The organism is Amycolatopsis taiwanensis DSM 45107, assembly GCF_000519205.1.
Classification (GTDB): Bacteria; Actinomycetota; Actinomycetes; order Mycobacteriales; family Pseudonocardiaceae; genus Amycolatopsis_E; species Amycolatopsis_E taiwanensis.
Genome location: NZ_JAFB01000015.1, coordinates 109,231 through 224,573, shown reverse-complemented (window position 1 = coordinate 224,573; position 115,343 = coordinate 109,231). Strand labels below are relative to the sequence as shown.

The window sequence follows — 115,343 nt, the reverse complement described above, 5'->3', positions numbered from 1 at the left end:
CCGGCCGTAACCCGAACGGCGGAGTCCCCGTGAAGATGGTATGGACAAAACGGCCAGACCGACAGCGGAAGCCTGCGTTACACCGGCGCTGGCCTCGGCCGATGCCGGACGTTTCAGTAACTGGCAATTCGACAGCAGATCGATTCCCCAAGCGTGAAAGCGCCTTCGCCGCGCGTCCTCGGATCGGATATCCGGGTCAGCTGACGCAGAACGAACTCGAATTCATCACCTGATCGGGAAGGACCACCAACGCCGCGGCGACCGTCCGGATGGCCACGGCCGCCCAACCGGGATGGTGGGGCCGACCAGGGCATCGCCGATCAAACTGTGCGCAGCGAGTTCGTCAACGATTACTGACATCGCGTTCAGAACGGTGCCCGTTTGGGTTAAGGTCAGCAGGCTTGTCCGTAACACAGGGGGCCCGCGCACCGATGTCTTTCGCTTCGCCACTGTTCCTGTGGTATTTCCTGCCGGCGGTGCTGGTCGCCGTGCTGGTGTTGCCGCGCAGCTGGCGCAACGGGGTCGTGGGCATCGGCAGCCTGGTGTTCTACGCCAGCGGCGCGGGGGCGTTCACCCTGCTGCTCCTGGCTTGCATGGTGGTGAACTTCGCCGCCGGCCTGGTCCTGGAGCCGGACCGGCCGACCCCGGTCAAGCGGCGGCGGACCCTGCTGATCGGCGTGCTCTGCTTCGATGTGGGAATCCTGGTGATCTGGAAGTACGCCGGGTTCGCCACGCAGCAACTCGACTTCCTGGCCCGGCTGTTCGGCGGGGACTTCCCGGTTACGCATCTCGCGCTGCCCATCGGAATCTCTTTCTTCACCTTCCACCACATTTCCTACGTGGTGGACATCTACCGTGGCGAGCGGAAACCGCTGCGCAACCCCGTGTCCTTCGTCACCTACATCGCGATGTTCCCGCAACTGGTGGCCGGGCCGATCGTGCGTTACCGGGAAATCGCCGACCAGCTCCCGCAGCAGCGTTCGCACCGCCTCGACGACATCGCCGCCGGCTTCCCGAGGTTCGCCCTCGGCCTCTGCAAGAAGACGATCATCGCCGACTCGCTGGGCCCGATGGTCGACGCCTGCTTCGCCACCCCGCCGGCGGATATGACGTTCAGCGTCGCCTGGCTCGGCGCCGTCGGCTACACGCTGCAGCTGTTTTTCGACTTCTCCGGCTATTCCGACATGGCCATCGGTCTCGGTCGCATGCTCGGCTTCCGCCTGCCGGAGAACTTCTCCCGGCCGTACTCGTCGGTCACGATCACCGAGTTCTGGCGCCGATGGCACATGTCGCTGTCCCGTTGGTTCCGGGACTACGTGTACATCCCCCTGGGCGGCAACCGGCTCGGCGCGGCGAAGACCTACCGCAACCTGTGCATCGTGTTCGTGCTGACCGGTTTCTGGCACGGCGCGAACTGGACGTTCCTGGTGTGGGGCTGTTACCACGGCGCCCTGCTGATCATCGAGCGCGCGTTCAACCTGGACCTGTCCCCGGCCGCGCGGCTCCCTCGCCTGGCCCGCCGGGCACTGACGCTGGTGCTCGTCGTGCTGGGGTGGGTGTTCTTCAAGTCCGCCGACATCGGGCACGCGCTGACCATGATCGGGCACATGTTCCTGCCGGACTTCTCCGGGCTGACCGACGTGGTCAACAGCGCGCTGACCAACCAGCGCGTCGTGATCCTGCTCGCCGCACTCCTCGTCGTCCTGCTGCCGACGCAGCCGGTGACCGGACCTCTGCTCGAGTCCTCCCGCAGCCGGCCCGCGATCAGCCTGCGCGTCGGCGTGATGACCGTCGGCCTGGCCTACGCCGCAATCCTCGTCGCCAACGGCACCTTCAGCCCGTTCCTCTATTACCAATTCTGACCGGCGGATCTAGTCTACCTGCCGGTTCCGGATCAATACCGTTTCTGAACCGTCGTTTTCCTGCTCGACGGTTCTCCCGGATTCTCCGGCATACGCTTCGGCTGGGGTTAGGTGGAGCCGGCAAGACCATCGACCGGAGCGTTGGCGGCGACGTGGACGAAGTGCGCGAGCAGTGGCAACTGCCGAGCGCTCTGGAAGAGTTTGGGGTCGGCGTTCCGTCCTTCGTGGATGCGCTGTCGGAGCGTGTCACACGCAGCGACCAGAGCGTGGTGATCGACGAGCGTGAGGTCCCCTTCGGCGAGCAGGCATGCGGTGACGTAGGCGTCGATCTCCGCGGCGATCGGGTCGCCGGTGGCCAGCAAAGCGGGTAGCCGACGGCATTGCCAGAACGCCAACGCGTGGAGGGCTCCCCGGCGGGGTGCGCCGTACCAGCAGCGTGGGCCTTGATTTGGGTTCGGCTCACGTGGGTGCGGACTGCGCTGACCGCGAGCCTTGGCGACCCGGCGGGCTGCGGCGTATCGGCGCAGCTCTGCGTGCCAGCCGGCCCGGCTGGCGGCGAGGGCGTCGAGCGCCCGCAGGAGTGCGGTCCCATCACGTTCGAACGGTCCCGCCAACTGCCGGAGGAAGCTCAAGGTCGCCTCGAAGCCGAGCGGCCGGTACAGCTGAACGCACGAGCGAAGCGCCGAGACCCGGTGCCGGTAGGGCAGCGTCGGGTTACGTACATGGTGACCGTAGGCGCTGAAGCTCACGCGATGAGGCTAAACCCGGCCGCACCGCCCAGGCCGCGTCGGGGACTCGTCGAGCATGTTCAGTCAGCAGGACATTAGCTCGATTCGGTTGCCTTCGGGGTCGGTAACGACGACCATCCGTCCGAGCCCGGGGATCTCCCAAGGGTCGATCGCGATGTTTGCGCCCAGGCGCTGCGCGACGGAAAGCGCCGCGTCGAGGTCTGCAACGGGGAAACAGGCGACCACTCCGGCCGGGTGGCGGTCGCCTTCGCCGGCCTGTCCAATTCCGCCGACAGGTGGCTGTTCACCGTCGCTAACCAGGCCATAGTCCATGTCTTGGTCAACCGCGATGTTCCAGCCGAGCAACTCGGCATAGAAGCGTCGCAGGGTCGGTGCGTCGGCTTCGCACCAAGCGTGGCTGAACGACATGACAACCGGCGAGGACGGCCGGGACGACGGCTGCGGGGTGATCTTCGCGGTGCACGCGCCCTAGGCTGCCACGGTCGAAATCTCCCAGAGCGGCTACGCAGGAGACGCACCGAAGGTGCATACCTGTGATCTGGCGAAACAGGTCGCGGCGGTCATGGAGCCGAAGCTACCGCCATGGCAGGGATAACCGGGCTTTCGCGCGGAGGTTTGTGCGGCGGCGTGCGGGTCGAGGGACGCGCGCATGATCAGGCAACTCGCAATTCGACCCGGAACTCGCTTGGCTGAGCCGGGGACACTGCATCCTCAAGCGGGGACACGGCGCTAGACCTGTAGTTCGACGCGTTCGGCCTCGACGGCATCGTGGACCTTGTGCGCGGGCTGCGCCTGGGTGATCGCCCAGTAGAAGATGGCCAGGTTGAACCCGATGACGACCGCGAGGTCTACCCATTCCGGCAACACCCCGATCTCGCCACTCGCGCCGTACCGGCCGAGGTAGCCGATCAGCAGGTTGCCGAGCAGCCAAGGCGGGATCCACACGGCGGAGCGCCACGCGACCTCGGGCCGGTCGGCGGGGCGCCGGCGCAGGTACGTGATGGCGAAGAGGAGCACGCCTGCCACGATCGCCACCATGATCTTCCAGGTGGTGTCGAACCCGGACCAGTAGATGACCAGGTTGGCCGCGACGAACCCGGCGGGAGCGAGCACGTGCGCCGCGGGAGTGCGGTAGGGACGCGGCCGGTCCGGGTCGCGCCGGCGCAGCGCGATCAGGGAAACGGGGGCGAACGCGTACATGATCGCGGTCGCCAAGGTGACCACGCTGACCAGTGACTGCCAGCTCGGGAACGGCAGGAACGCGATCTCGCCGACCACGAACGAGAGCAGGATCGACCACATCGGAACGCCCCGGATGCTGAGCTTGCCCAGTGCCTCGGGCAGCTGTTTGTCCTTGCCGAGCGCGTAGGACAACCGGGCCGATGTGCCGAGGTACAGCAGGCCGGTACCCGCGGGAGAGACGAATGCGTCCACGTAAAGGACGTAGGCCAGCCAAGCCGCTCCGGCGACGATCGCCAAGGTGGCATACGGGCCGAAGGCGCCCTTCTCGATCGGGTTGGACCAGCCACCGGCGACGCTGCCGGGGTCGAGCGCACCGATGAAGGCGACCTGCAGCAGCAGGTAAACGATTGTTCCGATGACCATCGCGGTAAGAATCGCGCGGGAGAGATCCCGCTGTGGATTGCGCGCCTCGCCGCCTACCTGTACCGCTTGTTCGAAACCTTGCAGGGCGAAGACCACGCCGACCGGCAACGCGGCGAAGACGCCGTGCGCACCGGCCGGTGCGAAACCGCCGCCCGCGGTGAAATTGCCGGGATGGAATCTCAAGTAAAGCAGCACGACGATGGTCAGTACCGGCACCGCCACCTTCCATAGGACGGTCGCGGAATTGCTTTCCGCCAGCATTTTCACGCCCACCAGATTGACGAACGTGAACACCGCCATCAGCACGGTCGCCCAGGCGAACCCGCTGAGGGTCAGCGTGTTGTTGCCGGGATGAAGGAGGTTCAGGTGCTCCTTGATCCAACCGATGTTGTCGAGGTATTGCAGGCTCGCCTCGACCTCGATCGGCGCCAGCGCCACGGCCTGCAACCAGGCCACCCAGCCGCCGGCGAACCCGGCCAGCGCGCCGAAGGCGATACGGGGAAATCGCGCCGTGCCGCCGGCGACCGGATATGCGGCGCCGAGTTCGGCATGGATTAGCGCGAGCGTCATCATGATGACCGCGGTCAGCGCCCAGGACAGAATCGACGCGGGCCCCGCGACCGTCGCCGCGTTCAGCGCGCCGAGCAACCAACCCGAACCGATGATCGACCCGAGAGACACGAACATCAGGCCGTAGAAACCAATCGACCTCTTGAGCCGTGGCGAGTCCGGATTCGCCGACCCAACCGATGTATCCATCAGCCTCCCCGGTTCCGGTTCACCGACAAATCCGCACCCCGCCGGACAAATTGGTCGGACGGCGGGCGCAGATCGCCATCCAACCAGCCCATCGTCACACCGATGTAGGCCATTTATTGCCGAGCGAGCGGCCGATGTCCTTCAGACGAAACGCGAGCAAGGCCTACCGGGAACCGGAACTCAGCAGCCTGAGACGGGGACACGCACGCCTGAAGCGGGGACACACGCGCCTCAAACGAGAACTCAGCCGCCTGAAGCGAGAACTCAGCCGCCGGAGACGGGGACACGCGCGCCTGAAGCGAGAACTCAGCCGCCTGAGACGGGGACACGCGCGCCTGAGGCGGGAATGCAGGGGGCTGAGGCGGGGACACGGCGCGGGGGCCGGGGAAGGTGGTCGGGCCGGCATGTTGCCGCACCGATGGACTTGGTGCGGCGACATGCCGGGTGATGGCCGGCGCCTTGGCGGGCCGTCCGGTCAGGGCCGGGTGGCCGGTCAGGGCCGGGTGGCCGGTCAGGGCCGGTGGGACGGGTACGACGCGATTCAGCCGGCCGGGACCTGCTCCTGGTCGAGGACCTTGAGAGCTTCCTGAAGGGCCTCGTTGGTGGCAGTGAGATGTTGCGTGACCCGCTGCCGGTACTCGAACGCCTGAGTACGGTTGTGCTCGGCCTCGGCGAGTTGACGCTCCGCGTCGGCAACGAGCGTGGACGCCCGCTCCTCCGCTTCGCCCGTCTGCCTGGCCAGCCGCGACTCGGTTTCGGAAACCTTGTTCGCGAGCGCCGACTCGGTCTCGGTGACCTTCTTCTGCAGGGCGGATTCGGTTTCCGTGACCTTCTTGTTCAGCGCCGCCTCGGTCTCGGTGACCTTCTTGTCGAGAGCCGCTTCGGTCTCCGTGACCTTCCGCTCGAGAGCCGATTCGGTCTCGGTGACCTTGCGCTCGAGAGCCGATTCGGTCTCGTTGACCTTCTTCTCCAGGGCCGCCTCGGTCTCGGTGACCTTCCGGGTGAGGGACTCCTCGGTCTCCGAGACCTTCGTCTGCAGGGCCTGCTCCACCTCGGCGGTCTTGCGGGCCAGCGCCTCGTCGGACGCCCGCTTGGCGGCGGCACGGCGCTCGGCCGCCTCGCTGTCGAGCCGGCTCCGCTCAGCTTCCGCCTCGGCGTTGAGCCGGCCGATCTCGCCCTGCGCCCGCTCCATCAGGTCGTCGTGCTCGTCCTTCAGCTTCGCGGTCAGCTGCTGGTAGTGGTTCTCCAGCTCGGCCCGGCGCTCGGCCATCTCCTCCTCCCGCAGGGCGACCCACTTCTCGGTCGACTTGCGGGTGTCCAGGGCGTACTTATCGGCTTCGGCGCGCAGCTGTGCGCACTGTTCCTCCGCCTTGGCGTGTAGCTCGGCGATCTCCTCCTCGGCGAGCGACATCATGGTGCGCACGCGCTCGGTCATGGTGGCGGCGCTGTTCGGGTCCGTCGCCATCCGGGAGAGCGCGGACTTGGTCTCGGCCAGTTCCTTCTGCGCGTAGGACAGGGCCTTGGTCAGCTCGGAAACCGAGGACAGGGCTTCGTCGCGGCTGCCGGCGAGCTCCTTCATCTCGGCGGCGAGCTGGGCGAGCCGTTCGTCGACCGGCGGGCGGTCGTACCCGCGGAAAACCAGGGGGAACTGGGGCGCGGTCGTGGAAGGTTCCATCGACTGAATGGGCTGTGGAGGCATGGCCGAACCTTAGTGGGTCCTCATATCGGTTTCCATACCGCCATTCGGCTGCTTCACCACGCATGGATGGACGACTGAGTTCCATCATCCAGAGTAGCCGAATCGACCGGTTCGACCACTCTCCGACGGTCCACTCAATGGAGTGAACCAGCCACGCGGTGCAAGCCCGCCGCAGCGCGTCACCATAGCGTCGTACTCTTCCGAAGTGGACTGGCCCCTGTACGTCGCGATCCCGTTCGTCGCCGCGCTCATCGGGTACGTCACCAAGCGCGTCGCGATCGAGATGATGTTCCGGCCGATCGACTTCGTCGGCATCAAGCCTTTCTTCGGCTGGCAGGGTGTGGTTCCCCGGCACGGCGGGCGCATGGCCGCGATCGCCACCGACCTGCTCACCGCCAACCTACTCGACTTCGACGAGATCTTCGCGCGGATCGAACCCGACCGGATCACGCGCGAAATCGAGCAGCCGTTGTTGCGTGCCATCGACGAGATCACCCGTGACGTCCTGGCCGAGACCCATCCGGCGCTGTGGGAAGCGCTTCCCGCGATGGCCAAGGAGCTGATCGTCAAGCAGTTGCAGGCGGGGTCACCGCGACTGGTCCGCCTGCTCATGACCGACCTGTCCGGCCATCTCGCCGACGTGCTCGACCTCAAGCACATGACCGTGCAGAACCTCACCCGCGACCGCGCGCTGCTGGTCCGGCTGATCCGGGAGACCTCCCGGCCGGAAATGTCCTTCATCGCCCGCTGCGGCATCTACTTCGGCTTCGTGCTCGGTCTGGTGCAGGCGGCGGTATGGGCCATCACGAAGAACCCGTGGGTACTGCCCGCCTTCGGCGGCTGTATCGGGCTGTTCACCGACTGGCTCGCCATCAAGCTGATCTTCGTGCCGCGCGAGCCGGTGCGGCTGGCCCGGTTCACGGTCCAGGGCAAGTTCCAGCGCCGGCGCGCGGAGGTGGCGCGGCAGTACGGCGAGCTGATCGCGCACGAGGTGCTCACCGTGCCGAACCTGCTGACCGCGATCCTGCGCGGACCCCGGTCGGACCGGCTGGTCGCGCTGGTGCGCCGGGCGGTGGCCAGGGCGATCGACGAACAGACCGGGCGCGTGGGCACGCTGACCATCGGCGCCGCCCGGCTGGCCGAGATCAAGGAGGCCGCCGCAACGCGGGCGCTGGCCCGCCTGCCGGAGACGCTGCGGCACGCCGAGGGTTACCTGACCGAGGCGATGGACGTCGCGAACATGGTGGAAGAGCGGATGCTCGCGCTCGCCCCACGCGAGTACGAGGGCCTGTTGCGGCCGGCGTTCCGGCAGGAGGAGTGGAAGCTGATCGCGGTGGGCGGCCTGATCGGTTTTCTGGTCGGCGAGTTGCAGGTTTTCCTCATGCTGCACTGACCGCACGTTCTTCGAAACGGAAGATGGGTACCCGTGGTCTTCGAAACGTGAAAGTGACCGTCATCGCGGGGAAAGCGCCCACAACCCGACGGCCGAGAGGATAACGTGTTGCCGTGGCGCAAGAGTCCCAACAGCTCCCCGCGGTACACGAGGCATGGCTTCCCAGGGAGCACGCGCTGCATCGCCCGCGGCATGGTGGCCGGCAGCTGATCGCGCTGATCTGCGCGGTGGTGTTCTTCGCGAGCCCAACCTTGATGTGGGTGTTCGGCGCCCGCCCCGCCGAGATCGAGAACCGCCGGCTGACCGGTTTCCCGAGCCTGGCCGACGGCTGGGGATTCTTCACCGGGCTGGCTTCGTGGGGAACCGACCAGCTGGTCTTCCGCCCGTGGGCGATCTCGGCCGCCGACGGAATCAGCGAAATGATCTTCGGTGAATCCGCGCCACACGACCAGAGTGGTACGAACAACGGCGGTCCGCTGCCCGGCAGTGCACCGCCCGCCGGGGCCACGACGCCCGCGCCCTCGAACGGCGGTTCGGGGCCGCTTGATCAGGCCGGCTACCGGCAGGTCGTGGAGGGCAGCGACGGCTGGCTCTACTACGGCCTCGACGCCGAAGCCAAGTGCGCGCCGACCCGGCCGCTGCCCGAGACGATCGCGCGGATCAGCGAACTGCGCAACATCGTGGAAAGCTCGGGGCGGAAGTTCGTGTGGGTGGTGCCCCCCGACAAGTCGACCATGGTGCCGCAGCACCTGCCTTCGAGCTATCCGGGCAAGGAATGCCAGCAGGAGGCCCAAGCACCCACCTGGGCAGCGCTCGATTCGGCCGGCATCGTGGACGTCCGTGCGGGCCTGCAGGAGGCCGAGCGGCAGGTGGGTCGCGCGGTCTACCCGCCCGACGACACGCACTGGAGCGCCGAAGGCGGGCTGGTCATGGCGGCCGCGCTGGCGAACGCGGTCCAGCCCGGCGTGACCCAGACCTGGACGTTCAAGGCGATCGGCAGCTACACCGGTTCGGCCGATCTGCCGCCGCTGCTCGGAAAGCACGGCGACAAGATGGAGGTCGTCTACGACCTTCGTCCGGACGGGGTCAACGACCGCGCCGGCAAGCTCATCGACATCGACACCCCGGCGGTCACGAACGTTCCGCCGGTCACCGGCCAGGTGAGCCAGAAGACCTTGGTGTACGGGGATTCGTTCACCAAGGCGTCCTCGCGCTATCTGCAGGGCGCGTTCTCCAACCTGACCATGCTTTCCTTCTCCTCCAACAAGATCAGCCAGGACCAGGCGATACAGCAGTTCGTCGACTCCGACGTGGTCGTGCTGGAAACGGTGGAGCGCAACGTCTCCGGCAGCTACCTGCCGTTCCTGAGCGACGACATGCTCAACGCACTACGGACGACACTTTCGGCACATCCGCTGAATTGACTGTGTGCGGGTAGCCAAACCGTGACAATCCGTTGTCAGGTGCCGATTGATCGCGGGGACGGCCTGCCTCCCCGCCCACGTGCCGCGTCGTTGTCTATCACCACGGGCACCGACCCTGCGTCTTTGAGCTGTCTCCCGACCCGCGCAGAGTCCCGGCGATAGGCGACGAAGCGGCAGATCAGGTAGATGAGGAACGAGATCGCGGTGACGAAGGCGCTTACCGGTGCGCCAGGCGCCAGCGACAGCACGATCCCGCCAAGCGCGGCCACCTCGGCGAAGACCACCGCCAGCACGGTCGCGCGCCACGGGCTCGCGGTCAGCCGGACGGCCGCCGCGGCCGGGGTGACCATCAGCGCGACCACCAGCAGCGCGCCGACGATCTGCACCCCGAGCGCGGTGGCGACGCCGACGAGAACCGCGAACACCACGGACAACAGGCGAGCGGGCACCCCACGCGCCGCGGCGACGTGCGGGTCGACACTGGCGAACAGCAGCGGCCGGTAGATCACGCCCAGTACCAGCAACACCACCACCGCGGCCGCTACCAGCACGATCAGGTTGGTGGTCTGGATGGACACGATCTGCCCGACCAGGATGCCGAACTTGTTGCCGGTGCGCCCCGGATAGAACCACAGCAGCAGGACGCCCAGCCCGAGACCGAACGACAGGATCGCGCCGATCACCGAGTCCCGTTCGGACTCACGGCCGCCGAGCAGGCCCAGCAGCAGCGCGGCGAGCACCGCGCCCGCGAGCGCCCCGTACTCCACACCGACGCCGACCAGGAGCGCGGCCGCCGCGCCGGTGAAGGCCAGTTCCGAAGTGCCGTGCACGGCAAAGGACATGCGCCGCATGACGATCAGCGGCCCCAGCATGCCGGCGACCAGGCCGAGCACGGCAGCCGCCAGCAACGCGGTCAGCACGAAGGGATAGCCCAGCAACTGCCAGGTCATCCCAAAGTCGAACAGCTTGTCCATTTTCGTCACCTTGGCGAGAATGTGTTGGAACTTGACACGCAAACCGCCTCACAACAGTTTCTGTTCATGATGCGGCGTGGTGGGGCTCGTCTTCGCAGAGCGCGATCTGCGTGCCGGCGACGTGGATCTGGCCGCCGACCCGGAACACGTCGACCTTCGTCCGGAACAGCTCGGACAGCGTCTCAGACGTCATGACCTCGTCCGGTGCGCCGATCCGGAACCGGCCGTCGACGAGGTACAGCACGCGGTCCACATAGGGCAGGATCGGGTTGATTTCGTGCGTCACGAACAACACCGCGGTGCCCGCTTCGCGGCGGCGCCGGTCGATCAGCTCGCTGACCGCCCGCTGGTGTGCGATGTCGAGGGAGAGCAACGGTTCGTCGCACAGCAGCACGTCGGGTTCGCCGACGAGCGCCTGCGCGACCCGCAAGCGCTGCTGCTCGCCGCCGGAAAGCTTGCCCACCGGCGATGCGGCATATGCCTGGGCACCGACCGCATCGATCGCCTCGGCCACGCGCCGTCGGCGCTCGCGCAGCCCGCCGAGACCGAAGCCCCAGCGGTGGCCGTCGAGCCCGAGCCCCACGAGGTCGACCCCGCGCAGGGTCACCGCCTCCTGCATGGCCCGCTGCTGCGGAATGTATCCGGGCGGGCGCCCGCTGGTGATGCGCACCGTCCCCGCCGACGGCTGCTGCAGGCCGAGCAACACCTTGAGGAGGCTGGTCTTGCCCGATCCGTTGGGGCCCAGGATGGCGACGAACTCGCCGGGCGAGACCTCGAGATCGAGCCCGGACCACAGGGTGCGGGAGCCGAAGGCGAGGCTCGCGCGAGTGATCTCCACCGCCGGCTTCGTCATCCGACCGCTCCCGCCAGCGCGTCGACCTGACCGGTCATCCAGGAAAGGTAGTCCGCGGCCCCGGCCGGCAGGGTCTCGGTCACGCCGACCACCGGCAAGCCGGCCTGCCGCGCCTCGTTCACGACCTGTGTGGTGGTCGGAGTGACCGTCTGTTCGTTGTTCAGCACGACCTGAATCTGCTTGCCCGAGATCAACTGGTTCACTTCCGCGAGCGTGGCCGGCGGTACGTCGGTCTCGTTCTCGATCGCGTGGGAGAACGCCTCAGGGGTGGCGTCGGTGAGCTTCGCGATCTCCACCAGGTATTGCGGCACGGGTTCGGTCATCAGCACCTTCGCATCCGGATGGTTCGCGCCGATCCCCGCCGCCTTGGTGGCCAGCGCGTCGACCTTTTCCTTGAAAGCGTTGGCATTGGCGGTGAAGGTCTGCGCGGCCTCCGGCCTGAGTTGGCCGAGTTGCGCCGCAACCTGGTCGGCGACCTTGTTCACGCCGGTGAAGCTGTACCAGACGTGCTCGTTGTCCTCGCCGGTGCCGGCGATGTCGACGGCGACCAGTTTGCGGGCGTTGGGCGCCTGCTCGGTGAGTTTGGTGAAGAAGTCGTCGTACCCGCCACCGTTGCCGAGGGTCAGCTCGGCCTGTCCGGTCGCGACGACGTCGCCGGGTGTCGTCTCGTACGAGTGCGGGTCGGCCGACGGGTCGTGGATGATCGAGGTGACGGAAACCTGGTCCCCGCCGACCGCGGAAACCACGCTTCCCCAGACGTCCGTGGACGTGACCACGCCGATCTTTCCGGTGCCCGGCGCACCCGAAGTGTTAGCACCGCCACATGCCGTGAGGGCAAGGGACAACACCGTCACGCAGGCAAGGACGAGTGTGCTGGGCTTGCGGAAACTCATCTGACACTCCTGAGCAGGGCAGTTGAACCCTGTCGCCTTATTGGAAATGATTTTCGAGTTCACCATACCTCATCGGCGACGAAACGCGCGAACGCTGCCGTGTCGCCTCGGGCACGCTGTGGCGGCGAGGCGTACGACCTCGGTCTTCTGGATTTCGTTCTGAACCGTTACGGTTCCTGTATGGGTCGTCCTATACGCATGAGGCGACAGGCGACGTTGGCGTCGCTCGCCGCGGAACTCGGCGTGTCCAGGACAACCGTGTCCAACGCGTACAACCGCCCGGACCAACTGTCCCCGGAACTCCGCCGTCGTGTGCTGGAAACCGCACGCCGTCTCGGCTACCCCGGTCCCGACCCGGTCGCACGCTCACTGCGCACCCGCAAGGCGGGCGCGGTCGGCCTGCTACTGACCGAGAACCTCTCCTACGCCTTCCGTGACCCGGCCGCCATCGGCGTGCTCGAAGGACTCGCGCTGGCCTGCGAAGGCGCGGGAGTCGGGCTACATCTCGTGCCGGCCAGTCCCGGCCGGGACGACGTCGCCGCCGTGCACCGGGCCGGAGTCGACGGTTTCGTCGTCTATTCGGTCCCCGACGACGACCCGCACCTGGCCGCGGTGCTCGCGCGGCCGGTCCCGACCGTGGTCATCGACCAGCCGCGGGTCGAGGGCGTGGACCGGGTGGGCCCGGACGACGCCGCCGCCATCACCGAACTGGCCGACCATCTGGTCGGACTCGGTCACCGGAAGGTCGGCGTCCTGTGCATGCGGCTGGCCCGCGACCGCAACGACGGGTTCGTTCCGGTGGAACGGCAGCAGAACGCGCACTTCCACGTGCAGCGCACCCGGTTGGAGGCGCTGGCCAAGGCGTTCGCCAGGGTCGGCGTGGACTGGGCAGAGGTGCCGGTCGTCGAGCGCTTCGACCACACCGTGGACGATGGTGCCTCCGCCGCCCGGCAACTGCTCGACTCCTACCCGCAGGTCACCGCGCTGATCTGCACGTCGGACATCCTGGCTCTCGGCGCGCTGGCCGAGGCCGAGCGACGCGGTCTGCGGGTGCCCGCGGACCTGACCGTCACCGGGTTCGACGGAATCGCCGAGGCCGAGCGGGCCGGGCTCACCACGGTCCACCAGCCGGTGCTGGAAAAGGGCCGCGCGGCGGGCAAGCTGCTGCTGGCCTCCGCCGACCACGGCGCGCCGCGCGTGATCACCCTGAACACCGAGCTCCGGATCCGCAACACCTCCGCGCCACCGCGGACCATGGAGGAGCACTGGTTCGGCCCGTGACCAGCGCGACGCACCCCTTGCGGCAGTGATGGCGGCCCGCTCAAATAGACCTATGACCGCCACGGACGTTCTGCTCAAGCGCTACCACGATGCCGAAACCGGACTCCCCGGGGACCGCTCGTCTCCCAACCCTTCCCTGCACGTCAGCATCCTCACGTGCATGGACGCCCGGATCAGGGTGTTCGAGATCTTCGGGCTCATCCAGGGCGAGGCGCACATCCTGCGCAACGCCGGTGGTGTCGTCACCGACGATGTGATCCGCTCACTCGCGTTGAGTCAGCGCAAGCTCGGCACGCGCGAGGTGATGATCGTCCAGCACACCAACTGCGGCCTGTCACTGGTCACCGAGGACGACTTCAAGGACGAACTTGAGGCCGCGACGGGCCTGCGGCCCACCTGGGCGGTGGAGGCGTTCCGCGAGGTCTCCGACAGCGTGCGGCGGTCGATGCAACGGGTGAAGCGCAGTGACTTCCTGTTGCACACCGACAAGGTGCGCGGGTTCGTCTACCACGTGCAAACCGGTGAACTAACCGAAGTGCTGTGACAAGACTGTTTCGAAGCGGCCCAGCACCACCCTCGACGCACGCGGTCCGTACGGCAGCTCCTAATCTGTGGCGGTGTCCATCGACGCCGAGACTCTGATCGACTGGTTCGACGATTGCGGGCGTGACCTGCCATGGCGGCACGCGGAGTGCACTCCGTGGGGTGTGCTGGTCAGCGAGATCATGCTGCAGCAGACGCCGGTCGCACGCGTGGAGCCCGTCTGGCACGAGTGGATGGCACGCTGGCCGGCGCCCTCGGCGCTCGCCGCGGCCAGTCAGGGCGAGGTGCTGCGGGCCTGGGGCAAGCTGGGCTACCCGCGCCGGGCGCTGCGCCTGCACGAAGCCGCTACGGCCATCGCCGCCGAACACGGCGATGTCGTCCCGTCCGATGTGGACGTACTGCTCGCGTTGCCGGGCATCGGCGCGTACACCGCGCGCGCCGTCGCCGCCTTCGCGTACGGCAAGCGGGCTCCGGTCGTGGACACCAACGTCCGCCGTGTCGTGGCTCGCGCGGTGCACGGGGCCGGGGACGCGGGTCCGGCGTCGAACACGCGGGACATGGCCGATGTGGCGGCGCTGCTGCCTGTCGGCCAGGGCCGGGCGGCCCGGTTCTCCGCGGCGCTGATGGAACTCGGCGCGTTGGTCTGCACCGCGCGTTCGCCGCGCTGCGCCGACTGCCCCGTGCACGAGAGGTGCGCGTGGCAACGAGCGGGCCGCCCGGCCTACGCGGGTCCGGCCAAGGCAGTGCAGAAGTTCGCGGGTACGGACCGGCAGGTTCGTGGCCTCCTGCTGGACGTGCTGCGTGGCAGCGAGGGACCCGTGTGGAAGGAAAGCCTCGACGTGGTCTGGCCCGACGCCGGCCAGCGTGACCGTTGCCTCGACTCGCTCCTGGTGGACGGGCTGGTCGAGCAGGCACCGGACGGCCGCTTCGCCCTCCCCGGCGAAACAGGACAAGGTGTTTCATAAGCGGCGAAGCCGCTTGCGGTGAGGCACGCACTTGCACCGCTACCCGCACCGCCACGCAAGCCACAACGTTTACAGTGCTTCGGCCAGGAATTCCTCGACGGCGGTGCGGTACTCGTCCGGCGCGGTGTCGTGCACGACGTGCCCGGCGCCCGTGACGATGAGGTGCCGGCCACCGGGTACGCGCGCGGCCAGCTCCGCCTGCTGGCCCGGTGGCATCGCGGTGTGCTCGGCCTCGATCACCAGCAGCGGGCACGCGATACGGTCCACAAAGGACCAGTAGGCGCGGCGTCCCCATTCCCCGGCGATCTCGTACAGATCTTCGAGATCGGCCATGAGGTGGTAGCCGTCGGCACGCTCGACGACACACTCCGCGAAGTAGTTTCCGGTGTCACCAAAGAATTCCCGCACGTGCGCCAGCGACTGGAACGGCACCGGCCAGGACTCGAAGTACCCGCGCCACGCGTCCACCGTCCGGCCCCGCTGGTCCGGCGCCATGTCCTCCACCACGACCGCGCGGACGAGTTCCGGATGCGTCGCGGCCAGTGCCAACGCGTGCAGGCCGCCCATCGAATGTCCGATCAGCACGGCCGGTTCGCCCAGCGGGCGCACCAGTTCCGCCGCGTCGGCGACGAACCGTTCGGTCGTCCACGGGCCGCCGCGGGGTCCTCGCCCGTGCCCGCGCGCGTCGAAACCGAGCACCTTGCCGTGGCGGGTGAGCCACTGGGCGACGCTCCACCAGGTACGCGCACGGCCCATCAAGCCGTGCAGCAACACGATCGGCTGCCCTTGCCCGCCGAAGTCGACCATCACGGGTTCATTGAACCTCGGTTGGCCTCAGCTGTAACGCTGAGGTGAGTAGGCTTTGTAGCTGCGTTCGCCGACCGCGTGTCTTGAATAACAATTAGTGAGTAGGCTGGTCACATGGCAGTGGTGAAGATCAACGCTATCGAGGTGCCCGAAGGCGCCGGCCCGGAGTTGGAAAAGCGCTTCGCCAACCGGCTGCACGCGGTGGACTCTCAGCCCGGCTTCCTCGGTTTCGAGCTGCTGCGCCCAGTTGCCGGGGAGACCCGCTATTTCGTCTACACCAAGTGGGAGTCCGAAGAGGCCTTCCAGGCATGGGCGAGCGGGCCGGCCAAGGACGCCCACGCCGGGGAGCGGGCGAAACCGGTGGCCAGCGGGGCAAGCCTGCTGGAATTCGAGGTCGTTCCGCTGGACAGTGTCCGGTAGCGATCCGCTGACTCAGGCGGCCGAGCTGATCCGGAGCGCGGACGCGGTGCTGGTGTGCGCGGGCGCCGGGATGGGCGTGGACTCCGGGTTGCCGGACTTCCGCGGAAACGAGGGGTTCTGGCGGAACTACCCGCCTTACGCGCGGCTCGGGCTGAGCTTCGCCGAGGTGGCCGACCCACAACATTTCGCCGAGGACCCGGAACTGGCCTGGGGCTTCTACGGCCACCGGCTCGACCTCTACCGGGCGGCCGAGCCGCACGAAGGGTTCGAAATCCTGCTGAAGTGGGGAGCCCGCCGGCCGTTGGCCGTGCTCACCTCGAACGTGGACGGTCACTTCACCAAGGCCGGTTTCCCGCTCGTCGCCGAGGTACACGGCTCGATCCACCACCTGCAGTGCGTGAAACCGTGCGGCCCGGACATCTGGCCCTCGGACGAAGTGGGGCTGGCCCTCGACGACGACATGCGCGCGAAGCCGCCGCTGCCGGAGTGCCCGCACTGCGGTGCCCTCGCCCGGCCCAACATCCTGATGTTCGGCGACTTCGACTGGGTCTCCCACCGCAGTGACGGTCAGCTGCGCGAGCTGACCGAGTGGCGGCGGAAACACTCGCGCCCGGTCGTCATCGAGATCGGCGCCGGCAAGGCGGTGCCCACGGTGCGTCGTTACGCCGAACTCGCCAGCGCGGCCACCGGCTGGCTCGTCCGGATCAACCCGCGCGACCCGGAAATCCGGCACGGTCGCGGGATTTCGCTGCCCTACGGCGCCCTGGAAACCCTCACCGCGCTCGACGCGCGACTCAAGGAAGAGTGAGTTCGGCGTAGACGGCGTGGTGGTCGGAGTCCGGCACCTCCAAAACGCGGTACGCGTTCACCGTCACCCGCGCATCGACCAGAATGTGATCGATGGTCACCGGTGGCAGGAACCCACGTGACGGCCAGGTCGGTGAGAATCCCGAGCCGGTGCGGTCGGCCGCATCGGTGTAGCCGGCGTCGAGCAACCCGCGGAACGTCGCGTGGTCGAGCGTGGCGTTGAAGTCGCCGGCGAGGATCCGCACCGGCTCGCCGGGCCTTGGCAGCCCCGCGATCTCGCTCTTCCAGGTTCCTGCCGAGGTGGTCGGGGGAAGCACGTGCACGGCGACGACCTCGATCGCCACCCCGCCGAGGTCGACCCGCGCGCTGGGCTGGCGAAGCATGGACGGTCCGGTCAGGTTCAGCTCGGTGAGCGGATAACGGGACGCGATGCCCGACCCCACGCCATTGGACACCGGCTGGAACACCCGGTAGGGCAGCAGGTCGAACAGGCCCGCCCGCTCCAGCTCACCGGCCTCCCGTGGCGTCAGCTCCAGCAGGTTGAGCACGTCGACCCGATGCTCCCGCGCCAGGTCGACGATCGCCTTCGCGTCGGCGCGCCCCAGGTAAAGATTCGACGACATGATCCGCAACTGCCGGCCGGCCGCCGGTGGCTGCTCGGTCGCGGGCACCATTCTGGGCAGCAGGGCGGCCACCAGCGCCACCGCGACCGCCACCGTTCCGGCGCCGATCCACCAGTGCCGCGTGGCCAGCGCCACGATGCCGAGCACCATCCCACAGGCCGTCCAGTACGGCGTGAGCGCCAGCAACGCCGCCGTGTAGCGGTTGCCATCGACTCCGAAGAGCCGCAACGCGGCCAGCGCCAGGAACAGCACGGCCAACACTGTGAACACAAGCATGCGCACAGTGTGCTTGCCGCTTGTTTGTGCGCTGCGAGTAGGGGCGTCGGTCTTGCTTACTGTCACGCGATCACTCTTACCCGAGGCTCACTGAGAGCTTGTCCCGGAGCCGCCGGGTCCCTGGTAAAGGCAAGTCCTCGCTACCCGCCCTCCGGGCCCGAACAAGCACTGAGATCACGGCACAGGCCGCTGTGCGTGCGCTGGCAGCGATCTGCCAGCCGCGAGGAGCATCTTCGACCTCACGCGACTACGAGGAGGACGAGATGTCGCTGGCTATCCAGGCCGAGGGCCTGGTGAAGCGGTTCGGGGAGACCGTCGCGTTGAACGGGGTCGACCTCGAGGTGCCGACCGGCAAGGTGGTCGGTGTGCTGGGCCCGAACGGGGCCGGCAAGACAACGATGGTGCGGATACTGGCCACTCTGCTGCGACCGGACGCCGGGCGCGCCACCATCGCCGGATACGACGTGGCGCGCGATCCCGTGCAGGTGCGCGCGGCCATCGGGCTCACCGGGCAGTACGCCTCGGTGGACGAGGACCTGTCCGGCACGGAAAACCTGGTGCTCATCGGGCGGCTGCTCGGGTTGTCCCGGGCCGGCGCACGGGCACGCGCGGACGAGTTGCTGGCGCGGTTCGAGCTCTCCGAGCCGGCGGGCCGCGCGGCGAAGACCTACTCCGGCGGTATGCGCCGTCGGCTGGACCTGGCGGCGAGCCTGGTCGGCCGTCCGCAGGTGCTGTACCTGGACGAGCCGACCACCGGGTTGGACCCGCACGCGCGCATCGAGGTCTGGAACGTGGTGCGCGGGCTGGTCGCGGACGGCTCGACCGTGCTGCTCACCACGCAGTACCTCGACGAAGCCGACCAGCTCGCCGACCGGATCACGGTGATCGACCACGGCCGCGTGGTCGCCGAAGGGCGCGCGGACGAGCTCAAGCGACGAGTCGGCGGGCAGACCGTGCAGGTGCGGCCGACCTCGCCGGCCGATGTCGACGCGGTGGCCCGGATTCTCGCCGAGCTGACCGGGGTCGAGCCGGCGGCGGACCGGGACATCGGGTTGCTCACCGCGCCCGCACCCGATCCCGTGCTGCTGTCCGCACTGGTTCGAAGGCTGGACGCCGCGGGGATAACGGTGGACGAACTCGCGTTGCGCCTGCCCAGCCTGGACGAGGTTTTCCTCGCCCTCACCGGAAAGCCCGCCGAGGAGGTGCCCGCATGACTGCCGCGATCGTTGACCTTCCCCGGCGGATCAGCCCGGCCAAGGCCGTGCAACACGGGTTCTCCCTCGCCTGGCGAGGGGCGCTGAAGATCCGCAAGAATCCCGAGCAACTGCTCGACGTGACCGTGCAGCCGATCCTGTTCCTGGTGATGTTCGTCTACCTCTTCGGTGGCGCGATCGCCGGTGGCACCGGCGACTACCTGCAGGCCCTCACGCCCGGGTTGATGGTGCAGAACATCATCATGGCCAGCATGTCCGCCGGGGTCGCGCTGAACACCGACGTCAGCAAGGGCGTGTTCGACCGGTTCCGCAGCCTGCCGATCGCCAGGTCGGCGCCGCTGGTGGGCGCGGTGCTCGCGGATCTGGTGCGCTATGCCGTGGCGCTCGGCGTGTTGCTGATCATGGCGACGATCATGGGTTTCCGCATCCACACCAATCCGCTCGCGGCGCTGGCCGCCTGCGCGACGATGGTGCTGGCCGGGCTGTGTTTCTGCTGGATGTCGGTGTTCGTCGGCATGCTCATGCGCACGCCGACCGCCGTGCAGGGCACCATGATCGCGTTCGTGATGCCGCTCACCTTCGGCAGCAACGTGTTCGTGCCGGCCTCGACGATGCCCGGCTGGTTGCGGGCATGGTCGGACATCAACCCGGTCAGCCTGCTCGCCGACGCCATGCGCGGCCTGCTCACCGGCGGTCCGGTCACGGGTCCGCTACTCGGTGGCTTCGCGTGGATGGCCGGGATCGTCGTGGTTTTCTTCCCGCTGGCGATGCGCGCCTACCGCAGGCGGGTGGCCTGAGTTGAATTCGGCCAACAGGAGCCGGCCCGCGTCCGAACGGGACAGCCCGGCGCCGCGACGGTAGGTGTCCACATAGGACTGGTCGCCGAGTTCCGCACGGAGCGCGGCGACCAGTTCACGTAACTCCGGGTCACCGGCGTCGAACGCGCCCCGCAGTGCTTCGGTCATGCCGAGCGCCCACGCGGCCAGTGCCGGGTTTCCTTCGAGGTGGAACAACTTCGCGGCGGTCATCGCGGTTTTGGCAGCGTCCGGCATGTCGTGGCGCTCCGTGGTGGACCGCAGCACCAGCGGCAACCTGGCTCTCGCCTCCGGCGCGTCGCCTTCGGAAATCGCGAGCGCGGCGGCCGCGTGGGCGACCCACTCGGCGCCCATGTTCGCCGGCAGGCGAACCAGCGACAGGTCGGCCTCCAGCCCGTCGAGCAGGTCGTGCGCCTGGGCGAAATCGCCGCACCGGCGCGCCACCTCCAGCCGGAAGAACCGTGCCATCGCCTGGTATCGGGGGTCCCCGCTGTCCGTCGCCATGGCCTGGGCTTCCTCGATGTCACGCCAGGCACCCGCCGCATCGCCCATCCGCATGCGTTCGAGCGCCAGCCGGAACAGCTGGTGGCCGACGTCTTCGCTCGCGGCCAGTTCGCGGGCCATCGCCACACCATCGGTGAGGTTTTCGATCGCCTTCTCGTGCTCGCCGCGCAGGGATCGGACATCGGCCAGCATGACCAGCGAGTTCGAGCTCCCCCAGCGATCGCCCACGGCGCGGAACCCCTGAAACGCCAACTCCTGTGCCCGCTCGCTGCCCGCGAAATCACCGCGATCGGCGAGGATGAATCCCTCGGCCCAGTGCCCGCAGGCACGCGCCCACGGATCCGGGCTCGCCAGGATCCTGCGCAGCTCCCGCTCGGCCAGTTCCGGCTGCCTGCCGAGAAAGCAGAGCATCGGGATGCCGAGCGCGAGTACCGGGTAGTGAGCCGTCGCGTCGGTGCGCAGGCATTCCTCGACATACGACCGGATGTCGAGGTCTGGCTGGATAACCGGCATGGCTCCGATCAGGACGCGCAACGTCGCAAAAGCAGCGACAGCGTGCTCGGGAATCCGGTCCCGCAGCCGGAGAACCTCCGCGAGGAACTCCGTGGGCTGCTCGTCCATGCCCTTGACGACCCAATACCAGAGGAGGGATCCCACAAGCCGGTAGGTGATTTCGGCGTCGGACTTCTCGATCGCGCGCCGCAACGCGGTGATCAGGTTGTCGTGCTCGGCGTCGAAGGCCGCGATCGCCCGGAGTTGGTCATGGGTGCGCAGCTTCGGCTCGTGTTCCTCGGCAAGGCTTGTGAAGTACTCGCCGAACCGCCGCGCGATGGCCTCGCGCTCGCCCGCTTCGTCGAGCCGCTCCCCCGCGAAGACCCGGATGGTCTCGAGCATCCGGTACCGGGAACCAGCGGCCACGGTGTCTACAATGGACTTGTCGACCAGCGAGCCGAGCACGTGGAGCACGTCCGCGACCGGAAGCGACTCGTCCGCACAGATCGCTTCGATCGCGGAAATCGTTGCCGGGGCGGGAAAGACGGCCAGGCGGCGGGCGAGCACGCGTTCCGGCTTCTCCAGCAGGTCCCAGCTCCACTCGACCACCGCGCGCAGGGTGCGCTGCCGGGGCAGCGCGACCCGGCTGCCGGAAGTGAGCAACCGGAACCGATCGTCGAGACGCTGGGCGATCTGCCCGGCGCTCATCGAGCGCAACCGAGCCGCCGCGAGTTCCAGGGCAAGCGGCATCCCGTCGAGCCGTTGGCAGATTTCCGCTACCGCGCCACCGGTTTCGCCGTCCGGCACGAAGCCCGGCCGCACCGCGGCGGCCCGGTCCGTGAACAGTTGCACGGCTTCCGGCTGCGCCAGCGGCCCGAGCTGGCAGAGCACCTCACCGGGAATGGCCAATGGTTCCCGGCTGGTGGCCAGGATGCGCAGGTTCGGCACGCGGCCCAGCAGCTCGTAGACGAACTCGGCGGCGGCTTCGATCACGTGCTCGCAGTTGTCCAGCACCAGCAGGCTTTCGCCGCCGCCCAGCAACTCCGTGATGCGGTCCAGGACGTCGACGGCTTGCGGCACCGGCGAGGCAATCAGGCGTATTTCCGGCGCGTCGAGCGCCCCCAGTACTGCCCCGCTGACGTCGCCACCGTCGCGCACACCGGCGAGTTCCACGAACCACACCCCTCCGCGCTCGTGTGCCGGATGCCGGACCGCGGCCTCGACCGCCAACCGGGTCTTGCCGGCGCCACCGGGGCCGACGAGCGTGACCAGTCGGGCGCTCGTCAACGACTGTCCGATCAGGCCCAGTTCCCGCCCGCGCCCCACGAAACTGGTCAACCGTGCCGGCAGGTTCTCCTGCCTGGCCACCCGAGGCCGGCCCAGTTCACCGCGCAGCACCGCGAGATGGACCTGCGCGAGCTCGGGCGAGGGGTCGACGCCCAGTTCGTCGGCAAGATCGGCACGGAGCCGCTCGTACACGCGAAGCGCCTCCGATTGCCGCCCGGCCGCGTAAAGCGCGCGCATGCGCAGGCCCGCCAGCCGTTCCCGCAGCGGGTACTTCGCGCCGCTCTCCTCCAGATCCGCCAGAACGTCGGCGTGGTGACCGAGTTCCAGCTCGGCTTCGAACCGGTCCTCCAGCGCGGCCGCCCGAAGGTCCGCGAGTCTCGCGGCGGGCGGCTGGGCGAACGGAGCTTCGAGGACGTCGGAAAGGGCTTCGCCCCGCCAAAGTCCCAGGGCCTCGGTCAACGCGTCGGTTGCCTGGCCGAAGCGGCCCGCGGCGAGTTCACGCCGCCCGTGCGTGGCCAGTTCCTCGAACCGGTGCGCGTCGATGTCGCCGGGATCGAGCTGGAGCCGGTATCCGCCGGCGGTCCCGACCAGCAGCGTCGCGTCGCCGAGAACCTTGCGGAGCCTGGACACCAGCGACTGCAACGCGTTCCCGGCATCTGCCGGAGGATCGGCGCCCCACAAGCCGTCCACCAACGCGTCCACGCTCACCACCCGGCCGGCGTCCAGCGCGAGCCTGGCCAGCAGCATGCGCAGGCGGGCACCCCGGATCTCGATCGGCCCCCCACCGTCGGAGAGGAGGACCGGTCCGAGGATCGAGACTCGCAGCACCTGAAGATGCCTACGTGCCGGGCTTTACGTGCTGTTCGAAGTAGTCCACGACGTCCTGCGCCGTCTGGCTGCCTTCGCCACTCAGGTCGATAGAAATGACCATGCCGGCCACGTTCCGGTCGTCCGCACCGAAGACCAGGATGTCGCCGACGATGCCGACCCCGCCCCGGTAATGACCGGACAACCCGTTTCCTTGCCACTCACCCTCGATGGCCTCGCTGGGGTTCTCCAGCTGGGCGTCCACGCTGGTCTTCAAGCTGGAATAGGGCAATCCCTGGTAGTAGACCACCATCGTGGTGGACAACTGCTGGCTCGTGGACGTCATCGTGCAGGTGACTATCGTCGCGTTGCCGGCACCGCCGATGCTCGGCAGGCTCATCCCGTTAAGACCGCTGGAGCAGCCGGCACGGTCGGGCACGTTGCCGGCCAGCTGAAGCAGGCACGGAGTGAAGCCGTGTCCGTCTTTCTCACCCACCTGGTCACAGCTCGCCGGGTCAACGCCACCACCGAACTGATGAACGGTCGTCCCGCCGGCGAGTGGCGGGGAGTCGCCGGACTGCCCGTTGACCAGCACCAGCGTCGTGACCAGGGCAGCGACCAACACCAGCACACCCGCACCCACCAGCATCGGCACCTTGAGGCTCTTGCGCGCCGGGCGCGCCGGCGGAACCTGCACGGGCCGCACTGGCTGCGGCTGCTGCTGAATCGGCGGGTGCCAGGTTTGCGGCCTCATCACCGGAGAAATCGCCGGCATGGTGCGGGGCTCGTCCTGCGGTGGTGCGGCCGGTGCCGTCGGCTCCTCGTGCAAGCCGAAGGCCACCGCCGTCTCCGGCTGGTCCTGCGTGGTGGGCATGACCCCGAGCTTGTCCGCCAGCAGGCTGGCCACCAACGGCATCCGGCTCGGGCCACCCACCAGGTAGACGCCGCTCAGCTGCTGCGGGGTCAACCCGGCGTCGCGAATGGTCGCGGCCATGAGTTCCGCGCTGCGCAACAGGTTCGGGCGCACCAGCGCCTCCAGCTCGGCGCGGGTGACCAGCACGTCCTCGAACGGCTCGGGCATGGGCACCTCGGTGTGCGCATGCCGGGAAAGCGTTTCCTTGGCGTCGCGGACATCCTGCATCAAGGCGCGGCGGATGCGACGGTCGGTGACGCTCTGCGGGCGCAGAACCCGTTGCCACTGCGCAGGATCCAGATGTGAGACCTGCCGGCCGACGTACACCAGCAGCGCCTGATCGATATCGAGGCTGCCCAGGTCGGGCAGTCCGTTGTCGGCGAGCACGGTGAAGCCGTCCCGGGTGACTCCGACGACCGCGCAGTCGAAGGTGCCCGCACCGAGGTCGTACACCGCCAGCGCGCTGCCGGGGGCGAGCGGTTGCGAGCGCAGCGCGGCATAGTGCGCGGCGGCGGCCACGGGCTCGGGCAACAGAGCCGTCGAGGTACCGAAACCGGCCTTGATAGCGGCCTGACGAAGCGTGGTCTGCCGGGTCGAGCCCCAGCGCGCGGGATGCGAGAGGCGCACCGCGTCGGGCCACTGGCCGTTCAACTGGCGCACGGCCTCCTCGCCGACCCGGCGAAGCACCGCGGCCAGCGTGTCGGTCACCTGCACCACGTCGGTGCCGAGCAGGAGGGTGGCCTCGTCGATCCGCCGCTTCGGGTTGGGCTCGAACCGCGCCGGATCCAGCCGCGCCCGGCGCTCGGCATCCTGGCCCACGACGAGCGTGCCGTCTTCGAGCGCGAACACCGCCGACGACATGGTCACCGAGCCGTCGACCTCGATCGCCCGTGGCCCGCGCTCGAACGCGGACAGGACCGCGACCGTGCTCGACGTGCCGAAGTCAATCGTCAAGACGTTCATAGGCCTCCCCTCAGTCGGCTCAGACTCTCACACTCGCCATGCCGTCAATGGCAAGACCCGGCAACATTGCGATATGTTGCCGGGCCACGAAGAGCTCGATCACGCAGGGCCTTCACGCATAACGCGACCGTTGCAAGTGTTGAGCAGGCCGACCGTCGTCCGCACGATCATTCGCCTGGCAAGTTCGGTCTGGCTCACCCCGGCCTCCTCACGAAGTTGCGCCAATCGAAAGCCGAGAACGTACGCCTGAGTCGCCTCGCGGGCTTCAGCGCGGGATGCTTCGACGTCGCGACCGGTTTCCTGATCGCGAACGACCTTGTCGGCCTTCACTTGTTTCCCTGAACGCGCCATGTCTCAGCCCCCTTCAAGTGTTCCCCGTAACGTGCCTCGGGGATCGGTATGGCGACGTCGTACCACCGCTTCCAGTTTCCCGTTTTGTCGCCCGCCGCCAGGAGAATGGCCCGCCGCGCCGGATCGAACCCGAACAGGATCCGAATCTCGCTCGCACCGGCGGAAGCCGGCCGGAGTTCTTTCAGGTTGTGGAGGCGTGCGCGTTTGACGTGGTCTGCCAGCGGGCGCCCGAGCCCTGGCCCCCTCGACGGGACATCAATCGCTTCCGCACGGCTTATAGCCTTCAGTGCCGACACGCCAGGGCCGGGCCCTTGAACACGCGGTAACGCGGGATCTCTCCCAGTGTTGTAGAGGGGCATGGCTTCTTCGCCGGATCAGCGGAAGGCGTTGGCACTGCGGGCGGCCCAGTCCGAGAACGGGCGCGGCGCGCGACCCAGGATCCGCTCGACGTCGGGGCTCACCCGGCGCTCGGCGGGAAGCGGCTCTCCGAGGATGGCGAGGGTGCCCTCCACCACCGGCTCGGGCATGAACGCGAGCATCTGCGCCCGCGCCTGGCCGCGGGTCTGCTCGACGAACCGGACGGGCTCGCCGATCGCGGCGCCGATCGCCGCGGCCCGCTCGCGCGGGGTGATCAGTGCAGGGCCCGTGAGCTCGTACACGGCGCCGGCGTGGCCGGGCCGTAGCAGCGCGGCGGCGGCGACCTCGGCGACATCCAGCGGGTCGACCGTCGGCAGGCCGACGTCGCCGAACGGGGCGGCGGCCACTCGGTCGGCGTGAATCTGCCCGGCCCACGCGAAGGCGTTGGAATTCAGCCCGCCGGAACGCAGCACGGTCCAGTCGAGGCCCGAACCGTGGAGCGCGTCCTCGAAGGCGGCGGGGTGACGGTAGGCGTCGGGACGGGTGGCGACACCGAGAGACGAGACCAGCACGACCCGGCGGACGCCGCCGGCCTTCGCTGCGTCGAGGATGCCTTGCGGGTCATCGCCGGCCACGAGCAGGAACAACGCGTGAGCGCCATCCAGCGCGGAGCGCAGACTGTCCGGGTCCGCGAGGTCCGCCCGCACATGGCGCACATCAGCAGGAAGGTCACGCGCCTCGCCGCGCGAGATGGCGGTCACCTCCTCGCCTGCGTCGGTGAGAAGACGGACCAGTTCGCGGCCGACGTTCCCGGTGGCTCCAGTAACTGCGATCATGGCGATCTCCGTTCTGAGTTAGTTGACTAACTAAATCCGAGGTTGACCATAGCTCACCGCGATAGCGTTCGTCTACAGTCAGTCAGGTGACTAACTCGACAACGCGGGCCGGCCGCGCGCCCGGCAAGCGTGAGCGGCTGGCCGCCGCCGCGGCCAAGGTGCTGCACGAACAGGGCGTCGAGAAGACCACCCTGGCGGACATCGCACGGGAGGCCGACGTCCCCGTGGGGAACGTGTACTACTACTTCAAGACCAAGAATGAGCTGGTCGAGGCCGCGATCGACACCCACACGCAGAACCTGGCGGGGATGATCGAAGCCCTCGACGCGCTGCCGACGCCGGGCGAGCGGCTGAAGGCGCTCATCGCCGGATGGGTCGAGCAGCGCGACACCGCGGTCCGGTTCGGCTGCCCCACTGGCACGCTCGCGTCCGAGCTGGACAAGCGGGCCGATGGCCTCGACGCGACGGTCGCCGCCCTGATGCGCGCGCTCATCGACTGGACCGAGCGGCAGTTCGCGGAGCTGGGCCGGAGCGACGCCCGCGAGCTCGCAGTCGCACTTATCGCCGCCTACCAGGGCATTTCGGTGCTGACCAATACGCTCCGCGACCCGGAGCTGATGGTGGCCGAAGGCCGCCGTCTGAAGCGGTGGATCGACTCGCTCGCCTGACCTGGAGAACAGCGTGTCGCGCCCCCATGGCGGCCTGCGGCGCGACCTCTAATCCCGCACGCTCGCCGCGGCCGCGAGGATTTCCGCCGAGACGCGTGCGGGATCGGTGAGCATGACGTCGTGGGGGCCGTCAATGCCGACGAGCCGATAGCCGAGGCGCTCGCCCATATCGGCGAAAGGCAGCCGCGGTGGGCGGCAGTAGAGGGCGCTGCCCGGTATTTCCCCGACCGCGCCGGTCAGCCGCGTCGGCTCGGTGAAGGTCCGCAGCGAATGTGGACGCAGGCGCTGCTGGAGCCAGGCGGCGTCCTGAACGTCCTCGATGCCGAAGACGGCCGGCGGAGGGGCCGGCATCCGCCAGCCGTCGATGGGAGCCGGGAGGCGCCAGCCGTCGCCGTCCGCCGCGAACCAGCTGGGTATCAGGGTCCGCATGCTGACCCCATCGGGTCCGGCCCAGCCGTCCACCAAGACGATGTGGGCCACGCGCTCGGGCCGCCGGTCGGCGGCCTGGCGTACGACCAGGCCGCCGTAACTGTGCCCGACCAGGACTGTCGTGCCGTTCGAGACCTGGTCGATGGCGGCGATCACCTCCTCGGCGTGGGCGCTGAGACCGACGTCACGGCCGAGCGTGAGGTCGGGAGCGACGACTCTGGCTCCCGCATCTGCCAGCAACGGGGCGACGCGGTCCCAGGCCCAGCCGCCATGCCAGGCCCCGTGAACGAGCACGAACGTCGTCATCGATCCTCCTGTTAGCTGTTGCTCTAGAACCATGATCTAATACCTTTCACTTCCTGTTTTGAAAGTGCAAGATACTTGAACCGGAAGACCAGAACGGAGCAAGGACATGACAGACGCGAAATACACGGCCGAGGCACGAGTCACGGGCGGACGGGCACACGGGCGCGCGCGCACCACGGACGGCGAAATCGACCTCGCACTCCGCCTGCCGAAGGAACTGGGCGGCGCGGGCGGCGGGGCCAATCCCGAACAGCTCTTCGCGATCGGCTACGCCGCCTGTTTTCAGACCGTGCTGGCCGGCTTGGCCAAGCGCGAGGGCCTCGACGCGGAGGACGCGGTGATCGACGCGAAGGCCATGCTCATCCCGATCGAGGGCGGCCGATTCAAGCTGGGCGCCGAACTCGCCGTCACGCTGCCGTCCATTCAGGACGCAAGCCAGGCCGCGCGGCTAACGCATACCGCACATCAGGTGTGCCCGTATTCGAACGCGACGAGAGGCAACATCGACGTCGCGATCTCGGTCAACGGCGTGCCGTTGACCGACTGACGCGAACGGCTATAGGGGGTTTGAGGGCTTGCCCCCAGTCGGGGGCGTGGGGGCGGAGCCCTCAGCCGCCTCTTCCGCCACCCTGACCTGCGGCTGCGGTAGGCGGAAGAGGCTTCGCAGCTTGCGCAGGAGTTGCTGGTTGCCCGACACCTCGGCAGAGCCCGAGCGCTTGGCCTCGGCGACGCTCAGTTCGCCGGCCATCAACGCGCGGAACACCTCCGCACTCGTCTCGATGACCACGTCCGGCCGCTGAGCCGGGCCGTGCACCGACTCGATCTCCCCGTGCTCCACGCGGACATGGAACACGTCGTCATCCACCCGGAACTCGTAGACCGCCCGGACGTCACGCGCGGCTTCGGCGTCGAAGATGGCCTGCATGCCGAGCACTGTCCAGCCCAGCCGGAACACCTCACCCTCGCGGCGCTCCTCGGCCGCCCACCGCAGCCCCCACCGCGCCAGCGCCAGCACCGTCGGCCCGAGATCCGCCCCGGCCTCGGTCAGTGCGTAGGCGGGAGCCTTGGCCGGCGGCGGAAGCACCACCTGCTGGACCAAGCCCTCTTCCTGCAGATACCGCAACCGCGCGGCAAGCAGGCCCGTGCCCATGCCCGCGAGGTTGGCCAGGAGGTCGCCGAAGCGTTTGGGCCCGGTCAGCAGTTCACGGATGACCAGCAGCGTCCAGCGCTCCCCGACGATGTCCAGCGTCCGGGCGGTGGCGCAGTACTGGTTGTACGTTCGGCGACTCACACTTCACAATAATACACTTAAAACTTCATATTTCTTGACAGGCGCACGCCCGGAGCAGGCGAAGGCCCCCAGGGCAATCCCTGGGGGCCTTCGCCAACGCGTTCGCGCTCTTAGTCGCCTTCGACCTCACGGCCGTCGTTCGATGCGCCGACGCTCACCGGCGGAGCGTCCGGCACCTCGAGCGGCTTCGGCTCGCCGCGGAAGGTGAACGTCGCCTTGTCGTCCTTGTCCTCCGGGTTGCCGCTCCAGCCCTCGACGTCGACGATGACGATCTGGCCCGGCTGCAGCCGACCGAACAGGATCTCCTCGGACAGCTTGTCCTCGATCTCCCGCTGGATGGTGCGGCGCAGCGGCCGGGCGCCGAGCACCGGGTCGAAGCCGCGCTTGGCCAGCAGCGCCTTCCCCTTGTCGGTGAGCTCGATCGCCATGTCCTTGGCCTTGAGCTGGGTCTCCAGCCGCGAGATCATCAGGTCCACCATCTCGATGATCTGCTCCTGAGTGAGCTGGTGGAACACGATGATGTCGTCGATCCGGTTCAGGAACTCCGGCCGGAAGTGCTTCTTCATCTCCTCGTTGACCTTTTGCTTCATCTTGTCGTACCGCGATCCCTCGTCGGTACCCGAAGAGAAGCCGAGGCTCACGGACTTCGAGATGTCCTGCGTGCCCAGGTTCGAGGTGAAGATCAGCACCGTGTTCTTGAAGTCGACCGTGCGGCCCTGACCGTCGGTGAGGCGGCCGTCCTCCAGCACCTGCAGCAGGGTGTTGTAGATCTCCTGGTGCGCCTTCTCGATCTCGTCGAAGAGCACGACGGAGAACGGCTTCCGGCGCACCTTCTCGGTGAGCTGGCCACCCTCTTCGTAGCCCACGTAGCCCGGAGGGGCACCGAACAGCCGCGAGGCGGTGTAGCGGTCGTGGAACTCGCCCATGTCGATCTGGATGAGCGCGTCGTCCTCACCGAACAGGAACTCCGCCAGCGCCTTGGACAGCTCGGTCTTACCGACACCGGACGGGCCGGCGAAGATGAACGAGCCGGACGGGCGCTTGGGGTCCTTCAGCCCGGCGCGGGTGCGGCGGATGGCCTGCGACACGGCCTTGACCGCGTCCTCCTGGCCGATGATCCGCTTGTGCAGCTCGCTCTCCATGCGGAGCAGACGCGTGGTCTCCTCCTCGGTGAGCTTGAACACCGGGATACCGGTCCAGTTGGCCAGGACCTCGGCGATCTGCTCGTCGTCGACCTCGGCGACGACGTCCAGGTCACCGTCCTTCCACTGCTTCTCCCGCTCGGACTTCTGGCCCAGCAGGGTCTTCTCCTCGTCCCGCAGCCGAGCCGCGCGCTCGAAGTCCTGCGCGTCGATCGCGGATTCCTTGTCGCGGCGCACGGCCGCGATCCGCTCGTCGAACTCGCGCAGGTCCGGCGGTGCGGTCATCCGGCGGATCCGCATCCGGGCACCGGCCTCGTCGATCAGGTCGATCGCCTTGTCCGGCAGGAACCGGTCGTTGATGTAGCGGTCGGCCAGCGTCGCCGCGGCGACCAGCGCGGAGTCGGTGATCGAAACGCGGTGGTGCGCCTCGTACCGGTCGCGCAGGCCCTTGAGGATCTCGATGGTGTGCTCCAGCGACGGCTCACCGACCTGGATCGGCTGGAAGCGTCGCTCCAGCGCGGCGTCCTTCTCGATGTACTTGCGGTACTCCTCGAGCGTGGTCGCCCCGATCGTCTGCAGCTCGCCCCGGGCCAGCATCGGCTTGAGGATGGAGGCCGCGTCGATCGCGCCCTCGGCCGCACCGGCGCCGACCAGGGTGTGCAGCTCGTCGATGAACAGGATGATGTCGCCGCGGGTCTTGATCTCCTTGAGCACCTTCTTCAGGCGCTCTTCGAAGTCACCGCGGTAGCGCGACCCGGCGACCAGCGAGCCGAGGTCCAGCGTGTAGAGCTGCTTGTCCTTCAGCGTCTCCGGGACCTCGCCCTTGACGATGTTCTGCGCCAGGCCCTCGACCACGGCGGTCTTGCCGACGCCGGGCTCGCCGATCAGCACGGGGTTGTTCTTCGTGCGACGCGAGAGGACCTGCATGACCCGCTCGATCTCCTTGCTGCGCCCGATCACCGGGTCCAGCTTGCCCTCGCGGGCGGAGACGGTCAGGTTGCGGCCGAACTGGTCGAGCACCAGTGAAGAGGACGGGGTGCCTTCACCGCGTCCCGCGCCGGCCTCGGCCGGCTCCTTGCCCTGGTATCCGGACAGCAACTGGAGCACCTGCTGGCGCACCCGGTTGAGGTCGGCGCCCAGCTTGACCAGCACCTGCGCTGCGACGCCCTCGCCTTCCCGGATCAGCCCGAGCAGGATGTGCTCGGTGCCGATGTAGTTGTGACCGAGCTGCAGCGCCTCGCGCAACGACAGCTCGAGTACCTTCTTGGCACGCGGAGTGAAGGGGATGTGCCCACTCGGGGCCTGCTGCCCCTGGCCGATGATCTCCTCGACCTGCTGGCGGACACCCTCCAGCGCGATACCCAACGATTCGAGCGCCTTGGCGGCGACACCCTCACCCTCGTGGATCAAGCCCAGGAGGATGTGCTCGGTGCCGATGTAGTTGTGGTTGAGCATCCTGGCTTCTTCCTGAGCCAGGACGACCACCCGCCTCGCGCGGTCGGTGAACCTCTCGAACATTCCCACTCCCTCGACTGCTGCGCCGGCGGTGAGCCTCCGCCGCCTTGACGGCGGATTCAGCACCGTAGGACCACTGTAGTAGCCAACCAGCCGGTTACGACTACCACCACGGCCCATCAGGTCGCAGAAGTCGACGCCGACAACTAGCTTCCGGCCTCTTGTCTTCGCTGGTAACTGACATACGGTTTAACGCAGGCCGGGCCCATCGGATTCCACCTGGGCCCGTTGTCCGCTCAGCGCGAACACGATCTCGGTTACCCCATTTGCCGCTCCGGATATGCGTCGTCCGGGGGCGCAACCCGCAGGAAGCCGTGTCGCCTGGGGGGTGCAACCCCACAGGAAGCCGTCTCGTCTGGCGGTGCAATCCCCAGACGCTGGGTCCGCTGGGGCACAAACCCCGGACCCGGCCCTGAGGACAAGCCCTGGCCCCTTTCCCTGCCCTTCGCACGCACAGCGGGCGGGCAGGCCCCTCACTCCAGAACACCCGAACGGGTGAATTCCGGGTCGCGGTGGGGAGCGACGCCACGAACGCACCTGGGTGCACAAGCGGTGACGAGACAGCTGAGATCGAATATGTCGAAGGCCCTGAAGTCCCACTCGGGTGACATTCACCACATAAGGTAAACCGGGCGTTCGCTCCGGGTCGCGACGAACCGTCGATGAGGAAAGGTGGCGACGGCGCGGGAGTTACCGGCCGTCGAGAAAGCCGGAATCACGCTCAAATCAGCGATCGACGGCCACACATCAACAACACCGCACGGCGAGTGCGCGGCGAAGCCGATCGATTACGCGACGCCCACGACGGGGGCCGCGGATATAGCCGGCAGGTGCAGTCCACTCGCGACAACGGAGGGGTCCACTCCGGCTCTAAAACTTTGTTCAAGAATCGCTTCTCACGATTCGGACAAGCGTCCGCCGCCGTACCACTGGCGGCGGCTCGCCCGGCGAGCGGGGCCGCCGACGGTAATCGGGGCCCCGCTCCCGCTTTGTCTCGCTCAGTTCTTCTTGTGGTAAGCCTCGACAACCTCGGACGGGATACGGCCGCGGTCGGACACCTGGAAACCGTTCTTCCGCGCCCAGGCGCGGATGGCCTGGTTCTGCTCACGATCCACCGAAGCCGGCCGCGCCACCGCCGCCTTGGTCGATGGACGGCCCACGGCACGCTTACGACCACCCGCGCGACGCGCGTGCTCGACATACTGCGCAAGCGCGTCCCGCAACTCTTCGGCATTGTCGCTGGAGAGATCGATCTGGTAGCTGATGCCGTCCAAACCGAACTCGACGGTCTCGTCGGCCTCTGAACCGTCGATGTCGTCGACGAGGGAGACCAGGACCTTCTGTGCCATCAGTTTCCTCCTGTTTAACGCTTGAGAATGTTGGGGGTAGGGGCAACCGCCCCCGGGTCAGAAGCCATTGACTAGGACATTAATACCCGGAATCGGGGGCCAAGGCAAATCCTACTTATTGCGGACGCACCAGCGGGAAGAGGATCGTCTCACGGATACCCAGCCCGGTCAGTGCCATGAGCAACCGATCGATCCCCATTCCGACCCCACCGGACGGCGGCATTCCGTACTCGAGCGCCCTGAGGAAATCTTCATCCAGTCGCATGGCTTCGCTATCTCCACCGGCGGCCAAACGAGCCTGCTCAACGAGTCTTTCCCGCTCGATCACCGGGTCGACCAGCTCGGAGTAACCGGTAGCCAGCTCGAATCCGCGAACGTAGAGGTCCCACTTCTCCGCAACCCCGGGCACGCTGCGGTGCTGCCGGGTCAAAGGCGAGGTCTCGATCGGAAAATCCCGGACGAATGTCGGTTCCCGCAGTTGGTCGCCGACCAGGTGTTCCCACAGTTCCTCGACCAGCTTGCCGTGCCCCAGTTTCGGGTCCACCTGCAGGTCACGGGCCTGCGCGAACGACCGCAGCTTCTCCACGGAGGTCTCCGGAGTCACTTCCTCGCCCAGTGCGTCGGACAGCGAACCGTAGATCGTAATGAACTTCCATTCACCCGATAGGTCATAGGGCGTGCCATCGGCGAGCGTGACTTCGGTGCCGCCGAACACGGCTTCCGCCGCCTCCTGGATCAGCTGCCTGGTCAACACCGCGTTGGTGTCATAAGTCGCATACGCCTCGTAGAACTCCAACATGGCGAATTCCGGCGAATGCGTGGAGTCACTGCCCTCGTTACGGAAGTTCCGGTTGATCTCGAAGACCTTCTCCAGTCCACCTACCACACAGCGCTTGAGGTAGAGCTCCGGCGCGATCCGCAGATAGAGGTCGATGTCGAAGGCATTGGAGTGGGTCGTGAACGGCCGGGCCGTCGCGCCACCGTGCAGTGTCTGCAGCATCGGGGTTTCCACCTCGGTGAATCCCCGGCGGTGAAACGAGTCGCGCAACGCGCGCATCACGGTGGCCCGGGTGCGCACCACATCCCGCGCCTTCGGCCGCAGGATGAGATCGACATAACGCTGCCGGACGCGGGTTTCCTCGGCGAGTTCCTTGTGCGCAACCGGCAGCGGCCGAAGCGCTTTGGCCGCGATAGCCCAACTGTCCGCGAACACGGAAAGCTCACCGCGCTTGGAGGTGATCACCTCACCATGCACGAATACGTGGTCGCCGAGATCGACGTCCGATTTCCAGGCGGCAAGTGACTCCGCACCCACCCCGGTCAGACTGATCATCGCCTGCAACTCGGTGCCGTCACCTTCGCGCAGGGTGGCGAAACAGAGTTTGCCGGTGTTGCGCAGGAACATCACGCGGCCGGTTACACCGACCATCTCACCGGTCGCGGTGTCCGCGGCCAACCCGGAATGCGCGGCCCTGATCTCGGCGAGGGTATGCGTCCTCGGCACTTCGACCGGATACGCTTCCCCGCCCTCGGCGATTATCCGGTCGCGCTTGGCCCGGCGGACCTGCATCTGTTCCGGCAGGTCCTCTTCGGGCAGCGAACGATCGGCGGCAGGGGAATCGGTCATGCGCCTAGGGTACGAACCCGCCGGTTAGCTAGGCCAACCGGATTACCTTTGCCGCGTCCGGAGGGCCCAGCCGGGTGCCGGGCCGCATCGGCACCCGGGAAATCGTCGCCGAAATATGATTGCGGTGTGACCGAACACACCTCGGAAGCCAAACTGTGGGCACGCCTCTCCCGCTCTTTCGGCAAGGAAGCCGCCGCTTACGCACAGCACCGGCCCGGCTACCCGGTGGCCGCGCTGCGGTGGGGCCTGCCCTCGAACGCCGAGCACGTCCTCGACCTCGGCGCGGGGACCGGCAAGCTGACCGAAGGGCTGCTGGACCTGGACCTGCGAGTGACCGCGGTGGAGCCGGACCCGGCCATGCTCGCCGAACTCGCCCGGCGCCATCCGGGCGTCCGCGCGCTCGACGGCACGGCCGAAGGAATCCCGCTCGGCGACGCCGAGGTCGATTCGGTGCTCGTCGGCCAGGCGTTCCACTGGTTCGACATGGACCGGGCACTGACCGAGATCGCCCGGGTGCTCAAGCCGGGCGGCACCGTGGTGGCGCTGTGGAACCACCGCGACGACTCCGTGCCGTGGGTGGCCGAACTGGACGCGCTGGCCCGCACCAGCGTCGCCCGGAGCTGGGACCCGCCCGAACCGTTCCCGCCCGTTCATGCCGAATTCGGACCGTTCGAACTCGAGACGTTCCCCAACGGGCACCGGCGCACCGCCGAGACCCTGCTGGAAACCTTCGCCACGCACTCGAAGCTGCTGGTCGCCGCCGAGGACGAGCGCGAAGCGACGCTGGCCCGGCTACGCGATTTCCTCGCCAACAACCCGAAAACCGCCGAAGGCGAGTTCACCTACCCGCTGACCACCAGAACACTGCGCGCCACCCGCCGCTAGGGCCTGCGTCGAGGTCGCTTGGGGTGGGTTGGGCTGACTTTGGTGTTCTTGCCCGAACCCCGTAACTCGTCACAAACCCAGAACTCACCGTCCCTAACCCAGAACTCACCCACCCGAACCCAGAACTCACCGTCCCGAACCCAGAACTCACCGCCCCGAACCCAGAACTCGCCGGCCCTAACCCAGAACTCACCGTCCCGAACCGGGGACACGCCAACACCTGGCGTGTCCCCGGCCCAGGCACCCGAATTCCCCGTCCAGGCGGGCGTGTCCCCGGCCCAGGCACCCGAATTCCCGGTCCAGGCGGGCGTGTCCCCGGTTCAGGTGCTTGAGTTCCGGCTTGGGAACACACACCGAACGCCGGACCACCCCGCCAACATTGCCAGGCACGCCACCAGGACCAGCCCACCTCCCCGCGAGGCACGCCACCAGGACCAGCCCACCTCCCCGCGAGTACGACAAACCCGTGTCCCCAGCCAGGGACACAGCCTCCTGAACTAGCTCGAGACCGTGAGGTGGCTTGCGCGGCGGTGCGGTAGCGAAACCCCCAGGCGTCTTCTCGCTCCGGGACCGCCTCCCATGGATGCCCCGCCGGAGAATTTGGCCGCAGAGTGCAAGCCGACGGCCTCACCGCAAGCGGCCCCGCCGCTTACCCAACCTGGGTGTACCGACCTAGGAATGTGTCCGCGTGTGGCGTTCGAACGCCAGGCGCAGCCCCAGCAGAGTGAGGTCGGGGACGTGTTCGGTGATCGTCTCGGATTCGCCGATCACCAGCGGGGCCAGGCCCCCGGTCGCGAGCACCGCGACCGGGCCGCCGCCGTCCGCGGAAAGCTCCTTCACGAAGCGGCGCACCAGGCCGTCCACCTGCCCGGCGAATCCGTACAGAATTCCGGACTGCAGGCATTCCACGGTGTTCTTGCCGATCACCGACCGCGGCCGCGTGAGCTCCACCTTGCGCAACGCCGCCGCCCGCGCGGCCAGCGCGTCCACCGAGATTTCGATGCCCGGCGCGAACGCGCCGCCGAGGAACTCGCCGCGCGCGGAGATCGCGTCCACGTTCGTCGAAGTCCCGAAATCCACCACCACGCACGCGGTGTTGTGCAGGTGGTGGGCGGCCAGGGTGTTGACCAGCCGGTCGCCACCGACTTCCCGGGGGTTGTCCACCAGTAGCGGCACGCCGGTGCGCACACCGGGCTCGACCACGACCTTCGGCGCGCGCGGGTAATAACGGCGCAACATCACCCGCAGCTCCCGCAGCAGTGCCGGCACCGTGGACAGCGCGCTGATCCCGGTCACCGCCGAGGCTTGCTCGCCGAGCAGCCCGCGCATGGTGAGCGCCAGTTCGTCGGCGGTCATCTGCGCATCGGCGCGCATGCGCCAGTCACCGACGAGGTCGGGCCCGGAATACAGGCCGAGCACGATGTTCGTGTTACCGATGTCGATGGCTAGCAGCACGTGAGGTTCATTCCGTCGCGGTCCCGTCCGTCTGCAACAACGCGTCGAGACGTGCGGCGTCGACCGTTTCGGCCACGGGGAATGCGCTTTCAGCACTTCGCGGCGCCGCGGCGATCGTGCCACTGAGCAGGCCCGAACCCTCCGGTGCGTGCGCGGCGTCGGCGCCCGTGTGCACGATGCGGTTGTCGCCATCGACGAACACGATGCTCGGCCGGAACGCGGCGGCCTCCGCCGAATCCATCTGTGCGTAGGAGATCAGGATGACCAGATCGCCCGGATGCACCAGATGCGCCGCGGCCCCGTTGATGCCGATCACGCCACTGTCTCGCGCGCCCGCGATCACGTAGGTCTCCAGCCGCGCGCCGTTGGTGACGTCCACAATGGACACCTGCTCGCCGGGCAGCAGATCAGCCGCCTCCATCAGCGCCTCGTCGATCGTGACCGAGCCCACGTAGTGCAGGTTCGCCTGGGTGACGGTGGCGCGATGGATCTTCGACTTGAGCATCGTGCGTAGCATGTCTTCCTTTCCTTCCCTGCGGCGTCGACTCCGGCGGCAGGATCATTCCCCGCCGGCGCCGAGCAGGACGGCGGCGTTGTCGATCAACCGGGTGCGCCCGACCCGAGCGGCGACCAGCAATCGTGCCTCGCCGTCGACGGGCGCTGGGCCGAGGTCAGTTCCGCGCAGCTCGAGATAATCGACGGCCACATCGCCGTGCGTGGCCAGAGTTTCCCGCGCGGCGGCCAGCACCGCCCGCGCGCCCCGCGGCCCCGCATGCGCCCCGGCCGTCAGCGCCGCGGACAGCACCACGGCGTCGGACCGCTGGGGCTCGGTCAGGTAGACGTTGCGTGAGGACAGGGCCAGCCCGTCCGGCTCACGGACCGTCGGCACCCCGATCACCCGCGTCGGCATGTTCAGGTCCCGCACCATGCGGCGGATCAGGACCAGCTGCTGGTAGTCCTTCTCCCCGAAGAACGCGTAGTCCGGGCGAACGATGTTGAACAGCTTCGACACCACGGTGAGCACGCCGGTGAAGTGCCCGGGGCGGGCCGCGCCCTCCAACTCGTCACCGAGTGGTCCCGGATGCACCGTCACGACGTGATCCTCGGGGTAGAGGTCGGCCACCTTCGGCACGAACGCCATCTCGACCCCGGCCTCGGCGAGCTTCTCCAGGTCCCGTTCCAGCGGTCGCGGATAGGCTTCGAAGTCCTCGCCCTCGCCGAACTGCAGGGGGTTGACGAAGATCGAGGCCACGACGACGGTGTTCGGCAGCCGCTTGGCACGGCGCAGGAGCTCGCGGTGCCCGGCATGCAGGGCACCCATGGTCGGCACGAGCGCGACCTTCCGGCCGGCCAGCCGCAGGGCGGTGGTGACCCGGCCGACGTCCTCGGGCGTCTGGAACGTGTTCAGCCGGCCGCGGCTGAATTTCGGTGTGGTCACTGGTCTTCCTCAAGCAGTTCGTTCAGTTCGGCGGCGGCACCGGCGTCCAGCAGGCCCGCTTGGCTGGCCCGCCGCACCGTGCGTTGCGCCAGTGCGACGTAACAATCCTCGACCTCCGGGGCCGTCTCGTTCAGCACGGACAGGTGGCCACGCACCGTTCCGGCGTCACCGCGCGCCACCGGCCCGGTGAGCGCCCGGTCTCCGTGCCGCAACGCATTGTCCAGTGCAGCGGAGAGCAACGGCCCGAGTATCCGCTCCGCGTTCGCGACTCCCGAGCCACCAAGGAGATCCACACAGTCGTTGACGAGCGTGACGAGATGGTTCGCGCCGTGCGCCAGTGCCGCGTGATACAGCGGTCGAGCCACCTCCGGCACGCGGACCGGCTCGGCGCCCATCTCCATGGTAAGGGCCTCACCGACATTCCAGGCCGCCTCGTCCCCGGCCTCGGCGGTGACCCCGACACTGCACGCGGCCATGCGCTGCAGGTCCTCCTCGCGGCCGGTGAAGGTCATCACCGGGTGCAGCGCCAAGGGCAACGCACCCGCGTCGGCCGCCGGCCGCAACACCGCGACGCCGTGCGCACCCGAGGTGTGGATGACGATCTGTCCCGCGCGCCACGAGCCGGTGGCGGCGAGCCCGCGAACCAGGCCGGCCAGCGCGTCGTCAGGGACGGCGAGGAGAACGAGATCGGCCGCAGCGACCACCTCGTCCGGCGGCCGCAGCGAAACGCCGGGCAGCAGTCGTTCCGCCCGCTCGCGCGAGGCCGCGGAGATCGCCGAGGCCGCGACGACGGTGTGTCCGGCACGCGTGAGTGCGGCGCCCAGCACGCTGCCCACCCGGCCCGCCGAAACCACGCCGACGGCGAGCCTCGCGGGGCGCGTCATGTGGTGGTGCCCCTGTGGACGCTCATGAGAACTCCTCGGCTCGTTCCAGTCCCGCTCTTCGGTCGCGGGTACCAGACGACGCCGCGAGATTAACCCGGCGCCGGACGGGCCGCGGAGCCGAGGTGACCAGCTTCACCCGAGCCGGGTCAGCACTGCGGGCGGGCCTGGCCCGCCAGCCGGACCGCTTCCGCGCGGGCTGCCCGCAGCCTGGTGAGCAGTTTCTGTTCCCGCTGGACGCGGCCGGGGTTCGCCTCGTGACGATTGAGGAACGCGAGTTCGGTGACGCAGGTCTGATACGCGGCCACGGCCCTGGCCGCGGCCCGGCCGGACTGCCGGCCGGCCTGACGACGCCAGGTGCGGCGACCCTTCAGGCTGGCCAGCAGGTCGACCTCGGAGGCGGCGATCCAGCGTTCCCGCACCATGCCGGGCAGCGCGGCGGCGATGATGCGCTGCTCCCGCCGGCGCTGCAGCAACACCAGCAGCGCCACGGCAATGAAGATCGGCACCATGATCAGGAAGTAGACGTTGAGGAAGGCCTGCGCGCCGCCGAGTGTGGCCGCGCCGTTCCACAGCGCGTGCAGCAAAACCGCGGCGAGATAACCACCGAGCGGGGCGAGGATTCGCAAGGCCCGCCGGCTCGTGGCCGCGGCCACGCCGAGGCCGACACCGGTGAGCGCGGCGAACAGCGGGTGGGTGAACGGGGAAAGCACGCCACGCAGCACGAACGCCGCGATCACGCCGTCGCTCGTGCCGCTGCCGAAACCGTGCTCGGCAAAGGCGCGGCCGAAGTAGTAGATGTTCTCGGTGAAGGCGAACCCGGCCGCGGTGAAACCCGCGTAGACGATGCCGTCGATGACCCCGTCGAACTCGTCGGAACGACGCAGCAGCACGGCGAGCACGAAGAAACCCTTCACGGCTTCCTCGACCAGCGGCGCGGACACCAGCGCGCTGACCTTCCCGCCCTGACCGACGCCGAGCAGCAGGTCACCGACGGCCTCGGCGGTGTCGTTGATCAGCAACGCGACGATCGCGGCGAGGCACGCGCCCCAGGCGAAGGCGAGCAAGAGCAATCTCGCCGGTTCCGGCTCCCAGCGGTCGATCCACAGAAACACCGCCACCACCACGGCGACCGGCACCAGTGCGGCGGCGACACCGATGGCGACCGCGAGCGGACCGACGCGGACCGTGGCGAGGGCGAGCAGGGTCAGCCCGCAGACCGCGAGCACGATGAGCCCGGAGACGGGCAGCAATACCGTAATCCTGCGACGTGCTGTCACGCCCCGGAACTCTACGGTGATCCACTTCGGCGGCACTGTGTCGCATGGTGCACAGCGCCGGCACAACCGCTCCGGTCGCGGTCGTCAGTCCTCCGCGCGGCGCCGACGGCGCGGAGTGGCGGCGTCGGAGCCGTGCGCGGCGAGGAGTTCGCTGACCGAGCGGCCCGACGAATGCGACCCCGTTTCCCCGCTGGTCGCGTCGGTCTTGGCGGCGGCGCGGCGGCCGGTGCGCCCGGGCTCGGCCAGGGGTTCCAGTTCGGGCCGCGAATGCCCGGCCCGCCGCCGGGCGACGCCGTCACCCGCCGCGGGCTGCGTCCAGGACGGCGACTCGTCATCCGGCCTGTGCCGGCGACCGCCGCCTTCCGGCGCGGCCGTGGCGTCCTCCTCCACGGAGCGCCGCCCGAGGAGGCCCGACCGCCCCTGCCGCCGGGCCTCCTCCGGCACCGTGGGATTGCCGGCCGGCGGCTCGGCCGGCTTCTTCGGCTCACGCCGGGCCAACGGCACCGTCTCCTTGGCAGGCGGTGTGAACAGGCTCGTGGGCTGATTGACAGCGCTTTCACCGGCCGGTTCGGCGGGCTTGCGCGGAGGCTTGGCGGCTCCGTTCACGGCGGGGACCTGCCGGGTCGGTGCGGCCGGTGGCGAAGGTTCCCGCTTGACCGTCGGGGCTTCCCAGGCGGGTGCGCGGTCCGCGTCGAGCACCTTGGACACCTGCGTCGGCTGTTCGATCGGGCCGGGGTCGGCCGGCCGCATCGACGGGCGGCTGCGCTCGGACCGGACCGGACCGGACCGGCCGGGCGGCATCGGTTTCTTGCCCGGAGGTGGCGGCGTGGCCGGTTGCTGGACCCGGGTCTGCTCACGAGCCTCGGCGCCTACCGCACGCCTACGTTCGGGGGGAGCGCTCAGCTCACCTTGGCCGGCCCCGTCAGCGCTCTCGAACAGGCTCTCCGGCGCTTTCGCGATGTTGCCGACGGCGTTGGCCCCCCGAGCCGGCACCGGCTCGCCCTTGGTCACCCGGCGCGGCGGCAGGTCCAGCGACCGGTCCGGGCGCCGTGGCTCCGGCGCGGCGGCCCGGCCGGCCGGCCGGGCAGGCTGCTTCTCCCGCACCCTTTCGATCAGCTCGGTCGGCCGGTCGACCAGGTCGCTCGTCGCCGCTTCGAGTGCGGGACGGGCGTTGCCGGCCGCTGGCTCCACCAGCCGCTGCTCGTCCCGCAGCGCCCGCATCCGGGTCGCCTGCGCGGTCAGCGACAGCCGTTCCAGCAGCACTTCGCCACCGAACAGCGATTGCAGATTGTCCCGCAGGGCACCGATTTCGGCGCGCAACGCGTCCAGTTCGGCCCGCGAATCGTCCGCCACGCGCTGCCGGGTCTCGGACTCGATCTCCAGCTCGTACTCGCGGCGAGCCGCGATCTCCCGTTCCAGCTCGAGCTCGTAGACCTGCTGCGCCTGCGCGACCGTCTCCTCCGTGCTCACCGCCTGCTTGCGGTACCGGACCGCGAGATACGCGCCGACGATGGCCGCCCAGAGCGCGGCGACGATTCCGAACCGCAGGTAACGGATGTCGTTCGCGAGCACAAGCGCGACCGTCGCCCCCACGGCGAGGGCCACGCCGCCCCAGAACCACGGCCTGCTCCATGAGCTGGAACGGCCGCGCGCGTCGTCACCCACGCCAGTCATGACCAACACCGTACCCGGTAGTTACCTGCTTGAGATCTACTCAGTACTTCGAGCGGTCACTTCGTCGCGTTAACCGGTTGGGTGATCATCGTGTTTCCGATCACCACCCTCCGGTGTCCGACAGCAATATTCCAACCACAGACCGGCCGCGATCAACACGATCGCGCTGGGAGTACCGACCAGCGCGCTGCGCACGTCGCCCGTGGCCGCGGCCAGGTCTCCCACGCGCGGGAGGAGGGCCGCGAGCACGCCGAGCCAGGCCCCGAGCATCAGCGCGCCCAGCATCGAGGACGCCTTGGCCAGCGCGACCGCCCGCACCACGGCCAGCGCGCTGGTGACCCGCCGCTGCCGAATGCGGGCACGGATGGAAAACGCCAACAGGGCTTCGATCACGGCCAGCACGATGAGCGTGGCCCCGGCCAGCGTCGGCAGGCGCGGCATCGAGCCGTACGCGAACTTGAACGCGATGTAGACGAACGCCAGGGCGACAAGACCGGCCACCACCAGGTCGCGAGGCCGTGTGAAGTGCATAGCGTCACGGTAGCCAATCGGCAGGCGCCGGGTGGGGATCCGGCGGACGGGCGCTACTGGCAAATGGGAGCCTTGACTCTCCAGTCGGTGGAGGGTTGAGCATGGAATTCGTGGGCAGGACGTTCGTCATCGGGGAACTGGCCCGGCGCACGGGGCTGCCCGTCAAGACCATCCGGTTCTATTCCGACGCGGGCCTGCTCCCGCCCACCGATCGCACGCACGCCGGGTACCGGCTCTACGACGTCCGGTCCATGGCCCGCCTGGAGCTGATCAAGACGCTGCGCGAACTCGGACTCGGGCTCGACGACGTGTCGCGGATCCTGTGCGAGCAGGAAACCGTGTCCCAGCTCGCGGCGCGCCACCTGACGGCGCTCGACGAGCAGATCCGGCGGTTGCGGCTGCGCCGGGCCGTGCTGCGGGCGGTCGTGAAACGGGAATCCGAACCGGAAGAAGTGAAACTGATGAACAAGCTGGCTTCGATGTCCGACGACGAGCGGGCGCGTCTGCTCGACGAGTTCTGGGACGAGGTGGCCGCGGGACTCAACGTGGACACGGAGTTCTACGCGCGGATGCGGTCGGCCAAGCCCGTGCTGCCGGACGACCCCACCCCCGAGCAGGTGGAGGCGTGGGTCGAGTTCGCCGAGCTGATCTCCGACCCGGACTTCCGGCGGCTCATCCGCGTTATGAGCGAACGGCACGCGGCGGCGGTGGATGCGGGCGAGAACATTTCGCCGGTGCCACCCGAACAATGGTGCGGGTTCGTGGACCGCGCGAAGGAACACATGGACGCCGGCTTGGCGCCCGATTCCGCCGAGGGACGTGACCTGGCCGTCGAACTCGCCCGGGTCGCCGCCCTCCCCGACCGCGACGGTGACGATCCGCGCTTCCGTGCCGACCTCGCCGAGCGCTTGGCGGAAGGCCTGGACGCCAGGGCGGAACGCTACTGGCAACTCCTCGCGGTCATGAACGGCTGGCCGCCCGTCCCCACCAATCACCCCATCGTCGCCTGGCTCATCGCCGCTGTACGCGCCTCCGCCACCAACGTCAACGTTGTGCATGAATGACCCGTTACTGCCGAAAATCGGCAGGAACGGGTCATTCATCGCTTGAAAAGTGCGCTGAGGCGCCAGTCGTGCCGCATGAAGGGTCCCCTCGTGCGGATCAGCGCAGGCGGCGGTCGGGGCGACGGCGGACACGGCGCGGTCCTCGGCGAGCAGGGCCGCCAGAAGGCCGCGGATGGACCTCGGTTGGCGCGAAGTTAATATGGTCCTCATATCATATGTAGTAGAGAGGACCACGCTGGCCGCCACGAATGGAATGACCCCGGCCGGCGCGGAACAAAGCAGCGGAGAGGAGGTCCCCGCAACGGCAGTCGTCTGAGCCAAATCGGGTCCGGCAGGCCGGAACGTGGGACTCGCACGACGAGAACGAGGGAACTCGCAGGACGGGAGTGTGGGACACGCACGACGGGAAAGGGGGACACGCAGGACGGGAGTGTGGGACACGCACGACGGGAACGGGGGACACGCGCGACGGGAGTGTGGGACACGCGCGACGGGAATGTGGGACACGCGGTGGTGGTCAGCGCAGGCGGAGGTCGGGACGACGGCGGACGCCGGCGCGGTCCTCGGCGGGCAGGGCCGCCAGTAGGTCGCGGATGGGACCGCGGCCGGGAAGCTCGGCGTCGGGAGCGATCTCCAGCCACGGAATCAGCACGGTGGCGCGGTCCGGCGTGCCGGGGTGCGGCAGCAACAGGCGCGGATCCTCGGACGTCACGCCCTCAACGGTGACGACATCGACGTCCAGGGTGCGCGGGCCCCATCGCTGCTCGCGCACCCGGCCGGCCGCCTGCTCCAAGGCCTGCCCGGCCCGCAGCCACGCCCAGTGATCCCGCGCCGGATCGTCCACAATGCACACCGCGTTGAGAAAGTCCGGCTGGTCGGTCACGCCCCACGCGGCCGTCTCGTAGACACTGGAAACCGTCACGACGGCCTCGCCGAGACCGTCGATCACGGACTTCAGAAATCCGAGCCGGTCGCCCAGGTTCGAGCCGAGGGAAAGCACGGCCCTGCTCATCGGCATCGCCGGATGGTCACCGCGACGTCGTCGAAGGTGTGCGGAATCGGGGCCGACGGCTTGTGCACGGTCACCTCGGCCGCGGACAGCCGAGGATCGAGCAGCACCTCGTCGGCGATCCGCCCCGCCACGCTTTCGATCAGGTCATGGGGTTCGCCGCCGACGATGGCCACGGCGAGTTCGGCGAGTTCGCCGTAGTTGACCGTCCGCGCCAGATCGTCGGTCGCGGCGGCCGGGGCCAGGTCCAGCCACACGGTGAGGTCGACGACGAATTCCTGCCCGTCCCGCTTCTCGTGGTCGAAAACCCCGTGCCGCCCGAACACGCGCAGGCCGGTCAACGTGATCCGATCCGTGCCCGAGCCCGGCTCACTCATGCGTTCTCCTCCGCGAGTTTGCGCGCGATCGTGTCCCGTGGCGCCCAGCCCCAGCGCCCCGGTTGAGGGCAAGCCCCCGGACGCCCTTGATCGGGCCGGCCTGGGAGCGGCGGCTTGACACGGGTCTACTCGTGTCCACGCTGCCACGCTGCGACAACGGCCACGGCGTCGCGGGAGGCACCGACCGCGTGCACCCGGACGCCCCAGGCGCCGGCCGCCGCGGCCATCGTCGAGATCGCCATGGTCGCGTCGTCGCGGCCCGCCGGCGGCCGGGGCTCGCCGTCCTCGCCGGCCAGCAGGCGACCGAGGAATCGCTTCCTCGACGCGCCGACCAGGACCGGGAAGCCCAGCGACAGCAAGGAATCCAGCCGGTGCAACAGGGTCCAGTCGTGCTCGGCGCGCTTCGCGAAGCCCAGTCCCGGGTCGATGACGATGTTCTCGCTGGCCACGCCGGCGGACAGCGCCGCGTCCACCCGGGCGGTCAGCTCCGACCGCACCTCGGCGACCACGTCCCGGTACTCGGCCAGCGCGTTCATGTCCTTGCTGTGCCCGCGCCAGTGCATCAGCACCCACGGCGCCCCGCTGCCCGCCGCGACCTTCGCCATCGCGGGGTCGGCCAGGCCGCCGGACACGTCGTTGATGATCCGCGCGCCCGCGTCCAGCGCGGCCTCGGCGACCGCCGCGCGGGTGGTGTCCACGGACAGGCACAGGCCGTCGGCGGCCAGCGTCCTGATCACCGGCAGGATCCGCTCGATCTCGGTCTCGGCGTCCACTCTGGACGCTCCCGGGCGGGTCGACTCACCGCCGACGTCGATGATGTCGGCCCCTTCTGCCCACATTTCGTGTGCGTGCGCGAGGGCCGAGTCGAGGTTGAGGTAGCGGCCGCCGTCGGAGAAGGAATCCGGCGTGACGTTCAGCACGCCGGCCACCACACAACGTCCGGGCCGCGGAAGTGCGCTACTCACCGGCGTCCCTTGATCAGGTCGAGGGCCTCCGCCCGGGTGGATGATGAGGTCTGCAGGAGCCCGCGCACCGCCGAGGTCGTGGTGCGGGCGCCCGGCTTTCGGATGCCGCGCATCGCCATGCACAGGTGCTCCGCCTCGATCACGACGATCACGCCGCGCGGCCGGAGCTTGCGGTCCACCGCGTCCGCGATCTGCGAGGTCAGCCGCTCCTGCACCTGCGGCCGCCGGGCGTAGAGATCGACCAGCCGGACCAGCTTCGAAAGCCCGGTGACCTTCCCGTGCGCGTTCGGGATGTAGCCCACGTGCGCGACGCCGTGGAACGGCACGAGATGGTGCTCGCAGGTCGAATACAACGGAATGTCGGTGAGCAGCACGAGTTCCTCGTGGGCCTCGTCGAATGTGCGATCGAGCACCGAATCAGGGTCGAGGTAGAGGCCCGCGAACATCTCCTGGAAAGCGCGCGCGACCCGGGCCGGGGTCTCCTGGAGACCATCCCGGTCCGGGTCCTCGCCGCATGCCAGCAGCAGCTCACGCACGGCCTTCTCCGCCCGTGCCTGATCGAACACCGGGGCCGACACGCCCGGCTCGCTACCGGCGATCTTGACCGTCCTGTTCGTCCGGATCATGCGGGTGCTGACTTTCTCCCGGAGACCGGCGCCATTCGTCCGATGGCCGCCATCCCGGCTGGCTGCCGGGCTGCGTCGCGGGCTTCCACCCGGGCGGCGCGCCGTAGTTCGGCGGCCCACCGGCGCTGCCGTGCGGCTGGGGCCACTGGCCCGTGCCGTTCGGGTAGGGGCGGCCGCCGTTGGGCGGGGCGTACGGGTTGGCCGGCGGCTCGGGCTGCGCGTGCCCCTCCGGCAGGTCCGACCCACCGCCGGATCCCGAACCCACCGGAGTGGGCGCCGGGCGCGGAGCCTTCTCCGGCTCTTCCTGCGGCGGCGGCCACGGCTCGCCACGTTCCATCGCCAGCTCGCCCGGGGTCTTGATGGGCGGCTTGTCCGACGGCGTGCGCTCACCGAACTCGTTGAACACGGTGATGTGCGGCCGCTTCTCCACGGAGGCGAAGATCCGCTCCAGGTCCTTGCGCTGCAGGGTTTCCTTTTCCAGCAACTCGAAGACCAGGTCGTCGAGCACGTCGCGGTAGGTGTTGAGCACCTCCCACGCCTCGGTGTGCGCGGTCTCGATCAGCTTGCGGACCTCTTCGTCGATCTCGTGCGCCACTTCGAGCGAGTAGTCCGGCTGGCGTCCGGCCGACCGGCCGAGGAACGGGTCACCCTGATCCTGGCCGTACTTCACCGCGCCGAGACGGGCGCTCATGCCGTACTCGGTGACCATCGCCTTCGCGATCTTGGTGGCCTGCTCGATGTCGGAGGACGCCCCGGTGGTCGGCTCGTGGAAGACGAGCTCCTCCGCGGTGCGGCCACCCAGCGCGAAGACCAGCCGGGCGATCATTTCCGAGCGGGTCATCAGCTGCTTGTCATCCTCCGGCACCACGAGCGCGTGCCCGCCGGTCCGCCCGCGCGGCAGGATCGTCAGCTTGTACACCGGTTCCAGGTCCGGCATCGCCCACGCGGCCAGCGCGTGCCCACCCTCGTGGTAGGCGGTGATCTTCTTCTCCTTCTCGGAGATGATCCGGCTCTTGCGTGCCGGACCGCCGATCACCCGGTCCACCGACTCCTCGAGCGCCGCGTCGTTGATCACGTGCCCGCCCTGGCGCGCGGTGAGCAGAGCCGCCTCGTTGATCACGTTGGCCAGGTCGGCGCCGGACATTCCCACGGTGCGCTTGGCCAGCGCGTCCAGGTCGACGTTCTGGGCCAGCGGCTTGCCCTTGGAGTGCACCTGCAGGATCGCCCGCCGGCCCCGCAGGTCCGGCGCGGACACCGGGATCTGCCGGTCGAACCGACCGGGACGCAGCAGCGCCGGGTCGAGGATGTCCGGCCGGTTGGTGGCCGCGATCAGGATGATGCCGCCGCGCGAGTCGAAGCCGTCCATCTCGACCAGCAACTGGTTCAGGGTCTGCTCGCGCTCGTCGTGCCCACCGCCGAGACCCGCCCCGCGCTGCCGGCCGACCGCGTCGATCTCGTCGACGAAAACGATGCACGGCGCGTTCTGCTTGGCCTGCTCGAACAGGTCGCGCACCCGGGAGGCGCCGACACCGACGAACATCTCGACGAAGTCGGAACCGGAGATCGTGTAGAACGGCACCCCGGCTTCCCCGGCCACGGCGCGGGCGAGCAGCGTCTTACCGGTACCGGGCGGGCCGTAGAGCAGCACACCCTTCGGAATCTTCGCGCCGAGCGCCTGGTAGCGCGCCGGGTTCTGCAGGAAGTCCTTGATCTCGTACAGCTCTTCGACCGCCTCGTCGGCGCCCGCGACATCCCCGAAGGTGGTCTTGGGCATGTCCTTGTTGAGCTGCTTCGCCTTCGACTTACCGAAATTGAGAACCCGGTTACCGCCGCCCTGGGCGTTGTTCATCATCCACATCAGCAGCAACAGCAGGAAGCCGAGCGGAATCAGGTAGATCAGCAGCGACTGGAACCACGACTGCTGGGTCACCGTCGTGCTGAACTTGACGTTCTTGCCGATCAGCTCGTCGTAGATGGGCCGGGTCGCGTCCGACGGGTACGGCGAAACGATCTGAGTGACCTGCTGGCCATCAACGTCGATCTTGTTGTTGAGCGACAGCTTGAGCTGCTGCTCCTTGTCCTCGATATTCGCTTCCTTCACATTGCCCGAATTGATCTGGGCAACGGCCTGCGAAGTGGGGACCTGGGTGTAGCCGCGATTGCTGTCGAAGATCGTACTGAAGGCAAAATAGAGCAGCAGAACCGCGACGATCCACAGCAGTGGGTTCCTGAACAGGCGCTTCCGGTCCATATCCTCGGCCGTGCTGGCCTTGACCCTCCCTGGCTAGGCGGTAGATGTAGCCATCCGCCGTCACGGTGCAGACAACAACTGCTGGTGTGTGCGGACACCCGTCTAACCAGGGTACCGTCCGGGCGAGCCGGACACCTGCACGAGTCTCCGGCTGGTCAACGCCCGATCAAGGCCGCGGGTTCCCGGGCTATAGCGCGGCGACCATTTCGCCCAGCCGGCTGCGGAGGGTCTTGGCGTCCGCAGGCGACACGGTGATCCACTCGCGGCCGTCCGCACCCGGCCTGGACAGGCTCAAATAGCGTCCGGTCGCGGTGTCGAACCAGGCCAGCACGGGCGACCTCCGGCGCAGGCCCAAGTCGTCGCGGCTGTTCGCGGCGAGCTGACCGCCACGAAGCCGTGGCTGCCCGGTCAACCTGGCATATGACTCGCGTGGATCGGTGATCCGCTCCGACAGCGAGCCCCGGCGGCGACGGCCCCCGTCGGCCGGCGCGTCCGCGGCCGGCACCGGCACCCGGTTCGGCGGAATGCGCAGCGCCTCGTCGACGGGGAGTGTGATTGACGCCTCAGTTCCCCGCGTTCCGGCCGGCAACAGCTCGACCACCGCGGAGGCCAGTCCCTCGGCGAAGACCGGCCGCAACCAGATGCCATCGGCATCCTGGACGGCGACCACCCCGTTCTCGCCGTCCGCGGCGGCGAGGATGCCCACCGGCGGTTTCTGGAACTCGGGGATGTGCAGCGCGTCGATGGTGACCGAACCCCGAGCCAGCAACTGGACCCATTCCTCGATGCGCGGTTCGAGGCGTCCAGCCTGGTCGCGCAGGCCACGGGCACTGAACTCGACGTTGACGCGCTGGCGCAGCACCGCACGCTCGTCCTCGGTCGCACCGTGTGAGCGCACCCGCAACGGGTACGGCAACTCACCGAGACCGGCCGCCTCCCACAGGAAGTCGAAGGCGAGTGGGGTGAAGTACTCCTGGCCGTTCACCAGGCGCCTCCGGGAGCCGTTTCGCGATCCGCCACACCTGCGAGCATCTCACTCAGGCGATGCCGCAGGGTCGCCGCGTCCGCCGGCGCGACGGTGATCCAGTCGCGGCCGTCGTGGCCGCTGCTGGCCTGCGTGAGATAGCGCCCGGACTCGGTGTCGAACCAGCTCAGCACCGGCGAACGCGTCTTGCCGCCCATCCGGTTGCGGGCATTGGCTCCGAGCTGGCCGCCCCGCAACCGCGGCTGGGCCTGTAGCCGCGCCAGCGTCTTGCGGTCGTCGTCGGCGTTCACCCGCCCGGTCCCCGCGGGTGGGCGCCGCTGCAGGAAGTCCGCCCCGGTGCCGCCGACCAGCTCCGCCAGCGGCACCGTGATCGACTTCTCCGAACCGCGGGGAGCCGGTGGGAACAGCGAAATGATCGCGCTGGCCAGCCCGTCCGGCGGGATCGGCTGGAAGTGGAAGCCACGCTCGTCCTGCACGGCGAGGAGTCCGTTGCCGCCCAGAGCCGAGGCCACGGCGAGCAGCGGCTTGGACCCAGGCTCGCCCAGATGCACCGAATCCAGGCTCACCTCGGGGGTGGCCAGCGTCTCGAAGATGTCCTCGACATGCGGTTCCGGACGCCCTCGGCCGTCCGCCACGCCACGCTGGGCCAGCCCCGCGAGAACCTGCCCCCGCAGTTGCGCCCGCTCGTCGACGGTGGCCCCGTGCGAGCGCAACCGCAGCGGGTAGGGCAGTTCGCCCGCCCCGAAGGACTCCCACAGAAAATCCAACTCCAGCGGAGTAAGCAGTTCCGCTCGTGTCATCGGTTCCCTCCTGCCGCGACCGAGCGCCCCTGGACGGGCCGAGCTCGAATCAGCCTCCTGCTGTGCTGGTCCTGGGCACGCACTCAGTCCTCGTCGTCCCAGGCGCCGATCACCGGCGGCGGGGTCGCCGTGCCCGCTCCGAACGCGGCATCCGGGTCGGCCTCGATGAGGAAGGACGCACGGGTGTGCTCCTTGTCCTCCTCGCGCTGGCCGCCGGCCATGCCACCCATTCCGCCCATTCCAGCGGCGGGCGGCGGCGTGTTCTGCGCGTTGCCGATCGTGCCCTGGGCGTTCATCAGGGGCTGGTTCTGCGCCGGCCCGTGCAGCTGCTCGGCTTCCTGGACGCTCGCGGCGTCGGTGGCGTCGGCGGCCTTCTTCGCGCCGGACTTGTTGCCGCGGCCGAGCACCGCCTTGCCGGCCACCGCGGCCAGGCCCGCGCCCGCGACCCCGAGCCCGATCCCCAGCGCCGAGGAGCCTCCGCCGCCGGCGGAGGAAGTGGGCACCGGCGAGGCGCCGTGCGTGCCGTGGGCCGCCGCGGGGCCACCGTGTGCCGCCGCGGGGGCGCCCGCGGCACCCGGAACGCCGGGCTGGCCGGCTCCGCCGAACTGCCCGCCGAGCGCCCCGGGGGCCGCACCGTGGCCACCGGCCACGTCACCACCCGCGTAACCGACGCCGATCGGACCGGCCGAGCCGGCGCCGTACGCGCCGACAACACCGCTCACGCCCCCCACCGAGGAAGCCCGCGTGACGCTGATGCTGCCGCTGGCCGGCAGCCCGAGGGAGTCGGGGCCGAAGCTCGGCGTGGTTCCGTCCACTTCGGACATTGCCTGGGTGTAGGCATTGAAGTACTGGACCTGCTGCGCGTGCACCGCGTCGGCCTCGTCGGCCTGCTTCTTCATATCCGCGACCATCGCGGCCGGGCCACCGGCCAGCATGGCGGCGGTCTGCTGCGCCGGGTCGAAGTCCTTGGGCGCCGGCATCTTCTTGACCTCTGCCGCGGCGGCGGCCTGCTGCGCCAGCCGGGAGGACATGGTGTGCGCGGCGTCACCGGCCTGCTTGCTGGAGTTGGCGATGCCGACCAGCGCGCCCTGCGCGGACCCGGCACCTCGGCCGACCCAGACGTTACCCAGCTCGCTGATCGCGTTGTAGAGATCGTTGGCGGCCTGGTGCAGCTCCTCGCCGTGCGACCGCCACAGCTGCCCGGTGGCCTCGGCGCTGGCCGGATCGTTGTTCTGGGTCGCGCCGCGGTAGAGCTGGTCGCTCTGCTGGGACGCCCAGTTCGGCGGGTTGCCGATGACGCGATCGGAGCCGTAGTCGAACCCGCCCGCGGAATTACGGGCCTGCCGGACGAGTGCGTCGCTCTCGCCGTTGTCTCCCAATGGCACGTCCGACTGCGTGTTCGGCTGACGGGACGGCCTGGGGTCGCTTGTGTACTCCATCTGGATCAGACCTCCCGGTTACCGGAAAGCGCGTCGGAGGCGTCCTGCTCCATCCGGTGGTAGTGGTTCATCGCCGCGACGATGGCCTGCTCGGCCTGTTCGTACTGGGTGTAGAGGTTCTGCAGCGCCTGGGCGTAGGAGTCACCACCGCCGTCCGCGCGCTCTGCGAACTTGGTCGCGATCGCGTCGCCCACCGGGTTCGCCCCCAGCTTCGGCGGCTCGGCCAGAGAGCCCGCGTTGCGCAGCAGGTTCTCGACCGAATCCTTGCCAGTGCGGATCTTCTTCAGCACGGCCTGCGCGGCGTCGGGGTCCACCCCCAGCTGGCCATTCACGGCGGCGGCACGGAAGGCCGCGGCATCCGCGTTGCTGTTCCCCATCGGTTCACTCCCCTGGCCCAAGTCAGCGCTTTCGCTGCTGTAGTTCGCATAGGTTAACGCACTCGCACCAGCCATAGGACGGCTTTCACCGGCTTCGGGTTCCCGGTTTTTCCTGGTATGCGGTCAGGAGCTGTAGACGTGCGGATCCAGCGTCCCGATGTAGGGCAGGTCGCGGTAGCGCTCGGCATAGTCCAGCCCGTATCCCACGACGAATTCGTTGGGAATATCGAAACCGACGTACCGGACCGAAACGTCGACCTTCACCGCCTCCGGCTTCCGCAGCAACGAGCAGACCTGCAGCGACGCCGGGTTGCGGCTGGCCAGATTCTTCAACAGCCAGGACAGCGTGAGCCCGGAGTCGACGATGTCCTCGACGATGAGCACGTGCCGGCCGGCGATGTCCCGGTCGAGGTCCTTGAGGATGCGCACGACTCCCGACGAGGAAGTGGCCGAACCGTAAGAGGAAACGGCCATGAACTCCAGTTGAGCGGGCATCGGCAGCGCACGGGCGAAGTCGGTCATGAACATGACCGCGCCCTTGAGCACGCCGACCAGCAGGAGGTCTCCGGTCACACCCTCCCGGTCGTAGTCGGCCACGACCTCCTTGGCGAGTTCGGCAATCTTGTCCTGAATCTGCTGCTCGGTAACGAGCACGGAGGCGATCTCGCCTTCGTACACCGGTCATTCCCCTTTTGGTTCTGGTTTTGGTTCTGGTTCGCGACAGTTCACCGCAAGCCTGCCACGTGCCCGGTCGACCACCAAGCTCCCGGGCAGCCAAACGCCACCCTGACCGCGCCAGTCGCCCACCAGCGCGTCGACCGACCGCAGGTGGCCATCGGTCAGATCGCGCGCCCCGGCGTCCAGCAACCACCGGCGCAGCACCCGGCGGCGCAGCGCGGCCGGCTCGCCGGCCAGCACCTCGGTGCGCAGCCGAGCCCCGTCGCGAGCCCTGGCCAGCAAACCCGCGGCGAGGAAATCCAGGGTTTCCAGGTCTTCACGCACCTGAGCGGCGGTGCGGGCCAGCGCGGCGGACACTCCGCCGTTGAGCACCTCCTCCAGCAACGGCAACACCGCGGTGCGCAGCCGCACCCGCGTGAACCGGGAGTCGGCGTTGTGCGGGTCCTCCCAGGGCTCGACCCCGAGTTCCTCGCAGGCCTGGCGAGTCACCGAGCGCGGCACCTGAAGCAGCGGCCTGCCCCACGGCGGATCCAGCGGCTTCATCCCGGCCATTGACCGGGGTCCGGAACCGCGGCCGAGCCCGAGTAGCACGGTCTCGGCCTGATCGTCACGGGTATGGCCGAGCAGGCAAACGGAGTCCGGTCCGGACAGCGCACTGCGCAGCGCGGCGTAGCGGGCGCGGCGTGCGGCGGCTTCGACCCCGCCAGGCCCGGTGACGTCGACGGCGAGCACCTCGGCGGTGTCCGCACCGAGCTTGCGCGCGAGCCCCGCGGCCTCGGCCGCGACCCGGGCCGAACCCTCCTGGAGCCGGTGGTCCACGACCAGCGCCCGAACCGGCATGCCGAGCCGGTGACCCACATGGGCGGTGGCCTCGGTGAGGGCGAGCGAGTCGGCCCCGCCGGACACGGCGACGTTCAGCTCATCGAATCGCACGGGCTCGAGGAACTCCCGCACGGCCCGTCGCACCCGCGCGACCGCCCCCTTCACCTGTGGACGCGCCGGACCCAGGCATCCGGATCGGCGATCTCGGCCCGCGAGGGCAACGTGTTCGGCGAGGTCCACACCGCGTTGAAGCCGTCCATCCCGACCCGGTCCACGACGTGGCGGGTGAACGCGGCGCCCTGTGCGTACTGGCGGATCTTCGCGTCCACCCCCAGCACGCTGCGCAGGAACCGGTCCAGCAGGCCGCCGCCCTTGCGCCGCTGGGTGAACCGGGCGCGGATGATCTCCACGGCGGGCACCACGGACGGCCCCACCGCGTCCATCACGTAGTCGGCATGGCCTTCCAGCAGAGTGGACAGCGCCAGCAGCCGGTCGAACACCTCGCGCTGTTGCGGGGAACGCAGCAGCTGACCGAGCGCCACCACACCGTCCGCCTTGTTGCGCCGCGCTTCCCGCACCGCGTCCGGGATGCGGCCGAGCAGTTCGGTGACGCCGTCGAGGTCGCCGCTGGAGAGTCCGCTCACCAGGCGTTCCACCTCGTCGGCGAAGTACTCCTTGAGCCAGCCGACCGCGGTGAACTGCAGGCGGTGCGTGCTCTCGTGCAGGCACACCCACATCCGGAAGTCGCGGCCCGGCACGTCCAGCGCCTGCTGCGCGGTCACCACGTTCGGCGCGACCAGCAGCAGCCGCCCCGTCCCGTCCGCGCCGAACGGGTCGTACTGCCCGAGCACGCGGGAGGCGAGGAAGGCGAGCACCACCCCGGTCTGCACCCCGGCGGTGCCGGCGAGCAGCGGGCCGAACGGGTTGGCCGGAAGCGACTTCAGGGCCCGTCCGGTCAGCGCGTCGAGCCCGGTCGCGGCCGACCGCACCCAGCCCGGCCGGTCGACGACGTCACCGGGCAGCAGCGGCAACCCGGCACCCAGACCGGTCAGGTCACGGACATGGGCCTCGGCGTCGGGGGTCAGCTCCCGCAGCTCGGTCACCGCCAGATGGGCCTCCTCGCGCGACACCACGGGCCCGCCGCGGACCAGGAAGGCGCCGGTCGCCGCGGCCAGCGACCAGTCGATGACCGGCCGCCCGGTCTCCTGCGGCACATCCGCGCCCGGCTCGTTCACGGTGCTCACCTACCTGACGCTACCTGGCCTTTTCGGCGCTGTCTTCCGCTGCCCGCGGCCGCTCTACAGCAGGTCAACGACAGCCGCAGCCGCGTAGTGCCGCCGTCACCGCGTCGAGTGCGGGCCGGCCGCTCGTGCTGTCGGAGCCGTTGGACATCAGAGCGAACGAGAGCACCCGGCCGTCGACGTCCAGCACCACGCCGGCGAGCGTGTTGACGCCGTCCAGCGTCCCCGTCTTCGCCCGTACCCAGCCCTTGCCCGCCGAGGACGCGGCATCGTGGTACCGGCTGTCCAGGGTGCCGCTGCCGCCGGCCACGGGCAGGCCCTCCAGCAACGGCCGGAGCTTCGCGGTGCGCTGGTCCGTCCCGTCGGGAGCGGCCGCCACGCCGAGCAACTGGGCGAGCAGCCGTGCCGGGACCTTGTTCAAGTTGGATATTCCGCTGGAGTCCCGCAGTTGCATTCCGGTGATGTCGAAACCGTTCTGGGACAACACGTTCATCGCAGCCTGAGCGGCCCCGTCGAAAGTCGCCGGAGCACCGGCCGCGATCGCCGTCTGCCGCCCGAGCATTTCGGCGAGGGTGTCGTCGGAGATCTCGATCGTGGTGTTGATCAGCTCGGTCAACGGAGCCGAGCGCACCTCGCCGAGCACCTTCGCGGTCTTCGCCGCCGTGGTCGTGCCCGCCGGGCTGGCGCCCAGCCGCCGCGCGAACTCCTGGAGCAGTTTGCCCGCAGGGTCGCCGATCCGCGGCGAGTGCTCATTGGCCGGATCGGTCATCCCGCCGTCCAGCATGCCGGGCGTGATGGGGGCGGCGAACGTGGACGGCGCGTCCCCCGGCGCCCAGCCCGCCGCGGTCTGCGGGCCACTGTAGAGCGACAGATCGATCTGCACCTTGCGGACAGCGCCGCCCGTCGCCTTCTTGACCTGCGACACGAGATCGTCGAGGTGCGCGGCGCCGGAGTAGATCGACTTCTGCCCGGCCGGCAGCGCGGACAGGGTCGGGTCACCGCCCGCGACGAGGATCACCGTGTCCGGCGATGAGCCCGCCACCACCTTGGTGCTCAACTGCTGGCCGTGGTCGAGGGTGAGCAGCGCGGCCGCCATGGTGAGGATCTTGGTTGTGGACGCGGGCGTAAGCGGCTGCGTACCGTTCTGGTCCCACAGCATCGTGCCGGTGGCCGGATCGACGACGGCACCGGTCAGCGTGCCCAGCGCCGGGTTGCCGGCCGGACCGGCCACCGCGCCGGCGATGCCGGAGTTCGTCGGGGTCGGAGCCGACGAGTTGGGCGCCTTGAGAGCAAGATTCACCGGCATGGGCTGCGGAGAGTCACCCTTGGGCACGTTCGGTGCCCAAGGCAGGCCCAGCCGGTTCGACACATACGGCAGCGCGGCCGCCACACCGAGCACGACAACGAGTAACAGCGCGGCCCCACTGAGGATCAGCCCACGTCTCCGCCGGCGCGGCGGGGACGTCTCGGGCGGCGCTTGCTCGTCAGCGACAACCTCCGCGGTCGCCGCGATGGCGGCGGGAACCTCCGCGGTCGCTTCGATGCGCATCGGCTCGGCGTGCGCCGCCGAGGCCGGTGGGATCGGGCGCGACGGCGGTGGCTGGGGCGGCTGCGCCGGTCGCGGTGGCCAGACCGGTGGTGGCTGCGGAGACTGGAACACCGGCCGAGGCGCCTGCTCCGGCCGGTTCTGGGTCTGCGCGTTCCGGGTCTGAGCAGGCGGCTGAGGCTCGGGGCGCGCCGGGGGCCGCACCCACATGGTTGCCGACTCCGCCGACTGAGGCAGGTAGGCCGTCTCCTGCTCGGCCTGCCGGTTCTGCGGGTGCTCGGTCTGCCGGTTCTCCGGGTGCTCGGCCGACTGGTTCTGTGGGCGCCCGGCCTGCCGGTTCTCCGGGAGCCCGGCCGGCTGGGGCTGCGGGCGCTCGGCCGGCCGGTTCTGCGGCTGCGCGCGCGGCTGGGACTCGGGCGGGCTCGCCGGTCGGGCCGGACGTGGCACCCACACGGTTCCCGGCTCCGGCAACCGAGACGAAACCGGCAGGTTGGCCGTCTCCTGCTCGGCCGGCCGGTCCGGCTTCTCCGGGCCATCCCGCTCCTCCAGCACCGGAAGATGTGCGGTCTTTCCCCCTTCACCTGGCGTGTCCGAGTCATCCGATGGCCACAGCGGCTCTCCGGGCTCCTGCTCGTGCGGCGGCACGCACCCCTCCTACCTGGTGTCGACGGCCAAGGGGGCAAGGTCACAGTTGTCAGTGCGACATCAGTGCGACTGCCCAGCGGCGCGTGGTCCACACTAGTGAAGTCAAGTAAGTGACACAGTTAGCCGCACGTGCGGCGGGAAAAGACGAGGTCAGCAAGGCCGTGGAGTTCGACGCCACCATCGAGATCCCCAAAGGGGAACGCAACAAGTACGAAGTGGACCACGAAACGGGACGGATCCGCCTGGACCGCACCCTGTTCACGGCCACCCAATACCCCGCCGACTACGGCTTCATCGACGACACGCTCGGCCAGGACGGCGATCCGCTGGACGTGCTGGTGCTGGTGCAGGAACCGACCTTCCCCGGCTGCCTGATCCGGTGCCGGGCCATCGGCATGTTCCGGATGACCGACGAGAAGGGGCCGGACGACAAGGTGCTCGCCGTGCCGGCGGCGGATCCGCGCCTGGAACACCTGCGCGACATCCACCACCTCAACGAGTTCCACAAGCTGGAGATCCAGCACTTCTTCGAGGTCTACAAGGACCTGGAGCCCGCGAAGAGCGTCGAGGGCTCGATGTGGGTGGGCCGGATGGAGGCCGAGGCCGAGATCAAGCGCGCCTACGATCGCGAGGCGGAGCGGCTCGCCGCGGCGACCGCCGGCACGTCCGCGCCCTGATTACGAAGCGGGAACGGTTCTGGGCATGAGTGACCCGTTCATGCCGCATTTCGACAGTAACGGGTCACTCATACCGACCCGTGTGGCCTTCTCGCCGGCGCGATACCGGCGAGAAGGCGACACGGGCAGCGCAAGCTACGGCCGGAAGCCCGGGATCGGGTAAGCGGCAAGCAGGTCACGAACCTCGCCGGCGATCTTGGCGAGCGCGGGCTCGTCCTCGTCGATGGCGGCGGAGATGCTGCGATCGATCCACTCCGCGATCTGCGGCTGGTGCTCCGGGGTCAGGCCGCGGGTGGTGATGGCGGCCGTGCCGAGCCGGATGCCGGACGGATCGAACGGCTTGCGCGGGTCGAACGGCACCGTGTTGTAGTTCAGTTCGATGCCGGCGCGGTCCAGCGCCTGCGCCGCCGGCTTGCCACCGATCTGCTTGCTGGTCAGGTCGACCAGCAGCAGGTGGTTGTCCGTGCCGCCGGAGACCAGATCGAAGCCGCGTTCGAGCAGCGCGGCGGCCAGCGCCTTCGCGTTGGCCACGATCGCGTGCGCGTAGTCGCGGAACTCCGGCTTGGCGGCTTCGCCGAGGGCCACCGCGATGGCCGCCGTGGTGTGGTTGTGCGGGCCGCCCTGAAGGCCGGGGAACACCGCCTTGTCCACCGCCTTGGCGTGCTCCGCGTCGCTGAGGATCATCGCACCGCGCGGGCCGCGCAGGGTCTTGTGCGTGGTGGTGGTGATCACCGGCGCGTGCCCGACCGGCGAGGGGTGCGCGCCGCCGGCGATCAGGCCCGCGATGTGCGCGATGTCGGCGACGAGCACCGCGTCGACCTCGCGCGCGATCTCCGCGAAGGCCGGGAAGTCGATCGTGCGCGGGATGGCCGTGCCACCCGCGAAGATCAGCTTCGGCCGGTGCTCCAGCGCCAGGTCACGGACCTGGTCGAGGTCGACACGGCCGGTTTCCTTGCGGACGCCGTAACGTACCGCGTTGAACCACTTACCGGTCGCCGACACCGTCCAGCCGTGGGTGAGGTGGCCGCCGTCGGGCAGCGCCATGCCGAGCACGGTGTCGCCGGGACTGGCGAAGGCCAGGTACGCGGCGAGGTTCGCCGGCGAGCCGGAGTAGGGCTGGACGTTGGCGTGGTCGACTCCGAAGACGGACTTCGCCCGGTCGATCGCGATCCGCTCGATCGGATCGATGTACTGCTGGCCTTCGTAGTACCGCTTACCGGCGTAGCCCTCGGAGTACTTGTTCGTCAGGACCGTGCCGGTGGCCTCGAGCACGGACTGCGAGACGTAGTTCTCCGAGGCGATCAAGCGGATCTTCTCGGCCTGGCGGCGGGCCTCGCCCTCGACCAGTCCGGCGATCTCGGGATCGGCCGCGGTGAGGGTCGGGATGGTGGGCTGGTGCGTCATGTTCCTAACTCCTGACACGGCCGCACCCAGGCGCGCGGTGCCGGCCTCGTCGGTCGCTCCCCGGTGGTGCTCCACCTCGGTGGCGCCAGTCGCTGCTACGGATCCCGATGTTAGTGCACGTGGGGCCGCTGCGATGCCGGCTGTGGGGCGCGGGACACACCGCGCTGACGCCTCAGTCCTTCACTCGCACCCCCATCGACCGCGCGGTTCCCGCGATGATGCGGACGGCGGCTTCGAGATCGGTGGTGTTGAGGTCGGGAAGCTTCCGTTCGGCGATCTCACTCAGCTGGGCGCGGCTCAGCACACCCGCCTCGTCGTGCCCGGGCCGGCCGGACCCCTTGCCACCCAACGCCTTCTTGATCAGAAAGGCGGTGGGCGGCGTCTTCAGCCGCAGTTCGAACGAGCGGTCCTCGAACACCGAGACCACCGCCGGCACAATGTCGCCGCGCTGGTTCGCGGTGGCGGCATCGTAGGCCCGCTTGACCTCGACGAGGTTGACCCCGGTCTGACCGAGCATCTTGCCCAGGTCCACCACCGGAGCGTCGCCGGCGGCGAGCTGCAGGGTGGCCTGGAACGTCCTTTTCTTCGCTTTGCCTGGCACCCGGAAGACGCTAGGAACTCCAGTTACTGGAGAGTCAACGCGTTACACGGGCTTTGTGCCATCCCGGTGGCGCCGGGCGAGCTGCTGGTAGATCTCGGCGTTGTGGTCGATCCAGGCGCGAGCGGAGTCGCTGAGCGGCACGAACTTCTTCGCCGGGTTGCCCAGCGCGATCACCTCGGCCGGCACCTCCGCGTTGGGAGCGACCGTGGCACCGGCCGCGATCAGCGCGCGCGACCCGATCTTCGCCTGGTCCAGCACCGTGGCCCCGTTGCCGATCAGGGCCTGCTCACCGACCGTGCAGTCGTGCACCAGGCACATGTGCCCGACGGTTACGTTGCGGCCCACCTCGCACACGCCGTCGCCAACGTGGATCACCGAGTTGTCCTGGATGTTGGCACCTTCCCGGATCACGATCTTGCCGAAGTCGGCGCGCACCACCGCGCCGTACCAGATCGAGACGTCCTTTTCGACGACGACGTCGCCGATGAGGGTGGCGGTGGGGGCGATCCAGGCATCCGGGTGCACGGTCGGGCTCACGCCCTCGAAGGAGAACAGAGGCATACCGCAAGCCTAGGGACTGTTTTGAACTCCTTTTGACGACCCACCGCAAGCGGCTCCCCGCTTGTGCCGCGTGCCGGCGTTCTGGTCAAGCAGGTCGGCCTGACCAGAACGCGCAGTGATGGTTGGCGGCGAAGTCCACCTCGCCGATCCGGTCCAAGCCGAGGGAAAGCACCTTCCCGCCGGAGTACCGTGGCCACCCCGGATTCCCGGTCTTCGCGAACGTGACCCAGAATTTGATCAGATTGTCGGAAAGCGCATTCGCCGGACCGAACAGGTAGGGCAGCTCACCCGAGTGCTCGGCGCCCAGGTCGAAGCCGTCCGTACGGTGACCGTCATCCTGCGCGAACTCGTAGGCGTAGACGTCGGTGGTCTGGCCGGCTACCTCGTCGGTCTGCAGCGCCGCGCAGGAGCCGACCTTCGCACCCCAGTCGGTGAGCAACGTGGCCAGCGCGATGCCGGGGCTCGGGTAGCGATCGAGCGGGTACTCGGCGAGCACCGCGGGCGCGTCAGCGCCGAACACCTGGCCCACGACCTGCGGGTATTGCTCGGCCGTCAGCGGGTTTCCTCGCTTGTCGTACTCGTCGGCGACGAAGGAGCGCAACTCGTCGCGCGTGGTGCCCTGAATGACCGGAATCCCCTTGGCCGCGCCCTGCCGCAACGCGTCGATCGGTTGCACCGGGAGGACGGCGGTGCCGGCAACCGGTACCCAGGGCATGTCACGCAGGCGGCCAAGCGGAGTCGACACCTGTTCCTGGTCGACGACGACCACGTCGCTCACCGGTTTCGACCGCAGACAGGCGATATCGGCGCAGCCGAGCGTGCTCGCCCACTGCGCGGCGCGATCGCGGGCCACCTCAGCGGTGACGACCAGGTCCGCACAGGGTCCACTTTGGATGATCGCCTTGTGGAACAAGCCGTGCGCCTGCGGCGAAGCGAGCTGGGTGCACACGCTGAACGCACCCGCGGACTGGCCGAACAACGTGACGTTCTGCGGGTCTCCGCCGAAGGCCTCGACGTTGTCCCGGACCCAGCGCAGCGCAGCCTGCTGATCGGCCAGCCCGAAGTCCCCGGCCGCCGGGTCGTCGCCGTCCAGCAGGAATCCCAGCGCCCCCAGCCGGTAGTTCACCGTGACCACGACGACGCCCTGTTGGACCAAACGTGTCGTGTCGTAGTCGCTCCCGTTGCCGGAAACGAAGCCGCCGCCGTGGACCCACACCATGACCGGTCGCCGGACGCTCGTGTCGGCCGGCGCGTTCACGTTGAGGTACAAGCAGTCCTCGCTGCCGAGCAGCCCACCGCCCCCGTCCGGTTGGGCGCACGAACTGCCGGCCCGGGTGGCGTCCCGTATGCCGTCCCACTCCGGCGGCGGCGCGGGCGCACGCCAGCGCAGGTCGCCCACCGGCGGTGCGGCGTAAGGGATTCCGGAAAACGTGCGGTGATCACCCGCGACGACCCCGCGAAGCATCCCCTGCCGGGTTTGGACGATGTCCCCCCGTGGCGTGGCCGCCGCTCCCGGACCGCACGCGCTGACGATGGCCAGCAATGCGACCACGGCGAGCAACAGCGTCGTCTTTTCCCCAGACCCGTTTCGCATGGTGCGGACATGATGGCATCACCACCGTCTTGACGTGGCGCCAGGACGGAATTGCCGGGTCGGCCACGGGCCGTCAGGCGGACGGCTGAGGCCGGTCGTCGCCGGTGACGTCGGTCAGCACCGCGGTCAACTCGCTCAGGCTCGGACGCTGTTCCGGGTCGGGCTCCAGGCAACGGTCGATCACGTCGGCGAGCGAACGCGGAAGGCGGCGCTCCTTTCGCACGGACGGCGCCCGGACGTCCAACTGCGGGTAATCCAGGTCGTCGTCCTCGGCCGACACGGACTTGTCTTTCTCCGGCGTTTCCTCGACGTCGAAGGGATGAACACCGGTCGCCGCTTCGTACAGCACGAGCCCAACGCCCCAAACGTCGGCCGCTGGACCCAGCACGCCACCTCGGATCTGTTCCGGTGCCATGGCCGTCGGGGTGCCGCTGCCGCCACGGTGGCGTCCCGGGCGTTTCGCGAGGCTCAGGTCGATGATCCGGGCGCTGCCCTCGTTGGCGATGATGTTTCCGGGCTTGATATCGAGGTGCAGGTAACCCTGGTCGTGCATGTAGCGCAGCCCGGCGCACAAGTGCTGCCCCAGGTAGGCCAGATCGCGGGTGGCGAAGCGCCCGCCGGTGTCGATCAGGTAGTCGAGCGTGGAACCCCTCAGCGTTTCGAGCACCAGCACGGCTGGGTGGTCGTCCGCCGGTTCGACGAACTCGTAAGCGCGAACCAGATGCGGATGGGTGAACGACAGCAGCAGCTTGGCTTCGAGCCGGATCCGGCGGATGGTATACGTGTCATCGACCCGATCCGGTCGCGGCGCTTTGAGGAAGCACCGGCAGTAGCGGGCCTCGCTCCACGCGTCGTAGGTGTCCAGGTCCGCGCCTCGGCGCATGTGCTCGATGACCCGGTATCCGGGGGCGATCTCGTCGCCACGCTGGAACGGCGCAGGCGTCTCGGTTTCGGGCTTCTCGGTTTCGGCGACGCTGGTCATGCGGATTCCTGTTCCAGTACGGGTTCGGCAGCATCGGGTTCGTGGAGCCGGAAGAGGCGTGCGTAGCCGCCATCACGGGCGATCAGCTCGGCGTGGGTGCCGGACTCGCTGATGCCACCGTGGTCGAGCATGAGGATCTGATCGGCGTCGCGGACGGTGAGGAGGTCATGGGAGACCACGATCGTGGTCCGACCGTCCATCAGCCGGCGTAGTGGAGCGAGGACGCGCTCGCTGGAGGCGGCATCGAGGCCGACCGTGGGTTCGTCGAGAAGCAGGATCGGAGCGTCACGGATCATGGCGCGGGCGATCGCGACGCGTTGGCGCTGTCCTCCCGACAGCAGCCGTCCGCGTTGACCGACCCTCGTGTCGTAGCCCTGGGGGAGTTCCATGATGAACTCGTGCGCGTCCGCGGCCCGTGCCGCCGCCACGAGTTCCTCCTCGCTGGCGTCCGGCTTGCCCCACAAGATGTTCTCGCGAACCGTGCCGTCGAGCACGAGGGTCTCCTGCATGACGACGGCGATGTTGCGCCGCAACGCCTCCTGCGACAGGTCCCGCAGGTCGTTGCCGTCGAGGGTGATCCTTCCGGCATCCGGGTCGTAGAAGCGCAACAGCAGCTTTCCGATGGTGGTCTTCCCGGCCCCGCTCGGACCGACCAGCGCCACCGTTCGGCCGGGCAGTGCCGCGAAGCTGACCCCGCGCAGGGCGTCCTTGCTGGCCTCGGGGTAGCGGAACGTGACGTCGTCGAAGACGACGACTCCCCAGGCCCGATCTAGCGGTCGAGGGTGCTCGGGATCCCGCACGGTGGGCTTCTGATCGAGCAGTTCGACGATGCGCTCGGCACCGGCGGAGGCCGCGAAGATGGAGTTGGTCAGTCCGCCGAAGCCGCGCACCGGGCTGTAGAGCTGGCTTAGGTAGCCGAGGAACACCAGCAACCCGCCCAAGCTGACCCGCCCATGGGCGAGCTCCCAGGTGGCGAAGCCCAGGACGAGCAGCACACCGGCGAGTTCGAGGAAGTCGACCAGCGGGGAGAACAGTGCCCGCAACCGGGTGCTGGCCATTTCCGCGGCGAAACTGCCGAAGTTCTCGCGGTGGAACCGCTCCACCTCGGCTTTCTCCTGACCGTAAGCGCGCACGAGAGCGACGTTGGACAGGCTCTGCTCGGCCACCACGGTGACCGACCCCATCCGCTGCCGTTTCGCCCGGGACGCCGCCTTGATCATCCGGGAGAATTTGCGAGCGGTGACGAGGAACGCGGGCACCGCGACCAGCGAGAGCAGGGCGAGTTCGGCGTTGATAAAGAACAGCGCTCCGGTGAACATGACGATCTTGAACACGTAGGACAGCGCCTCGGTCACCCCGGACAGGACGAGGCCTTCGATCGCCGCGACATCGCCGGTCATCCGAGACAGTACGTCCCCGATCCGGCGACGCTCGAAGAAACCCACCGACAATTCGTGCAGATGCGTGAAGACCCGGGTGCGCAGGTCGAGCAGGAACCGTTCCGCCACCCAGGTGGACAGGTACGCGTCCGCGAACTCCACGACCGCCATGACCAGCATGAGCACGACGTATGCGGCGCCGAGCACGAAGAACATGCCGAAATCACGGGGAACCAGCACCCGGTCCACGAGGATCTTGAAGAACCACAGCGCCACCGTGTCCAGCGCCGGCGCGATCATCAGGAGGACGAAGGTCACAAACAACCAACGTCGATACTTGCGGGCATACGGCCAGAACCGGCGGAATATCTCGCGCACGCGCATCGGCGGCGCCGACTCGACCAGCTCGGATTCGTTCTCCGACAAACGAAAGAACCTGCGCACCGAGAATCCCAAGAAAACCTCGCCAAGTCGATTTGGAAAGCCCGGCGGCGGTCACGTCACCGCAGAGCCTGCGAACCAGAAGAAGCCGTCGGCATTGCTCCTCGTCCGGCGTTTACCTTTGGAGGCGCTCCCACTCAACAACGAGAGCCGCGATTGTGATGCCCATCGTGACTGATCCAGCATCAGCCTTCCGTCACCTTACTGACGATCGGAGTTGTGTCGGTTCTGCGATGCAGTCCGCGTAGCGTGATCACCACGCAACAGCCTTCCTGCACGAGGGAAAAATCCTGTACAATCGGAACTCCAAGGAAATATCGCCAAGTCGATTTGGAGAGCTCGGCGGCGGCCGTCACCCACCGCCGAGCCCGCGAACCAAAAGAAGCCTTCAGCTCCCGCGGTGACTACCGGCTGATGCTGATGCTCACATGGGTCCGGCTGAAGTGGCGACGGCGACGACGACGGTCGGTCCGGCTGCGACGACGACGCCGGCCGTCATCGCAACGGGGAAACGCGGGCGTCAAACCACGGAACACATCACTCATAGTTACTTACTCCTCATCGGGTGTTTGTTTTCAGGGGCGCCCGGCTCAGCAACCAGAGCCGCAATTGCGATGCCCATAGTGACGGATTCATCATCACCATTCCGTCACACTTGGGTGAACTCGGCAGAGTGAACTAGCCGCCACTCAGCCAGGTTTCCTCACAAAAAGAATCTGCCTTGCGCACACAACTGGAAGGCTCGGCGGTGGCCAACGCCACCGCCGAGCCTACGAACACCAAAAGAAGCCTTCAGCTCCCGTGGTAATTACCGTACTAGCCCTCGGCGGTGTAGCTCACGTGCGTGCGGCTGTAGTGACGACGGCGACGACGACGGTCGGTGCGGCTACGACGACGACGCCGGCCGTCATCGCAACGGGGAAACGCGGGCGTCAAACCACGGAACACATCACTCATAGTTACTTACTCCTCATCGGGGTGTTTGTTTTCAGGGGCGCCCCCGCTCAGCAACGAGAGCCGCAATTGCGATGCCCATGATGACGGATCCATCGTCACCATTCCGTCACACCCTAACCGATGGTCGGCCTTGCTGCCCGGCGCGCGATGAACTCGGTAGAGTGAATACTCACCACCTAGCAGGTTTCCTTACAAAACGAATCTGCACAATCTCCGACCTGCACGATCTTCGAACCTCAAGAAAACCCCAAGAAACACCCACCCAGTCGATTCGGATGCTCGACGGCGGCCGCCACACCACCGCCGAGCTACGAACCGGAAGAAGCCTTCAACTCCGCGGTGACTACCTGTGATGCCGACCAAGACCAAGGCCGAGGCTCAAGCCGTGGCGACGGCGGCCCCGGCGGGAATGATGGCGGCGCCGCCTGCGGCGGTTGGGAGAGGCGGGCGTCAGAGCACGGAACATATCACTCATGGTTACTCCTCGTCGGATTTTTGTTTTTAGGGGCACCCCCGCTCAACAACGAGAGCCGCAATTGCGATACCAATTGTGGCGGATCCAGCATCAGCGTTCCGTCACGTGACCGGTGGTGGCGTTAATATCGATTCGACAGTGCAGCCTGAAGCCGATGCCACAGCGGGCTTCTTTTACAGAACCCGAACTCAGGAAAACCTTGCCAAGTCGATACAGAAAGACTCGGCAGTGGCCGCCACGCCACTGCCGAGCTTACGAACGAGAAGAGCCGTCAGCTCCCGCGCTTACTACCGAACTCTGATGCTGACGAGGGTACGGCGGCGGCGGAATCGAAGGTCGGTGAAGCTACGGCGCCGCCGGCGGCGACGACGCATGCCGGGAAACGCGGGCCGTAGACCGCGGAACACATCATCCATGATTACTCCTCATCGGGGTTTTTTATCTTCGGGGCGCCCCGGCTCAACAACGAGAGCCGCAAAAAAACCCGCCGAGCCGGACCGGAAAGCTCGGCGGTGGCCGTCACGCCACCGCCGAGCCTACAAACCAGAAGAGCCGTCAGCTCCCGCGGTTACTACCGAACCCTGATGCTGATGCTGACGACGGTGCGGCGACGACGCATACGGCGGCGACGGCGGCGACGGCGGGTGAAATCATCAGTGAAGTCGCAGCGCGCACCAGGAAACGCGGGGGTCAGGCCACTGAACACATCACTCATAGCTACTTACTCCTCATCGGGTGTTTCTCTTCAAGAATGCTCCCGCTTGACAACGAGAGCTGCAATTGCTGACTGACGGTCGGCGGCGAGGGCGGCCAAAGTAATCACCGCTTGACAATCCTCCGTTACGAAACGGAACGCCAAGAAAACCCCGCCGAGCCGGACCGGAAAGCTCGGCGGTGGCCGGCACGCCACCGCCGAGCCTGCAAACCAGAAGAGCCGTCAGCTCCCGCGGTTACTACCGAACCCTGATGGCGATGCTGACGAGGGTGCGGCGACGACGCATACGGCGGCGACGGCGACGACGGCGGGTGAAATCATCAGTCAATCGGCCGCGCGCACCAGGAAACGCGGGAGTCAAGCCACTGAACACATCACTCATAGCTACTTACTCCTCATCGGGTTTTTCTTTAGGAATGCTCCCGCTTGACAACGGGAGCTGCAATTGCGAGACCCATAGTGGCAGACCCAGCATCAACCGCCCATCACACCTGATCGAATTCTTTTGGGTGCCCGCCACTTACCAGGGGTCCGTTACAAAAGGGCGGCAGACGACAACGGCCCTGTCCCGCCTCACGAACAAGTCGCGGACCAGTGGCCGACGATTTGCGGCAGACTGGCCACATGGGAATCCTCGATGACAGGGCCGTCGTGATCACCGGCGCGGGCCGGGGCTTGGGCAGGGCCTACGCCGAACACGTGGCGGCGTCCGGTGCCGCGGTAGTGGTCAACGACATCGACAGCGAGTTCGCGGACCAGGTTGTCCGCGGTATCCGGCAGTCGGGCGGTCGCGCCGTCGCCAGCGGCGACTCGGTGGCCGACCCGGACCAGGCCGGCGAACTGATCGAACGGTGCATCACCGAGTTCGGAAAGATTGATGGACTCGTGAACAACGCGGCGATTGGTCACCACGCGCACCCCTGGGAGGACGACCCGGCCCGGATTCGCGAGGTGCTGGAGGTCAATGCGCTCGGATCGATGTACTGCGGTGTCGCCGCCATCAAGCGTATGCACCACCAGGGCCATGGCGTGATCGTCAATACGGCTTCCGGTTCGCTGCTGGGACAGGGCATGGCGGCCGCTTACTCGGCGTCCAAGGGAGCAATCGCGTCGATGACCTACTCGTGGGCGGCGGATTTGGCCCCACACGGAATCCGCGTCAACGCCATCTCCCCGATCGCCTGGACCCGCCTGATGCGCGCCGACCCCAAGGCAGACCTGCGGGGCAAGGAGTCGCAGACACCGGAGAAGATCGCGCCACTGGTGACCTATCTGCTCAGCGACCTCTCCGACGGGATCACCGGCCAGCTCATCCGGTTCCTCGGCGAGGAGTTGCACATCGTGCGGCAGTCCGCGATCAAACAACCCGTGCTCCGGCGGGACCACTGGGGCGTCGAGGACATCGCCGAAGCGTTCGCGGGTGAACTCGCCGACGCCTTCGAGCCACCGCCCAGCGCCCGCTGGTCGATCACGATGTGAGCGGATCTCCCCCTGCCTGAACGTGGTTCCTGGGCGTGTGGGATCGCCCCGATAGCGTGACGGATCTGTTGTTACCGAGGCCGAGGAACGGTGATGCCTGTGGGCGTCGTGTGCTCGCGACGGTTGATGCTGCGCGACTGGCGGCGCGCCATCGACGAGGTGGAACGGCTGGCGGCGGCCTGGGGCTGGTCCCAGAGTGCGGTGTCGGTCTGTGCCGATCCGTTCGAGGAGCCCACCAGTGTCTCGTGGGATGGCGCGTGGCTGGGGATGACTTACTACGACGACTGGGATGTCCGGCTGTCGTATCTGATCTTCTACGGAGCGGAGGCCGGGAAGGTGAGCGAGGCGTTCAAGACCGCCGAGGCGCGACTGGACACCTGGTCGCTGGACGAACTCCTTGGTGAGGCACGCGGCGCTTCGGATCCCGACGATCTGGCCGAGGCGGTCGAGCGGGCCGCCTACGGCGCTCCTCTGGAGTTCGATGAGCGTTTTTACGCTCTGATCGACGACGCTCTGCGGCACAACGACGCGCGCGTACGCGAGGGCGGGATATGGGCGGTCTCGATGGCCCAGTATCCACAGTTCCAGCCGCTGATCATGACGATCGCCGAAACCGACGAGGAAGAGATGCTACGGGAGATGGCGGCAGTGCTTGTTGCGGGAACGGACAGCGACGCGGACTGACCGAAAAGGTCGGTGGCGGGGTGGGCTCGATCAGCTCACCCCGCCACCGGTCGTTGCTGCTGAGTCAGCGGAGGGGCTGTCCCGGCGGGACGTTCAGCACCAGCAACTGACCCTTCTCCACGAGTTCCTTGTCGGCGAGCTTCGTGTGGTTCTGCACGTCGAGCAGGTACTTTCCGGCGCCGAGGAACGGCGCGGGGATGATGCCCGAGGACTCTTCGTCGATGGTGTCGAAGACCGGCCCGCCGGGCAGGAACCGCTCCGGATCGTGGTCAGCGATCCGGCGGATCGCGCCGGAGGAGATGTCGTACTGGTAGAGCCCCGCAAGGTAGCTGTTACCGCCCGGGTCCTCCTGAATGAGGACCTGACCGCGGTCGTTGACCGTGATGTTGTCCATCATCCGCGGACCGTCCTGGCCACCGGCTGGGCCCTCGACCAGCATCTCGACGGTGCCGCCCTTCGCAGGGTCGGTGATGTCGTCGAACCGTGCCCGCCACAGCCGGCTGTGCTTGTCCATCGACGCGGTGGTCGTGAAGTAGAGGTCGTTCGGGTTGTTCGGATCCCATGCCGCGTCCTCGGGGCGATCCCACTTCGTGGCCCCGGCGGCGTCCAGCGTGAACGGCAGCGGCCCGGCGGGGACGGGCTTCGCGCCGTCCTCCTGGGGCAAGGCCGGGACGGAGATGCTGTAACGCGTCCCGCCGGTAAGACCGGCCTTTTCGACCGGGTTGCCGGTGGACTTCTTGTCACCGACGTAGATGTAGACAGCGCCGCCGCCCGTGTCACTGGTTCCGGACACGACGGTCTTGTCGCCGGTGCCGGGGTTGGCGACGACGTTCTCAAACGACGCTGTGCCCAGGTCGGCGAGTTGGTAGCTCTCGCCACTGTCGACGACATGCGCGAAGGCGCGGCCGCCGCTCGTCTCCTCACCGTTGGTGAAGATGTGGCCGTTGTAACCCTTGCCGGTGGCCGCGTTGTAGAACGCGCTCACCGACGGCAGGTCGGCCGAGCAGAAGCGGTCGAAGACGGCCCCCGGCGTCTCGGTGAACCGGCCGCCGTCGGACAGAAAGACCTTCTGGATCAGGTCACTACCGGACTTGACCTTGAGGGTCTGCTTGTCGATGACCCACTTCGACACGAATGCGCCCGCGCCACCGTGCGCACGCGGGACGCCCGCGTTCTTCGCAATCTCGTGGTTCATGAGCAGCGTGAACGTGCCGTCGCCATTGTCGTAGGCACCAAGACCATCGGGGATCCCGGCCATGCGATAGCCGCCGACCGAGTCACCAGTGGTGAGGACTGACGTGAAGGTGATACCAGACGTGTGTCGTACCAAGTACGGTGCGTCGCTGCTGCTCGGACCGGTCGAGCCACCAGGTGCCGCCGACGCCGTGCCCGTGGACAAGGCCACCGCGGCGAGGGTCAACACCGCGGCCGCCAGCCGGTTTCTGTTGGTACGCATGGGTTCCTTTCGATGAACGCCCGTGCGGGGTGGTTGACGCAACGCGCTCGGAGGACCCCGACTCAGCCGAGCCACGGACAGCGAATTGTCCATTGTGGACGAGGCTGCGCCCGCCGACAGCTCGTTGCACGCGCCGAACGGTAATGATCGAATTTGAACACCAGATGTCCGGCAGACTTCGACTTTCCGCATTCTCGATGGGCCTACGGTGAAGTCGCGGCGTCCGCGAAAACCTGATGCTCGGTGGTGTAGGACCACCGACAATCAGCAGATGTCCTATTTCGGCATCCAGGGCTACGAGCCCCGATGGCTCACCGGCCGGTCGACGATCACCGCCGGGCACGGTCAGCGGCTCCAGGCGCTGACCGGCCGCCGTCTGCGACGTGGGTGGGTGCTCTGGGACCTCGACGCCGACGAATGGTGCTCTGACGGCCCGGTCCTGCTGGACTTCGACGGCGAACAGGTCGAAATCAACCATCAGAAGTTCGACGAACTGTCCATCACCTGGAACACCACCGACCCGGTCGGGCAGCCTGCCTGGAACTTCGGCGACTACGGCAATCCCGACGACTACATCTCCCACCTCGGCTGGCGGCACGACGCCCGATCGGAACTGGCCGCTCTGCAAGGCCGGCAGCTCATCGCGGCCGAACTGCTCGAGTACGCCGGCGGCGACGTCGCCGACGGCATGGTCGCTGTCAGCTTCGTCTTCTCGAAGGGGCGGGTGACCGTCTCCAACGGCCTCGACGAGAACAGCCTGGAGTTCGGTGGGCCGGACCCCAGCTACCTGCGCTGCCCTCTTCCCCGCTAACGCTTCCTGGCGGCGACGCGCTCAGGCACGGGCGTGGCTGGTGGCCATCTTGACGGCGAAGATGCCCAGGACCGTACCGGCGACGAGCCGCTGCGCGGTCATGGCCTTTGGGCGGTCCTTGAGGTAGTTCGCGATCGCGGCGGCCAGGTAGACGATGAGCCCGTTGACGGTCACCGCGATGACGATCTGCACCGCCCCGAGCTGCAAGAACTGGCCCCACAGGCGGCCGGTGCCGGGGCGCAGGAACTGTGGGAGCAGGGCCGCGTACATGAGCGCGATCTTCGGGTTGAGCAGGTTCGTGACCAGCCCCATCGTGAACAAGCGCTTCCGGGAGTGGGGCGAGAGTTGCTGTGTCTGGAACGGGGACCGCCCGCCAGGGCGCAGCATCCCCCATGCCACGTAGCCCAGATACAGCGCGCCGGCGATCTTGACGAGGTCATACGCGAGAGGCACGGCCATGAACAGCGTGGACAGTCCCGCGGCCGCGGCCAGCAGGTAGCAGAGGAAGCCAACCGCGACACCGGCCAGGGAAACGAGCCCCGCGTCCCTGCCCTGGGAGATCGACCGCGACGCCAGGTAGACCATGTTCGGGCCCGGAGTGAGCACCATGCCCAGCGCGATGACGGCCACACCGGCCAAGGAGGACAAGGGGAGCAAGGGGCTTCCTTTCGACGACCGGACTTCCAGGCTGCCCGTCGGGTCGCATGCAGCACCAGCGCAAGTTTTTGCAGCGAATCATGCACAATTACTTCATGGATGAGTGGCGCGGTCTGCTGGCGCTCGAGGCCTTACGCGATCACGGGACCGTGACGCTGGCCGCCGAGGTTCTTCGGTTGAGCCCTTCGGCCGTCAGCCAGCAACTCAAGCGGCTCGAACACGGCACCGGCCGGACCTTGACCGTCCAAACCGGACGGACCTTGACCCTCACCCCGGCCGCGTACGCGCTGCTCGAGGCCGCGCTGCCCCACGCCCGCGCGCTCAGCGAGCAGCTACGGCCACCGTCGACGTCAGGCACTTCGCTGACCGGACACGTACGGGTGGCAGCCTTCACCACCGCCCTTCGCGCGGGCGTCTTGGCCGGCGTTGCCGATCTGCGCCGAGCCCACCTCAGGCTGACGTGCACGCTCGTCGAGGCCGATCCGGACCGAGCTCACGAGTACCTCGTGCGTGGGACGGTTGATGTCGCTGTCGTGCACCACTGGCACGGGCAGCCACTCCCAGTGCACCCTGAGCTGACGCACACGCCCGTTGCGGCGGACGTGGCCGACATCGTCTGTCGTGACGACGACCCGCTCATGACCAGCGCGCGGTCGTTCGAAGAACTGGCCTCACGTGACTGGATCTCGACCGGCCCGGGCACCATTTGTCACGAATGGCTGTGCCACCTGTTCGCACAGGCCGGGCACCGGCCGACCATCGCCACCCACCTGACCGACTTCGCCCAGCACGTCGACGCCGTCACCGCCGGCCTCGGGATCGCGCTCGTTCCCCGGCTGGGACGCCCCGATCTCCCGGACGGCGTCGCCGCCATCCCGCACCCGTCAGCCCCCAAACGGATGCTCGCGACCGCCACCCGAACCAACCAGGCCGCCGATCCGGCTATCGCCACCGTCCGCGACCACCTCGGCGAAATTCTGGCATCAGGCACCCACGACCGCCCCGACAACTAAGCCTCCCCTGCTCAGGCCCCGGCCCCTACCCGAACGGATGAACTTCGTCGGCAGCGTAGTCGACCAGACCAGCACACTACGTTATTTTATGAACGTTTTGTCAATAATCGCAAAGCTGTCAACTGTCGATTCCGCTTCCGTGAACTTGCGACCCTTCCGTGGTCAAGGGTCACATCAGCGCAAAGCTCAGCACAACAACACACGTAGAAAGCTCACATGCGACCTGCCAGCCGCTGCGCTCGGTAGTCAACGAGAGACAGCGAACCGCCGCCGCCTGCCGTGGCTCAGGGGACAAGATTTCGATTAATCGTGGGCAAACCGACCAGTAGCAGAGAGAATGCACACGCCCCGCCGTGTAACCAACAGGGCGGGGTGCGTGGGTCCCTGCTGCCACAGGAACCCACGCCTGTTCAACGCCCGGATACGGAAGGAGCGATAGAACGTTGGCGACTGTACCGCCGAAGGACGACCACAACAGGCCCATCTCGGCCGAAGATGCGGGATCAGGTGGCGTAGCGGTTCTGGAGACCTGGGGCCAAACCTTGCGCCTCATTACCGTTGTCACCGTGCCACCGATAGTCATCGGTCTCGTTGCGCCCTATATCGCTGGCGCGGTCGGGGTACCGCTGGTTACTGGGGTGATGTTGGTGCTTCGCGCTACCCCCGGTAGGCGCCGCAGGAGGCGTTGAGGTCACAGTGGGGCCTGTGTCGGGTGGTGTTGACCAGGCCCCGCTGTTACAAACCACTTCGAAACCTTCGCTAGGCAGGCGGCCTTCGGGAAGCCTTGAGCCAGCCAGAATTGTTCTGGACGACTCCACACCAACGTCGTGGTCACGACGGTGGGTTCTCCCCGTCGGCCAGACGGGCGTCCACGCGTCGCGGGCCACTACCTATACGTGCGGCTCGTTGGTCACTTGGGGTTCCAAGATCAGTCCGCCGTCCTGGCACCATGCCTGCCATCGCCGGCAGCATCACCCATGGCTTCAATCTGAGCGTTCTGGCGACACTGACGCGCTGAGGCAATACCGGCGGCGAAGGAGCGAGCGCGCTGGATGTGTGCGCGAGTGCCTGGTGGCGCTCGCCTCGTGGGGCGAATGCGGTCGCAGGATCCACGTGCAGCGCATCTCTTCCGGCCGGAGACGCTTCTTCGTCAGACGGTCGAACCCGACATACACGCGCGCCCTGAGTGATCCGCTGGAAAGCGGTCTCGATCTCGCCTCACTGGACGCCCCAAGGGCAGCGCGCGTACGAGCGTCCCGCCCCACAAATAAGTCAGGGGCTCTCCGTGGAGAGCCCCTGACCTGGGAGCCGCCTGGGGGAATCGAACCCCCGACCTGCTCATTACGAGTGAGCCGCTCTGGCCGACTGAGCTAAGGCGGCGAACGAGGCTTAAGTGTACCGGCATGACCTACGTCACTTTCCACCCCCACCGTCGTTAGCGTCCATGAGTCACGGCACCACCACTCGCCAGGAGGAAGGACCCCGCATGCGCCGACGGCTGCCTCGCACGATGGCCCTCCCGGCGGCTGTCGCCTTGCTGTTACTCCTGGCGCCGCCCGCGGTGGCGGACTCCACGATTCCGACGACACCCCTGCCGCAGCCCGTGTCGCCCGGGCAGCCACCCGTGTCCGCTCCGGAAGGGCCACAGCCGCTCGGCCACGCGGTCGGGGACGCGGCGGCATCCCTGGGGATCGTCCGGTTGTTGCCGAACGCGGTGCCCACCGAGTCGATCCTGCCCGGGTTCAGCGAGCAACTGCCCCGGCAGTCGGCGCTCGAGGCAGGCATGGGGCTTTCGAGCGCGCAGGCGAACTCGGAGGCGTACCTCAGCTGGGAGCGGTCGATCGCGAATTCCTCGCCGGGCGGCCTCGCCGTCGCCGGGGACGCGCCGCAAGGCCCGGGAGGCCTGGCGCAGTCCGCGCTGCCGGACAACCCACAGCCTCTGGCCGGTGGCTTGACCGCACCGCCGAATCCGCTGGTCAACGCGGGCCTGCTCAGCGGCAGCGTGCACGCCAGGTGGAACCCGGCTCTCGGGCCCTGCGTCGGCACGATCGCGGACGCGAGCACCTCGGCGGCAAGCATGTCGCTGCTCAACACGATCCCCACGGCGCCGAGCTTGCCGATAGGCAGGCTCAGCGGGCTGCCACCGCTGGCCGGCGGGTTCGACCCATCGACGAGCCTGCAGGCGCTCGGCGGGTTGCTGAGCGGCTCACTCGGCTCCGGCCCGGCTGCCACCGGTGCGCTGGTGAGCCTGCCCGAAACGCTGTCGTCGCATTCCGTCATGCGACTGGTGGACCTGCCGGACTCGGCGAACAAGGCCGTCGAGTCGGTGTCCACGCTCCAGGCCGGCGAGATCGACCTGTTCAAGGGCACGCCGCTGGAGCTGACCTTGAGGGTCACCGGCCAGCCGACGCTGCGGGTGACCTCGACCGGGAACCAGGCCACGTCGAAGGTCGAATACACCGCTCCGGTCATCACCATCGAGCGACAGGGACAAGTGCTGTACACGCTCGACGCCGCGCACCCGACCAAGGACATCCCGATCGGCCTCCCTCTGAAAGCGCTGTCCGACGAGCTCGGGACGGCGGTGCAGGGCCTGCCCGTGGTCGGCGGCCTTGTCGCGACCGCGAACGGTCTGCGACAGCTTTCGACCACGGCCGGCCTGGTCCTCGATATCGGAGTGCTGCGGCTGAACATCGCCGAGCTGAACCAGAACGGGCAACAGCTGACCATCCCGTTCGGCGGCTACCAGCTCGGCGCCTCGGCCCGGTTGCTGGATCTGCGAGTGCTGCCGACGCAGGCACTGCAGGGCCTGCTCCCCACGGGCACCCCTGCGCTGCCGTCCTCCCTCGCCCAGGTGTCCCTCGGCGAGCAGATCGGCCGCGCCTACGCGCCGGCAGGTGGTGTGGTGTGCGGCAGCACGACGCCGGTCGCGGCGCCGGTGGCGCCGCAACCTCCGGACGCCGGCAACCTGCCGAAACAGCTCGCCTACACCTCCGGCGCCTACTCGGCGGTGCCGATGTTCTGGACGGGCACCGCTCTGCTCGTGCTCGGCGCCATCCTGGTCGCCTGCGTCCCGGCCCGTCGTCCGGTCAAGAACCCCGTCAAGCCTTCCCCTCACCCGCGAGTCCCCGGCTCCGGCACCTGAAATCCCGCTCCAGACACCCGAGTTCCCGGCTCAAGCACCCGTGTCCCCGGCTCAAGCACCCGAGTTCCCGGTCCAGGCACCCGAGTTCCCGGTCCAGGCACCCGAGTTCCCGCTCCAGGCACCCGAGTCCCCGGTCCAGGCACCCGAGTCCCCGGTTCAAGCACCCGTGTCCCCGGCTCAGGCACCCGTGTCCCCGGTTCGGGGGCGCGTGTTCCCGGTTCAGGGGCGCGTGTTCGTGCGGTTCAGCCCTGGCGAAGAGCGGTGACCATCGCTTCCACGGCGATGCGGGGTTTGACGTTCCACAGGATGGCCTCGCGGCAGGCGAGCACGGCTTCGAGCCGCCGAAGTGTGGATTCCGGGCTCCACTGGCGCGCGGCGGTCGCGATCTGCGTGGCGTGGTCTGGATGGGTCAGCACCGCCTTGGCGCCGCTCGCGGTGACCAGAACATCCCGGTAGAACCCGACCAGGTCGACCAAGGCCAGGTCGAGGGTGTCGCGCTGGGTCCGGGTCGCGCGGGACTTCTGCCGCTTCTCGAGCGCTTTAACCGCGGCTTCCGCGGCGCGTTTCGCACCGGCGACGCCCTTTCCGGTGGCGTCGCCCCCCATGGCCGTGCGCAATTCGGCCTTCTCGGCCTCGTCGCGGACCTTGCTCTCCTCGACGGCGTCCCCCTCCGCGGCGCTGATCAACTCATCGGCGCAGCCGAAGACGTCCGAGGGGCGGTTCAACCCCAACGGGATCCGCAACACGGTCTCCCGCCGTTTGCGGGAATTCTCGTCGGTAGCAAGGCGCCGGGCCCGGCCGACGTGACCCCCGCACACCGAAGCCGCCCATTGCGCCAGCTCGAGATCGATGCCGTCCTGCTCCAACAAGACCCGTGCGATCGCCTCCGGTGGCGGTGTGCGCAGGTTCACCAGACGGCACCGGGACCGGATCGTCACCGAGACGTCCTCGGGATGGTCCGATGGGGCACACAGCAGGAACACCGTGCGATCCGGCGGCTCCTCGACCGCCTTGAGCAGCGCGTTCGACGCTCCCTCGGTCAACCGGTCGGCATCTTCGATGATCACGACCTGCCACCGCCCGGTGGTCGGGCGGCGCGCCGCCGACTGCACCAGCGCACGCATCTCCGCGACCGAGATGGACAGGCCCTCCGGCACCACCAGGCGGACATCGGCGTGCGTGCCGTGGAGCGCGGTCCGGCAACCGGTGCACTCACCGCAACCGGTGCCGGACAGGCATTGCAGGGCCGCGGCGAAGGTCCGGGCGGCCACCGACCGCCCGGATCCGGGGGGACCGGTCAGCAGCCAGGCATGGGTCATCGCACCCGCCCGGCCACGTTCGTGGACCGCGTCGAGTTCTCCGGCCACGATCCGCGCCGCCGCGGCAGCGGCCGACGAGAGCACCTCGACGGCGGGCTCCTGCCCGACGAGTTGCGACCAGACCGAACTCAAGACCTCTCCTCCGCGAGCGCCCGCGCACTCCGGCCGGGCCACGTCACGGCGCCACCTCGATCGGCGCCAGCCCCGAGCGCCGGCCGACCAGTATCGCCTGCACCGCGCTGCGCACCCGCGCGGCGACCTCATCCTCGTCGCCGTCGCCGTCCACCACCACGTAGTGGTCGGGATCGGCGGCGGCCATTTCGCTGAGCAGATTCTGCACCCGCCACTGGTCCTCTACCGAGACCGGGCCGGCCGCCGCGCCCGTCGGAGCGGCATCGAGCAGGACCGTCACATCCGGCCGCAGGCGGCCGGTGGCCCAATCCGCGAGCCCTTCCAGCTCCTTGGCGTCCAGCCCGGCCACCGCGGACAGGTGCGCAAGCGGCGAATCCACGAACCGTTCCATCACGACGATCGAGCCACCATCCAGTGCCGGTTGCACGTCGCGTTCGACGATGTCCGCGCGCACCGCGGCGGCCGCGAGCGCTTGTGCCCGGGCGCCCGACAGTGACGCGCCGCTGACCAGCTTGGCCAGCCGCTTGTCGTCCAGTGCGGGGTCGGCGGCCAGCACCACCGGGCGTGGCCCGGCCGAACGCAGCCACTCGGCCAGGTGCGCCGCCTGGCTCGCCGTGTCGGCCGCCGTCGTGCCTTCCAACGCGATGAGCAGGCCGTTGACCCGCTTCGGGCGCCGCCGGATCACGTTGCGCAGGTCCGCCATGATCGTCTCGGACCGGCGCGAATCCATCTGACGGTAGGCGACGACGCCGACCAGTGCGGCGAGAATGCCACCGCCGAGCATGACCGGGCGAGTACCGTCGATGATGATCTCGTTGCCCCAGATGGTGATCGTGCGCGGCCTGGTCAACCCGATCAGCAGCGGCACCATGGCCGTCGACCCGAACACGATGATCTTCATCATGGCCTGGTAGATCGCGTTGATCCGGCCGCGGATGGCGTCGTCGACCTGCGAGCCGATGATCGTCACGCCGGTCAGGAAGGCGGCCCCGGCGCAGGCGCCGACGATCGCGACCGCCACCAGCGACACGACCAGGTGTGGCGACAGCGCTACCAGGATCAACGCCAACCCGGCCAGCACGATCGAAATCCCGAAGAGCCGGTCGTGCGGCAGCCGCCGGGCCAGCTTGGGCGCGCCGCCCATGCCCGAGGCGAGCCCCAGGAAGACCGCGACCAGCAGCAGGCCCCAGGCCGAGTCGCCGGCGAGCAGGCTGGCCGCGTACGGCTGGGCAGACCCGACCACCGCGCCGCCCGCCGCGAACGCGCCGGCCGCACCGATCAGCAGGCCGCGCACCAGCGGGGTGCTGCGAACGAACCGGCCGGCGTCCTTCAGCAGCGCACCGAGGCCGGGCGCCTCGGCCTTCGGTTTCGGCGCGCTCACGGCCGCGGCATGCGTGTTGCGCAACGACAGCTCGGGAATCCTGGTGATGATCAGGATCGCGCTGGTCAGGTAGAGCAGCCCGATCAACACCACGATCACCTTGGCGAAACCCAGCTGGCCGAACAGGCTCGCGGGCAGGTGCAGCGCCGGGCCGATCCCGGTGACGAACGAGTAGATCGCCCCCGCGCTGACCACCGCCAGCCCGTAGGTCATCACCATGCCCAGCTGGTTGGCGGTCTCCACCTGGTCCGGCCGGCGCAGCAGGTTCGGCACGGCCGCGTCCTTGGACGGGATCCACATCATCGCGCTGGCGCTGGCCAGGAAGTTCGCCGTGTACAGCCACCAGCCCGTGCCGACCAGGGCGATCGACATGATGAACCCGCAACGCAGCAGGTCCGCACAGAACATGACCTTCCGCCGGTCGAACCGGTCGGCGAGCAGGCCGCCGGCCGGGGCGAACAGCAGCCCGGGCAGCAGCGCCGACAGCAACACCCCGGTGAACGCGAAGTTCTGTGCCGTGTAGTTCTGGGTCAGCTTGGTCGCCATGCTCGTGACGCCCAGAATGGTCAGCCAGTCCGCCACGCTGCACAGGTAGGTGACGCCCCACAGTCTCCGGAATGGCCGGATCGCCAGCACGCGCCGCGCCCGATAGATCGTGGACGCCTCCCGGCCGGCAGGCGCTTCGACGTCAGGTTTGGTCTGTACGACTTCGCTGATCCGACCCACCCCATTAGCTCCCGTGGCGCCGGTGAGCCTCGGCTGGCTAGGCCAATCGGGTCACCGGATCGTGTCGCCAGGGTAGCTCCGTCAACCTGAGCACGCCCGAACCACCGGCGATTCCGCGCGAAAGCGCGCCAATTCGTTCAGCTCGCGGCTCTCCTAACAACCCCCATAATCCCTGATGGGCGCCTTGTCGCCAGGATAGCGCGCCTGCCGGCAGATCCGGCTACGCCCGTCCGCTCGCCCCGAGGGGGCGATCGGCGAGGCCGCCGAGGGTCAGTGGAACAAACCCGTGATGCTGCTGATCAGGCTCGTCACGAACTCGATCGCGAGCACCAAGAACACGATCATCAACACCACCGCGACGATGACCCCGGCCGACCCCGCCGACGGTTTCACGGCGCGGACGGTGCCGGGCTGCGGCAACGTGATCCGCGGCAACCGCAGCGACGGACGGTAACCACGCAGGCCCGGCCGACTGCGCTGTCGCGGGAGAATCCCCAGCGGGGGCGCGGGATCGATCGGCGCGGCCGTGTGCGCGGGAAGCGGAGCCTGGACATCGCCGCCGAGGGGGTCCTCGCCGAGTTCGGCCGCGACCAGGTCGGGCACCCTGCTCGAATCCGGTTTCACCGGTGACGCCACCCGGGTCAACTGGAACTCGTCCGCCGAACCGTTGACCGGGCCCGACAGCGCGTCGCCGAACAGCGACGCCTGGGTGCCGTCGTCCAACGCGTCGTCCTTGGCCATCCGCCCCACTCCCGTTTCCTGTTCGCGGAGCTCCCTGGCCTCCGGGAGCCTCCCGTCCAGGGTAATGGTCATCTTCTGGCAATGGCGCGGCCATCCGGGCTAGACGGCCCGCACCGGCCGGGTACGCAGAGTCACCCATGGACCGCCACCGCCGCCACACACTTGCCCAACCACCACGAAAGCCACCGGTCGTCGACCGGCCGTAGCACCATGCCCGCGTCCCAGGAGGCGAGCACGTGGCGCCCGAGCGCATTGTCGATCACGAGGAACCCGAGCACGGGGAACTCGGCGAAGATGTTGTCGAAGGCGAGCATGTCGAAGATGGCCGTCCCGCGGCGGGGCAGGGCCAGAAACGACCGCAGCCGGTCGACCTCGGCGGCGAAACCCTCCGGTATGACCCCGTCGGCGCCGGCGGGGACGTGGACCACGGCCGAGCGACCGGCATGTTCGCAGGGCAGGAAGCCGAGGAGGGTGTCCAGCACGTCCGGGAAGTGCCCGCCGCACACGTCGGTGCTCTCCTTCCCGAAGTTCCACACCACCCCGACCTCGCGATCCGCGTAGCAGCGAACGTCCAGCGGCACAGCGCTATCGGCGTACACACCGGAGACCGTGAGCCGGATGGGCCCGCGCAGCACAAGATCGAACGCGTGCATCGCCGCTTCGCTCAGGTCGGGGCCGTCGACCAGCGGGGTGCCGCGAAGCCGTGCCATGAACGAGTTGTGCGCCTCGATCTCGGCGACCAGATCCGCCGGATCAGGTGAACCCGAGAACGGGAACCGCAGGCGCTCGACCGCGGCGTCGGCGGCGTCCGGGTCGTAGCCGTCGCGACACGACGGGCGCACCGGCACGGTGTCCAGCACCGGGCCGGCCGCCTCGTACAACAGTTCGAATGTGGTGGTCACGGTCGACAGTGTGCACCGACCCACCGACACTTTCCGGATTCCGGGAAGAACGCCTGTTCGACCAGCAAATGAGCGGCTACTTCGCCTTCGTGGCCTTCGTCGTCTTCTTCCGCTTCGGCGCGGGTCCCTTCGCCCGCTTCTCGGCGAGCAACTCGGCCGCACGCTCGGCGGTCAACTCCTCGATGCTGTCCGTCTTACGCAGGGTTGCGTTGTACTCGCCGTCCGTCACGTAGGGCCCGAAACGGCCGTCCTTGACCACCATCGGCTTGCCTGACGCCGGGTCGTTGCCGAGTTCCTTCAACGGCGGCTTCGCGGTGCCCCGCTGACCCCGGCGCTTCGGCTCGGCATAGATCTTGAGCGCGTCTTCCAGCGTGATCGCGAACAGCTGATCCTCGCTGTCCAGCGACCGCGAGTCGGTGCCCTTCTTCAGGTACGGCCCGTAGCGCCCGTTCTGCGCGGTGATCTCGTCGCCGCTTTCGGGATCCTTGCCGACCACGCGGGGCAGGGAAAGGAGCTTCAGCGCGTCTTCGAGAGTGATCGTCTCGATCGACATCGACTTGAACAGCGATCCCGTGCGTGGCTTCGGCTTCTTCGCCTTGGTGGTCTTCTTCCCGGTCTCCGCGCCTGCCTCCGCCGGCTCCGGCAGGATCTCCGTCACGTAGGGCCCGAACCGGCCGTCCTTGGCCACGATCTCGTGCCCGCTGACCGGGTCCGTGCCGAGCAGCCTGCCCTCCTGCGGAGTGGCGAACAGCTTCTCGGCGATCTCGGCGGTCAGCTCGTCCGGGGGCATGTCCTCAGGCAGGTTCGCCCGCTGGGAGGCGCCGTCCACCTCACGCTCGAGGTACGGTCCGTAGCGGCCGACGCGCACGTACACCGTGCGGTCCTGGTCGTCGGCGAACAGCGGGATCGAGTTGATCTCGCGGGCATCGATGTCCTCGACCCCCGTGCCGACCAGCTTCTTCAGCCCGCCGAGGCGGCCGATCGACCCGTCCACGCCCATGTCGCCGCCGAAGTAGAACTTCGACAGCCAGCGCGTGCGCTGCTCGTCACCGGCCGCGATGCGGTCGAGCTCGTCCTCCATCGCCGCGGTGAAGTCGTAGTCCACCAACCGCTCGAAGTGCCGTTCCAGCAGCCCGACCACGGCGAACGCCACCCACGACGGCACCAGCGCGGAACCCTTCTTCCACACGTAGCCGCGGTCCTGGATGGTCTTGATGATCGAGGCGTAGGTGGACGGGCGCCCGATCCCCAGCTCCTCCAACTTGCTGACCAGGCTCGGCTCGGTGTATCGCGCCGGCGGCGAGGTGGTGTGGCCGTCCGGGACGAGTTCGGTCGCGGTGAGCCCCTGGTCGGTCACCAGGCGCGGCAGCCTGCTCTGCTTGTCGTCGGCCTCACCGCCGGCCTCGGTGTCCACCGCCTCCACGTATGCCTTGAGGAAGCCGGGGAAGGTGATCGTGCGACCTGACGCGGAGAAGACGCACTCCTCGCCGCTGGTCGCGGCGCCGACGATCCGGACCGACATCGTGGTGCCCTTGGCGTCGGCCATCTGGGAGGCGATGGTGCGCTGCCAGATCATCTCGTAGAGCCGGAACTCGTCGGACTCCAGCTCGCCCGCGACCTGGCCTGGCGTGCGAAACACCTCGCCGGACGGACGGATCGCCTCGTGAGCCTCCTGCGAGTTCTTCACCTTGCGCGTGTACTGGCGCGGGCTCGGCGAGACGTACTCCGCGCCGTACAGCTCCCTGGCCTGGTTGCGAGCCGCGGCCAGCGCTGTCTCCGACAGCGTCGTGGAGTCCGTCCGCATATAGGTGATGTAGCCGTTCTCGTACAGCCGTTGCGCGACGCGCATGGTCCGCTCCGAGGAGAACCGCAGCTTGCGGCCGGCCTCCTGCTGCAACGTCGACGTCATGAACGGCGCGTACGGGCGACGCGTGTACGGCTTTTCCTCGACGGAGGCGACTCGGAAATCGCGCTCTCGCAACGCGGCGGCCAGCCGGTTGGCGTCTTCCTCGCCGAGCACCCGGACATCCTTGGCGGTCGCCTTGAGCTGTCCGTTCGCGCCGAAGTCCTTACCGGTCGCCAGGCGCGCGCCGTCGATCGAAACCAGCCGTGCTCCGAAGGAGCGCGGGGACGCGTCCTCCCCCGCGTCCATCGTCGCCGCGATGTCCCAGTAGGAGGCCGAGGTGAAGCGCATCCGCTCCCGCTCGCGCTCCACGATGATCCGCGTGGCGACCGACTGGACCCGGCCGGCCGACAGCTTCGGCATGATCTTCTTCCACAGCACGGGGGATACCTCGTAGCCGTAGAGCCGGTCCAGGATACGGCGGGTCTCCTGCGCGTCGACCAGGTCGGAGTCCAGATCCCGGGTATCGGCCGCGGCCGCCTGGATGGCCTGCTCGGTGACCTCGTGGAACACCATGCGGCGCACCGGCACCTTCGGCTTGAGGGTCTCCAGCAGGTGCCAGGCGATGGCCTCGCCCTCGCGGTCGGGGTCGGTGGCCAGGTAGAGCTCGTCGACGTCTTTGAGCAGGTTCTTCAGCTCGGTGACCTTGGCCTTCTTGTCCGGGGTCACCACGTAGAGCGGCTCGAAGTTGTGCTCGACGTTGACGCCGAGGCGGGCCCACGTCTCCCCTTTGTACTTCGCCGGGACGTCGGCGGCACCGCGCGGGAGGTCGCGAATGTGCCCGACCGAGGACTCGACCACATAGCCGCCACCGAGGTAAGGAGCGATCTTCTTGGCCTTGGTGGGCGACTCGACAATGACGAGCCGCCGACGGCCGGCGCCGTTCACCCCCGCGTCCTTCTTCTTGGTCCGTGCTCCAGCCACGCTGTCCCGCTCTCCTGCCCGTTCCCGTCGCTGCCTCGCGACGCCTGTTCAACCCGCCAGTGTGCACTCTGGTGGCCGGCTGTGTCCGCTCAGGCGGCACAACACGCCGTCCAGGTGGTGTGAAGCGCATCGGCGCTGAGGAGGGCGGCGTTTCCCTTCCACACCTAGCACGTGATAGTCACCACACAATCCCCGGGGTCGATCGGTAACGACTCAACTACACTCCGACGCCGCGGCCCGCCGCCTGGGCATCATCCTTACTACCCTGGTCGCCGCCATCACCATCAGCGGGTTCCTCCGGCGTCCGGCGGCTACACCGACACGATCGCGAAATCGTCCACCGCACCATGACCGGCACAGAGATGACACTGTACCGGCTCGATTCGACCTACCGGCAGATCGAGTACGGGCTCGACGAACTCTTTCCGCATCCGCCAGAAAACGTGGGCGCGCCGATCACTGTGCTGTGCGGTCATTTCCCACGGCCCTGACCCGTGCCGTCGACTGCGTGATTTATTCGCCGCACGAAGCGAAACGTCCTCCGCTTGCGTTTCATCTCCATCTCTGTCCACAAAGGACGCTCTATGGGCAGCGGGCCTACCAGATCGTGGCGGTCATGGATCCCGGCAACGTCCTCGACCTGGCCCGGCGCGGCTGTCTGCCGCGCAAGCCCGCGATCGGCCCGCGCCGTTCCGCCTCATGCTGCCCCGGCCAGGCGCCTTCGGTGGCAGGCGGCGGGGCACCGAGCAGTTCGCCAAGGGCAGCGAGGCGACGACGACCGGTGACCCGGATGGCCGGGCCACCGCCGCGCGGGGTCACCACCTGACAGGGCAACCCCAGACAGCCGAGCGCGTCCGCCAGCGCCGCATGCGTTTGCGGAGCCTGCTCGTCCATCGCGAGCAGGTAGTCGCGCTCGCCCGCCTGTCCGGCCGCCAGTGCCCACAACCGGAGTTCGGCGCCGGTCAGCCGGAACCCGCGCGGCACGACCTTCGCCGGGCCGGAACACCAAGCGTTGGCCAGCCCGATCAGGCCGACCCGGAACGCGGTACGCAGGAGCGGCCGCCCGTCCTCGGTCACCACACCCGCGCCGATCCCGCGACAGGTGAACTCGGCAGCCAGCGCCCGCGCCCGCCACGGCTCATCCACCGCGACGGAGAGCCTGGCCGCGGTCCGGCCGAAAATCTCGATCTGCCCCGGCCCGCACAGCACCCCGGCCAGGTCGGCCGGACGCGGCCCGCTCGCCTCCGCCGAGAAGAACGAAATCTGGTCCATCCGGCCAATGGTAGAACTGCAGTTCGATTAAACGCCAGAGCAAGGTTATCCAAAACGCGAGATGAGCACGCTTGGTGACAGACAACAACACTGCACGTGGGCGGGGAGGCAGGCCGCCATCGTGGTCAACCGGCAGCCGATGATCGACGCCACGGCCTGGCTACCCGAACACGTTCTGAACAAAGGAGTCCGGTCGAAAAAGCCGGCGAAATTCAGTTCCCGCCGGTCCCGGATTGCGGGCTCGCCGCGGTCGTCGATTCCGGCGTCGCATGCGCGGTGAGCTGCCCGCAAACGGGAGCCCGCAACCGCGCGGCGGCCAGCTCGGGATAAGTGTCGAAGCCGGCCAGCAAATCCAGCCTGGACACCTCGTCCAGCGGGCCACGAGCCGCGCCCAGCGTCTGCTGATCGATCCTGCTGTTGTTGGACACGCTGTCGAGTTGCGTCTTGGCCGCCACCGCGTTGGCCCGAACCGTGGTGAAACTCCTCAGTGCGTCCGCGCGCACGCCGTCCCCGCCGGGAACGGGCGAAGGCGGCAGCGCATCCAGGCCCTGCACGGCCTGGTCCAACCCGTTGATCACCGACCCGAGCAGTTCGCTCGAGGTCCGCACGGCGCGTTGCGGCGTGCTCGGGTCGACGGTCGGCATGGCCGCCAGGCCGTCCACCAGCGAGCCGACCGCGATGCAGTAGTCGTTCGCCCAGCGAGTCGCCGCCTCCTGCCGGTCCACGTCGCCCCTGGACAGGCCCGGACCCCCCGGAGACACGGCCGCCGGCGGCTGGCCACAGGCGGCCAGAACCGTGCAGACACCGGTCAGCACCACTAGGAGCAGGTACTTCCCGGCTCGCACGCGCACACCTCCTGACGACGGGTACCACCCCGACGGTACCGATACGTTTACACTTCGCAACTTTCGGGCAGGTTGTCACCGCCGCGCGGAGCCCGTCCGCCGAGGGCGGTGGTGGGCTGGCGCAACAGGGCCCGCCACGTCGACATCCGTGGCGGGCCCCGAGTGTGCCTGCGCTACCCGGCCTTGGCCGGCTCGGCCTTCTCACTCGCGGGTTCCGCGATCACCGTGCTGCGGCGCTTGGAGACGACCACCGCGACCACGATGACCGCGACGGCCACCAGAGCGATCGCGATCCGTACGCCCAGCGAGGCGTCCGGGCCGATCGAGAACTGCACGACCGCCGGCGCGATCAGCACCGACACCAGGTTCATCACCTTGATCAGCGGGTTGATCGCCGGGCCCGCGGTGTCCTTGAACGGGTCGCCGACCGTGTCGCCGATGACCGTCGCGGCGTGGGCCTCGGACCCCTTGCCACCGTGGTTCCCGTCCTCGACCAGCTTCTTCGCGTTGTCCCACGCTCCGCCGGAGTTGGCGAGGAAGATCGCCATCAGGGTGCCGGTCGCGATCGCGCCGGCGAGGTAACCGGCGAGCGCGCCGGTGCCGAGCCCGAACCCGACCGCGATCGGGGCGAACACCGCCAGCAGGCCGGGCGTGGCCAGCTCCCGCAGGGAGTCACGGGTGACGATGTCGACGACCTTGCCGTACTCGGGCCGCGTGGTGCCCTCCATGATCCCCGGGATGTCCCGGAACTGGCGGCGCACCTCGAAGACCACCGCACCCGCCGCACGCGACACCGCGTTCACCGCGAGACCGGAGAACATGAACACCACCGCGGCCCCGATGATCACGCCCACCAGGGTGTTCGCGCTGACGATGTTGTTGAGGAAGGTGGCGGGCAGACTCGCCGCCGCCTGACCGGCCGTGGCGAGCGCCTTGGCGATCGAGTCGGAGTAGGAGCCGAACAGCGCCGTCGCCGCGAGCACGGCGGTGGCGATCGCGATGCCCTTGGTGATCGCCTTGGTGGTGTTGCCGACCGCGTCCAGCTCGGTCAGGATCTGCGCCGCCTTCTCGTCCACCTCGCCGGACATCTCCGCGATGCCCTGCGCGTTGTCCGAAACCGGGCCGAAGGTGTCCATCGCGACGATGACGCCGACGGTGGTCAACAGGCCGGTGCCGGCCAGTGCGACCGCGAACAGCGCGACCATGCCACCCAGCAGATACGCCCCGAACACGGCGGCGGCGATCACCACGGCCGTGTACACGGCCGATTCGAAGCCCACCGAGATCCCGGACAGGATCACCGTCGCGGGACCGGTCTCCGAAGTCTTGCCGACGTTCTTGACCGGCCCGTGCTCGGTGCCGGTGAAGTAGCCGGTCAACCGCAGGATGACCGCGGCCAGTACGATGCCGATGATCACCGAGACGGTCGCGATGACCGCGGGATTGCCGCCGATGCTCGCGTGATCTGCGCCGAAGCCGGCGAACGAACTGGGGAGGAACAGGAACGCAGCGACCGCGCACAGGACCGCGGAGATGATCGCCGAGATGTAGAACGAGCGGTTGATGGTCACCAGGCCGTTCTCGCCAGACCTTGCCTTGGTGATGTACACACCGATCACGGCCGTGATGACGCCGATGCCGGGCACGATCAGCGGGAACAGCAGGCCGTCCTTGCCGAACGCCGTGCTGCCGAGAATCAGCGCGGCCACCAGCGTCACGGCGTAGGACTCGAACAGGTCGGCCGCCATACCGGCACAGTCCCCGACGTTGTCACCGACGTTGTCGGCGATCGTCGCCGCGTTACGCGGGTCGTCCTCGGGGATGTTCTGCTCCACCTTGCCGACCAGGTCCGCGCCCACGTCGGCGGCCTTGGTGAAGATGCCGCCGCCGACACGCATGAACATGGCGATCAGCGCGGCGCCGAACCCGAAGCCCTCCAGGACCTTCGGCGCCTGGCCCGCGTAGGCGAGCACCACGATCGCCGCGCCGAACAGGCCGAGACCAACGGTGATCATGCCGACCACGCCACCGGTCCGGAACGCCACGCGCATCGCCGTTTCCCGGCCACCCGCCTCCCGGGACGCCGCCGCGACCCGCAGGTTCGCCTGGGTCGCCAGCCACATGCCGAGATAGCCGATGGTGAACGAGAACGCCGCACCGACGAGGAAGAACAGCGAGCGGCCGATGCGCTCGCTCCAACCTTCCGCCGGTAGTGCGAACAGCAACAGGAACACGACCACACCGAAGATGGAGAGCGTGTTGCGTTGCCGCTTGAGGTAGGCAGCCGCGCCTTCCTGCACCGCTTTGGCGATCTCCTGCATCTTGGGGGTGCCCTGGCCGGCGGCCAGCACCTCCCTGAGCAGGACATAGCCAACCGCCAGTGCGGCAAGGGCGACCACGGCGACCACGGCCACGACGCCGTAGTCACCTCCGGAAAGCTCGAGGCCTTCCGCGAGGAACTGCCGGGACATCCGTCCTCCTGGAACGTCGCCTTGTGCCAGCGACGGCTTCGCTGCGGACAGCCTTGCCGACGCTGGCGAGGGATCTACACCACATTTGGTGTCATTTGCCGGAGTGTATTGGTACTGGACGCGACACGGTCAGGGCGTCCCCTCATGATTACCATCCGTATATGTGAGACTTCTCACGGTGGGGAACCAAACCCCGGTCGTGATCACTGCCGCCGCGGTAGGGCGATGTCGTACCCCTGTGCCACCCTGAGTGACGTGGCTGAAAGCCTGGCGCCGAATCAGAACGCGGCCTCCGCGGCACCGACCGAGCGGGCGCGGCGGTTGCTGGACCGGATCACCGCGGGCATTCCCGAGGCGGCCGACCCGGTGACCCACGTGGCCGAGCTACCCGCGCGGGAGCCGCGGCATGCGGACTGGCCGTCGTGGGCGGACCCGCGGGTGGTGGCCGCGCTGCGGTCCGCCGGGGCAACGCGGCCGTGGTCGCATCAGATCGAGGCCGCATCGCTCGCGTTCGACGGGCAGCACGTGGTGATCTCGACCGGGACCGCCTCCGGCAAGTCGCTTGCCTACCAGCTCCCCGTGCTGTCCAGCCTCGCCCAGGACGAGCGTGCCTGCGCGCTGTACCTGTCGCCGACCAAAGCGCTCGGCGCGGACCAGCTCCGCGCGGTGTCCTCGTTCGACATCCCGGGTGTGCGTGCAGCCTCCTATGACGGCGACACACCGCTAGCCGAACGGGACTGGGTTCGCGCGCATGCCCGGTGGGTCTTCACCAACCCGGACATGCTGCATCGCGGCATCCTGGCGAACCACGCCAGATGGGCGAGATTCTTCCGCAAGCTCACCTACGTGGTCGTGGACGAGTGCCACAGCTATCGCGGGGTGTTCGGGTCACACGTGGCCTTGCTGCTACGCCGCCTGCGGCGGGTCGCACGGCACTACGGCGCCTCGCCGGTGTTCGTTCTCGCGTCGGCGACCACGGCGGCACCCGCGGACTTCGCCGGGCGGCTCACCGGGGAGGAATGCGCGGCGGTGGTCGACGACGCCTCACCACGCGGAGCACGCGTGGTCGCCCTGTGGGAACCCCCGTTGTTGCCGGACTTCACCGGCGAGAACGGGGCGCCGGTGCGCAGGTCCGCGGGCGCGGAGGCCGGCCGGATCCTGGCGGAACTCGTCGTGGAGGGGGCGCGCTCGCTGGTCTTCGTGCGGTCGCGCCGCGGCGCCGAGCTGACCGCACTGAGCGCCCGCCGGCTGCTGTCCGAAGTCGACTCCGTACTGGCCAAGCAGGTGGCCGCCTACCGCGCGGGCTTCCTGCCGGAGGAGCGGCGGGCATTGGAAAAAGCCCTGCTGTCCGGGGATCTGCTGGGCGTCGCCACGACCAACGCGCTCGAACTCGGTGTGGACATCGCGGGTCTCGACGCCGTCGTGCTCGCCGGGTACCCGGGAACGCTCGCCTCGTTCTGGCAGCAGGCCGGGCGCGCGGGCCGGGCCGCCGACGACGCGCTGGTCGTGTTCGTCGCTCGCGACGACCCGCTGGACACCTATCTCGTGCACCACCCGGCGGCGATCCTCGAACGGCCGGTGGAAACGACGGTGCTGGATCCCGCCAACCCCTACGTGCTGGCGCCGCAGCTGGCCTGCGCCGCCGCGGAGCTCCCCATCACGGCGGGAGAACTTGACACCTTCGGCAGCGCGGCGGCGCGGGATGTGCTCGACTCGCTGGTCGCGGACCGGCTGCTGCGCCGGCGGCCGAGCGGCTGGTACTGGACTTCACGGGATCGCCCACACCACGAGGTGGACATCCGGGGATCGGGCGGAGAGCAGATCGCGGTGGTGGAGGCGGACACGTCGCGACTGCTCGGCACCGTCGATCCCGGATCGGCCTGCACGACGGTGCATCCGGGCGCGGTCTATCTCCACCAGGGTTCTTCCTATGTGGTGGACGAGCTGGACCTGGAATCCGGAATCGCACTGGTACATGCGGAGGATCCGGACTGGACGACCTCGCCACGCGAGGTGGCCGACATCTCGGTCTTGAGCACCCAGGAGCGGATCGACTACGGCGGGGTGAGCGTCTGTCTCGGCGACGTCGCCGTGAGCTCGCAGGTCGTCGGGTACCTGCGCCGGCGGCCGTCCGGTGAAATCCTGGACCAGGTGGCGCTGGACCTGCCCGAGCAGAAGCTGGAGACCCGGGCGGTCTGGTACACGGTGTCAGCCGAGTTACTGGACTGCGGCAGGGCACCGGGGGGCGCCGGTCTTGACCCGGCGCGCGTCCCCGGCGCCCTGCATGCCGCCGAACACGCGGCGATCGGCCTGCTACCGCTGTTCGCTACCTGCGACCGCTGGGACATCGGCGGTGTTTCGACCGCGCTGCACATCGACACCGGGGAGGCAACGGTGTTCGTGCACGATGGCCATCCCGGTGGTGCGGGATTCGCCGATCGCGGTTTCGCCGCTTTGGTCCCGTGGCTGGCCGCTACGCGGGAGGCGATCAACTCCTGCGAGTGCCCGGCGGGATGCCCGTCCTGTGTGCAGTCACCGAAGTGCGGGAACGGCAACGATCCACTGGACAAGGCGGGGGCAGTGGCCGTACTGGACGCCGTGCTCGGGGCGGTACGTCACCACGTCGGCCGGCACGACCACGTTGTTCACGCCGCGGCGGACGCCGCGACCAACTGCTGACCACGCACCTCCCTGTCGTCGGTCTGGTCCAGTGCACGTACGAGCACCGAGTGGACGGCGTCCGCGGCCGGGAGTCGCCAGCCCCAGACGTCCGGCTTGACCCGCCAGTGCACGACACCGTGCTGGTAGGGGGTGGGCGGCAGCGGAACCCAGCCGCCCTCGCCGTGCCAGCGGACCTCGCCGCTGGTGGCGAGCCGGTCCGGGAACCGGTCGGCGACAGTGGTCAGGAACAGCCAGCGGCCGTCCGGAGTCGCCACGATGGGAGCGGGGTGACCGGTCGCGCGGAGCAATCGCGCGGCGCGCTTGCCGAGCGTGTCGCTCACCTCGACGGCGTCCAGCACCTTCCCGGTCGCGACGAGCAGGCTGTACGGCTTGGCCCACCACTCGGCGACCTCGTTCGGGTGTGCGCCGATACGGTCGGCCCAGTCGGCGTGCACCGGCACCGGGCCGGTCCAGGTCTTGCCGCCACTCTGCGGCGTGGTCGGAAAGGTGCCGGGCAGTACCGGCCACCCGTGGCAGGCGAGACCGATCGCCTCCGCACGCAACTCGATGCGGAAGGCGCCCCGCCAGCTATCCGACCAATCCGTGTCCAACATCAGTTCACAACTCCTCGTTCACTCCACCGCCCACGGTGGCTTCCGATTTCACTAAACGGCAAGTTGGTGAGCACCGACAGTGCCCGCTCGACAACCGGCCGATACGGAACGACGAGCAACACGCGGGCATCGGCCGGCCGAACGCCGGTTGACAATCGGTGTGCGACGACCGACGGCGCCTGCCCGACACCCGAAGACGTGACACCACCCACATTTTTTCGTTGCTCCACAACGGTTTTGCCGGTCACCCTTTGGTGCCAAGGCGAGCGCCGGGCGACCGCTCGGCGCATGTGAACGACCGCCCGTCCTCGGGACTACGAGTAGGCCGTGATCGGCCCGCCACGTCCGAAGGTCGTGATTCGCGGGTGAACGTGCCTGCCCGGCAACGTCACCGCCAACGTCGCCGAACCGTCACGGGTCAATGCCCGAAGGTTGAACGTCCAACGGGTGCACGGGGACAGGACCTGCCCGGGCATGAGCGGAAGCGACACCGATCCCACCCGCAACGGCGGCTTCCACTTCGACAAGCGCGTCCCACTGCTGAAACCGGCAGCTCCGCAGGCGGACCGTCATTCCCTCGGCCACGGAACGAGCCCGCTCGCAGGCGGCCTCGCCACCGCTGTCTGCATGCCCGGCCGCGGCCAGTGCCGCCAGGTCGGCGGCGTCGGCCGCGCGCTGGCGGGCCAACACCACCGATCCGAGGGAAAACAGCGCTCCGGCGACCACCAGCAGTGCGACGATCGCGCCGGCCGCCCACACGGTCGCCGTGCCGGAGTCACCCGTTCGCATGGGAAACGCCTGGTTCCAAAACGGTGTGGACCACTGCCACGAGGTTTACGCCGGGCAGCAAACCGGCCACGGCGTTCGCGCGAACCTGGACCATCACGTTGTCTCCCTCCGTGTTAACGCTTAGCTGCGCGCCCTGCGGGGCGATCCGCGCGACCGCCTCCTCGGCGAGTCGCGGCTCTCCACGGGAGATCAGCCGCGCCGCCTCTCTCGCCGCGTCGGCACACCGCAACTGGTCGGTCATGGTGACGGTGCCGGCGAGAAGCAGGGCGAACACCAAGGTCAATGCGCTCAGGGCGATCGCCGCCTCGACGGTGACCGCGCCCCGGTCCGTAACCGGCGGATTGATGCTTGTCCGCGCCGCGGATTGCCGCGTCTGCATTCGCCACGTCCCGCTCTAGAAGGCCACCGTCAGGGCGCGTTGAATGAGTGAGGTGAGCCCTGACACGATCGAGTCACCGGTGACGACGGTATAGAGAATCGCGGCGAGGGCCGCGGCGGCGACGGTGCCGATGGCGTATTCCGCCGTGGTCATTCCGTCGTCGGACGTCCAGTGAGTCCGGTGCAGCCATTCTCGCCCGAGATCCGTGCGCCGGCGACGGTCTTTCCCTGAGCGGCGCCCGTTTGCCAACAATGCCAAAGATCTTGTGCCCCACGGCCGCCACCGAGTGGGCGTGCCACCGACCAGGTCCGGTCCGGACCGCTCGATTTTCCAGAACATCATGGGAATCCTTTCGTTCTCGTTTGTCTGTTGTGGATAGTTATGGGAGCGACAGCCGAGTTGCGAGTCCGAGCACGACCGGCACCACGCCCAGACAGAGAAAGGCGGGCAGAAAACATAAGCCGAGCGGCCCGGCGATCAACACCGCGGCACGTTGTGCTCGTGCCTCGGCCTGGTCTACCGAGGACGACCGCACCTCGCCGGCCAACTCTTCCGCGACCTCCGCGAGTGCGGTTCCCGAGCGGGCGGTGCGCTGGGCCGCCCGCGCGAGTTGCGCGGTACCGGTGCAGGCTCGTGCCGGAGCCCATGCCTCGGCGGGGTCCGCACCGAGCGCGAGCAACCCCGCGACGGCCTTGAGTGCGTCCGCTTCGGGTCCGGAAAGGTCCGCGATCACAGCGCGGATCGCGGTCGGCACGGGTAGCCCGGCACGCAGACACGCGGCTAGCAGGTCCCAGGTGGCCGCGAGCCGGGGGGAGTCGGCTCGCGGCCGGTGCCGGGCGCGAGCGGGCCAGTTCACCCGCACCCGCCGGCGACTCGTGCCGGACAGCACGGACAGCCGGACAGCGGCCGGCCGCGATGCCGGGCAGGCCAGCAAGGCCACCGCGATCAGCGCCGTCACCGCGCTTGCCGCGCTCACCGCGGCGGCCTGAGTCTCGTCAGGCGAGCGCTCCATGCGACTCCCGCCAGGATGAGCAGGGCCCCGACGAGCAGCAGCGACCGGCCGGCCGAGGTGCCGGTCAGCACGTCTACCGGTGCGGCGCCCACGGCCTCACCCAGCAACAGGCCCAAGGCGGGAAGCGTGGCGAGGACGACCGCGCTGGCCCGTGGCCCCGACATGGTCGCGTCGATCCGGGCCGCGAAACGTGCGCTCGCCAGGATGTCCCGGCGGACGGCGTCGAGCAGATCCGCGAGGGGAAGACCGTGCCGGCGACTGAGCGACCAGGCGGTGGCGAGGCCGGCGTGGCCCGGCCCGCGTGCATCGGGGTCACCGGCCGGGAGGTCCGCGCCCAGCCGCGCGGTTCCCGCGAGCGTCCTCATCGCTGCCGCCGCCCGACCCGACGCGTCCGCTGCGGCCGATTCGGCGGCCAGCGCCGCGGGCGCGCCCCGGCGTAGTTCGGCGACCATCATGCGGATCGCTTCCGCCATGTCCTTCGCGCCTGCGATCTCCGCTTTGCCACGCACCGAAACCCTTCGGTGGCAATACCCCGCCGCGCACAGCAGTCCCGCGGAGACCGCGACGGCCGGTCCCAGGAGCGGAACGGCCAGCAACAGGACCAGCCCGACCAGGAACTTGCCGCGAACTCGCACTCGGCGGGTACGTCGCCCCTGCGTGGCCGATCGCGGGCAGAACGCGGCCAGGCGGGCGAGGGCGGTGGGTGGCGCAGGCCAGATTGCGAGCGCTCCGGCCGCGCACCACAAGGCGCCGTTGTGCGCGAAGATCACCATGACGCCCGCACCCCTCTCGCTTCGAGCAGCGCGGACAACAGCACCCGGCGCTTCGTCCACGAGCCGTCGGCCCACACCGGAACCACCCGTACCTCGCCGCGCTCGTCGCGGCTGAGCACACCGACCTCGGCAAGGCGCCGCTGGCCCGCACCGAACCGCCGCATGTGCAGCACGACCTGAACCGCCGCGGCGAGCTGGCTGTGCAGGGCCGAGCGGGAAAGCCCGCCGAGCGCGGCAAGGGCCTCGAGCCGGGCGGGTACTTCGCTGGGAGAGTTGGCATGGAGCGTGCAGGCGCCACCGTCGTGTCCGGTGTTGAGCGCGTTGAGCAACTCGCAAACCTCGAAGCCCCGCACCTCGCCCACGACGAGCCGGTCCGGACGCATCCGCAGCGCCTGCCGGACCAGGTCGCGCAGGGTGATCTCGCCGGCGCCCTCGACGTTCGGCGGCCTGGCGATGAGACGGACGAACTGGGGATGTGCCGGCTGCAACTCACCGACGTCCTCGACGCTGACGATTCGCTCCGCGGGCGAAACCGCGCCGAGCATCGCCGACAGCAGGGTGCTCTTGCCCGCGCCGGTGCCGCCGGTGACCAGGAACGCGAGGCGAGCGGTCACAACGAGTTCGACCAGTTTGGCACCTTCGCCGTCGAAGGTGCCCAAGGTGCGCAGGGTGGGCAGATCGTGTGCGGCGGGCCGGAGCACGCGCAACGAGATGCAGGTGCCACGCGCGGCGATCGGTGGTAGCACCGCATGCAGGCGAACCCGCCCCTGGGGCAGGGAACCAGGAAGCCAACTGTCCACATAGGGCTGAGCGTCGTCGAGCCTCCGGCCCGCCGACAGGGCGAGGCGTTGCGCAAGCCTGCGCACGGCTTCCTCGTCGGCGAACTTGACGCCCGTAGGGTGCAGTCCTCGGCTGTCGTCGACCCACACCTCATCTGGTGCGGTGACCAACACATCCGTCACGCCCGGCTCGGCCAGCAACGGTTCGAGCGGCCCGGCCCCGGTGAACTCCTGGCGCAGCAGACGCAATGCGTCGAGTACCTGCGTGTGGCCGACCGGCCCGCCGGCTTCGGCACGCACCGCCTCGGCGACCGTTGCCGGGTCCGTCTCCGAACCGTTGCCGGCCAAGCGAAGCCGGACGCGTTCGACGAGTTCGCTGGTCATGAGTCCTTCTCCGCGAGTCTGCGCTCGATCGGGTCGACCTGGCGGCTGATGGCCGAGGCCTTGCCACAAAGGCCGGATCGGGCCTCGGACAGCATCAGGCGCGCGGCGGTCACCAGAGGCCCGCGCGACCGGGGCTCGAACCGCCCGGCCTCCAAGGACCTTTCGAGTTGCGGCTCGGGCGGCATGAAGGTCAGCAACGGGAGACCGACGGCCTTCGCGACGTCCTCGGGGCACAGCCCTTTCGACGCCGGCCCGCGAACGACCAGCCGCGTGTGATCGCGGACCTCGGCGATCGTCTCGGCGACCCGGTTGGCCGCGGCGCACGCCCTTACCTCCGCGGGCACGACCAGCACGACCAGATCGGCTCGCCGCAGCACGGCTTCGGCCTGCGGCCCGAGATGCCGGGGCAGGTCGCACACGACCACGCTGCCCGCCCGCCGTCCGGCTTCGACGATGGAGGCGACCGACTCGGCGGTGGGCCCTTGCCCCATGCGATCGCAGGACACGAAGGGCAGGCGACCGCCCCGGTAGCGGCGCTCCGGCAGCGTCTTCGTCAGTGTGGGCAGCGAAATCCGGCCACTGCCGACGAGAACTCCCGGCCAACGCAACCCGTCGTACGCTTCGGCGCCCAGCAACAGGTCGACCCCGCCGCCGAGTGGATCGCAATCGATCAGCAGCGCCTCGCCCTGTTCGGCGGCCACCAGACCGCTCGCCGCGGCGAGCACCGACGCGCCCGCGCCACCACGTCCGCCGAGCACGCCGACGACGCATCCGCCCGGCACCCCTGGTCCCTCGGCGATGTCCGCGAGCACACCGATCAAGGTCGCTTCGCCGTCGGGAAGCGAAACCACCTTTTCGACCCCGGCCTCGAAGGCACGCCGCCAGGTTTCCGCGAGTGGCGACCCCTTGGTCACGAGCAGGATCCCGGGCCGGCGCGGCAACCCGTCATGGACGGCCTGCTCGTCGACGAGCACGAGCGGGGCACGTGCCCAGTACCCTCGGGCGGCGACGAGGTCCGGTGCGTGCTGGGCCGCACAGCCAACGGCCGCGGCGAGCCGCAGGATCTCGTCGAACAAAGTCTCGTCTGCGACGACGACGAGCGGACGGTCGTGACTCATCTGGAGACCCCCGGGAAACGTTTGGCGGTGGAATTCGGCCGGGCTCCACCGTCGCGCGTGGTCGAGGGAACGGACAAGAATGCCCTGAGGTAGTTGTGGACAAGTAGGTGGGTGTGGACAACTGACGGGTGCAGCCTGCCGCAGGAAGGAGATTGTCGGTGCGGCATGGCACAATCGCGCACCCGCGGGCGCAGTAAGGATCACCGCGAGAAGCTGCGGAAACGCCAACGACCCCCGCCAGGGGGAGGACGGGGGTCGCGATGGGTTCAGTCCCGGGTGTCGGACTGAACCGGGCCGGTGGTGCACCGGATCCACCAACTGTAACGCCCGCTTGCGCGTTTTCCAGCCGCACATTTCGATAACGCCCAGGCAATCGATTTCCCACCGGTAATTAATTTTCCTTCGCGGACTGTCTTTTGTGGTCTGCTCACCGGGCGGCCTGGCCTTCTATCCTGAGACGCGTGGCAGAACCCAGCGGCTCGCCCGCGACCCTCCCGAACCGCGTCGCGGCCTTCTTCGACCTCGACAAGACGATCATCGCGTCGTCCAGCGCCCTCGCGTTCAGCAAGCCGATGCTGCGGCACGGGCTGATCAGCCGCCGGGCCGCGCTCAAAAGCGCCTACGCACAGCTCGTGTTCTCGCTCTCCGGCGCGGACGAGGACCGCACCGAACGCATGCGGGCCGAGATTTCCGCCCTGTGCGCGGGTTGGGACGTCGAGCAGGTCCGCGCGATCGTCAACGAAACGCTGCACGACATCGTCGACCCGCTGGTTTACGCGGAAGCGGCGGAACTCATCGCCTCCCATCAGGCGCGCGGCCACGACGTGATCGTGCTGTCGGCCGCCGGCGAAGAGGTGGTGCATCCGATCGCGGGCATGCTCGGTGTCACGCACAGCGTGGCCACCCGGATGGAGGTAGTCGACGGCCGGTACTCCGGGGAGGTGGACTTCTACTGCTACGGCGCGGAGAAGGCGGTCGCCGCCAAGGAGCTGGCCAGCGACCGCGGCTACGACCTGTCCGCCTGCTACGCCTACAGCGACTCGAGCACGGACATCCCGCTGCTGGAGACCGTCGGCAACCCGCACGCGGTCAATCCCGATCGGACACTGCGCCGCCTTGCCGTCGAGCAAGGGTGGCCGATCCTGACCTTCACGAACCCCGTTTCCCTGCGCAGCCGGATCACCGCGCCCTCGGCGGCGGTGCTCGCGTTCGGGGTCGGAATCGGGGCGGTCGCGGCCGGCATGACCTGGTATGGACTGGCGCGCCGGAGGCGCGACAAATAGCAGAACCGGGGCTACAAGCCTAGTCCTCCAGCGTGTCCGTGGCGGCGGATTCAGCCTCTTTACCGGTGCACCCCGCAGACCTCTTGAAGTGACACCCGTCACTGGGTAGAAACGTTATTGCGGACGCCTTTCCTGGCCCGGGACACAGCGAAGAGAAGCCGTGATCCACCCCGAGAAAGGTCTCCGTGCGCGGACGCCAGGCACCCACGCGGGGCACGCCGCGGGAGGCTTGTCGTCAATGGACTGCGTATCGGGACGCCGGACGCCGAGTCCAGGTAGGTACGACACGAGTTCACGCTTGGTCACCTGAGCGGTCCGCGCGGGCGGGCGCCGCCGGCGATTATCACCGGCGGCGCCCGCGCATGTGTATGCGCACCTTCGCGGTCGCGCGAAGCACCGCCGAAGGATGTAGCCCGAACGGTAGACGAGCGTTGACCCTGAGAGTGACAAGTGAGTAGCTTCCCGATGCTGGCTGGTTCAGGTGGAAATTTTTCCAACCCGGCCGGTTCACCGCGAGGGAGGCCGCTTTGCGATCGAGGGGACGTTTGGTTGCCGCGTCCATTTCCGGATTACTCGTCATGACCGGCATGAGCCCCGCCACGGCGGCGCAGGGCGCGAGCGCGGCGAGCTGGGCACGGCAGATGCTGCGCGGTATGACGCTCGAACAGAAGGTCGGGCAACTGTTCGTGGCCGACGTCTGGGGCAGGTCGGCGAACGAGGTCAACCCGGGCAACCAGGCCAAATACGGGGTGGACACGCCCGCACAGGTGATCGAGAAGTACCACCCGGGCGGCGTCATCTATTTCAACAACCCGACCACGGACAACGTCGACGACCCGGTGCAGGTGGCGCGGCTGTCCAACGGGTTGCAGCGGGCCGCGCTCGACAGCGGTGCGCACCTGCCGTTGATCATCTCGATCGACCAGGAGGGTGGCCGGGTGACCCGGATCGGCGCACCGGCCACCGAGTATCCGGCGAGCATGGCGGTCGGTGCCGGCCGGAGCGCGACGGACGCGAACCAGCTGGCCACCGTCAACGGCCACGAGCTGCGCGCCATGGGGATCACGCAGGACTTCGCCCCGGACGCCGATGTCAACTCCAACCCGCTCAACCCGATCATCGGTTCGCGCTCGTTCTCCGCCGATCCCGCACTGGCCGGCCGCCTCGTGGCGGCCGAGATCCACGGCTACCAGGACTCCGGGCCCGCCACCCACACGGTCTCGTCCGCGGCGAAACACTTCCCCGGCCACGGGGACGCCGCCACCGACAGCCACACCGGCCTGCCGGTGATCGGCCGGACCGAACAGCAGTGGCGCGACATCGACCTGCCGCCGTTCCAGGCCGCGATCGACGCCGGCATCGACGTGATCATGACCGCGCACATCACGGTGCCGAGCCTGGATCCCTCCGGTGAACCGGCCACCCTCTCCAAGCCGATCATGACCGGCATCCTGCGGGACGAACTGCATTACGACGGCGTGGTCGTGACCGACTCGCTGCAGATGGACGGGGTGCGGCAGCTGCACCCGGACGCCGAGATCCCGGTGCTGGCGCTGGAAGCCGGCGTTGACCAGATGCTCATGCCACCCGACCTGGGTGTCGCGATCAACGGTGTGCTCGACGCGGTTCACCAAGGCCGGCTCACCGAGCAGCGGATCGACACGAGCGTCCGGCGCATCCTGGAGCTGAAGTTCAAGCGCGGGATCACCGCCCGGCCGCTGGTCAACGAGGCCGCGGTGAACCGCGAGGTCGGCACACCCGCGCACCTGGCCCAGCTACAGGCCATCACCGACCGCACGACCACGGTCCTGCGTAACGACGCCGGCCTGCTGCCGCTGAAGGATCCCGGCGGGATCCTGGTCACGGGCTGGGACAACCCGGCCTATCCGGGCTATCCGGCAGAGCCTGTCGACACGCTCGCCCAGGCGCTCGACGGCACCGCCATGCCGACCGGGGCCGCACCGACCGCGGGGCGGATCGCCGAGGTGACCGAGGCGGCGAAGAACGCGAGCACGGTGGTCGTGCTGACCAACGGCCTGCGGACCAACTCGGCGCAACGAGACCTGGTCGGCGAACTGCTCGCCACCGGACGGCCGGTCGTCGCGGTGGCCGTGCAGGAGCCCTACGACCCCGGCTACGCGGATGTGCCCACCTGGGTAGCCACCTACGACTGGCGGGACGTGACCATGCGATCGCTGGCCAAGGTGCTGCTCGGGCAGCTCTCGCCGCACGGGAGCCTGCCGGTCACGATCCCCACCGGGGACGACCCGGCGAAGACGCTGTACCCGTTCGGGACAGGCCTGACATGGTGAACCGGCGGGCGTTCCTCGCCGCGGGAACGTTTGCCGCGACCTTCGTCGTGGGCGTCACAAGCAGTACGGGAGCTAGCGCGATCGCCGGGCAACAACAGTCGTGGGTGGGCAGGTTCGACCGGCCCCGGCAGGGGTTCGCGCCCGCGAACACGGTGCTGCGGGACGGGTCTCCCGGGCAGGTGGGCCTCGATCCGGCGCCGATCCGCGCCGCGGAGCAGTTCCTGGCGAACTGGACCCGGAACGACCTGAGCACCGGCCATCCGCACTTCTCCGGGGCGGTCGGGCTGCTGGCGCACGACGGCGTGATCGTCGACCGGTACTCGGTGGGCAGCGCCGTGCGTTACGCCGACGCGAACGGCACCGAACTGCCCGCAGACGAGCAGGTGCCGATGCGCGACGACACGATCTTCGACCTGGCTTCGATCACGAAGCTGTTCACCTCGATCGCGGCCATGCAACTCGTCGAGCAGGGTGTCCTCGACCTGGACGCGCCGGTGGCGCGGTACCTACCCGAGTTCGGCACCAACGGCAAGCAGGATGTCATTGTTCGCCAGCTGCTGACCCACACCTCCGGGCTGGACGCCGACCCGGTGCCCCCGCTGTGGCAGGGCGAGCGCGACCTCCCGGCACGCCGGAAGGCGGTGCTCGACAGCCCGCTGAAGAACCCACCGGGCACGACCTACCTGTACTCCGACATCAACCTGATGACCCTGGGCTTCCTGGTGGAGCGGGTAACCGGCGCGACGCTGGACACCGTGGTCCGCGACCGGATCACCACACCGCTGGGCATGGTCGACACGGGATTCAACCCACCGGCCGGCAAGCTCGCCCGGATCGCGGCCACCGAGGACGAGCTGACCCCGCCCCGCGGCATGCTCCGTGGGCAGGTGCACGACGAGAACGCGTGGGCGCTGGGCGGTGTTTCCGGCCATGCTGGGATCTTCTCCACGGCCGGCGACCTGGCGATCGTGGCGCAGGCGATCCTCAACGGCGGCAGCTACCGGGGTGCGCGGATCCTGCGCCCGGACACCGTCCGGGAGATGCTCACCAACTACAACGGCGCCTTCCCGGACGACGCACACGGGCTGGGCTTCGAGCTGGACCAGATGTTCTACATGGGGGGCCTGTCTTCGCCGGTGACCGCCGGTCACACCGGGTACACCGGGACGACCCTGGTCATCGACCCGAAGTCCCGGTCGATCGCCATCCTGCTGACCAACCGCGTGCATCCGAGTAGGAACTGGGGATCGATCAACCTGGCCCGCGAGGCCTGGGCGACCGCGCTGGCACGGGCCTTGACGGTGTGTCCGGCCCAGGGCCGGGACGCCTGGTTCAGCGATGTCGGCAACCTCAGCACGGCCACGCTGACCACCCGCACGCTGCATCCGAGGGGAAGTGTCCACATCACCTTCTCGGCGTTCGTGGACACCGAGGCGACCGACCCGTTGGTGCTCGAGTCGAGCACGGACGGGAGGAGTTGGCAGCCGGTGCCCGTCCGGGCCACGGGACCGGGCGCCCCGGTGGGCGAGGTGAGCGAGCTCGCCGGGCACGGGCATCGTGCCTGGTGGCGGGTGACGGCGGAAATACCGGCGACTGGTCAGGTGATTCTTCGCTGGCGCTACACCACTGACTCGCTGTACACCGGGCGGGGTGTCTATGTGGACGGTATGCGGGTAACCAGCTCTAACGGGATTCTGGTGGACTCCGAACGCAACCCAGAGTCGCTGAGCGCGACCGGTTGGTTCCCCCAAACCCACTAATGTGGAGATCTTTTCGCTACTGAGCGCGTCCTATGATGGAGGTTGGAGCACCTATACCACCGGGACACGAGCCGGGCTACCGACGAACGTCGGCCGTTCGGGAACTCCAGCAAGTTGCCAAGTCGTTAAGCAGTAGACGTTAACGAGAGTGACCTGGTTGGCGACTTTCTGGACAACTGAGTCAGCGCAGCTCGGACGCGCAGGGGCGGAGGAGTTGCGATCATCCCGAAGGATGTGGATTGCCTTGTCACAGATGCCGACGGTTAGTAAGTTTCCCACGGCTAACCCAACCGAACCCGTAACCGACCCGACACACACCGGCGCGGACAACCCGGGGCGCGAGGTCGAAGCGAGCCCACTGGTACGCATTCGGTCCTTGCTGCCCGGCCTCGCCCGAGCGGAGCAACGCGTGGCGAAGGTGGTGCTCGACGACCCATCGTCGGTCGCCCGCCGGAGCATCACGGAAGTAGCTCTCGCGGCCAACACGAGTGAGACGACGGTGACCCGATTCTGCAAGGCGGTCGGGGTCGGCGGCTACCCACAGTTGCGGATCGCGCTCGCCGCGGACACCGCCCGGTCGGAGGCGCGCTCGACGCGCAACATCGGCGGGGAAATCAGCGCCACCGACGATCTGGCCGCGGTGGTCGGCAAGGTCAGCTTCGCCGACGCCCGCGCCGTCGAGGAGACGGCCGACCAGGTCGACATAGCCACCCTGGAGCGCGTGATCAACCTGCTCGCCGAAGCGGGCCGGATCGACGTCTACGGCGTCGGGGCGAGCGCGTTCGTCGCCGCCGACCTCCAGCAGAAGCTGCACCGCATCGGACGGGTGAGCTTCGCCTGGTCGGACACGCACATCATGCTCACCTCGGCCGCGGTACTGAAGGCCGGTGACGTCGCCATCGCCGTGTCGCACAGCGGCGCGACGACCGACACGGTCGAGGCGCTGCGTGTGGCCCGCGAGCGCGGGGCGGCGACGGTCGCGCTGACCAACTTCCCGCGCTCCCCGATCACCGAGGTCGCCGACCACGTGCTCACCACGGCAGCCCGCGAGACGACCTTCCGCTCGGGCGCCACGGCCAGCCGGATCGCCCAGCTCACGGTCATCGACTGCCTGTTCATCGGGGTCGCACAGCGGCACATGACGGACGCCTCGCAAGCCCTCGAGGCCACCCGCGAAGCGGTGGGCAGTCACCGGCTCGGGGTCCGGCCGGACGGGCGACGGCGCCCCCGGGAAACCGGGAAATGAGAACGCTGTTCAACACGAACGTGGCAGAGGAAGAACGGCGCGGTGAGTTCGGCGGACGAAGCGAGGCGCAGATGACGGTGCCACATCCGGCAGTGCAGGTCGATTCCCCCACCGAGCAGCGCAACCCCCGCACCACCGATATCGACCGCATGTCGACCGTCGGCATCCTCGGCCTGATCAACGCCGAGGATCGCCGGGTGCCCGAGGCGGTCAGTGAGGTGCTGCCTCAACTGGCCGTCGCGGTCGACCTCGCGGTGGAGACGCTGCGCGGTGGGCATCGCGTGCACTACGTGGGCGCGGGGACGTCCGGACGGCTCGCCGTGCTGGACGCCGCGGAGCTCGTGCCCACCTTCAACGTGCCACCCGACTGGTTCGTCGCCCACCACGCCGGTGGTGACCGCGCGCTGCGGGAACCGGTCGAAAACGCCGAAGACGACGCGAAGGCGGGTGCGGCGGAGCTGTCGGCCATGGTCGACCCGGGCGACTTCGTGCTGGGCCTGACCGCGTCCGGGCGCACGCCGTACGTGCTGGGCGCGCTGAAGGAGGCCAGTGGCCGGGGGGCCCGGACCGCCCTGGTCTCCTGCAACCCGCGCACAGTCCAGCCCCCCTGGCTGGACGTGCTGATCGGAGTGGACACCGGGCCCGAGGCGATCGCCGGGTCCACCAGGATGAAGGCGGGCACCGCGCAGAAGGTGATCCTCACCTCGTTCTCCACCGCGGCCATGATCAAGCTCGGGCGGACCTACTCGAACCTGATGGTCAGCCTCCGGGCGACGAACGCGAAGCTGCGCGGCCGGACGATCCGCATCCTCCGCGAGGCGACCGGGGCGAGCGAGCAGGACTGTGCGGACGCGCTCGTCGAGGCGGGTGGCGACCTGAAGGTCGCCCTCGTACACCTGTTGTGCGGGGTCGACTCGGCCACGGCCATCTCACTGCTCGAGGCCAACGGTGGTCGCGTCCGGGACACCCTGGGCGCCTGCATTCCCTGACCAACCCTGGTCAGCCGGCGGCCCGGGCGATCCCGCGTGCCTCGTGTGCGCCCTTCTCCAGGGCCTCGCAGCAGAACAGGAGCCATTCCCGGACCCCGGCCGGCTCGCCAGTGGCGAAGCCGGCCGCGGCGTCGCGGTAACGGCGGGACTGCCGCAGACAGGCGACCTCCGGCACGGTCAGCGACTTCGGGTCGACGCCGGTCGCGACCATGGTGAGCCTGGCCGCCGCCCTGGCCACCACCCCGTCCCCGGCGCCGAAGGCCCGCAAGGCCAGAAGCTCCCCATGGACCACGGCGGCGAGCAGCACGCCGGGCACCGAAGTACCTCCGGTGACCAACTGGGCGAGCAGGTCCAGCCGGTCGGCGGCGCCCGCCCGCGGCCGGCCCAGGGTTTCCGGATCGGACACGAGATCGGCCGCGGCGAGCACCTGCATCCGGGCCAGGGCTTGGCGTGGCGCCCGCCGCCAGGTCGGCAACAGGGACTCCAGCGACTCCGCCACCCGCAACGCCCCGGCGAGCACCGGATCGGTGACGGCCGCGTCGGCGGGGATCTCCGGATCGGCCCCCTCGATCGCCGCGGACGCGCGGGCCGCCCGCACCGAGGCTTCGGCGGCGGTCGCCGAGGCGCCACGCAGGTTCGCCGGATGCCGGTGCACCGCGAACACCGCGTCCTGCGCTGCCTTCACGGCGTCGGCCACACCGTCGAGCCCGAGCAGCGGGGCCAGCACATCGGTCACACCTTCTCCTCCGCGAGTTTGCGCGCGACCACGATCGTGTCGACGGGGCGCTCCACCCAAGATAGAGTCACGTTCTCGGCATAGGCGCGCCGCCGCCCCGATAGCTACTCCCGGGCTGCCCTGCGCGAGTCCAAACGCGCTCCGCGCCGAAATGTCCCACCCGTCGAGTACTCCCCGTCCTCCAAACCATCGGCGGCTGGCTCAACCATGTAATGGTCTATCCATTGCCGGGGGGTTTCGCGCTGCGCACTACCGTCATACGGTGCATTCGGCGTCAGCCACAGCACCTAACTCCAGGAGGCCGTGCACCATGACCGAGCAGTCCCCCGCGCTGCAGAACCTGCTCACGGAAAACCGGACGTTCCAGCCGAGCGAAGAGTTTACCCAGCGGGCCAACGCGAAAGCCGATCTCTACGACAAGGCCGATTCCGACCGCGAGGCGTTTTGGGCGGAGCAGGCCGAGCGGCTGCATTGGGACACGAAGTGGTCTCAGGTGTTGGACTGGTCGGAGGCCCCGTTCGCCAAGTGGTTCGTCGGCGGGAAGCTCAACGTCGCCTACAACTGTGTGGACCGGCACGTGAAAGCCGGCTATGGGGACCAGGTGGCGATCCACTGGGTAGGCGAGCCGGGCGACACCCGGGACATCACCTACGCCCAGCTCAAGGACGAGGTGTGCCGGGCGGCGAACGCGTTGCTGTCATTGGGCGTGACCGCGCACGATCGGGTCGCGATCCAGCTGCAGATGGTCCCGGAGGCCATCGTGGCCATGCTCGCCTGCGCCCGGATCGGTGCGCTGCATTCGGTCGTGTTCGGCGGGTTCTCGCCGACGGCGCTGCGGCAGCGAGTGGACGATGCCGAAGCCAAGGTCGTGATCACCTCCGACGGCCAGTACCGGCGTGGCAAGGCGGCGCCGATGAAGGCCAACGTGGACGAGGCCCTGGCCGGGGCGGAGTCGGTGGAGAAGGTGATCGTGGTGCGCCGGACCGGGGCGGAGGTGCCCTGGACCGACGGCCGTGACCTGTGGTGGCACGAGTTGGTCGACGGGCAGCCGGCCGAGCACCAGCCCGAGGCCTTCGACTCCGAGCACCCGCTGTACATCCTCTACACCTCCGGCACCACCGGGAAACCGAAGGGCATCCTGCACACCTCCGGTGGCTATTTGACGCAGGCCTCCTACACCCACCACGTGGCGTTCGACCACAAGCCGGGCGAGGACGTGTACTGGTGCACCGCCGACATCGGCTGGGTGACCGGGCACTCCTACATCGTCTACGGCCCGCTGTCGAACCGCGTGACGCAGGTGGTCTACGAGGGCACCCCGAACACCCCGCACGAGGGCCGGCACTGGGAGATCATCCAGAACTACAAGGTCTCCATCTACTACACCGCACCCACCCTGATCCGCACGTTCATGAAGTGGGGCGACGAGATCCCGGCCAAGTACGACCTGTCCAGCCTGCGGGTACTGGGCAGCGTGGGCGAGCCGATCAACCCGGAGGCGTGGGTCTGGTACCGCGAGCACATCGGCGCGGGCCGCACCCCGGTCGTGGACACCTGGTGGCAGACCGAGACCGGCGCCATCATGATCTCTCCGCTGCCCGGCGTCACCGCCACCAAGCCCGGCTCCGCCCAGCGCCCACTGCCCGGCATCTCGGCCAAGGTGGTCAACGACGCCGGCACCGAAGTTCCGCACGGCGGCGGTGGTTACCTCGTGCTCGACAAGCCGTGGCCGTCGATGCTGCGTGGGATCTGGGGCGACAACGAGCGCTACCAGGAGACGTACTGGTCGCGGTTCGCCGCCCAGGGCTTCTACTTCGCCGGTGATGGTGCCAAGTACGACGACGACGGCGACATCTGGCTGCTCGGCCGGGTCGACGACGTGATGAACGTCTCCGGCCACCGCATCTCCACCACCGAGGTCGAGTCCGCGCTGGTGTCGCATCCGACCGTCGCGGAGGCGGCCGTCGTGGGCGCCAGCGATCCCACCACCGGGCAGGGCATCGTCGCCTTCGTCATCCTGCGTGGCAGCGCGGTGGACGGCGGCGAGGAGGCCGTCCAGGAACTGCGTAACCACGTCGCCAAGGAGATCGGCCCGATCGCCAAGCCACGGCAGATCATGGTCGTCTCGGAACTGCCCAAGACCCGCTCCGGCAAGATCATGCGCCGCCTGCTGCGCGACGTGGCCGAAGACCGCCAGATCGGCGACGTGACCACGCTCGCCGACTCCAGCGTCATGGACCTCATCTCGGCCGGGATGAAGTCCGGCAAGTCCGAAGAGTGAGGCGCTGACGAGCCATGGCCGTCTCGGGAGCGTGGTCGCTCCCGAGACGGCGCTTGGGGACCGGGTGGTCCGGCGGGTCAGCCGGTGACGTCCAGGTGAGCCGGCACCGGGGTCGGCGTCGGGGCCGCGCCGTTGGGCGGCGTCGGGTCGCTGACGGTGGTGCCGCCGTCGCTTTCGGCGGGCACACAGGTGGCGGAGGCGAGGTCCAGCGTCTGGAGGTTGTCGACGTTGATCGACACGGCGGTGACGGTCACCGTGCCGTCGTGGTGCCTGACCTGCTTGTTGAGGGTGACCGAGAGCAGCCCGGGGACCTTTACCGTGGTGTTGGGCGGCGCCTGTACATCCAGGGGGATGTCGCCGAGCTTCGCCTTCGCGAGGGATGAGGAGACCTTGCCGCGGTCGCAGTCGGCTTCGACCGCGGATGCGGTCAGCACCGGCTTGCCGAGGCCCAGGCCGACCTTGAGGGCGGCCACGCTCGCCCGCGATTGGCCGGCGCCGGCCCGCGCGTTGAGGGCGCCGAGGTCGGCCAGCAGCGGCAGCTTCAGCTGGGCGAGCGAAGCCTCCGCGAAACCGTCCGAGTCGTCCACCGATGGCGTGCGGTCGTTTCTCAGCAGGCCGGAACCCGAAATCGCGAACGCCGAGTCGGTGCCGGCGGCCTTGCCTTCCGTGGCACCGGCCACGGGAGCGAGCAGAGCGCCGGTCACGAGCACGGCGGAAAGCACGCCGACACGACCGGCGAGCACCGTTCTTCTGGACAAGAAAATCACCTTTCGGTTTTGAATATCACGAGTAGAAATGCTCGTGAGCTATGTGATGTCCACAATGGTGCCCAGCGGCACCTTGACGAGCTGGTCCAGTGCGTCCCGCGGAACCCGGATACATCCGTCACTGCTCGCCTTGCCGACGAAACTGTCGTTGGGCCAGGTGTGCAGGCCCACCGTGCCCGGACCGCCGCCGAATGTCTCCAGGGAATCAGAGTGGTAACTCAGCGGGAGAACGATCGGGCTGTAGGTGTTCTTCGTCTCCGCGATCGAGGCGATGATGTAAGCCCGCCCGGCGGGCGTCGGATGCTCGGGCTTACCGGTCCCGATCGTCCACTTGCCGATCGATTTTCCGTTTTCCGTGATTTCCAGCGTGAACCTGGCGCGGTCGACCTTGATCGCGAATTCGTTCCGCGCCGTTTCGAAGGAGCCGGCTTCCGCGTGCACCCAGCCGGCGGCGGAGTTCGGCCGCGTGGGCAACAACACCTCGACCCAGTCGCCCTGTTCGGCCACCACCGGAGTCCAGGTCGGCGAGCCCATCTGGAGCGCGGGAAGCCTCGCGATGGGAGTGCCGCCCACACCTGCGTAGACGATCATTTCGCGTTTCGGGTGGAAGACCTTTCCGGCTACCGCCCCCACGTCCACCCGCGGGTCGGTGGGGGCGCCGGAAACCGTGCCGAACGTGTCGGCTTCCGGCAGTTTGATCATTTCCTCCTGACCAACCGCGGCCGGCGCCACCGACTCGCCTGAATCAGCGCTGGAACAGGCTCCGCTGAGCAACACAATTATCGTGATGCCAACGGCCGGGAGCAGCCGAATGGGTTTGATCCGCATCTGCGCCATTCCTCAGGACAGTGTTATTCGGAATGTGTTCGGGTAGACAGGCCGTGACTTCTCCTCGCCGGCCGCCGGTTGGCCACGCTGGCGCCTGCCTCCCCGCCCACGTGCAGCGTTGTGCCGTGTCACCAGGAGTGCTCATCTCGCGTTTTGAATAAGTTCATACAACTGGGCAAGAATCACCAAGATCGTGTCCCCCGAGACACTTCGGCACCACCGGTGCGCCTGGCGGTGTTTGACTATCAGCTTTATCCCTGCCGAATCAACTTGCAGCTAGTTTCGGAAAATGCGTCGCCATAGCCTGCGACCTGCGCGAACACATCGTTTCCCAAGGTCGGAAACCAAGATGAGATACACCCGATCGAGTGCTGACGGGTAACGGCCCACGTGGGCCTACACTCCCGTCGAGCGACCCCGCGCGCCCGGTTCGACGGGCCGCTGGTCGCGCCGGCCTGTGCGCCGAACCCACCCTGGGGTGGATCAGGACCCGGGCGGGAGACAATCGATGCTCGCGACCCCGTATTCCCAACGTCGAACGTTTGTTCTAGAATCCGGCCAGTCGCAGCTGGACGACGCCACGAAGAGGGAGACCGTACCCGCAATGAGCCTGGACACCACAACCGCCTCACCGGAGACCGCCGAGACGGAGGCCGCTCCCGCGGACGCCGAGAAGAGCGCCGAGACCACGCAGCCGAAGCGCGGGCGCGCGAAGGGCGCCACGGCCCGCAAGACCCGCACGGTCGAGCTCACGCTGACCGTGACCGGCACCGCCGATGGCGACTGGCAGGCCGAGCTCAAGCACGGCAGCACCTGGGTGGCCCGCGGCCTCGCCGTGTCCTCCTCCGCCGTGTCCCGCGCGGCGAAGGAGCTGCACACGGACCTGTCCACCCCGATCGACGAGGTGATCAACGCGGCCCGCGAGCAGCAGAAAGCCAAGGTCGCCGCACTGGAGGCCGAGCTCGAACAGGCCAAGCAGGCGCTCGCCGAACTCGACTCCTGACCCATCGAGGGGCATCATGTCTCGTCGGGGCGGGCGCTCCCTCGATCAGGCGCCCGCCCCGGCGACCGCTTCCGGCCGGCACCGGACAGTAACCGGGTTCGCCGGCAACTAAATTAAGCCTCACCAAATTAAGGCAAGGCATACTTCAATCGGGAAATTGAATAGGAAATAAGGCTCACCTGAGCCGAAAGAAAATCCCGATGCATGTTTGAATGTGTACATGACCGAAGTCGAGCAAGCCCCTCCGGCGCATGTCCACGAGCCGCACGGTGACGGTCTCGGCAGCCGGCTGAACTGGCTGCGTGCCGGGGTACTGGGCGCCAACGACGGCATCATGTCGGTAGCCGGCCTGGTCGTCGGTGTGGCCGGCGCGACCAGCGACCGCATCGCAATTCTGATGGCGGGAATCGCCGGCTTGGTCGCCGGCGCGCTTTCCATGGCGGGCGGGGAATACGTGTCGGTGAGCACGCAACGCGACACCGAACGTGCAATGCTCCGGCTCGAAAAGCATGAGCTGAAAACCATGCCGGAGGCCGAGGAGCGGGAGCTCGCCGAGATCTACGAGCGCAAGGGCCTGTCGCCGCAGCTGGCGGCCGAGGTGGCGCGCGAACTCACCGTCAAGGACGCGCTGCGCGCACACGCCGAGGCCGAGCTCGGTATCGACCCCGACGACCTGACCAGCCCGTGGCAGGCGGCCGGTGCCTCGTTCGTGTCGTTCGCGATCGGCGCCGCCCTGCCGGTGCTGGCGATCATCCTGCCGCCGGAACCCTGGCGTCTGTGGTCGTGTGGCCTGTCCGTCGCCGCCGGGCTCGTGCTCACCGGGTTCGTCAGTGCCAGGCTGGGCAACGCGGGGCGCGGCCGCGCCGTCCTCCGCAACGTCGCCGTCGGCGCTCTGACCATGCTGCTGACGTACTCCGTCGGCGCGCTGTTCGGCACCACGCTGCATTGATTCGACCTCAGTGGACGCCCGACATCAGCTTGCGGACGAACGGGCTGATGACGGCGAGCAGGACGCCGATCGCGATCGCCACGCCGCCGACGGTGCCGAAGTACCGGAACTCCTGCTGCACGCTGTAGTACTTGGCGAGCGAGCCGGACAGCGCCGTGCCGAGGGCCACCGACAGGAAGTTCAGCGCGACCATCTGGGTCCGGAACGCGTCGGGCGCCAGTTTCGTGGACAGCGACAGGCCCACGGGAGACAGCAGCAGTTCGGCGATGGTGAACACGAGCAGAATGCCGATCAGCCCGAGCAGCGGCGCGCTGTTCGGGCCGCCACCCGCGCTGGGCAGGAACAGCAGGAACGCGACGCCCATGATCGAGGTGGCGAGCGCGAACTTGATCGGTGTCGACGGCTGGCGCGCGCCGAGCTTGGTCCACAGGGTCGCGAAGAGCGGGGCCAGCGCGATGATGAACACCGGGTTGGTCGACAGTACCCAGGACACCGGCATCTGCCAGCCGAACAGGTTCCGGTCGAGCCGCTGGTCCGAATAGATCTCCACCACGGTGAACTGCTGCTGGTACAACGCCCAGAAGGCCGCGCTCGCGATGAACATCGGGATGAACGACAGCACCCGCGAGCGTTCGACCGCGGTGATCTTCCTGCTGGTCAGCATGACCGCGAAATACGCGACCGAGGCCGCGGCGACGACCCACACCACGACGTCCGAGAGGTTCGCCGCGGTGACCAGCCCGGTCAGCAGCAGCGCCGCGATCGCCGCGAGCACCACAACGACAACGGCGGTCACGCCCGGAATCCGTGACGCGGGCAGCCGGTTGGGGACCTCCGACGCCCGCAACGGCAGGTTCTTGCGGCCGAAGGTGTACTGGATCAGGCCGAGCGCCATGCCGATCGCCGCCAGGCCGAAGCCAACGTGAAAACCGATCTCGCTCTGCGCGAGCCCGGTGAGCAGCGGACCGACGAAGGCCCCGAGGTTTACGCCCATGTAGAAGAGCGTGAAACCACCGTCGCGACGCTCGTCTTTCTCGTCGTACAGCGTGCCGACCACGGCGGTTGCGTTGCCCTTGAGCCCGCCGCTGCCGATCGCGACGCACGAAAGGCCGACGCCGATGCCGAGGTAGCCCGGCAGCACGGCCAGCGAGACGTGACCGATCATGATCAGCACCGCGCTGTAGAACAGCGTTCGCTCGCTGCCGAGCAGCCGGTCGGCCACCCACGCGCCGACGATCGTGGACAGGTAGACCAACCCGCCGTAGGCGCCGACGATGCTGGTGGCGGTGACCTGGGGCATCCCTAGACCGCCCCGGGCGACCGAGTAGTAGAGGTAGAGGGGCAGGATGCCGAGCATCCCGTAGAACGAGAAGCGCTCCCACATCTCGACGCCGAAGAGGTTCGCCAGGCCCAGCGGGTGCCCGAAGAACCTGGTGTCGCGCTTGACCTCAATCGTGGCCATATCGCCCCTTTGGTCCAGACAAACCAACCGCCGGCGTTCTCACCCGGCGCGTCAGCGATCGGGGTAACCCGTGAAGTCGAGGTCTAAGCGAGCCCGGCGAAGGAGGACATGGCACGATGACCAACGTGAGCAGCCAGGAGCACGAACGCAACGGCCCGGACGGCCTCGAGGCCGTGCCCTACATCCCGTTGTCCGACGATCACGAGTCGGCCGCCGGAGAACAGTCGATCGGCAGCCTGGTCAGCCAGGCGACCCAGCACATGTCGACGCTGGTCAGGGCCGAGGTCGAGCTGGCAAGGACGGAGATCGTCGGCGAGGTCAAGAAGGGCCTCACGGGCAGCATCTACTTCTTCATCGCCGGTGCCATCGGGCTCTACAGTTCCTTTTTCTTCTTTTTCTTCCTCGCCGAGCTGATTTCCGACCTGTGGGGGCTGCGCTGGCCGGCGTTCCTCATCGTGTTCGTCCTGATGCTGGTGACGACCGCGATGTTCGCCATCCTGGGCTGGCGCAAGGTGAAGAAGGTCAAGGCACCGGAACGCACCATCAGCAGCGTCAAGGAAACCGCCGCGGCTCTCAAGCCACGGCGAGAGACCGTCGCCTGACCGCACCCGCCCCGTGCAATCGCCCGACCCGTCCACTGTCCGGTTGAGGGGGCCGTGGACGCATCGTGACGTGTCCGCCAACGGCATCCGCATGCACATCGCCGAGGCCGGCCACGGGCCCACCGTGCTCCTGCTGCACGGGTTCGCCGAGTTCTGGTGGGCCTGGCGGCATCAACTGCTCACACTGGCCGACGCCGGCTTCCACGTGGTCGCCGCGGACCTGCGGGGCTACGGTGACTCGGACAAACCGCCGCGCGGATACGACGGCTGGACGCTCGCGGGTGACGTCGCGGGCCTGGTGCGCGCCCTCGGGGAACGCCGGGCGCATCTGGTCGGACATGACTGGGGCGGCATGCTCGCGTGGACCGTGGCCGCACTGCATCCGCGGCTGGTCGAGTCGGTGAGCGTGCTCGGCGGGGCGCATCCGCTGGCGTACCGCTCGGCCGTGGGCAGGCAGCGCGGCCAGGCCCGGGCCTCCAGCTACCTGTTCCGGTTCCAGTTGCCGATGGCGCCGGAGCGCCGGCTGGTCGCCGACGACGCGGCGGAGGTCGAGCGGCTGCTGCGCGCCTGGTCCGGGCCCGGCTGGCCCCGGACCGACGATTTCGCCGAAACGGCAAGTGCTTTCCGCCACGCGATGCTCGTGCCCGGTGTCGCGCACAGCGCGCTCGAGTATTACCGATGGGCGTTTCGCGCGCAGTTCCGCGGGGAGGGGCGCCGGTTCCGCGCCGCCGTCCGCGACCGCGTCACCGCACCCGTGCTGCAGTTGCACGGCGACGCCGACCCCTGCGTGCTGCCGGAAACAGCGCGCGCTTCAGCGCCCTGGCAGGGCGCGGGCTCCCGGTTCGAATCGTTCGCCGGTGTCGGGCACTTCCCACATCTCGAGGACCCCGAGCGCACCAGCAAGTCGCTGCTCGCCTTCCTGGCACAGGACTAGCCGAAGCGGCGTCAGCCGCTTGTGGTGCGGCAGCCGGCTTGCGTTGCTACCCACGCAGGTCGCTTCGAAACAGTCTTCTCGCTAGGCGGCGCAGGAGCTTGTGCTCACACGCGAGCTCAACGCGGACGCGTCCTGGATGACCGACCGGACCTGCTTGGCCGTCAGGGTGAAGCCGGTGTCGCCGTCCTCCACCGACGCGCCGAAGACCACGCCGACCACGGTGCCGGACGGGTCGACCAGCGGCCCGCCCGAGTTGCCGCTGCGGAC

Annotated in this window: 101 protein-coding genes and 1 tRNA gene (1 of these 102 running past the window's edge); 33 read left to right on the top strand and 69 right to left on the bottom strand. The window is 68.6% G+C overall.

All coding sequences use genetic code 11. The features are described 5' to 3' along the window. Positions 1-431 precede the first annotated feature (431 nt). The gene (locus A3CU_RS0114485; RefSeq protein ID WP_027942903.1) at positions 432-1,862 is read left to right on the top strand and encodes an MBOAT family O-acyltransferase; all 1,431 of its coding nucleotides are present in this window, start codon (positions 432-434) and stop codon (positions 1,860-1,862) included. Between the two features lie 107 nt (positions 1,863-1,969). Here A3CU_RS0114485 and A3CU_RS44810 read toward each other — a convergent pair whose 3' ends face one another. The 4 genes from A3CU_RS44810 to A3CU_RS0114460 form a co-directional block, all read right to left on the bottom strand. Next, on the bottom strand, positions 1,970-2,611 hold the full coding sequence (locus tag A3CU_RS44810; protein WP_043841114.1) for a hypothetical protein: 642 nt from the start codon (positions 2,609-2,611) through the stop codon (positions 1,970-1,972). A 63-nt stretch (positions 2,612-2,674) separates the two neighbouring features. After that, positions 2,675-3,019, bottom strand: a complete 345-nt coding sequence (locus A3CU_RS0114475) for a VOC family protein (protein WP_027942902.1) — start codon at positions 3,017-3,019, stop codon at positions 2,675-2,677. A 321-nt stretch (positions 3,020-3,340) separates the two neighbouring features. Continuing rightward, entirely contained in the window at positions 3,341-4,975 is a 1,635-nt protein-coding gene (locus tag A3CU_RS0114470) for an APC family permease (RefSeq protein ID WP_027942901.1), read from the bottom strand. A 541-nt stretch (positions 4,976-5,516) separates the two neighbouring features. Then, positions 5,517-6,650, bottom strand: a complete 1,134-nt coding sequence (locus A3CU_RS0114460; RefSeq protein ID WP_052371723.1) for a coiled-coil domain-containing protein — start codon at positions 6,648-6,650, stop codon at positions 5,517-5,519. A gap of 229 nt (positions 6,651-6,879) precedes the next feature. Here A3CU_RS0114460 and A3CU_RS0114455 point away from each other — a divergent pair, with 229 nt between their 5' ends. Beyond that, positions 6,880-8,067: a DUF445 domain-containing protein gene (locus A3CU_RS0114455; RefSeq protein ID WP_425388242.1), complete on the top strand. Its 1,188-nt coding sequence runs from the start codon at positions 6,880-6,882 to the stop codon at positions 8,065-8,067. A gap of 113 nt (positions 8,068-8,180) precedes the next feature. After that, entirely contained in the window at positions 8,181-9,491 is a 1,311-nt protein-coding gene (locus A3CU_RS0114450) for an alginate O-acetyltransferase AlgX-related protein (protein ID WP_027942898.1), read from the top strand. 35 nt (positions 9,492-9,526) lie between these two features. Here the strand turns inward: A3CU_RS0114450 and A3CU_RS44805 are convergent, their stop codons facing one another. The 3 genes from A3CU_RS44805 to A3CU_RS0114435 all read right to left on the bottom strand — a co-directional run bounded on the left by A3CU_RS44805 (position 9,527) and on the right by A3CU_RS0114435 (position 12,211). Next, positions 9,527-10,465: a metal ABC transporter permease gene (locus A3CU_RS44805; RefSeq protein WP_052371735.1), complete on the bottom strand. Its 939-nt coding sequence runs from the start codon at positions 10,463-10,465 to the stop codon at positions 9,527-9,529. A gap of 64 nt (positions 10,466-10,529) precedes the next feature. After that, positions 10,530-11,318, bottom strand: a complete 789-nt coding sequence (locus A3CU_RS0114440) for a metal ABC transporter ATP-binding protein (RefSeq protein ID WP_027942897.1) — start codon at positions 11,316-11,318, stop codon at positions 10,530-10,532. Then, complete coding sequence (locus tag A3CU_RS0114435; RefSeq protein ID WP_027942896.1) at positions 11,315-12,211, bottom strand: metal ABC transporter solute-binding protein, Zn/Mn family; 897 nt, start codon at positions 12,209-12,211, stop codon at positions 11,315-11,317. Before A3CU_RS0114435 ends, A3CU_RS0114440 begins: the two co-directional genes overlap by 4 nt. A gap of 180 nt (positions 12,212-12,391) precedes the next feature. On the opposite strand from A3CU_RS0114435, the gene A3CU_RS0114430 reads away from it, so the two are divergent. The 3 genes from A3CU_RS0114430 (at position 12,392) to A3CU_RS0114420 (ending at position 15,000) form a co-directional block, all read left to right on the top strand. Continuing rightward, complete coding sequence (locus tag A3CU_RS0114430) at positions 12,392-13,492, top strand: LacI family DNA-binding transcriptional regulator (RefSeq protein WP_027942895.1); 1,101 nt, start codon at positions 12,392-12,394, stop codon at positions 13,490-13,492. 52 nt (positions 13,493-13,544) lie between these two features. Beyond that, the gene (locus tag A3CU_RS0114425) at positions 13,545-14,036 is read left to right on the top strand and encodes a beta-class carbonic anhydrase (protein ID WP_027942894.1); all 492 of its coding nucleotides are present in this window, start codon (positions 13,545-13,547) and stop codon (positions 14,034-14,036) included. A gap of 79 nt (positions 14,037-14,115) precedes the next feature. Further along, complete coding sequence (locus tag A3CU_RS0114420; protein WP_425388244.1) at positions 14,116-15,000, top strand: HhH-GPD family protein; 885 nt, start codon at positions 14,116-14,118, stop codon at positions 14,998-15,000. A 69-nt stretch (positions 15,001-15,069) separates the two neighbouring features. Here A3CU_RS0114420 and A3CU_RS0114415 read toward each other — a convergent pair whose 3' ends face one another. After that, complete coding sequence (locus A3CU_RS0114415) at positions 15,070-15,807, bottom strand: alpha/beta fold hydrolase (RefSeq protein ID WP_027942892.1); 738 nt, start codon at positions 15,805-15,807, stop codon at positions 15,070-15,072. A gap of 114 nt (positions 15,808-15,921) precedes the next feature. Here A3CU_RS0114415 and mhuD point away from each other — a divergent pair, with 114 nt between their 5' ends. Together mhuD and A3CU_RS0114405 are read left to right on the top strand one after the other, a co-directional pair. Continuing rightward, on the top strand, positions 15,922-16,227 hold the full coding sequence (gene mhuD, locus A3CU_RS0114410) for a mycobilin-forming heme oxygenase MhuD (protein ID WP_027942891.1): 306 nt from the start codon (positions 15,922-15,924) through the stop codon (positions 16,225-16,227). Then, positions 16,217-17,035, top strand: coding sequence for an SIR2 family NAD-dependent protein deacylase (locus A3CU_RS0114405; RefSeq protein ID WP_027942890.1), 819 nt, complete (start codon positions 16,217-16,219; stop codon positions 17,033-17,035). Before mhuD ends, A3CU_RS0114405 begins: the two co-directional genes overlap by 11 nt. On the opposite strand, the gene A3CU_RS0114400 is transcribed toward A3CU_RS0114405, so the two are convergent. Beyond that, positions 17,022-17,933, bottom strand: coding sequence for an endonuclease/exonuclease/phosphatase family protein (locus tag A3CU_RS0114400; RefSeq protein ID WP_027942889.1), 912 nt, complete (start codon positions 17,931-17,933; stop codon positions 17,022-17,024). The genes A3CU_RS0114405 and A3CU_RS0114400 overlap by 14 nt on opposite strands. 263 nt (positions 17,934-18,196) lie before the next feature. Between A3CU_RS0114400 and A3CU_RS0114395 the strand changes: the two genes are divergently transcribed. Both A3CU_RS0114395 and A3CU_RS0114390 read left to right on the top strand, forming a co-directional pair. Continuing rightward, a complete protein-coding gene (locus A3CU_RS0114395) occupies positions 18,197-19,147 on the top strand; it encodes a daunorubicin resistance protein DrrA family ABC transporter ATP-binding protein (RefSeq protein WP_027942888.1) in 951 nt (316 codons plus the stop codon). Beyond that, positions 19,144-19,944, top strand: coding sequence for an ABC transporter permease (locus A3CU_RS0114390; RefSeq protein ID WP_027942887.1), 801 nt, complete (start codon positions 19,144-19,146; stop codon positions 19,942-19,944). Before A3CU_RS0114395 ends, A3CU_RS0114390 begins: the two co-directional genes overlap by 4 nt. Here A3CU_RS0114390 and A3CU_RS44800 read toward each other — a convergent pair. The 5 genes from A3CU_RS44800 to A3CU_RS0114370 form a co-directional block, all read right to left on the bottom strand. Beyond that, a complete protein-coding gene (locus tag A3CU_RS44800; protein WP_084143272.1) occupies positions 19,858-23,070 on the bottom strand; it encodes an AfsR/SARP family transcriptional regulator in 3,213 nt (1,070 codons plus the stop codon). The two genes, A3CU_RS0114390 and A3CU_RS44800, sit on opposite strands and share 87 nt — an antisense overlap. Before the next feature lie 13 nt (positions 23,071-23,083). After that, a complete protein-coding gene (locus A3CU_RS0114380) occupies positions 23,084-24,928 on the bottom strand; it encodes an Hsp70 family protein (protein ID WP_027942886.1) in 1,845 nt (614 codons plus the stop codon). A 99-nt stretch (positions 24,929-25,027) separates the two neighbouring features. Then, a complete protein-coding gene (locus tag A3CU_RS44795; protein WP_245617075.1) occupies positions 25,028-25,258 on the bottom strand; it encodes a helix-turn-helix domain-containing protein in 231 nt (76 codons plus the stop codon). Continuing rightward, on the bottom strand, positions 25,255-25,638 hold the full coding sequence (locus A3CU_RS51050; protein ID WP_084143263.1) for a type II toxin-antitoxin system RelE/ParE family toxin: 384 nt from the start codon (positions 25,636-25,638) through the stop codon (positions 25,255-25,257). The genes A3CU_RS44795 and A3CU_RS51050 overlap by 4 nt, the downstream gene beginning before the upstream one ends. A 15-nt stretch (positions 25,639-25,653) precedes the next feature. Beyond that, entirely contained in the window at positions 25,654-26,472 is an 819-nt protein-coding gene (locus A3CU_RS0114370; RefSeq protein ID WP_027942885.1) for an SDR family oxidoreductase, read from the bottom strand. A gap of 86 nt (positions 26,473-26,558) precedes the next feature. Here A3CU_RS0114370 and A3CU_RS0114365 point away from each other — a divergent pair, with 86 nt between their 5' ends. Continuing rightward, the gene (locus tag A3CU_RS0114365) at positions 26,559-27,140 is read left to right on the top strand and encodes a TetR/AcrR family transcriptional regulator (RefSeq protein WP_052371722.1); all 582 of its coding nucleotides are present in this window, start codon (positions 26,559-26,561) and stop codon (positions 27,138-27,140) included. 48 nt (positions 27,141-27,188) lie between these two features. Here the strand turns inward: A3CU_RS0114365 and A3CU_RS0114360 are convergent, their stop codons facing one another. Then, positions 27,189-27,875, bottom strand: a complete 687-nt coding sequence (locus A3CU_RS0114360; protein WP_027942883.1) for an alpha/beta hydrolase — start codon at positions 27,873-27,875, stop codon at positions 27,189-27,191. A 106-nt stretch (positions 27,876-27,981) separates the two neighbouring features. Between A3CU_RS0114360 and A3CU_RS0114355 the strand changes: the two genes are divergently transcribed. Further along, positions 27,982-28,422, top strand: a complete 441-nt coding sequence (locus tag A3CU_RS0114355) for an organic hydroperoxide resistance protein (RefSeq protein ID WP_027942882.1) — start codon at positions 27,982-27,984, stop codon at positions 28,420-28,422. 9 nt (positions 28,423-28,431) lie between these two features. Here A3CU_RS0114355 and A3CU_RS44790 read toward each other — a convergent pair whose 3' ends face one another. The 4 genes from A3CU_RS44790 to lysS all read right to left on the bottom strand — a co-directional run bounded on the left by A3CU_RS44790 (position 28,432) and on the right by lysS (position 34,799). Further along, positions 28,432-29,166: a winged helix-turn-helix transcriptional regulator gene (locus tag A3CU_RS44790; RefSeq protein WP_052371721.1), complete on the bottom strand. Its 735-nt coding sequence runs from the start codon at positions 29,164-29,166 to the stop codon at positions 28,432-28,434. Positions 29,167-29,276: 110 nt separating this feature from the next. Beyond that, a complete protein-coding gene (locus A3CU_RS0114345; RefSeq protein ID WP_027942881.1) occupies positions 29,277-31,826 on the bottom strand; it encodes an ATP-dependent Clp protease ATP-binding subunit in 2,550 nt (849 codons plus the stop codon). 995 nt (positions 31,827-32,821) lie between these two features. Further along, a complete protein-coding gene (locus A3CU_RS0114340) occupies positions 32,822-33,172 on the bottom strand; it encodes a histone-like nucleoid-structuring protein Lsr2 (protein ID WP_027942880.1) in 351 nt (116 codons plus the stop codon). Between the two features lie 115 nt (positions 33,173-33,287). Continuing rightward, positions 33,288-34,799: a lysine--tRNA ligase gene (lysS, locus tag A3CU_RS0114335; RefSeq protein ID WP_027942879.1), complete on the bottom strand. Its 1,512-nt coding sequence runs from the start codon at positions 34,797-34,799 to the stop codon at positions 33,288-33,290. Between the two features lie 126 nt (positions 34,800-34,925). On the opposite strand from lysS, the gene A3CU_RS0114330 reads away from it, so the two are divergent. Next, positions 34,926-35,684, top strand: a complete 759-nt coding sequence (locus tag A3CU_RS0114330; RefSeq protein WP_027942878.1) for a class I SAM-dependent methyltransferase — start codon at positions 34,926-34,928, stop codon at positions 35,682-35,684. A 672-nt stretch (positions 35,685-36,356) separates the two neighbouring features. On the opposite strand, the gene A3CU_RS0114325 is transcribed toward A3CU_RS0114330, so the two are convergent. The 7 genes from A3CU_RS0114325 to A3CU_RS0114295 all read right to left on the bottom strand — a co-directional run bounded on the left by A3CU_RS0114325 (position 36,357) and on the right by A3CU_RS0114295 (position 42,943). Next, positions 36,357-37,139 (bottom strand): type III pantothenate kinase, encoded by a 783-nt coding sequence (locus A3CU_RS0114325; protein WP_027942877.1) that lies wholly within the window; start codon positions 37,137-37,139, stop codon positions 36,357-36,359. Positions 37,140-37,146: 7 nt separating this feature from the next. Next, on the bottom strand, positions 37,147-37,656 hold the full coding sequence (gene panD / locus A3CU_RS0114320) for an aspartate 1-decarboxylase (RefSeq protein WP_027942876.1): 510 nt from the start codon (positions 37,654-37,656) through the stop codon (positions 37,147-37,149). Positions 37,657-37,698: 42 nt separating this feature from the next. After that, positions 37,699-38,577: a pantoate--beta-alanine ligase gene (panC, locus tag A3CU_RS0114315; protein ID WP_027942875.1), complete on the bottom strand. Its 879-nt coding sequence runs from the start codon at positions 38,575-38,577 to the stop codon at positions 37,699-37,701. Then, positions 38,574-39,461 carry a Rossmann-like and DUF2520 domain-containing protein gene (locus A3CU_RS0114310; RefSeq protein ID WP_027942874.1) on the bottom strand — a complete coding sequence of 296 codons (888 nt, stop codon included), beginning with the start codon at positions 39,459-39,461 and terminating at the stop codon, positions 38,574-38,576. Before A3CU_RS0114310 ends, panC begins: the two co-directional genes overlap by 4 nt. Before the next feature lie 146 nt (positions 39,462-39,607). Then, on the bottom strand, positions 39,608-40,738 hold the full coding sequence (locus A3CU_RS0114305) for a PrsW family intramembrane metalloprotease (RefSeq protein WP_052371734.1): 1,131 nt from the start codon (positions 40,736-40,738) through the stop codon (positions 39,608-39,610). A gap of 84 nt (positions 40,739-40,822) precedes the next feature. Continuing rightward, the gene (locus A3CU_RS0114300) at positions 40,823-42,412 is read right to left on the bottom strand and encodes a DUF6779 domain-containing protein (protein WP_027942872.1); all 1,590 of its coding nucleotides are present in this window, start codon (positions 42,410-42,412) and stop codon (positions 40,823-40,825) included. A 69-nt stretch (positions 42,413-42,481) separates the two neighbouring features. After that, positions 42,482-42,943, bottom strand: coding sequence for a DUF3180 domain-containing protein (locus tag A3CU_RS0114295; RefSeq protein WP_027942871.1), 462 nt, complete (start codon positions 42,941-42,943; stop codon positions 42,482-42,484). Between the two features lie 101 nt (positions 42,944-43,044). Here A3CU_RS0114295 and A3CU_RS0114290 point away from each other — a divergent pair, with 101 nt between their 5' ends. Further along, positions 43,045-44,007, top strand: a complete 963-nt coding sequence (locus A3CU_RS0114290; RefSeq protein ID WP_027942870.1) for a MerR family transcriptional regulator — start codon at positions 43,045-43,047, stop codon at positions 44,005-44,007. A 517-nt stretch (positions 44,008-44,524) separates the two neighbouring features. On the opposite strand, the gene folK is transcribed toward A3CU_RS0114290, so the two are convergent. The 13 genes from folK to dacB form a co-directional block, all read right to left on the bottom strand. Then, complete coding sequence (gene folK, locus A3CU_RS0114285) at positions 44,525-45,019, bottom strand: 2-amino-4-hydroxy-6-hydroxymethyldihydropteridine diphosphokinase (protein ID WP_027942869.1); 495 nt, start codon at positions 45,017-45,019, stop codon at positions 44,525-44,527. Further along, positions 45,016-45,393, bottom strand: a complete 378-nt coding sequence (gene folB / locus A3CU_RS0114280) for a dihydroneopterin aldolase (RefSeq protein WP_027942868.1) — start codon at positions 45,391-45,393, stop codon at positions 45,016-45,018. The genes folK and folB overlap by 4 nt, the downstream gene beginning before the upstream one ends. 125 nt (positions 45,394-45,518) lie before the next feature. Continuing rightward, entirely contained in the window at positions 45,519-46,358 is an 840-nt protein-coding gene (gene folP / locus A3CU_RS0114275) for a dihydropteroate synthase (RefSeq protein ID WP_084143262.1), read from the bottom strand. Then, positions 46,355-46,984 carry a GTP cyclohydrolase I FolE gene (gene folE, locus A3CU_RS0114270; protein ID WP_052371719.1) on the bottom strand — a complete coding sequence of 210 codons (630 nt, stop codon included), beginning with the start codon at positions 46,982-46,984 and terminating at the stop codon, positions 46,355-46,357. The genes folP and folE overlap by 4 nt, the downstream gene beginning before the upstream one ends. Further along, complete coding sequence (gene ftsH / locus A3CU_RS0114265) at positions 46,947-49,235, bottom strand: ATP-dependent zinc metalloprotease FtsH (protein ID WP_027942865.1); 2,289 nt, start codon at positions 49,233-49,235, stop codon at positions 46,947-46,949. Before ftsH ends, folE begins: the two co-directional genes overlap by 38 nt. Before the next feature lie 187 nt (positions 49,236-49,422). After that, complete coding sequence (locus A3CU_RS0114260) at positions 49,423-50,220, bottom strand: ESX secretion-associated protein EspG (RefSeq protein WP_027942864.1); 798 nt, start codon at positions 50,218-50,220, stop codon at positions 49,423-49,425. Further along, the gene (locus A3CU_RS0114255) at positions 50,217-51,020 is read right to left on the bottom strand and encodes an ESX secretion-associated protein EspG (RefSeq protein WP_027942863.1); all 804 of its coding nucleotides are present in this window, start codon (positions 51,018-51,020) and stop codon (positions 50,217-50,219) included. Before A3CU_RS0114255 ends, A3CU_RS0114260 begins: the two co-directional genes overlap by 4 nt. Positions 51,021-51,103: 83 nt before the next feature. After that, positions 51,104-52,459, bottom strand: a complete 1,356-nt coding sequence (locus A3CU_RS0114250; RefSeq protein ID WP_043841111.1) for a hypothetical protein — start codon at positions 52,457-52,459, stop codon at positions 51,104-51,106. Positions 52,460-52,464: 5 nt separating this feature from the next. Continuing rightward, complete coding sequence (locus A3CU_RS0114245; RefSeq protein ID WP_027942861.1) at positions 52,465-52,836, bottom strand: hypothetical protein; 372 nt, start codon at positions 52,834-52,836, stop codon at positions 52,465-52,467. A 123-nt stretch (positions 52,837-52,959) separates the two neighbouring features. After that, positions 52,960-53,514, bottom strand: coding sequence for a hypoxanthine phosphoribosyltransferase (hpt, locus tag A3CU_RS0114240; RefSeq protein WP_027942860.1), 555 nt, complete (start codon positions 53,512-53,514; stop codon positions 52,960-52,962). 3 nt (positions 53,515-53,517) lie between these two features. Then, entirely contained in the window at positions 53,518-54,501 is a 984-nt protein-coding gene (gene tilS / locus A3CU_RS0114235; RefSeq protein WP_043841109.1) for a tRNA lysidine(34) synthetase TilS, read from the bottom strand. Continuing rightward, on the bottom strand, positions 54,498-55,580 hold the full coding sequence (locus tag A3CU_RS0114230; RefSeq protein WP_245617073.1) for a zinc-dependent metalloprotease: 1,083 nt from the start codon (positions 55,578-55,580) through the stop codon (positions 54,498-54,500). The genes tilS and A3CU_RS0114230 overlap by 4 nt, the downstream gene beginning before the upstream one ends. Before the next feature lie 64 nt (positions 55,581-55,644). Then, entirely contained in the window at positions 55,645-57,768 is a 2,124-nt protein-coding gene (dacB, locus tag A3CU_RS0114225) for a D-alanyl-D-alanine carboxypeptidase/D-alanyl-D-alanine endopeptidase (protein WP_027942857.1), read from the bottom strand. 161 nt (positions 57,769-57,929) lie between these two features. On the opposite strand from dacB, the gene A3CU_RS0114220 reads away from it, so the two are divergent. After that, positions 57,930-58,445 (top strand): inorganic diphosphatase, encoded by a 516-nt coding sequence (locus A3CU_RS0114220; protein ID WP_027942856.1) that lies wholly within the window; start codon positions 57,930-57,932, stop codon positions 58,443-58,445. A gap of 135 nt (positions 58,446-58,580) precedes the next feature. On the opposite strand, the gene A3CU_RS0114215 is transcribed toward A3CU_RS0114220, so the two are convergent. From A3CU_RS0114215 to A3CU_RS44780, 6 genes are all read right to left on the bottom strand, one after another. Then, the gene (locus A3CU_RS0114215; protein WP_027942855.1) at positions 58,581-59,849 is read right to left on the bottom strand and encodes a serine hydroxymethyltransferase; all 1,269 of its coding nucleotides are present in this window, start codon (positions 59,847-59,849) and stop codon (positions 58,581-58,583) included. Between the two features lie 172 nt (positions 59,850-60,021). Next, a complete protein-coding gene (locus A3CU_RS0114210) occupies positions 60,022-60,450 on the bottom strand; it encodes an uL11 family ribosomal protein (RefSeq protein ID WP_027942854.1) in 429 nt (142 codons plus the stop codon). 42 nt (positions 60,451-60,492) lie between these two features. Continuing rightward, a complete protein-coding gene (locus A3CU_RS0114205) occupies positions 60,493-61,011 on the bottom strand; it encodes a gamma carbonic anhydrase family protein (protein WP_027942853.1) in 519 nt (172 codons plus the stop codon). Positions 61,012-61,096: 85 nt separating this feature from the next. Beyond that, positions 61,097-62,605: a carboxylesterase/lipase family protein gene (locus A3CU_RS0114200; RefSeq protein WP_027942852.1), complete on the bottom strand. Its 1,509-nt coding sequence runs from the start codon at positions 62,603-62,605 to the stop codon at positions 61,097-61,099. Positions 62,606-62,678: 73 nt separating this feature from the next. After that, a complete protein-coding gene (locus A3CU_RS44785) occupies positions 62,679-63,587 on the bottom strand; it encodes a serine/threonine-protein kinase (RefSeq protein WP_043841107.1) in 909 nt (302 codons plus the stop codon). Next, positions 63,584-65,284 carry an ABC transporter ATP-binding protein gene (locus A3CU_RS44780; protein WP_245617071.1) on the bottom strand — a complete coding sequence of 567 codons (1,701 nt, stop codon included), beginning with the start codon at positions 65,282-65,284 and terminating at the stop codon, positions 63,584-63,586. The genes A3CU_RS44785 and A3CU_RS44780 overlap by 4 nt, the downstream gene beginning before the upstream one ends. A 19-nt stretch (positions 65,285-65,303) precedes the next feature. Between A3CU_RS44780 and A3CU_RS53470 the strand changes: the two genes are divergently transcribed. From A3CU_RS53470 to A3CU_RS0114180, 3 genes are all read left to right on the top strand, one after another. After that, positions 65,304-65,585, top strand: a complete 282-nt coding sequence (locus A3CU_RS53470) for a hypothetical protein (RefSeq protein ID WP_169739629.1) — start codon at positions 65,304-65,306, stop codon at positions 65,583-65,585. A gap of 2,593 nt (positions 65,586-68,178) precedes the next feature. Next, entirely contained in the window at positions 68,179-69,033 is an 855-nt protein-coding gene (locus tag A3CU_RS0114185; RefSeq protein WP_027942851.1) for an SDR family NAD(P)-dependent oxidoreductase, read from the top strand. 93 nt (positions 69,034-69,126) lie between these two features. After that, on the top strand, positions 69,127-69,717 hold the full coding sequence (locus A3CU_RS0114180; protein ID WP_156960369.1) for a hypothetical protein: 591 nt from the start codon (positions 69,127-69,129) through the stop codon (positions 69,715-69,717). Positions 69,718-69,781: 64 nt separating this feature from the next. Here A3CU_RS0114180 and A3CU_RS0114175 read toward each other — a convergent pair whose 3' ends face one another. Continuing rightward, positions 69,782-71,173 (bottom strand): hypothetical protein, encoded by a 1,392-nt coding sequence (locus A3CU_RS0114175; protein ID WP_027942849.1) that lies wholly within the window; start codon positions 71,171-71,173, stop codon positions 69,782-69,784. Between the two features lie 271 nt (positions 71,174-71,444). On the opposite strand from A3CU_RS0114175, the gene A3CU_RS0114170 reads away from it, so the two are divergent. After that, positions 71,445-71,984 (top strand): hypothetical protein, encoded by a 540-nt coding sequence (locus tag A3CU_RS0114170; protein WP_027942848.1) that lies wholly within the window; start codon positions 71,445-71,447, stop codon positions 71,982-71,984. Between the two features lie 21 nt (positions 71,985-72,005). Here A3CU_RS0114170 and A3CU_RS0114165 read toward each other — a convergent pair whose 3' ends face one another. After that, a complete protein-coding gene (locus tag A3CU_RS0114165; protein WP_027942847.1) occupies positions 72,006-72,641 on the bottom strand; it encodes a LysE family translocator in 636 nt (211 codons plus the stop codon). A 95-nt stretch (positions 72,642-72,736) separates the two neighbouring features. Between A3CU_RS0114165 and A3CU_RS49795 the strand changes: the two genes are divergently transcribed. Continuing rightward, complete coding sequence (locus tag A3CU_RS49795) at positions 72,737-73,654, top strand: LysR family transcriptional regulator (RefSeq protein WP_169739632.1); 918 nt, start codon at positions 72,737-72,739, stop codon at positions 73,652-73,654. 1,306 nt (positions 73,655-74,960) lie between these two features. Here the strand turns inward: A3CU_RS49795 and A3CU_RS0114155 are convergent. Continuing rightward, positions 74,961-75,034 (bottom strand) — tRNA-Thr (locus tag A3CU_RS0114155). A 106-nt stretch (positions 75,035-75,140) separates the two neighbouring features. On the opposite strand from A3CU_RS0114155, the gene A3CU_RS0114150 reads away from it, so the two are divergent. Next, a complete protein-coding gene (locus A3CU_RS0114150; protein WP_027942845.1) occupies positions 75,141-76,799 on the top strand; it encodes a hypothetical protein in 1,659 nt (552 codons plus the stop codon). A gap of 242 nt (positions 76,800-77,041) precedes the next feature. Here the strand turns inward: A3CU_RS0114150 and A3CU_RS0114145 are convergent, their stop codons facing one another. The 5 genes from A3CU_RS0114145 to topA form a co-directional block, all read right to left on the bottom strand. Next, positions 77,042-78,250, bottom strand: coding sequence for a DNA polymerase III subunit delta' (locus tag A3CU_RS0114145; protein ID WP_027942844.1), 1,209 nt, complete (start codon positions 78,248-78,250; stop codon positions 77,042-77,044). A 43-nt stretch (positions 78,251-78,293) separates the two neighbouring features. Next, complete coding sequence (locus tag A3CU_RS0114140; protein ID WP_027942843.1) at positions 78,294-80,357, bottom strand: bifunctional MFS transporter/dTMP kinase; 2,064 nt, start codon at positions 80,355-80,357, stop codon at positions 78,294-78,296. A 270-nt stretch (positions 80,358-80,627) separates the two neighbouring features. Continuing rightward, positions 80,628-81,170: a hypothetical protein gene (locus A3CU_RS0114135; protein WP_245617069.1), complete on the bottom strand. Its 543-nt coding sequence runs from the start codon at positions 81,168-81,170 to the stop codon at positions 80,628-80,630. Positions 81,171-81,229: 59 nt separating this feature from the next. Continuing rightward, a complete protein-coding gene (locus tag A3CU_RS44770) occupies positions 81,230-82,000 on the bottom strand; it encodes a hypothetical protein (RefSeq protein WP_063628834.1) in 771 nt (256 codons plus the stop codon). A gap of 76 nt (positions 82,001-82,076) precedes the next feature. Next, on the bottom strand, positions 82,077-84,827 hold the full coding sequence (gene topA, locus A3CU_RS0114125) for a type I DNA topoisomerase (RefSeq protein ID WP_027942841.1): 2,751 nt from the start codon (positions 84,825-84,827) through the stop codon (positions 82,077-82,079). Between the two features lie 347 nt (positions 84,828-85,174). Here topA and A3CU_RS52410 point away from each other — a divergent pair, with 347 nt between their 5' ends. After that, a complete protein-coding gene (locus A3CU_RS52410; protein WP_156960368.1) occupies positions 85,175-85,318 on the top strand; it encodes a hypothetical protein in 144 nt (47 codons plus the stop codon). Positions 85,319-85,424: 106 nt separating this feature from the next. Here the strand turns inward: A3CU_RS52410 and A3CU_RS44765 are convergent, their stop codons facing one another. The 3 genes from A3CU_RS44765 to A3CU_RS0114105 form a co-directional block, all read right to left on the bottom strand. Beyond that, positions 85,425-86,099, bottom strand: a complete 675-nt coding sequence (locus tag A3CU_RS44765; protein ID WP_063628829.1) for a hypothetical protein — start codon at positions 86,097-86,099, stop codon at positions 85,425-85,427. A 212-nt stretch (positions 86,100-86,311) separates the two neighbouring features. After that, positions 86,312-86,944: a hypothetical protein gene (locus A3CU_RS44760; protein WP_063628828.1), complete on the bottom strand. Its 633-nt coding sequence runs from the start codon at positions 86,942-86,944 to the stop codon at positions 86,312-86,314. 173 nt (positions 86,945-87,117) lie between these two features. After that, the gene (locus A3CU_RS0114105; protein WP_027942840.1) at positions 87,118-89,415 is read right to left on the bottom strand and encodes a sodium-translocating pyrophosphatase; all 2,298 of its coding nucleotides are present in this window, start codon (positions 89,413-89,415) and stop codon (positions 87,118-87,120) included. A gap of 255 nt (positions 89,416-89,670) precedes the next feature. On the opposite strand from A3CU_RS0114105, the gene A3CU_RS0114100 reads away from it, so the two are divergent. Continuing rightward, entirely contained in the window at positions 89,671-92,094 is a 2,424-nt protein-coding gene (locus A3CU_RS0114100; RefSeq protein WP_425388241.1) for a DEAD/DEAH box helicase, read from the top strand. Here A3CU_RS0114100 and A3CU_RS0114095 read toward each other — a convergent pair. The 8 genes from A3CU_RS0114095 to ssd all read right to left on the bottom strand — a co-directional run bounded on the left by A3CU_RS0114095 (position 92,061) and on the right by ssd (position 97,924). Continuing rightward, entirely contained in the window at positions 92,061-92,690 is a 630-nt protein-coding gene (locus A3CU_RS0114095; protein ID WP_027942838.1) for a bifunctional DNA primase/polymerase, read from the bottom strand. The genes A3CU_RS0114100 and A3CU_RS0114095 overlap by 34 nt on opposite strands. A gap of 411 nt (positions 92,691-93,101) precedes the next feature. Further along, entirely contained in the window at positions 93,102-93,479 is a 378-nt protein-coding gene (locus A3CU_RS44755; RefSeq protein ID WP_043841100.1) for an Rv3654c family TadE-like protein, read from the bottom strand. Beyond that, positions 93,466-93,858, bottom strand: a complete 393-nt coding sequence (locus tag A3CU_RS0114085) for a TadE family type IV pilus minor pilin (protein WP_027942837.1) — start codon at positions 93,856-93,858, stop codon at positions 93,466-93,468. Before A3CU_RS0114085 ends, A3CU_RS44755 begins: the two co-directional genes overlap by 14 nt. A 15-nt stretch (positions 93,859-93,873) precedes the next feature. Continuing rightward, positions 93,874-94,044: a DUF4244 domain-containing protein gene (locus tag A3CU_RS54435; protein ID WP_027942836.1), complete on the bottom strand. Its 171-nt coding sequence runs from the start codon at positions 94,042-94,044 to the stop codon at positions 93,874-93,876. A 193-nt stretch (positions 94,045-94,237) separates the two neighbouring features. Continuing rightward, positions 94,238-94,870, bottom strand: a complete 633-nt coding sequence (locus A3CU_RS0114075; protein WP_084143259.1) for a type II secretion system F family protein — start codon at positions 94,868-94,870, stop codon at positions 94,238-94,240. Next, positions 94,831-95,643 (bottom strand): type II secretion system F family protein, encoded by an 813-nt coding sequence (locus tag A3CU_RS0114070; protein ID WP_027942834.1) that lies wholly within the window; start codon positions 95,641-95,643, stop codon positions 94,831-94,833. The genes A3CU_RS0114075 and A3CU_RS0114070 overlap by 40 nt, the downstream gene beginning before the upstream one ends. Next, on the bottom strand, positions 95,637-96,806 hold the full coding sequence (locus tag A3CU_RS0114065; protein WP_027942833.1) for a TadA family conjugal transfer-associated ATPase: 1,170 nt from the start codon (positions 96,804-96,806) through the stop codon (positions 95,637-95,639). The genes A3CU_RS0114070 and A3CU_RS0114065 overlap by 7 nt, the downstream gene beginning before the upstream one ends. Beyond that, positions 96,803-97,924, bottom strand: coding sequence for a septum site-determining protein Ssd (gene ssd / locus A3CU_RS44750; protein ID WP_052371715.1), 1,122 nt, complete (start codon positions 97,922-97,924; stop codon positions 96,803-96,805). Before ssd ends, A3CU_RS0114065 begins: the two co-directional genes overlap by 4 nt. 461 nt (positions 97,925-98,385) lie before the next feature. Between ssd and A3CU_RS0114055 the strand changes: the two genes are divergently transcribed. From A3CU_RS0114055 to murQ, 5 genes are all read left to right on the top strand, one after another. Next, positions 98,386-99,207 carry an HAD family hydrolase gene (locus A3CU_RS0114055; RefSeq protein ID WP_027942832.1) on the top strand — a complete coding sequence of 274 codons (822 nt, stop codon included), beginning with the start codon at positions 98,386-98,388 and terminating at the stop codon, positions 99,205-99,207. A gap of 587 nt (positions 99,208-99,794) precedes the next feature. Beyond that, positions 99,795-101,519, top strand: coding sequence for a glycoside hydrolase family 3 protein (locus A3CU_RS0114050; protein WP_245617065.1), 1,725 nt, complete (start codon positions 99,795-99,797; stop codon positions 101,517-101,519). Beyond that, the gene (locus A3CU_RS0114045; protein ID WP_084143257.1) at positions 101,513-103,279 is read left to right on the top strand and encodes a serine hydrolase domain-containing protein; all 1,767 of its coding nucleotides are present in this window, start codon (positions 101,513-101,515) and stop codon (positions 103,277-103,279) included. The genes A3CU_RS0114050 and A3CU_RS0114045 overlap by 7 nt, the downstream gene beginning before the upstream one ends. 253 nt (positions 103,280-103,532) lie before the next feature. Continuing rightward, positions 103,533-104,525: a MurR/RpiR family transcriptional regulator gene (locus A3CU_RS0114040; RefSeq protein ID WP_169739631.1), complete on the top strand. Its 993-nt coding sequence runs from the start codon at positions 103,533-103,535 to the stop codon at positions 104,523-104,525. Between the two features lie 71 nt (positions 104,526-104,596). Next, a complete protein-coding gene (gene murQ / locus A3CU_RS0114035; RefSeq protein WP_027942828.1) occupies positions 104,597-105,514 on the top strand; it encodes an N-acetylmuramic acid 6-phosphate etherase in 918 nt (305 codons plus the stop codon). Positions 105,515-105,524: 10 nt separating this feature from the next. Here murQ and A3CU_RS0114030 read toward each other — a convergent pair whose 3' ends face one another. After that, positions 105,525-106,250: a Fic family protein gene (locus tag A3CU_RS0114030; protein ID WP_027942827.1), complete on the bottom strand. Its 726-nt coding sequence runs from the start codon at positions 106,248-106,250 to the stop codon at positions 105,525-105,527. Positions 106,251-106,560: 310 nt separating this feature from the next. On the opposite strand from A3CU_RS0114030, the gene acs reads away from it, so the two are divergent. Beyond that, complete coding sequence (gene acs / locus A3CU_RS0114025) at positions 106,561-108,531, top strand: acetate--CoA ligase (protein WP_027942826.1); 1,971 nt, start codon at positions 106,561-106,563, stop codon at positions 108,529-108,531. A gap of 77 nt (positions 108,532-108,608) precedes the next feature. Here acs and A3CU_RS44745 read toward each other — a convergent pair whose 3' ends face one another. Together A3CU_RS44745 and A3CU_RS0114015 are read right to left on the bottom strand one after the other, a co-directional pair. Next, the gene (locus tag A3CU_RS44745; protein WP_425388240.1) at positions 108,609-109,298 is read right to left on the bottom strand and encodes a choice-of-anchor P family protein; all 690 of its coding nucleotides are present in this window, start codon (positions 109,296-109,298) and stop codon (positions 108,609-108,611) included. Positions 109,299-109,337: 39 nt separating this feature from the next. Next, on the bottom strand, positions 109,338-110,135 hold the full coding sequence (locus A3CU_RS0114015; RefSeq protein WP_084143256.1) for a L,D-transpeptidase: 798 nt from the start codon (positions 110,133-110,135) through the stop codon (positions 109,338-109,340). A gap of 595 nt (positions 110,136-110,730) precedes the next feature. Between A3CU_RS0114015 and A3CU_RS0114010 the strand changes: the two genes are divergently transcribed. Continuing rightward, complete coding sequence (locus tag A3CU_RS0114010; RefSeq protein ID WP_027942824.1) at positions 110,731-111,129, top strand: DUF6319 family protein; 399 nt, start codon at positions 110,731-110,733, stop codon at positions 111,127-111,129. Between the two features lie 220 nt (positions 111,130-111,349). Next, positions 111,350-112,078, top strand: a complete 729-nt coding sequence (locus A3CU_RS0114005) for a VIT1/CCC1 transporter family protein (RefSeq protein ID WP_027942823.1) — start codon at positions 111,350-111,352, stop codon at positions 112,076-112,078. Positions 112,079-112,085: 7 nt separating this feature from the next. Here the strand turns inward: A3CU_RS0114005 and A3CU_RS0114000 are convergent, their stop codons facing one another. Beyond that, the gene (locus A3CU_RS0114000) at positions 112,086-113,540 is read right to left on the bottom strand and encodes a peptide MFS transporter (RefSeq protein WP_027942822.1); all 1,455 of its coding nucleotides are present in this window, start codon (positions 113,538-113,540) and stop codon (positions 112,086-112,088) included. Between the two features lie 116 nt (positions 113,541-113,656). On the opposite strand from A3CU_RS0114000, the gene A3CU_RS0113995 reads away from it, so the two are divergent. Further along, complete coding sequence (locus A3CU_RS0113995; protein WP_156960367.1) at positions 113,657-114,142, top strand: phage holin family protein; 486 nt, start codon at positions 113,657-113,659, stop codon at positions 114,140-114,142. 13 nt (positions 114,143-114,155) lie between these two features. Beyond that, entirely contained in the window at positions 114,156-115,076 is a 921-nt protein-coding gene (locus A3CU_RS0113990) for an alpha/beta fold hydrolase (RefSeq protein ID WP_027942820.1), read from the top strand. An 81-nt stretch (positions 115,077-115,157) separates the two neighbouring features. Here A3CU_RS0113990 and A3CU_RS0113985 read toward each other — a convergent pair whose 3' ends face one another. Then, positions 115,158-115,343, bottom strand: the 3' portion of a protein-coding gene (locus tag A3CU_RS0113985) for a MarP family serine protease (RefSeq protein ID WP_027942819.1). Its footprint extends 1,011 nt past the window's final position; only the last 186 of its 1,197 coding nucleotides appear in the window; its start codon lies off the right edge, out of view — the gene reads right to left on this strand; its stop codon occupies positions 115,158-115,160.

What these genes read in the sequence shown, in the direction of transcription:
- A3CU_RS0114485 (WP_027942903.1), top strand. Translation starts at nt 432, where the DNA reads ATGTCTTTCGCTTCGCCACTGTTCCTGTGGTATTTCCTGCCGGCGGTG.
- A3CU_RS0114475 (WP_027942902.1), bottom strand. Translation starts at nt 3,019, where the DNA reads ATGTCGTTCAGCCACGCTTGGTGCGAAGCCGACGCACCGACCCTGCGA.
- A3CU_RS0114470 (WP_027942901.1), bottom strand. Translation starts at nt 4,975, where the DNA reads ATGGATACATCGGTTGGGTCGGCGAATCCGGACTCGCCACGGCTCAAG.
- A3CU_RS0114460 (WP_052371723.1), bottom strand. Translation starts at nt 6,650, where the DNA reads ATGGAACCTTCCACGACCGCGCCCCAGTTCCCCCTGGTTTTCCGCGGG.
- A3CU_RS44805 (WP_052371735.1), bottom strand. Translation starts at nt 10,465, where the DNA reads ATGGACAAGCTGTTCGACTTTGGGATGACCTGGCAGTTGCTGGGCTAT.
- A3CU_RS0114440 (WP_027942897.1), bottom strand. Translation starts at nt 11,318, where the DNA reads ATGACGAAGCCGGCGGTGGAGATCACTCGCGCGAGCCTCGCCTTCGGC.
- A3CU_RS0114435 (WP_027942896.1), bottom strand. Translation starts at nt 12,211, where the DNA reads ATGAGTTTCCGCAAGCCCAGCACACTCGTCCTTGCCTGCGTGACGGTG.
- A3CU_RS0114430 (WP_027942895.1), top strand. Translation starts at nt 12,392, where the DNA reads ATGGGTCGTCCTATACGCATGAGGCGACAGGCGACGTTGGCGTCGCTC.
- A3CU_RS0114425 (WP_027942894.1), top strand. Translation starts at nt 13,545, where the DNA reads ATGACCGCCACGGACGTTCTGCTCAAGCGCTACCACGATGCCGAAACC.
- A3CU_RS0114415 (WP_027942892.1), bottom strand. Translation starts at nt 15,807, where the DNA reads ATGGTCGACTTCGGCGGGCAAGGGCAGCCGATCGTGTTGCTGCACGGC.
- mhuD (WP_027942891.1), top strand. Translation starts at nt 15,922, where the DNA reads ATGGCAGTGGTGAAGATCAACGCTATCGAGGTGCCCGAAGGCGCCGGC.
- A3CU_RS0114400 (WP_027942889.1), bottom strand. Translation starts at nt 17,933, where the DNA reads ATGCTTGTGTTCACAGTGTTGGCCGTGCTGTTCCTGGCGCTGGCCGCG.
- A3CU_RS0114395 (WP_027942888.1), top strand. Translation starts at nt 18,197, where the DNA reads ATGTCGCTGGCTATCCAGGCCGAGGGCCTGGTGAAGCGGTTCGGGGAG.
- A3CU_RS0114390 (WP_027942887.1), top strand. Translation starts at nt 19,144, where the DNA reads ATGACTGCCGCGATCGTTGACCTTCCCCGGCGGATCAGCCCGGCCAAG.
- A3CU_RS0114380 (WP_027942886.1), bottom strand. Translation starts at nt 24,928, where the DNA reads ATGAACGTCTTGACGATTGACTTCGGCACGTCGAGCACGGTCGCGGTC.
- A3CU_RS51050 (WP_084143263.1), bottom strand. Translation starts at nt 25,638, where the DNA reads ATGCCCCTCTACAACACTGGGAGAGATCCCGCGTTACCGCGTGTTCAA.
- A3CU_RS0114370 (WP_027942885.1), bottom strand. Translation starts at nt 26,472, where the DNA reads ATGATCGCAGTTACTGGAGCCACCGGGAACGTCGGCCGCGAACTGGTC.
- A3CU_RS0114360 (WP_027942883.1), bottom strand. Translation starts at nt 27,875, where the DNA reads ATGACGACGTTCGTGCTCGTTCACGGGGCCTGGCATGGCGGCTGGGCC.
- A3CU_RS0114355 (WP_027942882.1), top strand. Translation starts at nt 27,982, where the DNA reads ATGACAGACGCGAAATACACGGCCGAGGCACGAGTCACGGGCGGACGG.
- A3CU_RS0114345 (WP_027942881.1), bottom strand. Translation starts at nt 31,826, where the DNA reads ATGTTCGAGAGGTTCACCGACCGCGCGAGGCGGGTGGTCGTCCTGGCT.
- A3CU_RS0114340 (WP_027942880.1), bottom strand. Translation starts at nt 33,172, where the DNA reads ATGGCACAGAAGGTCCTGGTCTCCCTCGTCGACGACATCGACGGTTCA.
- lysS (WP_027942879.1), bottom strand. Translation starts at nt 34,799, where the DNA reads ATGACCGATTCCCCTGCCGCCGATCGTTCGCTGCCCGAAGAGGACCTG.
- panD (WP_027942876.1), bottom strand. Translation starts at nt 37,656, where the DNA reads ATGCTACGCACGATGCTCAAGTCGAAGATCCATCGCGCCACCGTCACC.
- A3CU_RS0114310 (WP_027942874.1), bottom strand. Translation starts at nt 39,461, where the DNA reads ATGACGCGCCCCGCGAGGCTCGCCGTCGGCGTGGTTTCGGCGGGCCGG.
- A3CU_RS0114300 (WP_027942872.1), bottom strand. Translation starts at nt 42,412, where the DNA reads ATGACTGGCGTGGGTGACGACGCGCGCGGCCGTTCCAGCTCATGGAGC.
- A3CU_RS0114295 (WP_027942871.1), bottom strand. Translation starts at nt 42,943, where the DNA reads ATGCACTTCACACGGCCTCGCGACCTGGTGGTGGCCGGTCTTGTCGCC.
- A3CU_RS0114290 (WP_027942870.1), top strand. Translation starts at nt 43,045, where the DNA reads ATGGAATTCGTGGGCAGGACGTTCGTCATCGGGGAACTGGCCCGGCGC.
- folK (WP_027942869.1), bottom strand. Translation starts at nt 45,019, where the DNA reads ATGAGCAGGGCCGTGCTTTCCCTCGGCTCGAACCTGGGCGACCGGCTC.
- folB (WP_027942868.1), bottom strand. Translation starts at nt 45,393, where the DNA reads ATGAGTGAGCCGGGCTCGGGCACGGATCGGATCACGTTGACCGGCCTG.
- folE (WP_052371719.1), bottom strand. Translation starts at nt 46,984, where the DNA reads ATGATCCGGACGAACAGGACGGTCAAGATCGCCGGTAGCGAGCCGGGC.
- ftsH (WP_027942865.1), bottom strand. Translation starts at nt 49,235, where the DNA reads ATGGACCGGAAGCGCCTGTTCAGGAACCCACTGCTGTGGATCGTCGCG.
- A3CU_RS0114255 (WP_027942863.1), bottom strand. Translation starts at nt 51,020, where the DNA reads ATGACACGAGCGGAACTGCTTACTCCGCTGGAGTTGGATTTTCTGTGG.
- A3CU_RS0114250 (WP_043841111.1), bottom strand. Translation starts at nt 52,459, where the DNA reads ATGGAGTACACAAGCGACCCCAGGCCGTCCCGTCAGCCGAACACGCAG.
- A3CU_RS0114245 (WP_027942861.1), bottom strand. Translation starts at nt 52,836, where the DNA reads ATGGGGAACAGCAACGCGGATGCCGCGGCCTTCCGTGCCGCCGCCGTG.
- A3CU_RS0114215 (WP_027942855.1), bottom strand. Translation starts at nt 59,849, where the DNA reads ATGACGCACCAGCCCACCATCCCGACCCTCACCGCGGCCGATCCCGAG.
- A3CU_RS0114205 (WP_027942853.1), bottom strand. Translation starts at nt 61,011, where the DNA reads ATGCCTCTGTTCTCCTTCGAGGGCGTGAGCCCGACCGTGCACCCGGAT.
- A3CU_RS0114200 (WP_027942852.1), bottom strand. Translation starts at nt 62,605, where the DNA reads ATGCGAAACGGGTCTGGGGAAAAGACGACGCTGTTGCTCGCCGTGGTC.
- A3CU_RS44785 (WP_043841107.1), bottom strand. Translation starts at nt 63,587, where the DNA reads ATGACCAGCGTCGCCGAAACCGAGAAGCCCGAAACCGAGACGCCTGCG.
- A3CU_RS0114185 (WP_027942851.1), top strand. Translation starts at nt 68,179, where the DNA reads ATGGGAATCCTCGATGACAGGGCCGTCGTGATCACCGGCGCGGGCCGG.
- A3CU_RS0114180 (WP_156960369.1), top strand. Translation starts at nt 69,127, where the DNA reads ATGCCTGTGGGCGTCGTGTGCTCGCGACGGTTGATGCTGCGCGACTGG.
- A3CU_RS0114175 (WP_027942849.1), bottom strand. Translation starts at nt 71,173, where the DNA reads ATGCGTACCAACAGAAACCGGCTGGCGGCCGCGGTGTTGACCCTCGCC.
- A3CU_RS0114170 (WP_027942848.1), top strand. Translation starts at nt 71,445, where the DNA reads ATGTCCTATTTCGGCATCCAGGGCTACGAGCCCCGATGGCTCACCGGC.
- A3CU_RS49795 (WP_169739632.1), top strand. Translation starts at nt 72,737, where the DNA reads ATGGATGAGTGGCGCGGTCTGCTGGCGCTCGAGGCCTTACGCGATCAC.
- A3CU_RS0114150 (WP_027942845.1), top strand. Translation starts at nt 75,141, where the DNA reads ATGCGCCGACGGCTGCCTCGCACGATGGCCCTCCCGGCGGCTGTCGCC.
- A3CU_RS0114135 (WP_245617069.1), bottom strand. Translation starts at nt 81,170, where the DNA reads ATGACCATTACCCTGGACGGGAGGCTCCCGGAGGCCAGGGAGCTCCGC.
- A3CU_RS52410 (WP_156960368.1), top strand. Translation starts at nt 85,175, where the DNA reads ATGACCGGCACAGAGATGACACTGTACCGGCTCGATTCGACCTACCGG.
- A3CU_RS44765 (WP_063628829.1), bottom strand. Translation starts at nt 86,099, where the DNA reads ATGGACCAGATTTCGTTCTTCTCGGCGGAGGCGAGCGGGCCGCGTCCG.
- A3CU_RS0114105 (WP_027942840.1), bottom strand. Translation starts at nt 89,415, where the DNA reads ATGTCCCGGCAGTTCCTCGCGGAAGGCCTCGAGCTTTCCGGAGGTGAC.
- A3CU_RS0114095 (WP_027942838.1), bottom strand. Translation starts at nt 92,690, where the DNA reads ATGTTGGACACGGATTGGTCGGATAGCTGGCGGGGCGCCTTCCGCATC.
- A3CU_RS44755 (WP_043841100.1), bottom strand. Translation starts at nt 93,479, where the DNA reads ATGCGAACGGGTGACTCCGGCACGGCGACCGTGTGGGCGGCCGGCGCG.
- A3CU_RS0114085 (WP_027942837.1), bottom strand. Translation starts at nt 93,858, where the DNA reads ATGCAGACGCGGCAATCCGCGGCGCGGACAAGCATCAATCCGCCGGTT.
- A3CU_RS0114075 (WP_084143259.1), bottom strand. Translation starts at nt 94,870, where the DNA reads ATGGAGCGCTCGCCTGACGAGACTCAGGCCGCCGCGGTGAGCGCGGCA.
- A3CU_RS0114070 (WP_027942834.1), bottom strand. Translation starts at nt 95,643, where the DNA reads ATGGTGATCTTCGCGCACAACGGCGCCTTGTGGTGCGCGGCCGGAGCG.
- A3CU_RS0114065 (WP_027942833.1), bottom strand. Translation starts at nt 96,806, where the DNA reads ATGACCAGCGAACTCGTCGAACGCGTCCGGCTTCGCTTGGCCGGCAAC.
- ssd (WP_052371715.1), bottom strand. Translation starts at nt 97,924, where the DNA reads ATGAGTCACGACCGTCCGCTCGTCGTCGTCGCAGACGAGACTTTGTTC.
- A3CU_RS0114050 (WP_245617065.1), top strand. Translation starts at nt 99,795, where the DNA reads ATGAGCCCCGCCACGGCGGCGCAGGGCGCGAGCGCGGCGAGCTGGGCA.
- A3CU_RS0114045 (WP_084143257.1), top strand. Translation starts at nt 101,513, where the DNA reads ATGGTGAACCGGCGGGCGTTCCTCGCCGCGGGAACGTTTGCCGCGACC.
- A3CU_RS0114040 (WP_169739631.1), top strand. Translation starts at nt 103,533, where the DNA reads ATGCCGACGGTTAGTAAGTTTCCCACGGCTAACCCAACCGAACCCGTA.
- murQ (WP_027942828.1), top strand. Translation starts at nt 104,597, where the DNA reads ATGACGGTGCCACATCCGGCAGTGCAGGTCGATTCCCCCACCGAGCAG.
- acs (WP_027942826.1), top strand. Translation starts at nt 106,561, where the DNA reads ATGACCGAGCAGTCCCCCGCGCTGCAGAACCTGCTCACGGAAAACCGG.
- A3CU_RS0114015 (WP_084143256.1), bottom strand. Translation starts at nt 110,135, where the DNA reads ATGGCGCAGATGCGGATCAAACCCATTCGGCTGCTCCCGGCCGTTGGC.
- A3CU_RS0114010 (WP_027942824.1), top strand. Translation starts at nt 110,731, where the DNA reads ATGAGCCTGGACACCACAACCGCCTCACCGGAGACCGCCGAGACGGAG.
- A3CU_RS0114005 (WP_027942823.1), top strand. Translation starts at nt 111,350, where the DNA reads ATGACCGAAGTCGAGCAAGCCCCTCCGGCGCATGTCCACGAGCCGCAC.
- A3CU_RS0114000 (WP_027942822.1), bottom strand. Translation starts at nt 113,540, where the DNA reads ATGGCCACGATTGAGGTCAAGCGCGACACCAGGTTCTTCGGGCACCCG.
- A3CU_RS0113995 (WP_156960367.1), top strand. Translation starts at nt 113,657, where the DNA reads ATGACCAACGTGAGCAGCCAGGAGCACGAACGCAACGGCCCGGACGGC.